The 114956-nt window shown below is 58.9% G+C and carries 105 protein-coding genes, 1 tRNA gene and 2 rRNA genes (2 of these 108 running past the window's edge); 40 read left to right on the top strand and 68 right to left on the bottom strand.

The window, feature by feature from the left end; genetic code table 11:
• Window positions 1-1022 carry the 3' portion of a ferrochelatase gene (gene hemH, locus ACXAGD_RS18265; RefSeq protein WP_475212391.1) on the top strand. The gene continues 28 nt to the left of window position 1, outside the view, so only the last 1022 of its 1050 coding nucleotides appear in the window; the start codon falls outside the window, past its left edge; the stop codon is at window positions 1020-1022.
• A gap of 86 nt (window positions 1023-1108) precedes the next feature.
• Here the strand turns inward: hemH and ACXAGD_RS18260 are convergent, their stop codons facing one another.
• Both ACXAGD_RS18260 and ACXAGD_RS18255 read right to left on the bottom strand, forming a co-directional pair.
• The gene (locus tag ACXAGD_RS18260) at window positions 1109-1291 is read right to left on the bottom strand and encodes a hypothetical protein (RefSeq protein WP_010442520.1); all 183 of its coding nucleotides are present in this window, start codon (window positions 1289-1291) and stop codon (window positions 1109-1111) included.
• A 140-nt stretch (window positions 1292-1431) separates the two neighbouring features.
• Window positions 1432-2031 carry a L,D-transpeptidase gene (locus ACXAGD_RS18255; RefSeq protein ID WP_475212388.1) on the bottom strand — a complete coding sequence of 200 codons (600 nt, stop codon included), beginning with the start codon at window positions 2029-2031 and terminating at the stop codon, window positions 1432-1434.
• Between the two features lie 169 nt (window positions 2032-2200).
• Here ACXAGD_RS18255 and dalA point away from each other — a divergent pair, with 169 nt between their 5' ends.
• Window positions 2201-2716, top strand: a complete 516-nt coding sequence (dalA, locus tag ACXAGD_RS18250; protein WP_475212386.1) for a divisome-associated lipoprotein DalA — start codon at window positions 2201-2203, stop codon at window positions 2714-2716.
• A gap of 67 nt (window positions 2717-2783) precedes the next feature.
• Here the strand turns inward: dalA and ACXAGD_RS18245 are convergent, their stop codons facing one another.
• From ACXAGD_RS18245 to ACXAGD_RS18215, 7 genes are all read right to left on the bottom strand, one after another.
• A complete protein-coding gene (locus tag ACXAGD_RS18245) occupies window positions 2784-3248 on the bottom strand; it encodes a PTS sugar transporter subunit IIA (protein WP_475212384.1) in 465 nt (154 codons plus the stop codon).
• A gap of 63 nt (window positions 3249-3311) precedes the next feature.
• Window positions 3312-3875 (bottom strand): ribosome hibernation-promoting factor, HPF/YfiA family, encoded by a 564-nt coding sequence (gene hpf / locus ACXAGD_RS18240; RefSeq protein ID WP_475212382.1) that lies wholly within the window; start codon window positions 3873-3875, stop codon window positions 3312-3314.
• Between the two features lie 252 nt (window positions 3876-4127).
• Entirely contained in the window at window positions 4128-4886 is a 759-nt protein-coding gene (gene lptB / locus ACXAGD_RS18235) for an LPS export ABC transporter ATP-binding protein (RefSeq protein WP_475212380.1), read from the bottom strand.
• Window positions 4886-5377, bottom strand: a complete 492-nt coding sequence (locus ACXAGD_RS18230; protein WP_475212378.1) for an LptA/OstA family protein — start codon at window positions 5375-5377, stop codon at window positions 4886-4888. Before ACXAGD_RS18230 ends, lptB begins: the two co-directional genes overlap by 1 nt.
• 3 nt (window positions 5378-5380) lie before the next feature.
• Complete coding sequence (lptC, locus tag ACXAGD_RS18225) at window positions 5381-5980, bottom strand: LPS export ABC transporter periplasmic protein LptC (protein ID WP_475212376.1); 600 nt, start codon at window positions 5978-5980, stop codon at window positions 5381-5383.
• 15 nt (window positions 5981-5995) lie between these two features.
• Complete coding sequence (locus ACXAGD_RS18220; RefSeq protein WP_475212374.1) at window positions 5996-6958, bottom strand: KpsF/GutQ family sugar-phosphate isomerase; 963 nt, start codon at window positions 6956-6958, stop codon at window positions 5996-5998.
• Complete coding sequence (locus ACXAGD_RS18215; RefSeq protein ID WP_475212372.1) at window positions 6955-7569, bottom strand: ribonuclease D; 615 nt, start codon at window positions 7567-7569, stop codon at window positions 6955-6957. The genes ACXAGD_RS18220 and ACXAGD_RS18215 overlap by 4 nt, the downstream gene beginning before the upstream one ends.
• A 133-nt stretch (window positions 7570-7702) precedes the next feature.
• Here ACXAGD_RS18215 and ACXAGD_RS18210 point away from each other — a divergent pair, with 133 nt between their 5' ends.
• From ACXAGD_RS18210 to ACXAGD_RS18175, 8 genes are all read left to right on the top strand, one after another.
• Complete coding sequence (locus ACXAGD_RS18210) at window positions 7703-7966, top strand: metal-sensing transcriptional repressor (protein WP_475212370.1); 264 nt, start codon at window positions 7703-7705, stop codon at window positions 7964-7966.
• Between the two features lie 3 nt (window positions 7967-7969).
• Window positions 7970-9202, top strand: a complete 1233-nt coding sequence (locus tag ACXAGD_RS18205) for an MFS transporter (protein ID WP_475212368.1) — start codon at window positions 7970-7972, stop codon at window positions 9200-9202.
• A 35-nt stretch (window positions 9203-9237) separates the two neighbouring features.
• Window positions 9238-9666, top strand: coding sequence for an Lrp/AsnC family transcriptional regulator (locus tag ACXAGD_RS18200; RefSeq protein ID WP_170334652.1), 429 nt, complete (start codon window positions 9238-9240; stop codon window positions 9664-9666).
• A gap of 73 nt (window positions 9667-9739) precedes the next feature.
• The gene (locus ACXAGD_RS18195) at window positions 9740-10432 is read left to right on the top strand and encodes a lytic transglycosylase domain-containing protein (RefSeq protein WP_475212365.1); all 693 of its coding nucleotides are present in this window, start codon (window positions 9740-9742) and stop codon (window positions 10430-10432) included.
• Window positions 10433-10501: 69 nt separating this feature from the next.
• Complete coding sequence (gene flhA / locus ACXAGD_RS18190; protein WP_475212652.1) at window positions 10502-12529, top strand: flagellar biosynthesis protein FlhA; 2028 nt, start codon at window positions 10502-10504, stop codon at window positions 12527-12529.
• Entirely contained in the window at window positions 12526-13299 is a 774-nt protein-coding gene (locus ACXAGD_RS18185) for a flagellar biosynthetic protein FliR (RefSeq protein WP_475212363.1), read from the top strand. Before flhA ends, ACXAGD_RS18185 begins: the two co-directional genes overlap by 4 nt.
• A complete protein-coding gene (gene flhB / locus ACXAGD_RS18180; RefSeq protein ID WP_475212361.1) occupies window positions 13296-14384 on the top strand; it encodes a flagellar type III secretion system protein FlhB in 1089 nt (362 codons plus the stop codon). The genes ACXAGD_RS18185 and flhB overlap by 4 nt, the downstream gene beginning before the upstream one ends.
• Entirely contained in the window at window positions 14381-14764 is a 384-nt protein-coding gene (locus ACXAGD_RS18175; RefSeq protein ID WP_475212358.1) for a hypothetical protein, read from the top strand. Before flhB ends, ACXAGD_RS18175 begins: the two co-directional genes overlap by 4 nt.
• Window positions 14765-14788: 24 nt before the next feature.
• On the opposite strand, the gene ACXAGD_RS18170 is transcribed toward ACXAGD_RS18175, so the two are convergent.
• The 9 genes from ACXAGD_RS18170 to ACXAGD_RS18130 are packed head-to-tail and all read right to left on the bottom strand — an operon-like array spanning window position 14789 to window position 19335.
• Window positions 14789-15295 (bottom strand): flagellar basal body-associated protein FliL, encoded by a 507-nt coding sequence (locus tag ACXAGD_RS18170; protein WP_475212356.1) that lies wholly within the window; start codon window positions 15293-15295, stop codon window positions 14789-14791.
• A 9-nt stretch (window positions 15296-15304) separates the two neighbouring features.
• On the bottom strand, window positions 15305-16036 hold the full coding sequence (flgH, locus tag ACXAGD_RS18165; protein WP_475212354.1) for a flagellar basal body L-ring protein FlgH: 732 nt from the start codon (window positions 16034-16036) through the stop codon (window positions 15305-15307).
• Entirely contained in the window at window positions 16036-16452 is a 417-nt protein-coding gene (gene flgA / locus ACXAGD_RS18160; RefSeq protein ID WP_475212352.1) for a flagellar basal body P-ring formation chaperone FlgA, read from the bottom strand. Before flgA ends, flgH begins: the two co-directional genes overlap by 1 nt.
• Complete coding sequence (flgG, locus tag ACXAGD_RS18155; protein ID WP_475212350.1) at window positions 16452-17237, bottom strand: flagellar basal-body rod protein FlgG; 786 nt, start codon at window positions 17235-17237, stop codon at window positions 16452-16454. Before flgG ends, flgA begins: the two co-directional genes overlap by 1 nt.
• A 22-nt stretch (window positions 17238-17259) precedes the next feature.
• Window positions 17260-17970 carry a flagellar hook-basal body complex protein gene (locus tag ACXAGD_RS18150; RefSeq protein ID WP_475212348.1) on the bottom strand — a complete coding sequence of 237 codons (711 nt, stop codon included), beginning with the start codon at window positions 17968-17970 and terminating at the stop codon, window positions 17260-17262.
• A complete protein-coding gene (locus ACXAGD_RS18145; protein WP_058282142.1) occupies window positions 17970-18242 on the bottom strand; it encodes a flagellar biosynthetic protein FliQ in 273 nt (90 codons plus the stop codon). The genes ACXAGD_RS18150 and ACXAGD_RS18145 overlap by 1 nt, the downstream gene beginning before the upstream one ends.
• A 4-nt stretch (window positions 18243-18246) precedes the next feature.
• Window positions 18247-18537 carry a flagellar hook-basal body complex protein FliE gene (fliE, locus tag ACXAGD_RS18140; protein WP_475212346.1) on the bottom strand — a complete coding sequence of 97 codons (291 nt, stop codon included), beginning with the start codon at window positions 18535-18537 and terminating at the stop codon, window positions 18247-18249.
• Between the two features lie 12 nt (window positions 18538-18549).
• Window positions 18550-18936, bottom strand: coding sequence for a flagellar basal body rod protein FlgC (gene flgC, locus ACXAGD_RS18135; protein ID WP_475212344.1), 387 nt, complete (start codon window positions 18934-18936; stop codon window positions 18550-18552).
• A gap of 12 nt (window positions 18937-18948) precedes the next feature.
• Window positions 18949-19335 carry a FlgB family protein gene (locus tag ACXAGD_RS18130; protein WP_475212650.1) on the bottom strand — a complete coding sequence of 129 codons (387 nt, stop codon included), beginning with the start codon at window positions 19333-19335 and terminating at the stop codon, window positions 18949-18951.
• A 105-nt stretch (window positions 19336-19440) separates the two neighbouring features.
• Between ACXAGD_RS18130 and ACXAGD_RS18125 the strand changes: the two genes are divergently transcribed.
• The 6 genes from ACXAGD_RS18125 (at window position 19441) to ACXAGD_RS18100 (ending at window position 26663) form a co-directional block, all read left to right on the top strand.
• A complete protein-coding gene (locus tag ACXAGD_RS18125; RefSeq protein ID WP_475212648.1) occupies window positions 19441-20760 on the top strand; it encodes a FliI/YscN family ATPase in 1320 nt (439 codons plus the stop codon).
• A gap of 86 nt (window positions 20761-20846) precedes the next feature.
• Window positions 20847-21683, top strand: a complete 837-nt coding sequence (locus ACXAGD_RS18120; protein ID WP_475212342.1) for a flagellar motor protein MotB — start codon at window positions 20847-20849, stop codon at window positions 21681-21683.
• 98 nt (window positions 21684-21781) lie between these two features.
• The gene (locus ACXAGD_RS18115; protein WP_475212340.1) at window positions 21782-23077 is read left to right on the top strand and encodes a flagellar hook protein FlgE; all 1296 of its coding nucleotides are present in this window, start codon (window positions 21782-21784) and stop codon (window positions 23075-23077) included.
• A 33-nt stretch (window positions 23078-23110) separates the two neighbouring features.
• Window positions 23111-24562: a flagellar hook-associated protein FlgK gene (gene flgK / locus ACXAGD_RS18110; protein WP_475212338.1), complete on the top strand. Its 1452-nt coding sequence runs from the start codon at window positions 23111-23113 to the stop codon at window positions 24560-24562.
• 2 nt (window positions 24563-24564) lie between these two features.
• The gene (locus tag ACXAGD_RS18105) at window positions 24565-25572 is read left to right on the top strand and encodes a flagellin (protein ID WP_475212335.1); all 1008 of its coding nucleotides are present in this window, start codon (window positions 24565-24567) and stop codon (window positions 25570-25572) included.
• The gene (locus ACXAGD_RS18100; protein ID WP_475212333.1) at window positions 25569-26663 is read left to right on the top strand and encodes a flagellar basal body P-ring protein FlgI; all 1095 of its coding nucleotides are present in this window, start codon (window positions 25569-25571) and stop codon (window positions 26661-26663) included. The genes ACXAGD_RS18105 and ACXAGD_RS18100 overlap by 4 nt, the downstream gene beginning before the upstream one ends.
• Window positions 26664-26701: 38 nt before the next feature.
• Here ACXAGD_RS18100 and ACXAGD_RS18095 read toward each other — a convergent pair whose 3' ends face one another.
• From ACXAGD_RS18095 to ACXAGD_RS18065, 7 genes are all read right to left on the bottom strand, one after another.
• Complete coding sequence (locus tag ACXAGD_RS18095; RefSeq protein WP_475212331.1) at window positions 26702-27349, bottom strand: DUF1523 family protein; 648 nt, start codon at window positions 27347-27349, stop codon at window positions 26702-26704.
• 11 nt (window positions 27350-27360) lie between these two features.
• Window positions 27361-27627, bottom strand: coding sequence for a hypothetical protein (locus ACXAGD_RS18090; protein WP_475212329.1), 267 nt, complete (start codon window positions 27625-27627; stop codon window positions 27361-27363).
• Window positions 27628-28965: a DUF6638 family protein gene (locus ACXAGD_RS18085; protein WP_475212327.1), complete on the bottom strand. Its 1338-nt coding sequence runs from the start codon at window positions 28963-28965 to the stop codon at window positions 27628-27630.
• Window positions 28965-29591, bottom strand: coding sequence for a hypothetical protein (locus tag ACXAGD_RS18080; RefSeq protein ID WP_475212325.1), 627 nt, complete (start codon window positions 29589-29591; stop codon window positions 28965-28967). Before ACXAGD_RS18080 ends, ACXAGD_RS18085 begins: the two co-directional genes overlap by 1 nt.
• A complete protein-coding gene (locus ACXAGD_RS18075) occupies window positions 29588-31519 on the bottom strand; it encodes an AAA family ATPase (RefSeq protein ID WP_475212323.1) in 1932 nt (643 codons plus the stop codon). Before ACXAGD_RS18075 ends, ACXAGD_RS18080 begins: the two co-directional genes overlap by 4 nt.
• 22 nt (window positions 31520-31541) lie before the next feature.
• A complete protein-coding gene (locus ACXAGD_RS18070) occupies window positions 31542-32660 on the bottom strand; it encodes a hypothetical protein (RefSeq protein WP_475212321.1) in 1119 nt (372 codons plus the stop codon).
• Window positions 32661-32937: 277 nt separating this feature from the next.
• Window positions 32938-34017 carry a hypothetical protein gene (locus tag ACXAGD_RS18065; RefSeq protein ID WP_475212319.1) on the bottom strand — a complete coding sequence of 360 codons (1080 nt, stop codon included), beginning with the start codon at window positions 34015-34017 and terminating at the stop codon, window positions 32938-32940.
• Window positions 34018-34289: 272 nt separating this feature from the next.
• Between ACXAGD_RS18065 and ACXAGD_RS18060 the strand changes: the two genes are divergently transcribed.
• Window positions 34290-35765 (top strand): NAD-dependent succinate-semialdehyde dehydrogenase, encoded by a 1476-nt coding sequence (locus ACXAGD_RS18060; protein WP_475212317.1) that lies wholly within the window; start codon window positions 34290-34292, stop codon window positions 35763-35765.
• Window positions 35766-35892: 127 nt separating this feature from the next.
• Window positions 35893-38076, top strand: a complete 2184-nt coding sequence (locus tag ACXAGD_RS18055; RefSeq protein ID WP_475212316.1) for an esterase-like activity of phytase family protein — start codon at window positions 35893-35895, stop codon at window positions 38074-38076.
• A gap of 99 nt (window positions 38077-38175) precedes the next feature.
• On the opposite strand, the gene ACXAGD_RS18050 is transcribed toward ACXAGD_RS18055, so the two are convergent.
• The 7 genes from ACXAGD_RS18050 to ACXAGD_RS18020 form a co-directional block, all read right to left on the bottom strand.
• Window positions 38176-40152: a glycosyltransferase family 2 protein gene (locus ACXAGD_RS18050; protein ID WP_475212314.1), complete on the bottom strand. Its 1977-nt coding sequence runs from the start codon at window positions 40150-40152 to the stop codon at window positions 38176-38178.
• A 290-nt stretch (window positions 40153-40442) separates the two neighbouring features.
• Window positions 40443-40910, bottom strand: coding sequence for an Hsp20 family protein (locus tag ACXAGD_RS18045; protein WP_170327839.1), 468 nt, complete (start codon window positions 40908-40910; stop codon window positions 40443-40445).
• A gap of 122 nt (window positions 40911-41032) precedes the next feature.
• On the bottom strand, window positions 41033-41848 hold the full coding sequence (locus ACXAGD_RS18040; RefSeq protein ID WP_475212312.1) for a trypsin-like serine peptidase: 816 nt from the start codon (window positions 41846-41848) through the stop codon (window positions 41033-41035).
• Window positions 41845-42636, bottom strand: coding sequence for a trypsin-like serine peptidase (locus ACXAGD_RS18035; RefSeq protein ID WP_475212310.1), 792 nt, complete (start codon window positions 42634-42636; stop codon window positions 41845-41847). The genes ACXAGD_RS18040 and ACXAGD_RS18035 overlap by 4 nt, the downstream gene beginning before the upstream one ends.
• 118 nt (window positions 42637-42754) lie before the next feature.
• Window positions 42755-44071: a glycolate oxidase subunit GlcF gene (glcF, locus tag ACXAGD_RS18030; protein ID WP_475212308.1), complete on the bottom strand. Its 1317-nt coding sequence runs from the start codon at window positions 44069-44071 to the stop codon at window positions 42755-42757.
• A gap of 4 nt (window positions 44072-44075) precedes the next feature.
• Window positions 44076-45176 (bottom strand): FAD-binding protein, encoded by a 1101-nt coding sequence (locus ACXAGD_RS18025; RefSeq protein WP_475212306.1) that lies wholly within the window; start codon window positions 45174-45176, stop codon window positions 44076-44078.
• A gap of 25 nt (window positions 45177-45201) precedes the next feature.
• Complete coding sequence (locus ACXAGD_RS18020) at window positions 45202-46650, bottom strand: FAD-linked oxidase C-terminal domain-containing protein (RefSeq protein ID WP_475212304.1); 1449 nt, start codon at window positions 46648-46650, stop codon at window positions 45202-45204.
• An 81-nt stretch (window positions 46651-46731) separates the two neighbouring features.
• Here ACXAGD_RS18020 and ACXAGD_RS18015 point away from each other — a divergent pair, with 81 nt between their 5' ends.
• Together ACXAGD_RS18015 and ACXAGD_RS18010 are read left to right on the top strand one after the other, a co-directional pair.
• Window positions 46732-47442, top strand: a complete 711-nt coding sequence (locus tag ACXAGD_RS18015) for a DUF599 domain-containing protein (RefSeq protein ID WP_475212302.1) — start codon at window positions 46732-46734, stop codon at window positions 47440-47442.
• Between the two features lie 35 nt (window positions 47443-47477).
• Window positions 47478-47825, top strand: a complete 348-nt coding sequence (locus tag ACXAGD_RS18010; protein WP_475212300.1) for a hypothetical protein — start codon at window positions 47478-47480, stop codon at window positions 47823-47825.
• Here the strand turns inward: ACXAGD_RS18010 and ACXAGD_RS18005 are convergent, their stop codons facing one another.
• From ACXAGD_RS18005 to ACXAGD_RS17990, 4 genes are all read right to left on the bottom strand, one after another.
• Window positions 47826-48311 (bottom strand): flavodoxin family protein, encoded by a 486-nt coding sequence (locus ACXAGD_RS18005; protein ID WP_475212298.1) that lies wholly within the window; start codon window positions 48309-48311, stop codon window positions 47826-47828.
• Window position 48312: 1 nt separating this feature from the next.
• On the bottom strand, window positions 48313-48783 hold the full coding sequence (rlmH, locus tag ACXAGD_RS18000) for a 23S rRNA (pseudouridine(1915)-N(3))-methyltransferase RlmH (protein WP_475212296.1): 471 nt from the start codon (window positions 48781-48783) through the stop codon (window positions 48313-48315).
• 44 nt (window positions 48784-48827) lie between these two features.
• Window positions 48828-49187 (bottom strand): ribosome silencing factor, encoded by a 360-nt coding sequence (rsfS, locus tag ACXAGD_RS17995; protein WP_170327847.1) that lies wholly within the window; start codon window positions 49185-49187, stop codon window positions 48828-48830.
• 164 nt (window positions 49188-49351) lie between these two features.
• Window positions 49352-50704, bottom strand: a complete 1353-nt coding sequence (locus tag ACXAGD_RS17990) for a mechanosensitive ion channel family protein (protein WP_475212294.1) — start codon at window positions 50702-50704, stop codon at window positions 49352-49354.
• Window positions 50705-50806: 102 nt separating this feature from the next.
• Here ACXAGD_RS17990 and ACXAGD_RS17985 point away from each other — a divergent pair, with 102 nt between their 5' ends.
• The 6 genes from ACXAGD_RS17985 (at window position 50807) to ACXAGD_RS17960 (ending at window position 55805) form a co-directional block, all read left to right on the top strand.
• Window positions 50807-50902: an isopropylmalate isomerase gene (locus tag ACXAGD_RS17985; protein ID WP_254438069.1), complete on the top strand. Its 96-nt coding sequence runs from the start codon at window positions 50807-50809 to the stop codon at window positions 50900-50902.
• 43 nt (window positions 50903-50945) lie between these two features.
• Window positions 50946-52349 carry a 3-isopropylmalate dehydratase large subunit gene (gene leuC, locus ACXAGD_RS17980; protein ID WP_475212292.1) on the top strand — a complete coding sequence of 468 codons (1404 nt, stop codon included), beginning with the start codon at window positions 50946-50948 and terminating at the stop codon, window positions 52347-52349.
• A gap of 37 nt (window positions 52350-52386) precedes the next feature.
• Window positions 52387-52941, top strand: a complete 555-nt coding sequence (locus ACXAGD_RS17975; RefSeq protein ID WP_475212290.1) for an HdeD family acid-resistance protein — start codon at window positions 52387-52389, stop codon at window positions 52939-52941.
• A 42-nt stretch (window positions 52942-52983) separates the two neighbouring features.
• On the top strand, window positions 52984-53589 hold the full coding sequence (gene leuD, locus ACXAGD_RS17970) for a 3-isopropylmalate dehydratase small subunit (RefSeq protein ID WP_475212288.1): 606 nt from the start codon (window positions 52984-52986) through the stop codon (window positions 53587-53589).
• Window positions 53590-53949: 360 nt separating this feature from the next.
• Window positions 53950-54780 (top strand): hypothetical protein, encoded by an 831-nt coding sequence (locus tag ACXAGD_RS17965; protein ID WP_475212286.1) that lies wholly within the window; start codon window positions 53950-53952, stop codon window positions 54778-54780.
• Window positions 54777-55805, top strand: coding sequence for an endonuclease/exonuclease/phosphatase family protein (locus ACXAGD_RS17960; protein ID WP_475212284.1), 1029 nt, complete (start codon window positions 54777-54779; stop codon window positions 55803-55805). Before ACXAGD_RS17965 ends, ACXAGD_RS17960 begins: the two co-directional genes overlap by 4 nt.
• A gap of 6 nt (window positions 55806-55811) precedes the next feature.
• Here ACXAGD_RS17960 and ACXAGD_RS17955 read toward each other — a convergent pair whose 3' ends face one another.
• Entirely contained in the window at window positions 55812-56702 is an 891-nt protein-coding gene (locus ACXAGD_RS17955; protein ID WP_475212282.1) for a Rossmann-fold NAD(P)-binding domain-containing protein, read from the bottom strand.
• A gap of 83 nt (window positions 56703-56785) precedes the next feature.
• Here ACXAGD_RS17955 and ACXAGD_RS17950 point away from each other — a divergent pair, with 83 nt between their 5' ends.
• The gene (locus ACXAGD_RS17950; protein WP_475212280.1) at window positions 56786-57679 is read left to right on the top strand and encodes a LysR family transcriptional regulator; all 894 of its coding nucleotides are present in this window, start codon (window positions 56786-56788) and stop codon (window positions 57677-57679) included.
• Between the two features lie 132 nt (window positions 57680-57811).
• Complete coding sequence (gene leuB, locus ACXAGD_RS17945) at window positions 57812-58915, top strand: 3-isopropylmalate dehydrogenase (protein ID WP_475212278.1); 1104 nt, start codon at window positions 57812-57814, stop codon at window positions 58913-58915.
• 57 nt (window positions 58916-58972) lie between these two features.
• On the opposite strand, the gene ACXAGD_RS17940 is transcribed toward leuB, so the two are convergent.
• Complete coding sequence (locus tag ACXAGD_RS17940) at window positions 58973-61159, bottom strand: transglycosylase domain-containing protein (protein WP_475212276.1); 2187 nt, start codon at window positions 61157-61159, stop codon at window positions 58973-58975.
• 258 nt (window positions 61160-61417) lie between these two features.
• Between ACXAGD_RS17940 and ACXAGD_RS17935 the strand changes: the two genes are divergently transcribed.
• Window positions 61418-61756, top strand: a complete 339-nt coding sequence (locus ACXAGD_RS17935; RefSeq protein ID WP_039525370.1) for a P-II family nitrogen regulator — start codon at window positions 61418-61420, stop codon at window positions 61754-61756.
• Window positions 61757-61790: 34 nt separating this feature from the next.
• The gene (locus tag ACXAGD_RS17930; RefSeq protein ID WP_475212273.1) at window positions 61791-63116 is read left to right on the top strand and encodes an ammonium transporter; all 1326 of its coding nucleotides are present in this window, start codon (window positions 61791-61793) and stop codon (window positions 63114-63116) included.
• 57 nt (window positions 63117-63173) lie between these two features.
• Here ACXAGD_RS17930 and ACXAGD_RS17925 read toward each other — a convergent pair whose 3' ends face one another.
• From ACXAGD_RS17925 to ACXAGD_RS17905, 5 genes are all read right to left on the bottom strand, one after another.
• The gene (locus ACXAGD_RS17925) at window positions 63174-63470 is read right to left on the bottom strand and encodes a YciI family protein (protein ID WP_475212271.1); all 297 of its coding nucleotides are present in this window, start codon (window positions 63468-63470) and stop codon (window positions 63174-63176) included.
• 139 nt (window positions 63471-63609) lie between these two features.
• A complete protein-coding gene (locus tag ACXAGD_RS17920) occupies window positions 63610-64794 on the bottom strand; it encodes an amino acid aminotransferase (protein ID WP_475212268.1) in 1185 nt (394 codons plus the stop codon).
• The gene (gene sseA / locus ACXAGD_RS17915; RefSeq protein ID WP_475212266.1) at window positions 64794-65648 is read right to left on the bottom strand and encodes a 3-mercaptopyruvate sulfurtransferase; all 855 of its coding nucleotides are present in this window, start codon (window positions 65646-65648) and stop codon (window positions 64794-64796) included. The genes ACXAGD_RS17920 and sseA overlap by 1 nt, the downstream gene beginning before the upstream one ends.
• Before the next feature lie 81 nt (window positions 65649-65729).
• Window positions 65730-65999: a CBU_0592 family membrane protein gene (locus ACXAGD_RS17910; RefSeq protein ID WP_475212264.1), complete on the bottom strand. Its 270-nt coding sequence runs from the start codon at window positions 65997-65999 to the stop codon at window positions 65730-65732.
• Between the two features lie 28 nt (window positions 66000-66027).
• Window positions 66028-66591, bottom strand: coding sequence for a helix-turn-helix domain-containing protein (locus ACXAGD_RS17905; protein WP_475212262.1), 564 nt, complete (start codon window positions 66589-66591; stop codon window positions 66028-66030).
• Between the two features lie 107 nt (window positions 66592-66698).
• Between ACXAGD_RS17905 and ilvD the strand changes: the two genes are divergently transcribed.
• On the top strand, window positions 66699-68531 hold the full coding sequence (gene ilvD, locus ACXAGD_RS17900; RefSeq protein ID WP_475212260.1) for a dihydroxy-acid dehydratase: 1833 nt from the start codon (window positions 66699-66701) through the stop codon (window positions 68529-68531).
• Between the two features lie 115 nt (window positions 68532-68646).
• Window positions 68647-69096 carry an NUDIX hydrolase gene (locus ACXAGD_RS17895; RefSeq protein WP_475212258.1) on the top strand — a complete coding sequence of 150 codons (450 nt, stop codon included), beginning with the start codon at window positions 68647-68649 and terminating at the stop codon, window positions 69094-69096.
• Window positions 69097-69104: 8 nt separating this feature from the next.
• On the opposite strand, the gene ACXAGD_RS17890 is transcribed toward ACXAGD_RS17895, so the two are convergent.
• On the bottom strand, window positions 69105-69923 hold the full coding sequence (locus ACXAGD_RS17890; protein WP_475212256.1) for a sulfotransferase family protein: 819 nt from the start codon (window positions 69921-69923) through the stop codon (window positions 69105-69107).
• Window positions 69924-70064: 141 nt separating this feature from the next.
• Here ACXAGD_RS17890 and ACXAGD_RS17885 point away from each other — a divergent pair, with 141 nt between their 5' ends.
• The gene (locus ACXAGD_RS17885) at window positions 70065-71642 is read left to right on the top strand and encodes a DUF5928 domain-containing protein (protein ID WP_475212254.1); all 1578 of its coding nucleotides are present in this window, start codon (window positions 70065-70067) and stop codon (window positions 71640-71642) included.
• 32 nt (window positions 71643-71674) lie between these two features.
• On the opposite strand, the gene amaB is transcribed toward ACXAGD_RS17885, so the two are convergent.
• The 3 genes from amaB to ACXAGD_RS17870 form a co-directional block, all read right to left on the bottom strand.
• Window positions 71675-73171 (bottom strand): L-piperidine-6-carboxylate dehydrogenase, encoded by a 1497-nt coding sequence (gene amaB / locus ACXAGD_RS17880; RefSeq protein WP_475212646.1) that lies wholly within the window; start codon window positions 73169-73171, stop codon window positions 71675-71677.
• Between the two features lie 18 nt (window positions 73172-73189).
• On the bottom strand, window positions 73190-74296 hold the full coding sequence (locus ACXAGD_RS17875) for a saccharopine dehydrogenase family protein (RefSeq protein ID WP_475212252.1): 1107 nt from the start codon (window positions 74294-74296) through the stop codon (window positions 73190-73192).
• 119 nt (window positions 74297-74415) lie between these two features.
• Complete coding sequence (locus tag ACXAGD_RS17870) at window positions 74416-75591, bottom strand: 2-aminoethylphosphonate--pyruvate transaminase (RefSeq protein WP_475212249.1); 1176 nt, start codon at window positions 75589-75591, stop codon at window positions 74416-74418.
• Window positions 75592-75976: 385 nt separating this feature from the next.
• On the opposite strand from ACXAGD_RS17870, the gene ACXAGD_RS17865 reads away from it, so the two are divergent.
• Window positions 75977-79567 carry a flavoprotein gene (locus ACXAGD_RS17865; RefSeq protein ID WP_475212247.1) on the top strand — a complete coding sequence of 1197 codons (3591 nt, stop codon included), beginning with the start codon at window positions 75977-75979 and terminating at the stop codon, window positions 79565-79567.
• Here ACXAGD_RS17865 and ACXAGD_RS17860 read toward each other — a convergent pair.
• From ACXAGD_RS17860 to ACXAGD_RS17805, 12 genes are all read right to left on the bottom strand, one after another.
• Window positions 79564-80727 (bottom strand): hypothetical protein, encoded by a 1164-nt coding sequence (locus ACXAGD_RS17860; RefSeq protein WP_475212245.1) that lies wholly within the window; start codon window positions 80725-80727, stop codon window positions 79564-79566. The genes ACXAGD_RS17865 and ACXAGD_RS17860 overlap by 4 nt on opposite strands.
• A 10-nt stretch (window positions 80728-80737) precedes the next feature.
• The gene (locus ACXAGD_RS17855; protein WP_475212243.1) at window positions 80738-84007 is read right to left on the bottom strand and encodes an adenylate/guanylate cyclase domain-containing protein; all 3270 of its coding nucleotides are present in this window, start codon (window positions 84005-84007) and stop codon (window positions 80738-80740) included.
• Window positions 84008-84118: 111 nt separating this feature from the next.
• Window positions 84119-85828, bottom strand: coding sequence for an ABC transporter ATP-binding protein (locus ACXAGD_RS17850; protein ID WP_475212241.1), 1710 nt, complete (start codon window positions 85826-85828; stop codon window positions 84119-84121).
• 4 nt (window positions 85829-85832) lie between these two features.
• Entirely contained in the window at window positions 85833-86783 is a 951-nt protein-coding gene (locus ACXAGD_RS17845) for an ABC transporter permease (protein ID WP_475212239.1), read from the bottom strand.
• The gene (locus ACXAGD_RS17840; RefSeq protein WP_475212237.1) at window positions 86780-87757 is read right to left on the bottom strand and encodes an ABC transporter permease; all 978 of its coding nucleotides are present in this window, start codon (window positions 87755-87757) and stop codon (window positions 86780-86782) included. Before ACXAGD_RS17840 ends, ACXAGD_RS17845 begins: the two co-directional genes overlap by 4 nt.
• Before the next feature lie 83 nt (window positions 87758-87840).
• Window positions 87841-89406, bottom strand: coding sequence for an ABC transporter substrate-binding protein (locus ACXAGD_RS17835; protein ID WP_475212235.1), 1566 nt, complete (start codon window positions 89404-89406; stop codon window positions 87841-87843).
• Between the two features lie 103 nt (window positions 89407-89509).
• Window positions 89510-91090 carry an ABC transporter substrate-binding protein gene (locus tag ACXAGD_RS17830; protein ID WP_475212233.1) on the bottom strand — a complete coding sequence of 527 codons (1581 nt, stop codon included), beginning with the start codon at window positions 91088-91090 and terminating at the stop codon, window positions 89510-89512.
• A 159-nt stretch (window positions 91091-91249) separates the two neighbouring features.
• A complete protein-coding gene (locus tag ACXAGD_RS17825) occupies window positions 91250-92533 on the bottom strand; it encodes an amidohydrolase family protein (RefSeq protein ID WP_475212231.1) in 1284 nt (427 codons plus the stop codon).
• 8 nt (window positions 92534-92541) lie between these two features.
• The gene (locus tag ACXAGD_RS17820) at window positions 92542-93483 is read right to left on the bottom strand and encodes an ABC transporter permease (protein ID WP_475212644.1); all 942 of its coding nucleotides are present in this window, start codon (window positions 93481-93483) and stop codon (window positions 92542-92544) included.
• On the bottom strand, window positions 93483-94553 hold the full coding sequence (locus ACXAGD_RS17815; RefSeq protein ID WP_475212642.1) for an ABC transporter permease: 1071 nt from the start codon (window positions 94551-94553) through the stop codon (window positions 93483-93485). The genes ACXAGD_RS17820 and ACXAGD_RS17815 overlap by 1 nt, the downstream gene beginning before the upstream one ends.
• The gene (locus ACXAGD_RS17810; protein ID WP_475212229.1) at window positions 94553-96064 is read right to left on the bottom strand and encodes an ABC transporter ATP-binding protein; all 1512 of its coding nucleotides are present in this window, start codon (window positions 96062-96064) and stop codon (window positions 94553-94555) included. The genes ACXAGD_RS17815 and ACXAGD_RS17810 overlap by 1 nt, the downstream gene beginning before the upstream one ends.
• A gap of 39 nt (window positions 96065-96103) precedes the next feature.
• Entirely contained in the window at window positions 96104-97093 is a 990-nt protein-coding gene (locus tag ACXAGD_RS17805; RefSeq protein WP_475212227.1) for a BMP family protein, read from the bottom strand.
• Window positions 97094-97606: 513 nt separating this feature from the next.
• Between ACXAGD_RS17805 and ACXAGD_RS17800 the strand changes: the two genes are divergently transcribed.
• Entirely contained in the window at window positions 97607-98293 is a 687-nt protein-coding gene (locus tag ACXAGD_RS17800; protein WP_475212225.1) for a sugar transferase, read from the top strand.
• 96 nt (window positions 98294-98389) lie between these two features.
• Window positions 98390-100525 (top strand): GumC family protein, encoded by a 2136-nt coding sequence (locus tag ACXAGD_RS17795; protein ID WP_475212223.1) that lies wholly within the window; start codon window positions 98390-98392, stop codon window positions 100523-100525.
• A gap of 65 nt (window positions 100526-100590) precedes the next feature.
• Here ACXAGD_RS17795 and ACXAGD_RS17790 read toward each other — a convergent pair whose 3' ends face one another.
• On the bottom strand, window positions 100591-100872 hold the full coding sequence (locus tag ACXAGD_RS17790; RefSeq protein ID WP_475212221.1) for a hypothetical protein: 282 nt from the start codon (window positions 100870-100872) through the stop codon (window positions 100591-100593).
• A 377-nt stretch (window positions 100873-101249) separates the two neighbouring features.
• Here ACXAGD_RS17790 and ACXAGD_RS17785 point away from each other — a divergent pair, with 377 nt between their 5' ends.
• The 4 genes from ACXAGD_RS17785 to ACXAGD_RS17770 are packed head-to-tail and all read left to right on the top strand — an operon-like array spanning window position 101250 to window position 106565.
• A complete protein-coding gene (locus ACXAGD_RS17785) occupies window positions 101250-103286 on the top strand; it encodes a YjbH domain-containing protein (protein ID WP_475212219.1) in 2037 nt (678 codons plus the stop codon).
• The gene (locus tag ACXAGD_RS17780; protein WP_475212217.1) at window positions 103283-103936 is read left to right on the top strand and encodes a YjbF family lipoprotein; all 654 of its coding nucleotides are present in this window, start codon (window positions 103283-103285) and stop codon (window positions 103934-103936) included. Before ACXAGD_RS17785 ends, ACXAGD_RS17780 begins: the two co-directional genes overlap by 4 nt.
• A gap of 25 nt (window positions 103937-103961) precedes the next feature.
• Window positions 103962-105341 (top strand): polysaccharide biosynthesis/export family protein, encoded by a 1380-nt coding sequence (locus ACXAGD_RS17775; protein ID WP_475212215.1) that lies wholly within the window; start codon window positions 103962-103964, stop codon window positions 105339-105341.
• Between the two features lie 57 nt (window positions 105342-105398).
• A complete protein-coding gene (locus tag ACXAGD_RS17770; RefSeq protein ID WP_475212213.1) occupies window positions 105399-106565 on the top strand; it encodes a nucleotide sugar dehydrogenase in 1167 nt (388 codons plus the stop codon).
• A gap of 60 nt (window positions 106566-106625) precedes the next feature.
• Here the strand turns inward: ACXAGD_RS17770 and ACXAGD_RS17765 are convergent, their stop codons facing one another.
• The 8 genes from ACXAGD_RS17765 to ACXAGD_RS17730 form a co-directional block, all read right to left on the bottom strand.
• On the bottom strand, window positions 106626-106895 hold the full coding sequence (locus tag ACXAGD_RS17765) for a spike base protein, RCAP_Rcc01079 family (RefSeq protein ID WP_475212211.1): 270 nt from the start codon (window positions 106893-106895) through the stop codon (window positions 106626-106628).
• 128 nt (window positions 106896-107023) lie between these two features.
• The gene (locus ACXAGD_RS17760) at window positions 107024-107755 is read right to left on the bottom strand and encodes a metallophosphoesterase family protein (protein ID WP_475212209.1); all 732 of its coding nucleotides are present in this window, start codon (window positions 107753-107755) and stop codon (window positions 107024-107026) included.
• A gap of 111 nt (window positions 107756-107866) precedes the next feature.
• The gene (locus ACXAGD_RS17755; RefSeq protein WP_475212208.1) at window positions 107867-108388 is read right to left on the bottom strand and encodes a hypothetical protein; all 522 of its coding nucleotides are present in this window, start codon (window positions 108386-108388) and stop codon (window positions 107867-107869) included.
• Between the two features lie 416 nt (window positions 108389-108804).
• Entirely contained in the window at window positions 108805-109653 is an 849-nt protein-coding gene (locus ACXAGD_RS17750) for a hypothetical protein (RefSeq protein ID WP_475212207.1), read from the bottom strand.
• A gap of 74 nt (window positions 109654-109727) precedes the next feature.
• On the bottom strand, window positions 109728-111779 hold the full coding sequence (locus ACXAGD_RS17745; protein ID WP_475212206.1) for a galactosyltransferase-related protein: 2052 nt from the start codon (window positions 111777-111779) through the stop codon (window positions 109728-109730).
• 785 nt (window positions 111780-112564) lie between these two features.
• A tRNA-Met gene (locus ACXAGD_RS17740) sits at window positions 112565-112641 on the bottom strand.
• 50 nt (window positions 112642-112691) lie between these two features.
• Window positions 112692-112806: ribosomal RNA gene (rrf, locus tag ACXAGD_RS17735) — 5S ribosomal RNA — on the bottom strand.
• 190 nt (window positions 112807-112996) lie between these two features.
• A 23S ribosomal RNA gene (locus ACXAGD_RS17730) occupies window positions 112997-114956 on the bottom strand (it continues 867 nt past the right edge of the window).

Below are 114956 nucleotides of genomic sequence, written 5' to 3'. Positions count from 1 at the left end.
CCCCCGCCGACCACCCCAAGGTCAAGATGGGCCGCGTCGGCATTCTGCTGGCAAATCTGGGCACGCCGGACGACTACAGCTATTGGCCGATGCGCCGCTATCTGAACGAGTTTCTGTCAGATCAACGTGTCATCGATTATCCCAAATGGAAATGGCAGCCGATCCTTCAAGGCATCATCCTGACCAAACGCCCCTTCAGCTCGGGCGAGGCCTACAAGTCGATCTGGAACCACGACAAGGGCGAAAGCCCACTGATGACGATCACCAAGGACCAGACTGCCAAGCTGCGCGATGCGATGCAGGCGCGTTATGGCGATCGCGTGCTGGTCGATTTCTGCATGCGATACGGCAACCCGTCGACCAAATCCAAGGTGCGCGAGATGGTGGCCGCTGGTTGTGACCGCATCTTGTTCTTTCCTCTTTACCCGCAATACGCCGGTGCCACGACGGCCACCGCCAATGACCAATTCTTCCGCGCGCTGATGGAGGAAGCCTGGCAACCGGCCTCTCGAACCGTGCCTGCTTATTTTGATGAACCCGCCTATATCGACGCTTTGGCCGGTTCTGTTGAAAAGGCATATGCGGCGGCCCAGACAAAGCCGGACATTCTGGTCGTCTCATACCACGGAATGCCGGAACGCTATTTACAACAGGGTGATCCCTATCACTGCCAATGCGCGAAAACCTCGCGCTTGTTGAAGGAACGGCTGGGCTGGTCGGACGATCAGCTGGTTTCAACATTCCAATCTCGATTCGGCCCCGAGGAATGGCTAAAGCCTTATACTGTCGACCACGTTGCCGAACTGGCACGACAGGGCAAAAAGAACATCGCCGTCATCGCTCCGGCTTTTTCCGCCGATTGCATTGAGACGCTTGAAGAGATCAACGAAGAGATCAAGGAAAGCTTCGAGGAAGCAGGTGGCGAGAGCTTTACCTATATCCCCTGCCTGAACGACGATGATTCGCACATCGCGGCCTTGGGCAAAGTGATCGAGGACAATCTGAAGGGCTGGCTGGACTGATTAGCCACCAATCAGACCCGCTCAATCAGGCATGAAAAAAGGCGGTGGATCGCTCCACCGCCTTTTCTCTAGGTAGTACTGTCGAATTAGCTTGCGGCAACAGCTGCAGCAACTACGACTAGCAGGATCAGCGGCAGGATGATGCCCTGCGACGAACCTTGGGTTTCCTCAACAACAACCGGTGCTTCAACAACCGGCTCTTCCAGGTTACCGGCATAAGCGGTCGAAGCAGCAGCGGTCAGTGCAGCGGCGAGAACGAGTTTCTTCATATTAACCTCCAGAATTTGCACGGTTCCAAATAGCGAAACCGCACATCCAAGACTTACCTCGTAAGTTTTTTCTAATCAGCTATCCAACTGGAATGCAATTGCAACTTACGCCGCAAGCGGGTTCGTGCGCGAAAATGTCGTCAAATAAGCAACACTTGCGTGCCGACCTGCGCCATTGAGAACAGTTCCGCGATATCTTCGTTGAAAAGCCCGATGCAGCCGTTCGACGAGCGACGCCCAATTTTGCGCGTGTCATGAGTGCCATGGATGCGATAGTATTTCCAACTCAGATACAAAGCGTGTGTTCCCAACGGGTTATCCGGCCCCGGAGGAATATAGTCCGGCCATTCCGGGTTACGCTTTTTCATCGAGGGCGTCGGCGACCAGCTGGGCCCCTCGACCTTGCGTACCACGCTGGTGCGGCCGCGGCGGGTCAGTTCCTCGGTCAGCGGTACGGAAGAGGGGTACAATTTGTACACCCGCTGGTCATCCGACCAATAATGCAGGGCGCGAGATACCGTATCGACCAGAATGGCCCCGTTGTTTGTGTTGGAAAAATAGGGCTGCCAGTCCAGCGCTCGGAAGCCTGAGATATTGCGACGCACCTCTGGTTCCGGCTCAGGTGCGGGGCGCAATGGGTCACCGGGGATGTATTGCGCAACTGCAGGCGTCGCCAAAAAGGCGGACGCTCCGGCCAGGAATCCCCGGCGTGAAGACGCGTGATTATGTTTTTTGACCATGACGGGCGGTCCTTTTCTAAGGCCAGTCTGAAATTCCAGCGTATTTTATGGCTAGAATGCTTCAGTCGCAAATCAAACCGGCAGATTCATGCGGAACCGGGCCAATGCGCGTTTGCCCAAGGCGGTCTGTCGCGCTATGCCCTAGGTTAAACCAAACATCAGGTCGAACATGACGCGTATAATTACATTACTATTTGCCTGCTTTATCGGGCTGGCCGCATGTACACCCGGCAGCACTCCGACGTACGGATCGGACGGGCGGCCGCTGCCGTCAGTCTACAAAATCAGGGGCAACCCCGAAAAGCTGCAGTTCCGCATGCTTGATTCGGTCAACGCACTGCGCCAGGCCCAGGGCTTGCAGGCGGTACAACTCAATTCGCAGCTGAACGCTGCGGCGGCCACGCACGCCAAGGACATGGCGCGCCAGAACCGCCCCTGGCACTTTGGATCGGACGGATCGTCCCCAATCGATCGGGCGCAGCGGGTTGGCTATTATGGCACATTCCTTGGTGAAGCCATTTCCGAGACTTATGAGACGGAAACCGAAACTCTGGCCGCGTGGATGCAGGAACCCGGCCCGCGCTCGGTGATCATGGACCCCAAGGCCACGCAGATGGGCTTTGCCTGGCATCAGGAAGGTGGCGGCAAGATCTGGTGGACGCTGGAAATGGGTGCAGGCGGGTAACCGCAAACCCGTCCGGAAAACAAAAAAGCCCCCGAATATTCGGGGGCTTTTTTGTTTCCTAAAGCTCTTAGGCCGCTTGCACGGACTGCGCTTCGGTCAGAATGGCGTACAGCTTGACCGGATCAGGATTGGCTCGCAATTTCGAGCAAACCGAAGTGTCCCGCAGGGTGCGTGAGACCAGCGCCAGTGCCTTCAAGTGGTCCACTCCAGCTTCTTCCGGTGCGAACAGCGCAAAGGCGATATCAACCGGCTGGCGATCGACCGAACCGAAATCTATCGGCTTTTCCAACATGACGAAGACACCGGATACGGCCTCAAGCTCGGCCATGCGCGCATGCGGCAACGCCACGCCATGCCCCACACCGGTGGGGCCCAGACTTTCGCGCTCCAACAGGCCATCAACGACGATCTGGGCCTCAAGACCCAGAGTCGCGTCTGCCACATCGGCGATTTCCTGAAACAGCCGCTTCTTGCTGGATGCGGCGGACAATACACGCACTGCTTCGGGCTTCAGTATGCTCGAAAGCTCCATGATTACGCTCCATGGCGAAGCCCCCGCAGAGTGCAGGGGCCGGGCCTTTGCTATTCTTGCCTGTTACGGATCGATCCAGCCGATATTGCCGTCCTCGCGGCGATACACGACGTTCAACCCGTCCTTGTTTTCATTCCGGAACACCAGCACCGGAGCGCCGGCCAGTTCCATCTGCATAACGGCTTCACCAACACTCAACGATGGTATCTTAGTTTCCATCTCAGCCACGATCATCGGCTGCAGGGATTCCGGCTCCGCTGCCGACTCGGATTCGTCAGAAGCGAGGATATAAGAGGAAGCTCCAAAGAGTTCAACCGGCTCAGACCGATCCTTGTGGTGATCCTTGAGGCGGCGTTTGTAGCGGCGCAGTTGGGTTTCCATCTTGTCGCAGCAGCCCTCAAACGCCGCGTAAATTTCGGTTGCATGGGCCTTGGCCTGCGCCGTTAGGCCGGTGGAAAGATGTACGGTGGTTTCGCATACATATTCATGCGCAGAACGGGAAAAGACGACATTGGCGTCGGTCGGACGCTGGGCATATTTGCCCACGACCTCGCCCAGTTCGGTCTGCACATGGGTCTGGAGTGCTTCGCCGATGTCGATCTGTTTTCCGCTGATTTGGTAACGCATGTGATCTCCTTCACAATTCACACCCATTCTGACGTCACGTAACGCGACGCACTTGTTTTTATCGGGTGGGGGGTAGAGACAATTTCTGCGGTAGCCGCACCGTTCCCCCTTCGATGAAGGGGCATCCTGATCCAGACGGGAACCGAAGAAATGCCATGACCCAATTGAGGCAAGAGACGGCGGAAGAGTCAATCAAAACAGACGTGTATATACGTGATTTCCGGCATGCACTCGGCGCATTTCTGCGCAAGCTTATGAAATCCGGAAATTTTCACCCAGATAGACGCGCCGGACGTTCTCATTTTCGACCACTTCGTCCGGGGTGCCGGACATCAGAACCTGCCCGTCATGCAGGATATAGGCGCGGTCCACAATTTCCAGCGTTTCCCGCACGTTATGGTCTGTGATCAGAACGCCGATACCGCGCTTTTTCAGATCCGCAACAAGATGGCGGATGTCGCCCACGCTGATCGGATCAACACCCGCAAAGGGTTCATCCAAAAGCAGATATTTCGGATCAGCTGCCAAGCAGCGCGCAATCTCGACGCGGCGGCGTTCACCCCCCGACAAAGCCAGGGCAGGCGCCCGTCGCAGGTGTTCGATCGAGAAATCCGACAACAGCTCTTCTAGCCGTTCCTTGCGGCGATGGGCGTGACGCACCGTAATGTCCAGAACCGCGGCGATGTTGTCCTCGACGCTCATGCCGCGAAAGATCGACATCTCCTGCGGCAGATAACCGATCCCCATACGTGCGCGGCGATACATCGGCAGGGTCGTTACCACCTGCCCGTCAATCGTGACGGTCCCCGCCTCGGGGAAAACAAGCCCGGCGACCGAGTAGAATGTGGTCGTCTTGCCCGACCCGTTCGGACCCAGCAGCGCCACAACCTCGGACCGATCCAGCGTCATCGACACATCCCGGATCACGGTCTTTTTGCGGTAGGATTTGCGCAGTTTTTCGATTCTAAGACCGGATTTGCCCTCGGCCACGGTCAGTTCAGGGCGCACCATCAGTTGTCGCCCTGCTGCAGGATGGTTTTGACGTTACCGGTCATTGTCGCCGTACCAGCGGTCAGGTCGGCGTTCATCTGGTCGCCACTGATTGTACTGGGACCCTGATTCAGAAGCACATTGCCTTTCATCACGATCACACCGGAATCGATGGTGTATTCGGCCCAGTCACCCTCAGCCGCGTCGGGAGGACTGACCAAAACCACATTCTCGGTCGCCTCCATCCGTTCGATACCCGATCGGTCCTCGTTGTAGATAACCAGCACGCGCTCGGCGGTCAGGCGCATTTCACCCTGAATGACGATCACGTTGCCCAGAAACTCTGCCGATCCGTCCTCTTGATTGACGTTCAGCTTTTCTGAGGTCACCTCAACCGGCAGGCTGGGATCGGCCTGCGTAGCGCCAAACGCGACCTGAGTTTCCTGCGCCGCAGCAGAAAAGGCGCCAAGGATCAAGAAAAGGCAAAGTGGGACAAATCGGAAATCGAACACAGGTTATCTTTCTGCTTTTTCAGGCTCGTATATCAGTTTCACGCCATCTGTAAAAAGAATATGCACGGGTCCGTCGGTTTTTTCCGTACCAAAAGTCATGCTGCCCGCAGTGAAATTGCCGATAATCCCGGTTCCGTTGACTTGACCGGGCGCATCGCCCCTAATTTCGTCCAACGCGGTATTCAGCAGATCCGTGGTGATTTCAGTACCGTCAGTCGATGTTATGACGACATTACCCACAAAAGTTGCTGTGTTTTTGTCGGGCCGGATCATGCCAGAATTGGAATCCAGCGTGATGACACCCCCATCAGACAGGTTCATGCGGCCACGGAATTCAGCTGCGGTCGGGATTGAACCTTCCCGACCCTGTGTCGCCCGGATCGCCTCGATCTGAACCTCTTCGCCTTTGCGGGTGGTGCCACGATAGTTCGGCTGCGTGACCACCTGATCGGCAAGCCGTTCGTCGATGTCCTGCTGGGTGAATGGAACGCTGACATTGGTCTCGATGCTGCGCGACAGAAGGAAAACGGTGGACAGCATCAGGATAGCCACCAACGGCAGCACCACCTTGAAGAACTGAACCATGCGGGAATGTCCGTCCACCGCGTAACCCTCCGCTTAACCCAGACCGACGCGCAAACAGTCGTGGATATGCAGCAACCCCTGCGCCGGGCCCTGTGTTTCCGGATCAACCACGAACAGTGAGGTGATCTTGCGGTCATTCATGATCGCCACCGCCTCTTCCGCCATAGCGTTGGGCGCGATTGTCAGCGGGTTGCGGGTCATGACCTCTTCGGTGGTCTTGTTCAGCAGCCCGTCCATGTTCCGGCGAAGGTCCCCATCGGTCACGATACCGACCAGGCGACCCGCCTCATCGGTCACGCCGACAACGCCAAAGCTCTTCTGGCTCATGACCAGCAGCGCCTCGCTCATTGGGGTGCCCTCGGGCACCACTGGCAGATCTGCGTGCATCAGGTCGCGCACGGTGGACAGCTGCGCCCCCAGCTTGCCGCCGGGATGAAAGGCACGAAAATCCTCAGGCTTGAAATCGCGGTACTTCATTAGCGCGATGGCCAGCGCATCTCCCATCGCCAGCGTCAGCGTAGTCGAGATCGACGGAACCATGCCGAACCCGCAAGCCTCACCCATCGACGGGATCAGCAGATGCACATCGGCCTGTTTCATCAGCGTGCTTTCCGGCTTGCTGGACAGTCCGATCAGCGGGATACCGAAACGGCGGGTGAACGCCAGCAGGTTCACCAATTCCGGCGCCTCGCCCGAATTCGAAATCGCCAGAACCACATCGCCTTTCGAGACCATACCCAGATCGCCATGGCTGGCCTCGGCCGGGTGCACGAAGTAGGCGGGCGTGCCAGTGCTGGCCAGCGTCGCGGCAATCTTGTGGCCGATATGGCCCGACTTGCCGATACCGCTGATGATGATCCGACCCGGGGCCTGCAGGATCAGTTGCACAGCCTCGGCGAAGTGTTCGTCCAGGCTGTCGGCCAGAACGTCCAGCGCGCGGGCCTCATCGGTGACGACCTGCCGGGCGGTTCTCAGGAATGCTTCGGTATCGGTCATGAGTGCGCAAAAATATCCGTTTCAGGCCAGCCTGCGAGGTCGAGTTTCGCACGCATCGGCAGGAAGTCAAAACACGCCTGCGCCATTTCGGTGCGCCCTTCGCGGGCCAGACGGCCATCCAGCGCCTCGCGCAGTTGATGCAGGTACAGAACGTCCGAGGCGGCATAGTCCAGCTGCGCGTCGGTCAGGGTTTCGGCACCCCAGTCGCTCATCTGCTGCTGCTTCGAGATATCGACACTGATCAGCTCCTGGCAGAGGTTTTTCAGGCCATGGCGGTCGGTATATGTACGCACCAAACGGCTGGCGATTTTGGTGCAATAGACCGGCGCAGCCAGTGCTCCAAAGGTGTGGTACATTGCGGCAATGTCAAACCGGCCGAAATGGAACAGCTTCAGTACATCGGGGTTTTCCAGCATCGCACACAGGTTCGGCGCTTCGCTCTGGCCGATTTCGACCTGAACGATATGGCTGTTGCCATCGCCGCCCGACATCTGAATTACGCACAGTCGGTCGCGATGCGGGTTCAGGCCCATGGTTTCGCAATCAATGGCCACAACAGGGCCCAGATCCAACCCGTCCGGCAGGTCGTTTTTATATAGATGGTTCGCCACGCGGGTCTTCCTTTGTCCGGTATCGACCCCGAGATAGGAGGTTTGGCCTGCAAACTCAACGCCATCGGTGAGTTTGCGCCGCCATCCCGCAGTCAACTTGACAGCATCCCCATGGGGGGGATAGGGATAGTCCATGACTCAGTACCCACATCAATCTCACAAACAGATCAAGGCACGCCTCAAAAGAGCGCACGGGCATTTGGCAAAAGTGATTGCAATGCTCGACGATGAAACCCCCTGCACGGATGTCGCCCAACAGTTGTTTGCTGTGGAAAAGGCAATCACCAACGCGAAACGGGTTTTGATCCACGATCACATCGATCATTGCCTGTCGCCCGGGTCGGACACTCAGGAGGCGGACATTGACGACTTCAAAGCCATTACGAAGTACCTGTAACCGATGCTAAGCGTGCTGCAGAATCGCGTTTACCGCCATTTGCTAGGGGCGCAGCTGGTGGCCCTCATGGGCACTGGGCTGGCAACAGTTGCGCTGGGTCTTCTGGCCTATGATTTGGCCGGAGATGCAGCCGGGATGGTTCTGGGTACAGCGCTGACGATCAAAATGGTCGCCTACGTAACCATCGCCCCCATCGCCGCAGCCTTTGCGGAGCGACTGGATCGCCGCCGGATGCTGGTGGCGCTGGATCTGGTCCGCGCTCTGGTTGCCATCTGCCTGCCCTTTGTATCGGAAATCTGGCAAGTCTATGTGCTGATCTTCCTGCTGCAATCAGCCTCGGCCGGTTTCACCCCGGCCTTTCAGGCCACCATCCCGGATGTGCTGCCTGAAGAACAGGACTATACCAAAGCCCTGTCTCTGTCGCGGCTTGCTTATGATCTGGAAAGCCTGCTGAGCCCGACACTGGCCGCTGCACTGCTGTTGGTCGTCAGCTTTGACAATTTGTTCTGGGGCACCGGGCTGGGTTTCATAGCATCGGCTCTGCTTGTTGTATCGGTTGCATTGCCCTCCCCGAAACCCACGGAGCGCCGTGGAATGTATGATCGGACCACGCGGGGCATCCGTCTGTATCTGCAAACTCCTCGTCTGCGCGGCCTTCTGGCACTCAGCTGGACTGCAGCGGCGCTCAGCTCAATGGTGATCGTCAACACCGTGGTCCTTGTGCGGGCTGATTTGGGCCTGTCCGATAGCGCGGTGGCCATCGCGCTTGCGGGGTTTGGCGGTGGCTCGATGCTGGCGGCGTTCGCCCTTCCCCGTTTACTGGAGGTCTTCAAAGACCGTAGCATCATGCTGGCCGGTGCGGCTTTTGGAACGTTTACGATGGCGATTGCTGCCGGTCTTTTTACCTTCTCAGATGTCTCACTGCCCGCCCTGACAGTGCTGTGGGCCTGCGCCGGGTTCGGATATTCTGCGACCCTGACACCTTCGGGCCGCTTATTGACCCGCACGGCCCGCCCCGAGGACAGACCCGCCGTGTTTGCAGCACAGTTCACCTTGTCCCATGCTTGTTGGATGGTGCTCTATCCATTTGCGGGATGGATGATGACGGTGTTCAGCACAGCTACGACACTTGCGTTCATTGCTCTAGTCGCGTCCCCCGGCGTTTTGGCGGCGGCAGCGATCTGGCCGCGCAATAGCCGGAAAGCCGTTTCAAAAGAACGCTCTGACATGTCTTGAGCCTCCCGGCCTCTGTGCATTACACCTTGGGGACCATGGACCAACTAGACCGCCGCATCATCGCCGCCCTACAGCACAACGCCCGCGAGACGACCTCGAAGATCGCCGCAAAACTGGGCGTGGCCCGAACCACCGTGCATGAACGCATTCGCCGGATGGAAGAAAATGGGGTTATCGCGGGTTACTCGGTCATCTTGAACAGCTCCGAGGACGCCCCCCGCGTTCAGGTAGTCGTGCTGCTGGAAGTGCAGCAAAAGGAAACCACGCGCATCATCAAACGGCTTGAGGCCTACCCTGAGGTGAAGCTTTGCCTGTCGATCAATGGTGAATTCGACCTACTACTGTCGGCCGAGGCCCCAAGGATCGAGGATCTGGACATTCTGGTCGATGATCTGGCCAAGATCCCCGGCGTGCTGCGCACCAATACCAGCGTTGTGTTCGGTCGCCGGATCGACCGGAACTAGGCAGCTGATAACCCTCTGTAAACCCAAGAGGGACTAGCTTGGCCGGGACTGATCAGAATCCCGGACCGGCAGAATGCCCCATCATTTGTTCCTTGGCCTGAGTTTCCTTGCGCTGTGTATGGCGCAACAGGGCTTTGCCATGTCTGATTCCCGTGTGGCTGGGGTCTGCGATGCCGCCGCGCAACGGGCCGCTCGGTCCGAGGGCGTCCCTCTGGACGTTCTGCGCGCCATTGCGCGGGTGGAAACCGGACGCCTACGGGATGGGAGGCTTGAACCCTGGCCCTGGACCATCAATGCAGAAGGACAGGGGTTTTGGTTCACCTCGGAATTTGAGGCGAAATCCTACGTCTTCAACATCTTCAAGGCAGGCAAGCGCAGCTTTGATATCGGATGTTTCCAAATCAACTATCGCTGGCATGGCAAGGCGTTCCGCTCGATCGACGCCATGTTCGACCCGGATGAAAACGCCACCTACGCCGCCCGGTTTCTGAACGACCTCTATGCCGAGCTTGGGTCGTGGCCCGCCGCCGTCGGGGCCTATCATTCCCGCACGCCGTCGCTGGCCAACGCCTATTCCGGCCGGTTTCAAACCGTGCTGGCGCAACTGGACCAGACCATTCCCGGCGTCCGGGAAGACGCGGCGCGCGATCCGTTCACCACGGCCGCAACCCCTCTGATCCCGGTCAACCTGCCGCAATCCGGCAGCGTTTTGGGGTCACTTGTTCCGCCCTCGGGCACCGCAACCGCCTTTATCTCGTTCAACTAGGAGGCCTGCGTGCCCAAGATCGACGCCCGTTCCCTGTTCTCTCCGACCGTGCTGCTGGCGCTGGCGTTGATGACGGTCATCGTGATGATGATCCTGCCGATGCCCGCCTGGGTGCTGGATGTGGGGCTGGCGGCGTCCTTCGCGCTGGCGATCCTGATCTTCACGCTGACGCTGTTCATCGAACGACCGCTGGATTTTTCGTCCTTCCCGACAATCCTGCTGGCCTCGCTGATGTTGCGCCTGTCGCTGAACGTGTCCTCGACCAAGCTGATCATCGGCGAGGGGCATACCGGCCCCAATGCCGCCGGTGACGTGATCGAGGGCTTTGCCGATTTCGTCATGGGCGGCAGCATCTTCCTTGGGTTGGTGGTCTTCGGCGTGCTGCTGATCGTGAACTTCATGGTCATCACCAAAGGCGCCGCACGTATGGCCGAGGTAGGTGCGCGCTTCGCGCTGGATGGAATGCCGGGCAAACAGTTGGCAATTGACAGCGACATGTCCGCCGGGGCCATAGACCATCAACAGGCCAAGGAACGGCGCGAGAGAGAACAGCAGGAGACGACCTTCTTCGGCTCACTCGATGGTGCGTCGAAATTCGTCAAAGGTGATGCGGTTGCCGGTCTGCTGATCACCCTGTTGAACCTCGTGATGGGTCTGATCATGGGCGTGATCGTACACGGGATGCCGATTTCTGCGGCGTTCGAGACCTATGCCATCCTGACCGTCGGCGATGGGCTGGTGTCGCAAATCCCGGCGGTGATCATCTCCATCGCCTCTGCCCTCCTGCTGGCGCGCGGCGGCACACAAGGCGCCACCGACAACGCGATTTTCTCACAACTGGGTAAGCACCCGCCAGCGCTGGGAACGGTCGCGATCCTGATGGTGCTGTTTGCGCTGGTCCCCGGCCTGCCGTTTTTGCCCTTCATTCTGGGCGCTGGTGTGCTGGGCTATGCCGCCTTCAACGTGCATCGCAAACAAAGGGCCGAGGAAGAGGCCGCAATGGACCCGGCACCGCAGGATGAAACGCCAGTCTCGCAGGCTATCGGCGACATTCTGGATCTGGACGACGTGCATCTGGAGTTTGCCCCCGATCTGGTCAGCATGGTGCTGAACCCCGGCACCGGTCTGGACGCGCGGATTGCCAATATGCGCACCTATGTCGCGTCAAGTTTTGGCCTGATCCTGCCTGATATCCGCCTAACCGACCGCGCTGATCTGCCCATGGGCACCTATGTGGTCAAAGTGCAGGGGGTCGAACAAGCGCGCGGAGTGCTGAACCCTGATCTGGTGTTAGCACTGGTACAGGACGACCGCGATATGCTGCCCGAGGGCAGTGACGTGACCGAGCCCGTCTATGGCGCCCCAGCCCGCTGGATTCTGCCCAAGGATCAGGAGGCCGCCGCGATGAGCGGGGCAACCATTGTTTCTCCACCCGAGATCCTGGCCACGCATCTGCTGGAGATCATCAAACAGAACTTCTCGCGCCTGCTGACGCTGAAATCCCTGCGCCGCCTACTGTCCGAGATGACCCGCCTCAGCGATCCGGTCCGCGCCGAGGCCAACCGTAAGCTGCTGGATGAGCTGATCCCCGACAAAGTTCCGATCGACACACTGCACGCGGTGCTGCGGCTGTTGCTGGACGAGCGTGTCTCGATCCGCAACATGGCCCTGATCCTGGAAAGCGTGGCCGAGGCGCGCCTGACCACCACCCAGCCCGAGGGCATCTGTGAGCTGGTTCGGCAACGGCTGGGCTTCCAGCTGGTGGCCGAGATGAAACGCGAGGATGGTTCGATTCCCCTGATTCAGCTGGCCCCGGAATGGGAAGATACCTTCGCCACCTACCAAATCGACGCGCCAAATGCCGGGCTGGACGTGGCGCTGCCGCCAAACCTGTTCAACAAGCTGGCCGATGGGGTGGTCGACAGCGTCACACAATCCGCCGATCACGGGGTGTTCCCGGCCCTTGTCACCTCGACCCGGCGGCGCAGGCTGCTGCGCACCATCATGCATGCGCGCGGAGTCGCCAATCCAGTACTGTCCTTTGAAGAAATCGGGCTTGAGGCACGCCCCGCACTGGTCGGAACGGTGCCCGCGTGATCTCGCTGCCGCCAGAGCTTCTGCCCCAGTTGGGCGAGGGTCTGTGGCATATGTTTGCCGTCTTCCTGCGCGTCTCTGCCATGGTCTCGTTGCTGCCCGCCTTCGGGGAACGCAGCATCCCGACCCGCGTCAAGCTCGGGATCGCGGTGGCGTTCACCTTGATTGTGGCGCCTGCGGTGCAGGCTGCAGGGACCGCACCTGACCTGTTTCCATTGGCACGGATGATTGTGGTCGAGACCCTGATCGGAGGGGTTTTGGGCCTGGGCCTGCGCCTTTTCGTTCTGGCCCTGCAAACGGCAGGATCGATTGCGGCGCAGGCGACCTCATTGTCTCAGATTCTGGGTGGTGCGGCGGCAGACCCGGTCCCTGCGATGGGATACCTGCTAACTCTGGCGGGATTGGCCTTGGCGGTGCTGCTGGGCCTGCACATTCGCGTCGCGCAGTTCCTGATCTACAGCTACTCGCTGTTTCCGATGGGTATTGCTCCCATGGCGCCCGATCTGTCGCAATGGGGCGTGCAGCAGATCGCGCGCAGCTTTGGCATGGCTTTCGCGCTGGCCATGCCGTTTGTCATCGCCTCGCTGATCTATAACCTCGCACTGGGGGTCATCAACCGCGCGATGCCGCAGCTGATGGTGGCCTTTGTCGGCGCCCCCGCCATCACCTTTGCAGGGCTGTTCCTGCTGTTTGCTGGCACCCCTCTGATCCTGTCGGTGTGGTCCGACGCCCTGTTCGCCTTCATGGTGAACCCGCTTGAGGGCACACGATGAGCGGATCAGATGACGACAGTGACAAGTCTTATGAGCCGACGCCGCAGAAACTGCAGAAAGCGCGGGAAAAGGGTGACGTTGCCAAATCCAACGACCTGTCAGTTGTGGCTGCCTATACCGGGTTTCTCATCGCATTGTTCGCCGCCGGTCAGTTTGGCGTCCAGCATTTGGGGACCCTGTTTGTCGTCCTGATCGACCAGGCGGATACCTTTGCCCCATTGGTGACCGACGGCCCGGCCGCCAGTCCTGTTGGAGGGATGCTGAAAACCGCCTTGTTGTCCGTCTCAGTCCTGTTTGCCCTACCCGCCTGTGCGGTTCTGCTCAGCCTGATCGCCCAGCGCGCACTGATCTTTGCGCCCAGCAAGCTGAAACCGAAGCTGTCGCGCATCTCGCTCTTTTCCAACGCGAAAAACAAATTTGGACGCGGGGGTCTGTTCGAATTTGCCAAGAGCTTTGTGAAACTGGTGATCTACAGCACCTGCCTGGCGCTGTTCCTGCGCTCGAACCTGAGCGAAATCCTGTCTGCTAGCGCAGCCCCAGCGCGATCCTCGGTGATGCTGATGATGACCTTGCTGTTTCGCTTCCTGTTCATTGTCATCGCTGTGGCCCTGGTGATCGGAGCGGTGGACTATCTGTGGCAATACGCCGAGCACATGCGCAAGAACCGGATGTCGCGCAAGGAAATCCAAGACGAAACCAAAGATGCCGAGGGCGATCCGCACGTGAAACAGCAACGCCGACAGCGCGCGCAGGACATCGCGACAAACCAGATGATGTCTGATGTGCCCTCGGCTGATGTGGTAATCGTCAACCCGACCCACTATGCGGTGGCGCTGAAATGGTCTCGAACGACGGGTTCGGCTCCGGTCTGCGTGGCCAAAGGCGTGGACGAAGTCGCCGCGGCGATTCGCGCGCGCGCTGCCGAATCCGGTGTCCCTATTCATTCCGATCCGCCCACCGCGCGCGCGCTTCATGCGGCGGTCGAGATCGGCCAGGAAATCGCCGAGGAACATTATCGCCCCGTGGCTGCTGCCATCCGGTTTGCCGAGGCGATGCGCAAACGGGTAAAGGGGCAGATCAGATGACACAAGACGGGTACTCAGACCTCGAAAAAGTCATCGAAGCGGCGTTTCAAAAGGAATACAACGCCCTACGCCCATTGATCGAAGCCGAAGCCCGAGTCCAGCAACAACTGGTGCGGCTGGATGCTCAGGTTCAGCAAACCCGGAAGGACAGCGCCTCGGCCGAGGGGTATCGAGTTACCGGTACAGACGTTCTGTGGAATGGTTGGGAATCGTCCACGCGCCGCCAGTTGAACATGGAACTCGCCCGGTTGCGGGCACAGAAGCTGACGGCGATGGAGGCGTTACGCACTGCGTTTGGCCGCCAGCAGGCTGTTGCGAACCTGTCGGCGGCACAGAAAGCAGCGCGCAAACGCGCACTGAACAAGAAGCTGTCAGGTTAATCTGCTTCGGCTGGGCCGCCTGGCTCAGACATCCTGCCGGCTGACACTCATGATCAGAACCTGCGAGACGTCATCCCCCAGATCTCTGCGCGCCGTCTCAAGCAGGGCTTTACGCAGCACTTTCAGGTTATCGGACTCGGTGAAGGCGCCGTCGAAACCGCCTGTATTGGCGTGGTCAAACATGACCTGCAGGAACCCGTCGCGCAGCTTTGGCTCGACCGCGTAAAAGGCCTCGGTCATGCCGGGGGTGATCTCAAGGCTCAGAGACATGGTGACCAGCGCCTCGATACGCTCAGTGGCAACGACAGGCACCACAAACTGCTTGGTCAGCTTGAGGTATTCATAATCACTTGCCTTGTCCTTTTTACCCGCCTTGCCGTCCTTTGATTGAGCCGATTTCTCCTTGGGCTTATCCAGTTTTTCCTGTTTGGCGGCCTCTTTCGGTTCCGAAGGGGGCAGCATGACGCCAGCGCCAATACCGGCGCCAAGACCAACCAGTAAAAAAATGACAGGCAACAATTTCTTCATCACATCTGCTCCTTAGTACGGCAAAACGGCATCCAGAACCTGCTGACCGTATCGCGGCTGCTGCACGTCAGTAATCTGCCCGCGCCCACCATAGGACACGCGGGCCGAGGCAATCTTGTCATAGGTGATTTCATTCTGGCGCGAGATGTCCTGCGGCCGCACATAGCCTGCGACCAACAGCTCACGCAGTTCGAAGTTCACGCGCAGCTCCTGCGAGCCCGAGATCGACAACACACCGTTCGGCAGCACATCGACCACGGTTGCAGCCACACGCAAGGTGAGCTTTTCCTTGCGCTTCACCGACCCTTCGCCCGTGCTTTCCGACGACGAGTCGATCTCGACCGCGTCCGCAAGCGATGCACCTTCCGGCAGATGTTTGGCTGCACGTTGCGGCAGACCGAACAGACCCACGATCCCCAGACTTTCCGAGGCTGAGCGTGACCGTTCTGTGTCATTCGAAAACTCGGCCTTTTCATCCAGCTCGATCACGACCGTCAAGATGTCACCTTTCTTGATCGCCCGCTGATCACCTAACAGAGATTGCTGACCGCCGCTCCATAGCGAGGACCGATCGACAGTGCGCTGTGGTTGCGTGTGCAGCGGAAGGCCTGGCCACAACATGGCAACATGTTCGGGCGAGTCCTCATTCGGGGTGAAACTGGGTGGCTTGCCCAGATGATCCACCCGACCGCAGGCCGACACGGCGAGCGCCGCAAACAACAGAGATTTCGACAGTCCTGACATCATTTCACCTCGATTTGGCCGTCGGGCCGGATAAGTCCGGTCACGGTCGTGCGGGAGGATAAGTTCATCACCCGGATACGTTCCCCGGCGGCTCCGCGCCCCAGCGCGCGGCCTTCTGCCGTGATCGACAGCGGTTTGCGATCAAAGATCAACACAACCAGATCGTTGCGATCTACCAGCGCAGGCGCACCAACGTCCCCCACATGAATCGGGCGGCCGGGATAGAGCGCGACACGAGCCTCCTGCCCAATCAGAAATTCGGGATCCACCACCGCTCCGGGCACTTGCTGCGCTTTGATTTCAAGATCGGTGGCCGAGATGATTTCCTTGGCACGGATGGTGCGGGTCGGCACGACGATGTCAGCTTGCGCCAACACCGGCATCAGCAACCCCAAAATCAGGATCAGAACCCGCATCACCGCACCTGTGTGGTTGCGCCCATCATCTGATCGACGGCGGAAATGACCCGGGCGTTCATCTCATATCCGCGCTGCGCCTCGATCAGTTCGGTCACCTCGCGGATCGCGTCGACAGAGCTGTCCTCAAGATAGCCCTGCCGCAAGGTACCCAGCCCGTCCTCGCCCGGGGTACCGACCACTGGTGCGCCCGAAGCTTCGGTTTCCTTGAACAGATTGCTGCCGATCGCCTCTAACCCTTTGGCATTCGAGAAACTGGCCAGCGTGATTTCCCCCAGCAGCTGTCCCTCGGGCGCGTCGTCGAAATAGGCATAGACTTCGCCCGAGGCGTTGATGGAAATCGAGTGCGCATCGTCGGGAATGGTGATCTCGGGCGCTACCGCATACCCGTCCGACGTGACGATCAGCCCCTCGGCCGAGCGTTTCAGGCTGCCGTCGCGGGTAAAGCCGGACTGGCCGTTGGTCAGCGTCACCTCAAGATAACCACGGCCTTCGATGGCGACGTCTAGATCGTTGCCTGTGGCCGACAATCCGCCCTGCGCCAGCTGCACCGTGACAGCTGCTGGACGCACGCCCAGACCCAGCTGAATACCGGTCGGCAGAACCGTGCCGTCATTGGCGTTCACTGTCCCGGCTCGCGCCATCTGTTGATAGTGCAGATCCGCGAACTCGGCCCGGCGCGCGTTGTAGCCAGTGGTGTTCGTGTTCGCCAGGTTGTTTGAGATCGTCTCGACCCGCATCTGCTGCGCGGTCATGCCCGTTGCTGCGATTTTCAAAGCCCGCATGTTGAAATCTCCTTTTCACAAATCAGCGCATCAACGCCTTTAGCGCTTCGCGCGCGCGCTCGTCTTCGGTTTCCAGAAAGCTCTGCCCAAGCTCATAGGCGCGCTGAATTTCCACCAACCTGGTCACCTGATGAATGGCGTTGACGTTGGACCCTTCGAGGAATCGATGCACAACCACCGGGTTTTCCGCCGGTTCAATCTCACCTTCGGCGCGGAATTGCGTGCTGCCCTCGCGCACCAACGTGCTGGGGTCGGCCACGCGGTAAACGCCGATCTGCCCCAGCAGTTGCCCTTCGATACTGAGCGTGCCGTCACTGCCCACATCGATCGAGGCGGCATCCGGCGGGATGAAAACAGGTGCGCCGTTGACGTCCAGCACCCGGTGGCCGTCCATCGTGACCAAATCGCCTTTGGCGCTTGGGGAAAAGGCGCCCGCCCGCGTCAGACGATTGCCCGATGCGGTTTCGACCATAAAAAACCCGACGCCTTCGATGGCAAAATCAAACTGGCCTCCGGTCTCAGTCAGAAGGCCTTGCTGCAGCGAGGTATTGCGCGTCTCGGCCCGTGCCATCGACAGGGATGGATTGCCCGGCATGTCGCGCACATACTCCGAGAACACCAAACCCTGCGCGCGGTATCCGGTGGTGTTGGCATTGGCGATATTATTCGCCACCAGCCGCATTTCATTCATCAGTCCGGACTGGCGGGACAAGGTGACGTAAGCTGTGTCCATCAGCGGCCTCCTGCAATCAGTGGGATGAGCGTTGTGGTGAAAAACGTCACCAGCGTCTGGGTCATGAAACCCATCGAAATCCAGAACACGATGACGATGGCGATCAGCTTCGGCACGAAGGTCAGCGTCATCTCTTGCACCGAGGTCAGCGCCTGGAACAGGCCGACGATCAGGCCCGACACCAGCGCCACCGCCAGGATCGGCACCGAAGTGATCACCGCGACCCACAGCGCCTGACGCACGATGTCATAAAAGAGACCTTCGCTTAGCATCAGATTAGACCGGCATCCGCAGGATTTCCTGATAGGCTTCAACCACTTTGTCGCGCACGACCACGGCCGTCTCCACGGCCAATTCGGTCTGTGCAAGTGCCTGCACCAGCGCGTGCGGATCGGCCTGCCCGGTCATTGCGGACTGCGAGACTTGCTCGCTTTGTTTCAGTGTCGCGGCAAAGTCCTGAAACGTGTTGCGCAGACCTTGCGCCAGTCCGGCGTGGTTCGGATCGGCCTGCGTGGCCGGGCGCGCAACGGCGTAGTTCTGTGCTGCGGTCAGGGATCGGATATCCATTCTGGTGTCCTTTTATCTTCTGAGGAGTTCCATCAAGCTCGACGACATCTGGCGTGTCTGGTCGAACATCTTGAGATTGGCTTCGTAGCTGCGCTGCGCTTCACGGGCGTCAGCGATCTCAATCATCAGATCGACATTCGAGCCGCGATAATGACCGGTTTCATCCGCCAACTGATGGCCAGGGTCATAGATACGTGTCCCGTCGCGGCGGTCCAGTTTGACACGCCCGGCCTGCACCACGTCGCGCCCGTCTTTCTGCACCGTCTCAAACGGCACGGTTTTGCGGCGATAGCCCGGCGTGTCGGCGTTTGAGATATTTTCAGACACATGCCGCAACCGCGCCGATTGCGCGCGCAAGGCACTGGTCGAAGCCGCGAGAGAATGGGAAAAGTCACTCATGTCTGGCGCTCCTTACGACCGGCCAATGCTGCTGCGCAGGATGTTCATCGAGGATTTGTAGATGGTCAGCGCGCGATCATGCTGCCGCTTGACCTCGACCGCTCTGAACATCTCTTCCTCAACAGACACGCCGTTGCCATTGGGGTCGCCCGAGGGCGTAACTTCGTATTCGGCCCAGGGCTGAGGGCCAGAGGCCCCATTCAGGTGACCAGACCGTGTGGAGGTCATGGCCATCTCGCGGCCCGAGTTTTCGAATGCTTTCTGAAAGGCCTCGATATCGCGCGGCTGGTAACCCGGCGTATCCGCATTGGCCATGTTGCGCGCCACGACGGCCTGCCGTTGCCCGGCATGGGTTGCCATTGCGTGCGCTGTCTTAAAGACGTTCAGGTCATAGAACATCGGGGCTTCTCCCTCGATCAATTTCAATCAAGGCTTAACCCCGATTCCTTTAGAAACCGTTTTCAGAAACCCGTTGGAGAACCCACGATGTCCGATCTCGACCCGATGCTTCTGAAATGCGAAATCGACCGCCTGTCCGCCGTGCGCCATATGGGCCGCGTGTCCGGCGTGGCGCGGGGAGTCGTTGAAATACAGGGGCTTGAGGGGCAGGCCCGGATCGGTGACCACCTGACGTTGCGGCGGCGCAGCGGGCCTGATCTGCCGGGTGAAGTGCTGCATGTCGAATCGGATGTGATTCACATGATGCCAACGGCTGCGCCCGATGGGGTCTGTCTGGGCGACCGGGTGATTCTGGATCAGACGCCGGCTTTTGCGCCGGGGATGCATTGGCTGGGGCGCGTGGTCGATCCGTTCGGCAAACCACTGGACGGGAAACCGCTGCTGTCGGGCACGCAGGAGCAGGACATCATGCGCGCGCCGCCCCCTGCGGTGGCGCGCAAACCGCTGGGCGCACGGATGGAGACCGGGCTGGCGATACTCAACACCATGCTGCCCGTGGTGCAGGGGCAGCGGATTGGCCTGTTCGCGGGGTCGGGCGTGGGCAAATCCACCCTCTTGGCCACGTTGGCAAAGTCAATGCAGGCGGATGCGGTGGTCGTGGCGCTGGTGGGCGAACGCGGGCGCGAGGTGAATGAATTTGTCGAACAGGCGCTGGGGGCCAAGGGGATGAAACGCTCGGTCGTGGTGGCGGCGACCTCGGACCAGTCGGCGCTGGCGCGTCGGCGTTGCGCCTGGTCGGCGATGGCGGTGGCGGAATACCTGCGGGATCAGGGGCTGAACGTGCTTTTTCTGGCCGATTCCGTCACCCGCTTTGCCGAGGCGCATCGCGAGATTGCCGTCGCGATGGGCGAATCCCCCTCGCTGCGCGGCTTTCCTCCATCTGTCACGCCGCTGATTGCCGGGCTCTGTGAACGCGCCGGACCCGGCACCGCAGATCAGGGCGATATCACCGCCGTGTTCAGCGTACTGGTCGCCGGGTCCGATATGGATGAACCCGTCGCTGACATCCTGCGCGGCGTGCTGGACGGTCATATCGTGCTCAGCCGTGAGATTGCTGAGCGCGGGCGATTCCCGGCCATCGATCTCAGCCGCTCGGTCTCGCGCAGCCTGCCGGGTGCCGCGACACCTGAAGAAAACCAGATGATCTCGGAAACACGTAAACTGGTCGGCAGTTATGAGCAGTCAGAGGTGATGATCAAGGCCGGGCTTTATGCCGAGGGCGCGGACCCGCTCCTGGATCAGGCTGTGCGCGTGCACGAGGAACTGGATACGTTCTTTGGCAAAGCCGAGCCGGACGGTATTAAGAACAGCTTCAACCGCTTGCAACTGATCCTGCGGCGGGCCAGCGCCAACCTTCCACACTAGAGAAGTCCGGACAGTTTTAAGTGTTAAGCCCACCTTAAGACCTGCCCGTCTACCCCTGTAGTCGGGTGATAAAAAAGGTGGTGGAGATGGGTGCGCAATCCAATGCGGCGCCAATCATCATCAAGAAGAAACGTGTGTCAGGTGGCGATGGCCACCACGGTGGCGCGTGGAAAGTCGCATATGCCGACTTTGTCACGGCCATGATGGCGTTCTTCATGTTGATGTGGCTGCTGAACGCAACGACTGAGAAACAGCGCAAAGGGCTGGCGGATTACTTCTCGCCGACGATTCCGGTGAATCCGGTTTCCGGTGGCGGTGACGGGGCCTTTGGCGGCAACAACATGTTTTCCGAACAAACCATGGTCATGGATGGCTCGGGGGCGGCGAAACGGCACCCCACGGTCGCCCGGCAGGCGCGCGGATCGATCGGGGTGAACCCCGATGGCGGCAAAGAAGTGTCCGACGATTTCTCGACACTCGAGGCCCAGCTACTGGGGCATACTGGGGAAAGCATGGTTTCGGACAAAGTGCTGAAACACATTGTCACGCGTGTCACCGACGAAGGCCTGGTGGTTGAGCTGTTCGATACCGAGGATCAGCCTCTGTTCGAATCGGGAACGGATGAGCCGACCCCGATGATGCGGGCGCTGGCGCTGCTGGTGGCGCGGTCTTCGGATCTGGTGACCAATAATGTGGCGGTTGAAGGCCACGTTCGCGCCTCGCCCGTGGTTCTAGCGCGCGATCCGTCCTGGGATACATCGACCTCACGCGCGCAGGTGGTACGCCAATTGCTCGAAGATAAGGGGTTTGCAACCAATCGGCTGGATCGCGTCACCGGACACGCAGACCGTGAATTGTCGGATAAAAACCCGATGGCGTCGCGCAACAACAGGATCGAGATCATCTTTCTGCGCGAGACCTGAGGGCCAGAGGATAGAGCGCATTTTACCTGTTAGCGCGCTGTTAAGAGGCAGTGCTTTAGCTGTTGCATCAAAGATTGACGCAACAGAAGGGCGTGCCAATGACGATTTCCTCCTCGCTGAATGCCGGTGTGGCCGCATTGAAGGCCAACGCCAACCGGCTGGCCACCATTTCGGACAACATCGCGAACTCTTCAACCTTTGGCTATAAACGGGTCGAGACGGATTTTCATTCGATGGTCACATCCGGCCAGGGTGGCAGCTATTCGGCAGGCGGGGTCAGAACCACCAGCCAACGGTTGATTGACCAGCGCGGGTCGCTGGTGACCACCAACAACTCGACCGATCTAGCCGTGCGGGGTCGGGGCATGTTGCCAGTGCGCCCAAGTTCGCAAATCGCGGCCGGATCGAATGAGATGCAGCTGACCACCACCGGGTCTTTCCGCACCAATGAAGAAGGGTATCTGGTCACCGAATCCGGTCTCGTCCTGCTGGGCTGGCGCGCAAATCCGGACGGAACGATTCCGGCAGTGCCGCGGGACACACCGGCAGCGCTGGAACCGATCCAGTTAAGCGTCAATCAGCTGTCCGGCGCGCCGACCACGGCAATGAACCTGCGCATGAACTTGCCCGCAACCGCGACTGATGCTGGCGCGCCGGGTGATACGCAGCCCCTATCGGTTGAATACTTTGACAATCTCGGCAAATCCGAAAGCGTCGATATCGAGCTGGTTCCAACCGTTCCTGCCGCCGGCAGCAGTAATGAATGGACCATGATCCTACGCGATTCGGCCTCAGGCGGGGCGGTGATCGGGGAATACACTCTGACCTTCACCGACAGCCGGACCGCTGGCGGCACATTGGCAAGCGTGACGACCGTATCCGGCGGGGCCTACGATCCGACCACCGGCAGCCTTGTGGTGAACGTCGCCGGTGGCCCGATGGAAATCAATATTGGCCAGATCGGTGACGCTGATGGCATTACGCAGCTGTCCGACACTTTCGCACCGGTTTCGATCACGCGCGACGGGTCGGCGGTGGGCACTATGACCAGCGTTCAGGTCGATGAGAACGGCTATGTCTACGCGTTCTATGACACCGGTGTCAGCCGGCGCATGTTCCAAATCCCACTGGCGGATGTGCCCAATCCCAACGGCTTGACCGCGCTGGACAGCCAGACCTACGCGCCGTCCCGCGAAAGCGGCACCTTCTTCCTGTGGAACGCAGGTGAAGGGCCAACCGGTGACCTGGTGTCTTTCGCACGCGAGGAGTCGACCACCGACATTGCGACAGAGCTGACCTCGTTGATTCAGACCCAACGCGCCTATTCCTCCAGCGCTACGGTGATCCAGACCGTCGACGAGATGCTGCAGGAAACCACCAATATCAAACGCTGATTTGGGTCTTGATCCGGAAAGGGGGGCTGCCCAATGAATATGACGACGGCATTTAACAACGCAGTAAGCGGTCTTACGGCCGCGGGCCGGGGGACGTCGGTTGTGTCGGACAACCTCGCCAACGCGCTGACCCCCGGCTTTGCCAGACGGTCGCTGGAATTGACGACAAACGCGATTTCGGGTCATGGGGTGCGAACGGTTGGCGTGGTGCGCAACCAAGACCCGGTCCTGACCGCCAATCGTCGCGCGACAGATGCGGATCTGGCGTTTCAAACCGCTATGTCCGGGTTTCACAGCAAGGTCGAAAGCCATATCGGCAAGGTCGATAACCCCGCCTCGCTCGCGACCCGGCTGGCCGATTTCGACAGTAGCCTGATCACCGCCGCCAGCCTGCCCGACTCGTCCGAGCGACTGGATCAGGTCGCCCGCACCGGTCGCGATCTTGCCAACAGGATCAACTCTGCTTCCGAAGGCGTGCGGCAGCTACGCTCGGACGCGGACCGCACAATCGGCAAGCAGGTGGACAGCCTGAACCAAACGCTCAGGGATATCGAGAAGCTGAATGCCAGAATCCCCTCGGTCAAGCACTCGGGCGGTGACATCGGGGCCTTGCTGGACCAACGGCAGGTGCTGATCGATCAGGTCAACGAGCTGATACCGGTCAATGCAGTGCCACGGGCGAACGATCAGGTATCGCTGTATTCCGATGGTGGCCTGATCCTGCTGGAAGGCACCGCGGTGCAGTTTTCCTTTACGACCACCGGCGATACCAAACCCCATATGACCGTCGGCAACGGCCTGCTGTCGAGGCTGGAGATGAATGGCAACCCGGTGCGAACCAGTGGCGACACTGCCCAGATTCGCGGCGGTGCGCTGATGGCTCAGTTCCAGATCCGCGATGAGCTGGCTGTGGAAGCACAAGCTAATCTGGACTCGGTCGCACGGGACCTGATCGAACGGTTCGAAACCCCCGGTCTGGACCCCACCGCGCTGCCCACCGATGCAGGCTTGTTTACCGATGCGGGCAACCGGTTTGATGCCACCGCCCCGGCAGGGCTGGCCTCGCGCATCAGCCTGAACGTGATTGTCGATCCCGACAGAGGTGGCGAAAGTTGGCGGCTACGTGACGGGCTGGGCGCTGTGGCCCCCGGTGATCCGGGCGATGCCACGCAGTTGCAGGCCTTTGGCGCCATTCTCAACGACGCGCGCCCTGTCGCCGGTTCACCCTTTGGCTCCGGCGCCATGCGCGCCTCTGATCTGACCGAAGCGCTTTCGTCCAAAGCTGGCGCAAACGCACACACGGCCAGCCAACGCCTGACCTTTGCCAACAGTGCGCAGCTGGAAATGGCCCGGATCGAGGCTGAAGACGGCGTCGATACGGATCAGGAGCTACAGCGCCTGATGCAGATCGAACAAGCCTATGCCGCCAATGCCCGGGTCATCTCGGTGGTGGACGAATTGATGAACACTCTGTTGAGGTTGTGATGATGAATTTGATGTCTATCGGTGATCTGGCGCGGGGCATGACATTAAAGACCCGCTCGGCCGAACTGAAAACCCAAATCGAAACCCTGTCGTACGAGATGTCCACCGGAAAGGTTCACGATGTCTCTGGGCGCCTGGATGGCGATTACTCGCACCTGCTGGATCTGGATCGCAGCCTGTCGCGTCTGGACGCTTACAAGGTGTCCACGGCCGAGGCCGGGCTGTTCACCGATGCGATGCAGTTGAGCCTGACGACAATTAATGACTCGGTCAGCGAATACACTGCGTCTTTGCTGTCATTTGGCACCTCGAACCAGGCGGTCAGTCATGAGAACGCGTCGGTGCAGGCACGCAATGAGCTGGATACGATCATGTCTGCGCTGAACACGCGGGCGGGTGGGCGCAGCCTGTATTCCGGAGTGGCCACGGATGTATCGCCCCTGCCCTCCACCGATACGTTGCTGACTGCGCTGGAGGCCGAGTTGACGGGACACGCCACAGTGGCGGATATTCGACAGGCGGCCGAGGATTGGTTCACCGACCCCACCGGCTTTGACGCGGTGATTTATCAGGGATCGGACACCGCCTTGGCCGCGATGCAAATCTCTGAGAATGAAAGCGTCCGCATTCCGATCACGGCAACGGATCCAGCGATCAAGGATGCGTTGCGTGATATCGCCGTTGCGGCGTTGGTGTCGGATGACAGGCTGAACCTGCCGCGTGATCAGCGCACGGCTTTGTTCACGCAACTGGGTGTCGATCTGGCGAATACCCAGAATGATATCGTGAACCTGCGCGCGCATGTAGGGGCGGCCGAGGCGCGGATCGAACAGGCCGCCACCCGCAACAGTGCCGCACAAACCAGCCTTGAATACAGCCGGAACAAACTGATCGCTGCGGACCCATATGAAACCGCCGCGCAGTTGCAAACCGTGCAGTTCCAATTGGAGAGCCTGTATTCCGTCACCGTTCGCAACGCGAACCTGTCCTTGGTGAATTTTCTGAGATGAAGCTTCTTGTTTTCTTATTGATGCTGCTGCCCGGGATCGCATCGGCAGGTGCGATCCGCCTGAAAGATCTTGTGGATTTCGACGGGGTGCGCGGGAATGACTTGGTGGGCTATGGTCTGGTTGTCGGGCTGAACGGCACCGGCGACGGATTGCGAAACTCTCCCTTCACCGAAGAGATCATGTCGAGCATCCTGGAACGGCTGGGCGTCAATGTGAACGGAGAGGATTTTCGCCCTAAAAACGTGGCGGCGGTGCTGGTCACTGCCAGCCTGCCGCCTTTTGCGCGTGTAGGCGGGCAGATCGATGTGACGGTGTCAGCCATCGGCGATTCCAAAAGCCTGTTGGGTGGAACGCTGATTATGACGCCGCTGAACGCGGCGGACGGTCAGATTTACGCAGTGGCACAGGGTACGGTTCTGGCCGGTGGTGCCGTGGCCGAGGGAGAAGCCGCCTCCGTCGTGCAGGGGGTTCCGACCTCAGGTGTGATCCCTTCAGGTGCGCGCGTCGAACGTGAGATCGACTTTGACCTCTCGACACTGACGCAAATGCGCCTCGCCCTGCGCGAACCGGATTTCACCACTGCCAGCCGCATCGAGGTTGCGATCAACACCGAGTTCAACCGGGCGGTGGCGATCATGCGCGATTCCGGCACGGTAGAACTGAACATCGCCGCGACGCAGGCGATTTCCACAGCGCACGCGCTGGGCAGGATTGAAAGCATTCTGGTCGAGCCGGAAACCAAGGCCCGCGTGGTGGTCGATCAGCGCTCGGGCACCATCGTCATGGGGCAAGAGGTCCGCATTTCTCGCGTGGCGGTATCGCAGGGCAACCTGACCCTGACGGTTGAGGAGTCGCCGATTGCGGTTCAACCCAACCCGTTTGCTCGCGGCGAAACGGTTGTCGTTCCCCGCACATTTGCCGGGATCGAAGAGGAAGAAGGCACCGGACTGGCCGAAATCCCCGAAGCCACCACGCTGTCCGAGGTCGTTGCCGGCCTGAACGCCCTTGGTGTTTCACCCCGGGACATGATCGACATTTTGAAAACGATCAAGGCCGCCGGGGCGCTGCACGCGGAATTCGTGGTCAGATAGAGAAAACCGCGAGGGCTTGGGTCAAACGACCCCCGCCCTCATTTAGATTTCCAGCTGTCCAGCCACCGGCGAAAACCGTTGCGCTTCTCTTCAATAGCATCGCCTGCCGCGTAAATACCGTCTTCGACATTCTCCAGCATCGGGTCTATGCGGCGCTGCCGGAACCGGCGCCAGCGCACCCAGATCGCCCAGACGATGGAAAAGAAGACAGTCAGGAAGATGATATTGAACCAGGGGATCAGCCGTACATCAGGGCTGTCCACCGGGCGTACCGACACTACGTTGGGAAAGATCGACATAAGCTGATTGCGCCAGCCATAGTGCCGTATCACCACCCATTGCGGGTCTGCAGCAGTTGAGACGAGGTTGGTCAACTCGGCCTGAAGGTTCGAGCTGTCGAGTTTGAAGTAGGGCGGCCAGCCCCAGCCGGTATCCTCGTTCCGGTAAACACGCGGCTTGCCGTTGGGGCGGAAGGTTTCGACAAAACGCACATCGCGGTTGGTTGTTTGGGCCCCTTCCTGACCAGTATCCTGCTGTGCCCAGAAAATCGAGTTTTCACCAAAATCGACGCGCCTTACCTCGGTTTTAACGATCCGCACCACATCCTGCTGCGGCAGGGTATATTCCAGAACTGCGGCGACCAAGCCCCAGAAAACAATGATGAACACCCATTTGACATAGACCATCTATCCGGCCCTCACATGAAATTTGTTATATAGATCAACAGGGCAATGGCCCCAAGCGGAATGACATAGACACCCAGCAGAAGTTTCTTTCGGAATGACTTGTCATACTGCCGCATCCCCCGTTCGAGAAAAGCCTCACGGTCGCCATGCAACCCTTTTTTATCCCAATGCGCGATCAGCTTGCGCCGCCGAACCAGACGGGAATAGATCGACAGCCCGAAATAGATCACCGTTAGAATGATCAGCAGTGGAATCAGAAAGCGGATTGCAACGATCATTCAGTTCCTCCCAACAGCGCCCCAGGGCCCGACGCGAGCGATGATGTCATCGCTGACCCTGTCGGTCCCGCTCATGTCCGGTTCATGGCCGAACAAAGCGGCGCGGGCGCCAGCCTTGTCCACCTGATACTCGCGCGCAAGGAAGTCGGCAACATAGGCTTTTTTGGCCTCGGGCCAGGTGGAATAGGTACTGTAGAACAACTCCTTATGGCAGATGAACATCTGGCGCGGGTCCAGTGGGGCCAGCTCGGCCAGCAACATATTCACCAGATCGCGGTTCGGCGTTTCCGCCGCACGCAACGTGTAGAAATAGGCCGGGTGATCCGAGGTGATACGCGGCCACGGACCGCCAGAGCTCGCCCAGCGCAGCAGTTGGGCAAGTCCGTGAAAGGCTTCGGGCAGGCGGTCGGCATGGTTTCGCGCCAGACGCCGCATGTCGCTTCGGTCCAGCCCGTTCAGGTCAACCCCCGCGTCGGCGGCAGCGTGAACGGTCAAAAAATCCATCTTTTGCTGAAGAACGGCGGCCGAGTTCACGCCGCGCGCCTCGATGATCGTCTCGACCAGATTGTTATCATTCAGGAAGGCCGCAATCCGATGCCGTTGGGTTGGATCAAACACCTGCTCAATCGGCAGGTCATCGGACCGTTCGCCCATGCAAATCGCCGTCGGATCATCCAGATCGGGGAACAGGTAGAGCCCGCCGAAATGCGCCGTCCAGAAATTGCGCTGTTCAAAGGCGGTGTGGCGCAGGTGAACGGGGTTGCGGGTGACATCGCCGGTTTCCTTGGCGGTTTCGATCATCTTGGCGATCAGCACGTCATCGAACCAGGCGTCCTCTTCGGTCTTGAACCGTTCGATCATGCCCGCCAGTTGCTCGGCCTTGCGCAGGGTGCCGCCGACCGTGTCCGCCTCAATCTCGATCTTGCGCAGGTTCAGCAGGTCGCGCGGCGTCGTGAGTTTGAAGACCGAGTTCACCAGCTCTCCGGCCACTGCATCGGTGGCGGTCAGGGCGAACAGCTGCGCCTCGTTCATCTCGATGAATTCCCGCAGGATATCGCGCGAGGTCGAGAATTTGACGTTCAGCAGAGGCGCGCGTTTCTGCTCGGTCGTCAGCAGGATGAATTGCCGGTTGACCCCGTTGGGGTTGAGGTAGAGCGGGTCGTCCAGCTCAATCCCCACCTCCGGCGAATAGCCCGAGATATCGACATGGAAATCCGTCAGCGCCGTGGTCTTGCCCGCCAGATGCTGCAGCGCGCGGTTATACCGCTCAACCAGAGCCGGGCTGGAGATGTGGACGAGGTTGCCGAACATCAGGCCTTTTTTGATGAGGCGGATCATTACTTGAGCTTCTTCCGAAGAAAGTTCTCAATAGGAATCATCGCACTATTATAGTCACTCCGAAATTTGTCATCGCTATTCAACCTACCATACAGAAAATATCGTTTATCGCTGAAGCTATCCTGAGCCACAATCTTCTCAGCCCCTGAAAGAGAAGGGTTTGATGCTTTGAGATAATCTTCCAGAACGAGTTTTAACTCCCATTCAAGATCGAAAACCGGACTAAACAATTCTCTTGAGTCAATATTCCAAACTGCGTCTGCTTCCAACAATAGCGGATAAAGGTCCGACCTAACTTCTGAAATTTTCTCCCATCTCTTCTCATAAACAGCGAAAATCTCCGAAAAACGTTTGCTCGCGTAATCTGCATCTTCAGGTTGATCTTTGCCTTCCACGGCTGCGGCTATTTCAGCCCCCAAGATTGCGGGATGCCGGGCTGCTTCCACGGCATCTCGATGTTTGTACAAAAGCTTAAGTATATCGGTAGCAAGCCTATGGTCTGTCTGGTAGGAAACTTGGGACTTCCATGTGTTTAGCCCAAAATAAGCAGCACCAGCAGCCACAACCGCTGCAATTGCGGTAACGCTGTTGGCAAAAGCTGAAATGACAGCTGGTATTTCACTCATTCCTTCCCCTCCAGATACCGCCGCTTGGCCTCTTCCATCCGGCCCATCTCGCGGACGGCGTTCTCTATGGCGACCTCATCGCTCTTGTCGGCATAGCGGAACTCGCTGTCGGCGTAGCGGTTGATCTCTTGGATCACCATTTCTACCGTAATCGGCTGGCGCAGGTCCTCGATCATCGCTTTCTTGGTGTCGTAGTCGCGGAACAGGAACAGGTCTGGGTTTTCCATCCACTCGTCGGGCAGTTCGAAGTCCATCGCGCGGACCTTGACCGCGTCGGTGATGTTTTTGATCGCACGACCGGTGAAGCGTTCATCCGCCTGCTGAATCGCCTTGAGGTAGGTGCCCAGTTTGGCGATGGTGTCCATCTGGCCGATCTCGCCAGACACCCGGTCATAGACCTGCAACAAAGCATCCTCATGCGGGCGGGAATGGCTTTCGAAACTGGCGGCGACGGCCTTCTTGATTTCCTGCGCGGCATAGGCTTCGTGTTCGCCCAGCGGGATGTCGTGGTTGCGGCCCATCAGCAGGTGCAGAATGTCGATGTAATCCTCGCGCGTTTGCGGCCCGTCCACCAGGAACCGAGCGCCCGCCCGCTGTCGCAGGGCGTCGTCCACGTTCTCGGGGTAGTTCGAAAACATGCCAAAGGTGCAGTTGCCGCGCACGACGGTGTTCGCGCCCGCAAAGCTTTCCATCAGCACGGCGGTGATTTCCAGTTGCCCGGCCGAGGACTGCCGGTCGCCGCGTTTGCCCGCCAACTGGTCGATGTCGTCGATGGTGCCGAAGCCGATGACCGAGGGGTCGATGATCGTGTTGATAAAGGCCTTGGCGTTCTGGCCGGACTTGCCCTGATAGCTGTCGATATTGTCAGTGCTCAGGTTCTGATAGCGGAACGGGTAGCCCGCGTTCTGGCAATAGTCGTTAATCAGTCCGGCCATCATCTGGATCAGGGTGGTCTTGCCGGTACCCGGCTTGCCGTCACCCATGAAGGTGAAGATGAATCCGCCAAGTTCCGCAAACGGATTCAGACGTCGGTCGAAGTCGTAGGCCATCACCATCTTGGCCAGCTTCATCGCCTGATACTTGGCGATATGGTTGCCGACCACTTCGTTCGGCTTTTTGAACGTCATGGTCAGGGTGGTGGATTTCGCCTTTGAGGCCGGCTCAAAACCCCGGATGGTCAGATCGTCGGCCTCGATATGCCAGGCGGCGTTCTGGAACGGGGCCAGATGGCCCGCGGATTGGGCGCGCAGGGCGGCCTTTTCCATCAGTTGCTCGGCATAGGCGCTGGTGGCGGCGATCAGGTGGGCATCATCGGGGGCGTGTTTGGCCAGCGTCTGGTCCAGCTCCCACAGCGCGCCGTGCAGGGCAAGTTGGCCATTGTCGGTCAGAACCTCTTCGATCTCACCAATATCGACGGTTGTCTCACCCAGGTGCGAGGACATCAGATAGGCCAGCGCATTGCCTAGGGTATGGGAGGTGATCAGGGCCTCAGCCGTCAACAGTTCCGAGAATTCGGTCTTGCGGGCGGGCGGCAGATCTCCAGCCAGATTGGCCCGTTTGAGATCGGCCAACGGGGTCTGCTCTGCGTATGCTTCGGCCACGGCGAGAGCGATGGCAATTGCGCGGCGAATGGCCTGCTGCGTGGTGGCCTGCGGCGGTGACACCAACGCATCGTCCTCATCCGAGGCCTCGATCCGTTCGACCAAATGCACGCCATCCGCGCGCACGGTGCGCCGTGTCACAAGCCCCGGCGTGGTCGATCGGAACCGCCGTCCGGTCGATATACCCGGCGACCGCTCAACAGCAGCCTCAACAGGTTTGGCGATCCTTGGTGCGTGCTCGAACCCGTTCAGCAAGGCGGTCGCAGCGGGATAGTGTTTGCGAATGTCTTCTTCGCGCAATTCCATCTGATCTGACGTCAAACTCATTTCAAAATCGCCTTTGCTATCTTCAATATCTCAACACCTGCCCGGTCTTGCTGACGACGAACTTGCGCACATCGGCGAACCCCGGCGGGTTGCGTTCGGCCAGCACCTGAAACGGGCGTTGGGGCAGGATGATCGACCGCTGGGTGCGGGTGGCGCCGGTTTCGGCCCCCTGCCCGCCGAACGGATCCAACGCAAAGACCTCGCGCTCGACGGTCGAGAACCAACCGGCGCGCTCTTCGATCACCTCTTCGCTTTCCAGCTCTTCGGTGGTCCAGGCCAGCGCCCAGTCTTGCCCCTCGGGCGCTTGTGCGTCCTCCAGCACCTGCCGCAAGGGGCCGGATTGCTCGGTATAGGCCGAGGAATACATCGGGCCCACGTGGATGCGGCGCAGGTGTTTGGGGTGCAGGTCGTCAAAATCCTGATCGAAGCCTTTGGCGATGGTCACCAGTTTCAACCCACCCAGGGACTGCGCCATCAGATGCGCCTGCACCTCGGGCCAACGGCGCTGATCCTTGGGCAGGGCCGTCTTGCCGCTGTCCTCAAGCTGCATCAGGTAGATGACCGGCAGGTTGATCTGGCTGTCATAAACCGCCCAATGCACCATGAACTTGCGCCGATCGCCTTCGTTGCCGATCCAGTGGCATTCGGGATCATTGCGGGACCAGAACAGCTGCCCCTTCAGAAGTTCCTCGTAATAGAGCCTTTGAGACAGCGCGAATTGCAGCTTGGTGGGGATTGCCTGATCCCCGATGATGGTGCGCACCATGTCAGTTTTCAGGTCATCTTCCGAGGGCATATTCGCCAGATGCACCTGCGCCTGCTGCGCGTCATTGGCCATGGTCAGCAGCTCAGCCGCCACCGGAAACCCGCTGTCGCGCTTGTCCATGGCGAGGCTGCCAAAGAACCGCCCCGTATCGCGCCCGACCAGCAGGTATTTCATGGAAAGCGCCCGGAAGGTGTAGAGCAGCCCCGAGAGGTAACGCGACACGATCCGCACTTCTTGCTTGCTGATTGCGCCCTCCGCCTCCATCGTCGCGGCCACGCGCAGGAGGTGGACGGTAATCACCTCGAATTTGCGGAAATAACGGCGTGAAGCGAAAGTGTCGGTCAGACCGACATGGTCTTGGGTCGGGTTAGTCATTATCCACGCGCTCTTTTCTTTGTCGGCGGCCGAACAACTTCTTATCAAGCTGTTCAAGCTTGATGAGGCCGTTGGCGAACTGAACGCAGAGGCAAAATGTCACCAAAAGAACACCCGCTATAAGCACAAGTTTAATCACCAAATGGTCTGGCACCCAATTAGTTGTCAGAAGAAGCAAAGTTAGGAACCCGCCAAAGACAACAAAGTGAATCCCTATCCTGAACCTGTAGCGTATTCTTTTAGGCTTGCCTTTGGAACGGAACGTCACTGAAGCGCCTCACCCCCCATACAAGTTCTTATCATGCTTCTCGACAATCGAGGCAAACCGGCGGGCAAAGCGTTCATCCGCCTTGGCCTTTTTCTCCAGCACGTCGCGGGCAAAGACCATGTGGTCCTCGTGCGCCTCAAGCATGTCGGCCATTTTCTGATTGGTCGCAGTGCCGATGGCAGCCATGGCGGTTTGCGCCTCTTGATCCGTTTGCACACCGATCTCGTTGATGCGGTGGGCCACGTCCTGCTGCTGCGCGGTTTTCAGCGATTTGGTGAGGGCGTCATACAGCACCACGCGCTGTTGCGTGTCTGTCTGCAGCTTGTTGATCAGCACCATCTGCGTCGCCGCCTGGTTTTGCAATGAGTCGACCCAAGTCTTGCCCTTTTCGATGTAACGCTCCAGCGTCTGGGATTTGGCCAGCTTGACCTGCTCTTCCTGAACCTTGGCGTTATATTGCTTGTTCAGCTCGGCCAGTTCGGTTTCCAGCTGGGTGCGCGCGGCGGCGTCCTGTTCAACGCTGATCTTGTTTTCCAGCGTGATGATCGTCGGGTCCATGCCCTGAATCTCGGCGCGCAGCGATTCCAGCTCGGCCACGGTGGCTTCGCGGTCGTCCAGTGTGCCGGTCAGGTTATCCTCGACCTTAACGCGTTGTTCTTCCAGTACGGATAGCTGCCCTTCCAGCAGTTTCACGATCACATCGGATTTGGCGATCAGGTCCTGCAGCTTGTCGTCGATATTGGCGGTGCGCATGCGTTCCTGCCGCATCGATTCCGATTTTCCACGTGAGAAGATGCCGACAAACGACTCCCACCCGGTTTTCGAGCGCATCTCGTCGAAATCCTTGGAAAACGCATTGGTGACGTCGTCCAGACCCATGATCAGCTCGGCGATGTTTGCGTTCATCACTTCGGTATGGGCGTGCACATCCTCAAGCGTGGCATTTTCGATGTCGATATCCGCCTCGGCAGTGCCAATTTTTGCGCGCGCATCCTCTATCCGCGAGGTCAGCCCTTCAATCTGTGACTGGCTTTCGCGCACTTTGGTCTGAGTTTCTTCGATCAAGGCGTCAAATTGATGGTTCGACATCTGCACTATCCCCTTTTTTTGTTCATTTGCCCAATAAGATAGAGAATGTTACGATCATTTACATCCCCTCGGGCTCTAAAATCATGCAGACTTTCGCAAACTCGTCACGAAAAAGATAGCGCTATGATGCAGCCGTTTGCGATCTGTTGAACATCTACAATTCCGGGTTTTTGATCAAATCTGGATTGATCCGAGAGGCACAGTGGACATAGACAATTCCGACCCCACCTGATTGGGTGCGCGTGAACCCTATTCCTGCCGGAGGCCGACCCATGCTGGACGCAACAACCGACCTGAAATCGATCCTGAAAAACCCCGATCTGCTGGTGACCAAAGCCTATATCGGCGGCCAGTGGGTGGATGGCGACAATGGCACTTTTGCCGTGACCAACCCAGCCCGGGGCGATGTGGTGGCCGAGGTTGCCGATGTCAGCCGCGCGCAGGTGGCCGGGGCCATTGCCCAGGCCGAGGCGGCCCAGAAGGAATGGGCCAAACTGACCGGCAAAGAGCGGGCTGTGATCCTGCGGCGCTGGTATGACCTGATGATGGAAAACGCCGAGGATCTGGGCAAGATCCTGACGGCAGAACAGGGTAAACCCCTGGCCGAGGCGGTAGGCGAAATCGGGTATGGCGCGTCCTTCATCGAGTTCTTCGGCGAAGAAGCCAAGCGCGTCTATGGTGAAACCATTCCCGGCCATCAGCGCGACAAGCGGATCACCGTTTTGAAGCAACCCATCGGCGTGGCGGCCTCGATCACGCCGTGGAACTTCCCCAACGCGATGATCACCCGCAAAGCGGCGCCTGCGCTGGCCGCAGGTTGCGCCTTCGTGGCCCGTCCGGCGACGGAAACACCGCTATCGGCGCTGGTTCTGGCTTTGCTGGCCGAGCAGGCCGGTGTGCCTGCCGGCGTGTTCAACGTCGTGCCCTCGTCCCAGGCCAGCGAGATCGGGAAAGAGTTCTGCGAAAACCCCGGTGTGCGCAAACTGACTTTTACCGGCTCGACCGAGGTAGGGCGCATCCTGCTGCGTCAGGCCGCCGATCAGGTGATGAAATGCTCGATGGAGCTGGGCGGCAATGCGCCCTTCATCGTCTTCGACGACGCTGATCTGGATGCCGCCGTCGAAGGTGCGATGCTGTGCAAGTTCCGCAACAACGGTCAGACCTGTGTCTGCGCCAACCGCATCTACGTGCAAGCCGGGGCCTATGACGCCTTCGCCGCCAAACTGAAGGCCGCCACCGAGGCGCTGCAGGTTGGCGATGGCCTTACCCAGGGCACTACCACCGGTCCGCTGATCAGTGATGAGGCCGTCGCCAAGGTGCGCGAACACATCGCCGACGCCACCGAAAAAGGAGGCGTCGTTCTGACTGGTGGCCTGCCCCATGATCTGGGCGGCACCTTCTTCCAGCCCACCATCGTCACCGGCGTCACGCAAGAGATGAAGGTCGCGCAGGAAGAAACCTTTGGCCCTTTGGCGCCTTTGTTCAAATTCGAGGACGAGGATGACGTGATCGCCATGGCCAATGACACGATCTTTGGTCTGGCGTCCTATTTCTACGCCAAGGACCTGAGCCGCGTCTACAAAGTGGCCGAGGCGCTGGAATATGGCATCGTGGGTGTGAACACCGGCATCATCTCGACCGAGCTTGGGCCGTTCGGCGGCGTCAAACAATCCGGTCTGGGCCGCGAAGGCAGCCACTACGGCATGGAAGACTATCTTGAGATGAAATACATCTGCATGTCGGTTTGATCCCAAAAGCCCCGGTGCGGCGCGCCGGGGCCATTTTGTTTGTCACAAAACTGCAAACAAATCGTCACATCCCTGCAATGCGCTGGGTCCATTCCCCTGTCATCCAAGTAAAGGGGGATACCTACCGATGTCATTGCGCCTTGTTTGCCTGACATCTGCTCTTGCCCTGACCGCCGGTCAAGCCATGGCAGAAAAGAACTTCAACCGAATTGCGTCTTTCCCGGTCGTCAAGAACATGGCCGAGGGCGCGGATACCACCCGTGAGACCTCGCCCGAAATCATCGCGGCAACTGCGGATGGCATGACGCTGGTTTACACCGACAGTCCGCTGGGTGTGATCGGCATGATCGACATCAACGACCCCGCGAACCCGTCCCCTATGGGTGCAATGGATGTAGGCGGTGAGCCGACATCAGTCGGTATCGTAGGCGCGACGGCTTTTGTGGGCGTGAACACATCTGAAAGCTATACCGCCCCCTCGGGCAAGCTGATCTCGGTCGATATCTCGGGTAAGGCAGAAACCGGCGCCTGTGATCTGGGCGGCCAGCCCGACAGCGTCGCTATCGCCCCGGATGGCAGCTTTGTTGCCGTCGCAATCGAGAACGAACGCGACGAAGACCTGAATGACGGCATCATCCCGCAACTGCCCGCCGGTTCGCTGGCTCTGGTGCCACTGAAGGATGGCGCGCTGGATTGCGCAGGTATGAAGATGGCATCGCTGACCGGTCTGGCTGACGTAGCGCCCACCGATCCCGAACCCGAGTTTGTTGACATCAACGGCCTGGGTGAAACCGTCATCACCTTGCAGGAAAACAACCACATCGCGGTTGTCGATAAAGATGGCAACGTGGTCAGCCATTTCTCGGCCGGCGCGGTTGATCTGGAAGGCATCGACGCCACGGATGAACGCGGCGCACTGATCTTCAACGAAAGCCAGCCGGGCCGTCTGCGCGAGCCGGACGCGGTGAAATGGATCGACGACAACCACTTCGCCACCGCCAACGAAGGTGATTATGAAGGCGGGTCGCGTGGTTGGACCATCTTCCACAAAGACGGCAACGTTGTTTACGAGAACGGCACCGATTTCGAGAAGGCTATCATCCAGATCGGCCACTACCCAGACAAACGCTCGGACAGCAAAGGCGTTGAGCCGGAAAGCGTGACCGCAGCCACATTCGGCGGTACGCCTATGATCTTTGTCGGAGCCGAGCGCGCCTCGGTCGTGGGTGTTTATGATGCCACCGATCCGACCAACCCGGTTCTGAAACAGCTGTTGCCCTCGGGCGTTGGCCCAGAAGGCTACGTTGCCATCCCCGAGCGCAACCTACTGGTCTCGGCAAACGAAAAAGACCTGATCGAAGACGGCGGCCCGCGTGCGCATGTGTCCATCTTCGAATACCAGGACGCCCCTGCAGATTACCCGCATCTGACCTCGAAAGGTGCGGATGAGTTGATCGGATGGGGCGCGTTGTCTGGTCTGGTCGCGGACGAAGACGGCATGATCTATGCGGTCAATGACAGCTTTTACGGATTTCAGCCCTCGATCTTCAAGATTGACCCCAGCCAGCAACCGGCCCGCATCGTGGACGTGATCCGCATTCACCGGCAGGACGGAAACCCGGCACAAAAGCTGGATCTGGAAGGCATCACGCTGGACGGCAACGGTGGCTTCTACGTTGCCTCCGAAGGCCGCACCGACCGCGTCATCCCGCACGCGATCTATCACGTCTCGGCCGAAGGCAAGATCAAAGACCGCAAGGGCGAGATCGGCCTGCCGCCGGAACTGATGGCGGTTGAGAAACGCTTTGGGTTTGAAGGCATCACAAAGGTAGGTGACACCTTGTGGATGGCCGTTCAGCGCGAATGGAAGGACGATCCGGAAAACCACGTAAAACTGGTCGCCTACAACCTGGACACCAAGGAATGGGGTGCCGTGCACTATCCCAAGGCGGACCCGGAAAAAGGTTGGGTTGGGTTGTCGGAAATCGTTGCTTTCGGAGACTATGTCTATGTCATCGAGCGCGACAATCAGCACGACCACCGCGCGGTGACCAAGAAGATCTACCGCATCCCGCTGTCCGAAATGACCCCTGCCCCGCTGGGCGGCCCGCTGCCCGTGGTCAGCAAGCAAGAGGTCCGAGACCTGCTGCCTGACCTGACCTCGACCGGCGGCTACGTTCTGGACAAGATCGAAGGTCTGGCCATCCTGCCCTCAGGCGAGGCGTTTGTGATGACCGACAATGACGGCGTCGACGATGCCTCGGGCGAGACGATGTTCTGGTCGATCGGATCGGTTTCGGCTGGAAACTGATCAGCTTGGTAAATGACAAGCCCCGCTCGGTCACGAGCGGGGCTTTTTGAACCAGAATTCAGACCTCTGGGTCACCCGCAAAAGCCTCAGGACGTTGGATCAATCCCAAGGCTCGTACAGCACATCGGAATAGTGACTGTTTGGCCAATCGGGATCGACGCGACCCATCCATGGACATCGCCATGCAGCGCCAAGCTGCTCGTCAATCTCGGCGCTGCGGATCTTGTTGGTTGCACCGTTTGGCACCAGTGTGATCTCGCCCAGATAGATTTTGTTTTCCCGCAGGAACATGTCGACGCGGATAAAGTCGAAATTCCGTCCGATCCCTTCCGCGATCTGGATCATTGTCGGCAGGCAATCCGGAATGGAAACCGGATCACCCGATCTGAAATACAGTTCTTTCTCGATGAAATTTCCGTCACGATCATAGATTGTCTGGATGTGATGGGTCTGACGGCCTGTATCGACCTGAAACAGCGCAACCCGACCGTTGGCCACGAAGAATTTCCAATCCGGTGCGTCGCCGCCTTCAAGACTCAGGTCTTCTTCGAAGTAGATGTTGCGCGGCATAGCTTCATACCACCAGAGCGAGCGTACTTCGTCATGCACCTTTGTCAGCCACTCGGTCGAGAGGTCTGAGGCCTCGGCACGCAGTTGGTCGGATGCCGGCAAAGCGACCGGCATATTCGTTCCGGAACTGTGGTTCGATTTAAAATAGTAAGTGCCTTCAGGCAGCTCATCATCCGCGGGCAATCCCGGTCGATCTGATATCCACGGCCTTTGCGGAATGGTCACCTTTGGCCGCAAATCTCTCGGCAAGTATCCGGCGCTTCGCAATTTATCGGACGGGCTGGGCTTGGGTATCGGACCGAAGAATTTGAACAGAACCTGCTTTTCGGTGAAGCTCGTCGGCGCGATCAGGTTCGGTAACCGTTTGTGAAATCGCAGGTATTTTCGAATGGAATGCGCCAAGGCAACCGGCAGCGACTCGCCAATCACGTCAATCCCCCGCTGAAATCCGGGCGGTGGATCTAGGTCTACACCGTGCAAGCCATTGTCTCGAATGATCTTCAGCGCATTCCGTGAATAGTGTATCGGCTTTTGTTCCTCCGGAGGCTGCCACGCGCTCAGATACTGTGCTCTGATCCGCGCAACCAAGTCGTGCAAGTTGCACACTTTCGACAGCCGCTCCATTTCTTGCCGGGTCTGGTCTTGCCACCTGAGGATGGACGTATCCCTGGCCTCATTGAGGTTCCACCTTTTGTAGAAATTCTGCGTGTGCCGGTCGCTCGCGTTTTTGTATCCCCGGCCTCGTTCTGCCTTGAGGCTGAACGAATGCGGGTCACGCACCATATAATGGTTGATTTGTGCTAACTCATAGCTCACGACCTGTCCGAAAAAACCTCCCATCGGGCTCTGCCCGGTGGATACCCAACGCGTGAGCCAGTTCCTTTGCCGGTCGTTCACATTGGCGTCGTCCAGCGACAGGGCCTCACCGGTAGGGGTCGAAAACCGTTCCAGCCGAGAGGCCCCCGGTTCCAGATCGCAAAGGTGCAGGAACTGGGAAAATCCCCGCGTCTCTTTGTTCTTTTGAAAAAACGTTTTGAACTGCGTTCTTTCCAGACCTGCGTCACATTGGGTGTACTCGTTGGAAATGTACCGGCCGTTAAAAACAAGGTTTCCGGAATCCCCGAACACACGCCAATTGATCAGCATCCCGATACGATCCTGCGACCCGAGGTGATGCACAAGATCTACGACGGCGCCGCGTCCAACGTGAATGTTCAGAAACTCGTCAGCATCCAAAAAGATGCCCCAGTCGCCTTCTTTCAGAATGCCCAGTTCTGCAACCAACCGGGTGGCATTCTCTTGCGCCGAGCGCCCTTCCGGTACCTCTTGACGGATGGTCTGAACTTCACCCTGTTCGGACAGCGCGCGCAGCAGGTCGTCGGTTGCGTCAACGCAGTCATTCGTGACGATAATGATCTGATCGAACCCAATCGCTTTATGGTAGGCGACCCATTCCAGCAGAAAGGGCGCTTCGTTCTTCATTGCCGAAAACAGTATGTTCGCCATCTTAAAAGTTATTCTCTGCTCTACCCAATCAACCCGAGCCGCGATCGTTTCATTGAACCGAAATATACAGACTTCACCGGGTGTTCACGTAGTAGCAGCCCCATCGTCATGATGAAATATCGTATTGCTTGCGGAACAAGAGGGCGCCGGGCTGGTCGTGGGCAATTGTCGCTTACACAGCTGGATGTTTCCAGCCCTGCAAACAACAACGCCCCGCGCCTGGAGGTGCGCGGGGCGTGCAGTCTGCGACAGTCCAGAGAGGCGGGACTATCGCTTTGGGGTCAACGGCCTCAGTTCACGGCCTTGGCGTCGACCACGTCCTTTTCGATGGCCTTGGCCGAAGAAATCTCGATCCGGCGCGGCTTCAGGGCCTCGGGCACTTCGCGCTTCAGGTCGATGTTCAGCATGCCGTTTTCATGGCTCGCGCCGGTGACGCGAACATGATCGGCCAGAGCAAAGCGGCGCTCGAACGCACGGGTCGCGATGCCACGATGCAGGTAGCTGCGCTCTTTGTCCTCGGCGGCTTTCTTGCCGGCGACGATCAATGCATTTTCCTTCACTTCGACCGACAGGTCATCTTCCGAAAAACCGGCGACAGCAACCGAGATGCGATAGGTGTCAGCATCGGTTTTTTCGATGTTATAAGGCGGGTAGCTGGGCTGGGCCACGTCATTGGTCAGAACGCGATCCATCATGTCGGCGATCTGGTCGAAACCGATGGTGGCGCGGTGCAGCGGTGCAAAATCGAATGTACGCATATGTCATATCCTCATGTCTGAGCGATCTGTGTTTTGCCCTCCGTTCGGACGGGCGGTTCAGTGTGCCAGGCCCCGTTTGCGGCGACCCGGTACAGTTCACATGGGGAGCATTTTGACCGAGTTCAAGACCCGCCGGGCGAGATGAATTTCGCACCCGAACTGGACTTGCCCGACCCGACCTGCAGGCGGCGGATTGCGGCTTTGGGTTTCGGCTTGTCGCGGCGAATATCGGCCTTGAGATCCGAAACGATTCCAGCCAGTTCCATCCCGAAACCGATCTTTTGCTCGCCATCGGTTCCGACTGCGGACACGACCGACAAAATCTGCCAGCGCGGGCCTTTTCGCGCCAATAACGCCGATCCGGACGAGCCGAATGTAATATCGCAGTTAAAGGTGATCAGACCCTGCCGACGCTGCAAAATCTGGCAGGATCGTTCGCGGGTGATCGCCTCGGACCGGCCACGCCCGTATGAGGCAAGACTGACCTCTTTTCCCGCTACGCCGCCGTTATACAGCACGAAAGGATCCGCCACAGAATAGGGAATGGGCTGTTCCAGTCGCATCAGCGCGACATCCGCCCGCACGGCTGCGGCCGAAAGCTCGGGGTGGTTGCGATAATCCGGATGCACCGCGATCTGGACGACCTTGCGATCGGCCAGTGATTTGCCATAGCTCAGCCCGGCCCGGAAGGTCACCTCGCCCGAGGCGTAGGTCTTGCCGGTATCATCGTCGATCGCGCAATGGGCGGCAGTTAGAACCAGATCCTGCGCGATCAGCGTGCCGGTGCAGAAGCCGTTCTTGCCGATGTCCAGGCGGCCGATGGCTTCCCAGCCGAACAGATCTTCGCGGTCGGTCAGCTCGCGCTTGCTGCTTTGGGCATGAGACGCGGTAGCAATAAGCGACAGGCCCAGCACGGCGCTCAGCAGAAATCGTGTCATGGCTTGATGAACCTTGCGCCAATGTTTCTGTTGCGCCCCCCTTGGGATGTGTCGGCGAGAAACCCGCGCCCGGCGGACAATTCGGCGTGCAACACAGGCAACGATCCTTCGACTGCGGTGCCAACCGCGACCCGCTGACCATTGAATTCCGCCTTGGCGGCCACCACGGACACAATGCGCGGCCGGTCGCCGTCAAAGGAAAAGACCGGTGCCCCGGATGAGCCGAACTCGACATCGCAGGACATCACCAAAACTTCGGACTGGCGGGTCATGACCGAACACACCTCTTGCAGCGAAGGGGCCTCGGCACGGTCGCGCGCATAAGACACCACGCCCACCTCGGCGCCGCGGCGCGGGCGGTCTCCGGTTTCAAAAGGGATTACGGTGGTATTGCGGATGGGTTGCCACAACTCGATCAAGGCTATGTCGTTGCCCAGCCGCGCGGTCGGAGTTTCCCTGCTGTAGCGGTAGTCGGGATGAATTACGGCCTGCCGGGCCGCACGATAGGCCGAAGCACGGCCCAGACGCCATGCGGCGAGAAACTCGACCTCGGAAAGATCGACCCGCTGACCCGTCGCCTTGTCAAACAGGCAATGGGCGGCGGTCAGGACCAAAGTCGGTGAGATCAGCGTTCCGGTACAAAAGCCCGCGCCGTTGATGTCCAGACGACCCACAGCCATCCACGCCCGCCCTGCATCGGTGGTGTCCAGGCTTTTCAGCCCGCTGTCCTGCGCCATGGCGGCCATCGGCGTCAATGCCAGCGCGATTGCCCTGATCCAGTTTCGCAAGCGGTTCTCCGGCGTTGCTGTTAGCTTACCTTCCTACGCGCCGCGTGGGGCGAAAATAGGGCGGTCGCGACTGATGCGCTTTCACCGGGGAACTGATGCACCGCTGCATCATCTGCGCTTATCTCAGGATCGGAACCTCTGGCGCGTGGCCCACCTGCAAGGCCCGTGGTTCTGGGCCGCCGGTGGCCCAGTCCAACAACTCGACCGTGTGCAAAATCGGGACATCCGTGCCCGAACTGATCTGCATCATGCAGCCGATATTGCCCGCAGCGATCACATCCGGGTTTTTCGCCTCTAGGGTACTGACCTTACGTTGCTTCAACTGGCCCGAGATTTCGGGTTGCATCAGGTTGTATGTACCCGCACTGCCACAGCACAGATGGCTGTCAGCAGGCTCTAATACCGAGAATCCCACCCTTTTCAGCAAATCCTTGGGATGGGATTTTATCTTTTGCCCGTGCTGCAGTGAACAAGCCGCGTGATAGGCAACAGTCAATCCCTTATCCGCGCCTTCCGGCAGGTCGAGCTGAACCAACAGCTCGCTGATATCCATCGCTATGCCCGACACCAGCGTTGCATCCTCGGACAGAGGATCGTTGCGGAACATGTGCCCGTAGTCCTTGACAGTGGTGCCGCAGCCCGAGGTGTTGATAACGATGGCGTCCAGACCTTCGCCATTCAACTCTGCCATCCAGGCTCTGATGTTGGCTTTTGCCGCTTTGTGGCTGTCCTGCACCTTGCCCATGTGATGGGTCAATGCGCCACAGCATCCAGCACCTTTGGCCACTACGACCTCGCACCCCAACCGCGTCAGCAGACGGATCGTCGCATCGTTGATATCGGTGTTCAGCGCTTTTTGCGCGCAGCCCGTCATCAAAGCGACGCGCTTGAGTCGCTGCCCATTGGGCGCAAAACTCTGCGGGTCATCATTGCGACTGACCGGAGGGATGCGTTTTGGCGCCATGTCCAGCATCGCACGCAGCCTTGCATCAGGCATCAGGAACCGGAAAGGCCGGCCCAGCTTGGCCCCGATCAACGCCCAGCGGAAACGCATCGGATAGGGCAGAATCTGCGCCAGTACCCAGCGCAATGCGCGATCTGTGAAGGGGCGTTTGTAGTTGGCCTCAATGTATTCGCGCGCGTGGTCAACCAGATGCATGTAATGCACACCCGAGGGACAGGTTGTCATGCAAGCCAGACAAGACAGGCAACGGTCGATATGCTTGACGGTTTTCTCATCCGGCACACGCTCATTTTCCAGCATGTCCTTGATCAGATAGATACGCCCGCGCGGACTGTCGAGCTCATCCCCCAGCACCTGATAGGTCGGGCAGGTAGCGGTACAAAACCCGCAATGCACACAGCTGCGCAGGATTTCATTTGAGCGCTGTATCGCCGGGTCTTGCAGCTGTTTTTCGGTGAACGTCGTCTGCATCGGCTTACCCCATCAGTCCCGGATTAAGAATACCACGAGGATCAAAACGCGCGCGCAATCCTTTTGTTAGAGCCTGAACACCCGCGGATTCAGGCTGAAATCGACCTAAGGCACGGACCGTTTCTGCACCCGCGCGTACAAGCGTCGCATGGCCGTCAAACCTGCCCAACCGTGCACGTACATCGGAACCTTCGGGAACCAGCGCCCAGATCAGACCTCCGCCCCAATCCAGCAGAGTTTGATCCGCTTCAACTCGGGCCACGATTTCAGGCGCGTCAGTGGGTTTGACCGAGATACGCCAAACATCACCTACCTTGCCGTGAAACGGTCTGACATCGCGCAGGCCCAGCCAAAGTTCGGCGGACTCCGAGACCTCGGTGATCTCGCCGAACCCCGATAGCTTGGTTTTCAGCTGTTCTGTTCGGTAGGTTACTGAATCTGAGAACCCCTCAACCCGCAACAACGCCCGCCCGTCCTGCGGGTTATAGGAGGCCCCGCTGACCTCGAACGGGGATTTCAGCGCGGCGGACAGGGCCTGAACCGCATCCACGACTTCTGTGACGTGCACCGCGAGGGTCGCAACGGACTCGGACTTGGGCAGCACCTTCAGCGACACTTCGGTCAGGCCCCCAAGCGTGCCCCACGACCCAGCCATCAGCTTAACCAGATCGTAGCCAGTGACGTTTTTCATCACCCGACCGCCATTCTTGATCACCTGCCCAATGCCGTCGACATAGCGCACACCCAGCAGGAAATCGCGGCAGGCCCCGGCCTGAATGCGGCGAGGTCCCGAGATATTGGCAGCCACCACACCGCCAATGGTCGGCGTCCCATTGGTGCCCAGCAACCCGCGATGGTCCATCGGTTCAAACGCCAACTGCTGCCCTTCGGCTTCCAACGCGGCTTCAATCTCGGCTACGGGTGTGCCCGCCTGCGCCACAAGGGTCAGCGCACCGGGTTCATACAGGGTGATCCCGCTCAGCCCCGAGGTCTCGAGCGTGGTCTCCGGCCCGCTCAGCCCACGCGTGCCACCGCCGACAATTCGCACCGGTTCCGTCAGCCCGGCCACCATCTCGGCCAGTTCGGCCTCTGTCTTGAGTTTCATCGTAAAACTTCTTTGTTAGAGCCTGTTATTCCGCAGCCAACCGCACATCCCGACGGGACTCGGATACGTCCAGAGGGAACACTTTCGCGGGGTTCAGCAGCCACTTGGGATCGAACACATCCTTGACGGCCATCTGCGCCTCAAGATCCGCAGGCGCGTATTGATGGGACATCAGGTCCCGTTTTTCGATGCCCACGCCATGCTCGCCGGTCAGGCAACCGCCCACATCAACGCAGAGCTTCAGGATATCGGCCCCAAACGCCTCGCACTTTTCAAGATCACCTGGTTTATTGGCATCGAACAGGATCAGCGGGTGCATATTACCGTCGCCCGCGTGGAAAACGTTGCCCACAGGCAGGCCGTATTCCGCGCTTAGCTCTCCAATCCGGCGCAAGACTTCGGGCAGCGAGGACACCGGGATCGTGCCGTCCAGACACATGTAATCGTTCATCTGCCCCATTGCGCCAAAGGCCGATTTCCGGCCTAGCCAGATCTTGGCGCTTTCTTCGTCCGATTGGCTCTCGCGCAGTTCCACCGGGTTGTGGCGTTTGGCGATTTCGATAATTTTCGACAGTTGATCGTCGATCTCAGCCTCGGACCCTTCGACCTCAACGATCAACAGCGCGTGGCAATCCGGATATCCCGCGTGGGCGAAGTTTTCACAGGCCTTGATGCAGAGTGTGTCCATAAACTCGATCGCGACCGGCAAAATGCCCGATTTGATGATATCGGATACGCATTGCCCCGCGACTTCATTGTCGTCGAAGCCCATCAGAACCGGCCGCGCGCCCTCGGGCTTACGCAGAATACGCAACGTGGCCTCGGTCACTACGCCCAGTTGCCCTTCTGAGCCGCAGATGACCCCCAACAGATCCAGTCCGCCCGCATCCAGATGCGCGCCGCCGATCTCGACCACGCTACCATCCATCAAGACCATCTTGACGCCCAGCAGATTGTTGGTGGTCACACCATATTTCAGACAATGCGCCCCGCCCGAGTTCATCGCGATATTCCCCGCAATAGCGCAGGCCAATTGCGAGGACGGATCGGGCGCGTAGAAAAAATCCTCTTCCTCGACTGCGCCGGTCACGCTCAGGTTGGTGCGGCCGGTCTGAACGCGGATGAAGCGGTTATCGTAGTCGGTCTCCAGTACCTCATTCATTCGGGCGACGCCCAGAATGACGCTATCCGCGGTGGGTAACGCACCACCCGCCAGCGACGTGCCCGAGCCGCGCGGCACCACCGGCACGCCTTCCTCATGGCAGATACGCAGCACGTCCGAGACCTCTTGCGTGTTTGACGGCAGCACTGCCAGCATCGGCGGGCAGCGATAGGCGGTCAGCGCGTCACATTCATAGGCACGGGTTTCAGCCGGTTCATGGATCACGGCGTCCGCAGGCAACACCTGCAACAGGCGCGACAGGACAACCTGCTTGCGCGCCAGGATTTCGGGGTTTGGCTGGGGCATTTCCATCGCTTATCCTCCGTTTGGTAAAATAATATTACCAATTTACCTATCTGGCAAGTTCTGATCTCTGGCCCTACTGTCGCCGATATGACATGGATCGACCGCGCCCTTTTGTTTTCATCACTGGATTATGCCGCTGTGCTGCTTTTGCTGGGCGCATGGCAGTGGATCGGCTGGCGGATTGAACATCCCGCGCCCCACAAACAATCGGTCGCGATGATGATGGACGACTTCCGGCGCGGCTGGATGCACGAGATGGTCACTCGGCAGCCCCGGATGTTTGACGCGCAGGTCGTGGCGGCGATGCGGCAGGGCAGTACCTTCTTTGCCTCGACCACCATGATCGCCATCGGCGGTGGGCTGGCCCTGTTGGGAAACACTGAACGGCTGGCGGGCGTCGCCAGCGACTTGGCCATCGGCAGCGCTCCGGCACTGGTGTGGGAGATCAAGATTCTGGTGGTGATCCTGTTTCTGGCCAATGCGTTCCTGAAATACGTCTGGGCGCATAGGCTGTTTGGATATTGCGCGGTGCTGATGGCCGCCGTCCCGAACGATCCCGATGACCCGCAAGCCTATCCGCGCGCCGCACAAGCGGCCGAGATTTGCGTCACCGCCGCACGCAGCTTCAATCGCGGCCTGCGCGCCACCTATTTTGCATTGGCATCGCTGGCGTGGATATTGGGGCCGCTTGCCCTGATACTCGGGACGGTTATCACTCTGGGCGTCTTGTATCGGCGTGAATTCGCATCCCATTCCCGATCAGTGCTGTTGACCCTGCCGCCCAACACAGAGTCGTGATGACGCCGGGGCGCATCCCCCCTTATGTTTGCCTTATGCGATACCTGATTCTCAGCGCCGTTCTGGCTTCACCCGCCTTTGCCGATGACCCCGTGATCGAAAATGCCACCGCCCAGCGTAGCGGGGATACATGGCGATTCGATGTGACCGTCTCGCATCCCGAAACGGGTTGGGATGACTACGCAGATGGCTGGCGTGTGTTGGATATGGATGGCAATGAGCTGGGGATGCGCGTGCTGCATCACCCGCACGAGAATGAACAACCCTTCACCCGGTCGTTGAGCGGGGTGGCTATCCCAGAAGGAACACCCCAAGTGCAGGTACAGGCTCGTACAAATGTGGATGGCTGGGCAGAAAGGACGTTTGTCGTCACGCTACCCTGATCAGAACAGACCCATTTCCAACCCGGCAGCCATGGCAAGCCCGATCTCGCGGCATTTTTCAAGCTGATCTTGCGGAATGGTCTTTTCGGCCAATATTGCCTCGGGCGTCTGCGCATGGGTACAGAGGATCAGCGGCGGCTGTACTTCCTTCAACCGCCAGCCCGTTGCGATCCGGGCGATCTGACGGGCTGCGTTCTCACCGTCTGACCCGGCACAAACCATCTGGGCATAGGGGCGCCCTTCGATCCGGCCCAGCACCGGATAGTAGCTGCGGTCAAAAAATTCCTTCATCAGACCCGAAATCGCCGCCAGATTCTCGGGCGCGCAGAAGATATAGCCATCGGCGTCCAACAGATCATCAGGCCCAGCCTGATCGGCGGGTTTCAGAATGGTCTCGGCCTCGTCACGCGCAGCCGAAGCCGCCGCTTCGGCCATCTGCCGAGCCCCGCCGGTGCGCGAATGGTAAACGATCAGAAGCTGCGCCATGTCAGATCCGATGATAGGGACCGCCCGACAGGATGGTTGCGGCCCGGTAAAGTTGCTCTGCCAGCATCACACGGACCAGCATATGGGGCCAGACCATCGATCCGAATGAAATGGAAAAATCGGCCTCGGCCCGCAGATTAGGGTCAATTCCGTCGGCTCCACCGATGATCAGCGCCAGATCCTGACGACCCGCGTCGCGCCAACCGCCCAGTTTTTTGGCAAAATCAGGCGAGGACATCACCCGCCCGCGTTCATCCAGCGTGCAGATCACCGCACCTTTGGGCAGCGCCTTGCGCAGCAGCGCACCCTCGGCCCCCATGCCAGCGTTTTTCTTGTCTTCGACCTCGATCACCCGCGCTGGACCAAGGCCCAAGCTGCGGCCGGTCCGGTCAAATCGGGTCAGGTAATCGTCAAGCAGGGTCTTCTCCGGTCCGGCACGCAATCGCCCGACCGCAACTATGCTGATACGCATATCTCTCTCGCCTCCGACCTCTCAATACAGGTCGGGATGGCGCCTCAGTTGGCCGAGGCGCTGCCGCCCTGGGGCAGCCACATCTTTTCCAGCTGGTAGAACTCACGCACTTCGGGGCGGAAGATATGGACGATCACGTCGCCCGTATCGATCAACACCCAGTCGCCGGCATCCTTGCCTTCGACCTTCGAGGTGAAACCGAATTCCTGCTTGATGCGATCCGTCAGCTTTTCCGCCATGGCAGCGACCTGGCGGGTCGAGCGACCCGAGGCAATCACCATATGATCCGCAACAGAAGACTTACCTTGCAGGTTGATCTGCACGACGTCTTCGGCCTTGTCATCGGAAAGTGAGGAAAGGATGCGTTCAAGCAGCTTGTCGCTGATTGACTGAGAGTGAGCCATTACACCGGCTCCGTCATCGGCGGGCAAACCCGCCTGGGTATGTAGAGACAGGACATAGTCCTCCTTTGCTGCGCGCCGCAAAACCCCGGCGCAGGGGTACTAATAAGGTAACAAGGGGAATGCAACATTTCAATGAAAGGCCTATGCGCGGGGTGCACGGGCGCTCACTCTTTGGCGATTTGTTGCGAGTCTGCGCCGTCCGACAGCAGCCGAACTTCGCGCTGCGGGAAGGGGATTGAGATGCTTTCGGCCTTAAAGGCGTCCCAAAGCGCCAGGTAAACATTACCCCGAATATTGGTCAGCCCTTTGGTCGGATCGCTGATCCAGAAGCGCAGGACATAATCCACGCTGCTATCCCCGAACCCTGTGATGTGGCAGACCGGTTCATGGCCGCCGCCGCTCAACACTCGCGTTACGGTTTTGACTGCTTTGATTGCCGTCGCCCGGACCTTGTGCGGATCGTCGTCGTAACTGGTGCCAAACTCCAGATCCAGCCGCACAAACTTGTCCGAATGCGACCAGTTCACCACTTGGTTGGTGATCAGATCCTCGTTCGGGATCAGGTATTCCCGCCCGTCCCGCGTGACGACAGAAACATAGCGGGCGCCCAGCGCGTTGATCCATCCGAACGTATCACCCAGCGAGATCACGTCGCCCGGCTTGATAGATCGGTCCATCAGAATGATGATCCCCGAGATCAGGTTCGACACCACTTTTTGCAGGCCAAAACCAATCCCCACACCAATGGCACCCGACAACAGTGCGATGCCGGTCAGATCAAACCCAAGCGTACGTATTGCGGCCAGAAAGACTGCGCCATAAAGCAACACCTGAATGCCCTTGGCCAGCAGCACCTGCATCGACGGGGTGATGTCATCATTTCTCATCAGCCCCCGTTCGGCTGCGCGGGTGCCAACACGGGCCAGTGTCAGCAGGATACCGATCAGCAAGGTGGCCTTGAGAATCCCCAGTGCTGAGATGTGCAGATCGCCGATTGAGATCGCCACACCGTCCAGAAACTCGGCCACGTCATCGGTCAGATTCAGGGCCACAAGCGTTGCATAGACCCACATCGCCCATTTGAAGATGCGCCGCAGTGTCCGGTTGCGCACCAGCCGCGCCACCAGCGCAATCGCCAGCCACGCCAGCGCCAAAGTCGCCACAACCCCGATGATGTAACTGCGCGAGGGCCAAGTGACCTGCTGCATCGCCAGATACAGCGCCCAGGACATCACCACGAAATAGACCAGCGTCAGGCGCTGCATCAGCTGTACCAAAACCCGCAACCGCCACTTTGGCCAACCTTCGCGCGCGCGGGCCCAGGCCTCCCATCGGCCCTGAGTCGTCAGCTTCAAAACAAAGGCCAGCGCCCACAGACCCAGAATGATGACCAGCTGGTGCTGGCGCCAGCCCGGAGTGACGACCAGCTCGACAAGGTTTTCGAATTGCACGGAAAAGCCCGCGACCATGTTTTCGTAGAGGTCCGACAGCGAGCTGGGGATCAGGTCTTGGTTCATAGTCCCAGCTTGGACAGCGTTGACCGATGATGCAAGCCCGGTGCCGGATTGAACCTTGATTGACGGCAAACCCCGATATATCTGGTGCGCATGAGACTCAATGTGGCCCAACAGCAAAATCTGGAAGACCGCGCGCGTTTGCGTGAACGGTTCTTTGGGGCTGCCCGCACGGTTCTGGCCCGCCTATCCGCGGCCTAAGCCACCTCGCCAGCTATTTCTCATTACATACGGGAGAGGACCAATGTCCCCCAAAACACTCTATGACAAGATCTGGGATGCCCATGTCGCCCACGAGGCCGAAGATGGCACCTGCCTGCTGTATATCGACCGCCACTTGGTTCACGAAGTAACCAGCCCGCAGGCGTTCGAAGGCCTGCGCATGGCGGGCCGCAATGTGCGCGCACCGGAAAAGACCATCGCGGTACCGGACCACAACGTTCCGACCACTGCGGACCGTGTGCATGGAATCGAAAATCCGGAATCACGCATTCAGGTCGAAGCGCTGGACAAGAATGCCAAGGATTTCGGCATTCACTACTACCCCGTGCATGACGTCCGTCAGGGCATCGTCCACATCGTTGGCCCCGAGCAAGGCTGGACCCTGCCCGGCATGACCGTTGTTTGTGGTGACAGCCACACCGCCACCCACGGCGCGTTTGGTGCTTTGGCCCACGGCATTGGTACGTCTGAGGTTGAGCACGTCCTGGCCACCCAGACCCTGATCCAGAAGAAATCAAAGAACATGAAGGTCGAGATCACCGGCAAGCTGCAGCCGGGCGTGACGGCCAAGGACATCACTCTGGCCGTGATCGGTGAGACCGGCACCGCCGGCGGCACCGGCTATGTCATCGAATATTGCGGCGAAGCGATCCGTGATCTGTCGATGGAAGGCCGCATGACCGTCTGCAATATGGCCATCGAAGGCGGTGCCCGCGCGGGCCTGATCGCACCCGATGAGACCACGTTTGAATATGTCAAAGGCCGTCCGCATGCTCCGAAAGGCGCGCAGTGGGAAGCGGCTCTGGATTGGTGGAAGACACTCTATACGGACGAAGACGCGCATTTCGACAAGGTCATCACCCTGCGCGGTGAAGATATCGCCCCCGTCGTGACCTGGGGCACCAGCCCCGAGGATGTTCTGCCGATTACTGCAACCGTGCCTCAGCCCGAAGATTTTGAAGGTGGCAAAGTCGAAGCGGCCCGCCGTTCGATCGAGTACATGGGTCTGGAAGCTGGCCAGAAACTGAGCGATGTGGAAATCGACACTGTCTTTATCGGGTCCTGTACCAATGGCCGGATCGAAGACCTGCGTGCCGCGGCAGAGATTCTGAAAGGCAAAAAGATCAAGGACGGCATGCGCGCCATGGTCGTGCCGGGTTCGGGTCTTGTGCGTGCTCAGGCCGAAGAAGAAGGTCTGGCCGATATATTCAAAGAGGCTGGCTTCGAATGGCGCTTGGCGGGATGCTCGATGTGTCTGGCGATGAACCCCGACCAGCTGCAGCCGGGCGAGCGCTGTGCCGCGACCTCGAACCGCAACTTCGAAGGCCGTCAGGGTCGCGGTGGACGGACCCACCTGCTGAGCCCCGCAATGGCTGCCGCAGCGGCAATCACAGGACGGCTGACAGACGTCCGTGAATTGATGTAAGGTCCCCTCATATCTAGATATTTGAGGGATTGAAAACATGAGTGACTGGGTCAAATGGCTCCTGCTGGGGCTTCTGTCTATCGCGTTCGGTATCTTTGTACTGGGCGCACCAGTTGTGGCGTCGATCGCCGTGACGGTGGTAACCGGTGTGTTGCTGCTGATCTCGGGCGCGCTGCAACTTGTGGGTGGCTTCACGGTTGAAGGCACCGGCAACAAGATTCTGTCACTCATCATGGGTGCGGTAATGCTGTTTCTGGGTTGGTCCTTTTTGGATCACCCGCTGCAGGGAACCCTGACCCTTGCGACGGTGATGCTGATTCTGTTCATGGCGGGCGGCATCGCGCGGGTCATTCTGTCGTTCCAGATGAAAGGAACGCAGTTTTTCTGGCCCACGATGATCTCGGGCATCTTGTCGATCATCCTCGCCGGGATCATCTGGACCTATGTGGGAAGCGACCCTCAGGTGCTGCTGAGCATTCTGGGAATCTTCCTGGGCATCGAGATGCTATTCAACGGGTTCGGACTGGTCTTCATGGCGTTCTTCGTCAAGAACGCACCCAAAGACGAAACAACGGAAGCGAAAGAAGCTTAAACGCGAGGCACGGGCGCGGCCCTACCCCGCAGGAGTGTAGAGATGGAAAAGTTTGACAAAGTCCACGGGGTGGCCGCCCCAATGCCGCTGATCAATATCGACACCGATATGATCATTCCGAAAGTGCACCTGAAAACCATCAAACGGTCCGGCCTTGGCGTCGTGCTGTTTGACGAGATGCGCTACCATGATGACGGGCAGGAGAACGAAGAGTTCGTCCTGAACAAACCCGCCTATCGCCAGACCGAGATTCTGGTGGCAGGCGATAACTTCGGCTGCGGCTCGTCGCGGGAACACGCGCCTTGGGCGATCAAGGATTTCGGCATCAAGGTGGTGATCTCGACCAGTTTTGCCGACATCTTTTTCAACAACTGCTTCAAGAACGGCATCCTGCCGATCGTGGTCGCAGAAGAGCATCACGCGGTTCTGATGGAAGACGCGCATAAGGGTGAAAACGCCCGTATGACCGTACATCTGGAAGATCAGCAGATCACCACTTCGGATGGCATCGTAATTGAATTTGACATCGATCCGCACCGCAAACACTGCTTGCTGAACGGTCTGGACGATATCGGCCTGACGATGGAAAAAGACCACCACATCGACAAATTCGAGGATCACGCAAGCCAGGCCCGCCCCTGGGTGTGATTCTGGTAACGAATCTGCGAAAGCACAACTTTACGGGGTCGCCAAGGCGGCCCCGTTCGCATTCTTGGGGTTACACCCCAGGAAACCACAATATCTAGGTATCACATTGATACACACGCCGGGTTTGCGTCAAAAATGATGCAATCGCGCACCAGTTGCGCCATCTTTTTGCCCGAAATCACGTGTTTTCTGCGCCTTGGCTTGAGCGAAATGTTGCTTATCGCCAATGTGACGGGGACAGGCACCCGCCAAATAAAACATTGGTGAATTAAGGCATCCGCCACAAACTCACGTGGCGGGCACAAGTTGGAAGCGAAGTCGGCGAAGAATCGACTAATCCAGTTTGAAAGGGTTCGGATAGTGATTGCGCGCACAACAGGGGCGGCGATTCGGGGAATATTGGTTGCATTGTTGGTGCTGACCCCCGCGTTGTACTTGCCCGTATCGTCAACGAATGGGACCGAGATTGTCGTCTTTCTCGCCATTCTCGCATTCTTCCTGACCTTTGCCGAATACAATTCGGCTTTCCCCAGCTTTATCGAATTCCGCGATGCCCCACCGGTAAACCGCCTGAGATTTGTCGGGCTGATGTCGATGATCATGTTCCTGACACTGATCTGCAAGAACGCTTACGCACCCAGCAGCCTGACCTCGGTCTTCTACGCGCTGGGTCTGGGCGTCGCCAATGTGGTCGACTTCCCTTATTCTCCGGTTCGGCTGGTAGTGTTGATGCTGCCTGCAGATGCCAGCGCACCGCTGATCGAGCTGGTGCGCATTGCGGCCAGTGTGGCCTATGTTGCAGCGCTGGTAACCATTGGAAGCTTTGCCTATGCGGTGAAGATGCGCGGCTGGCCGACGGGCAACGGCGCCTTCAACGTCTGGACCAACCTGCCCCTGTTCGACCCGACCAAGGGTGGTGATGTCGTCACCCGTCTGCAACGGGACGGACGGCTGAACATCTCGATCGGTGTGCTGCTGCCGTTTCTGATCCCGGCTCTGATCAAGATGCTGACCGACTATGCCAGCCCGATCTCGCTAAGCAATCCTCAGACCCTGATCTGGACCCTGAGCGCCTGGGCCTTCCTGCCCGCCAGCATGATCATGCGCGGCATGGCAACCCTGCGTATCGCCAATTTGATTGTCGAAAAACGCCGGGCATATTCCACGGCCGAGTCAACGCAAGCCGCATGATCCGCATCCTTCTGCTGCTGCTGTTGCCGGTGATGGCGCAAGCGCAGACGGTTCGTATCGCCACCTTCAACACGGAACTCAGCCGCGACGGACCGGGCCTTCTGCTGCGGGATATCAGGCGCGGCGACCCGCAAGTGCAGGCTGTGGTCGAAGTTCTGGCGGTCGCACGTCCGGATATCGTTGCCCTGCAGGGCATCGACTGGGACCTGAACGCCGAGGTGCTGACCGCGCTGACCGACCAGTTGCGCGATGCGGGGCTGGATTATCCCCATTACTTCGCCGCGCAGCCCAATGCTGGGCTCGAAACCCCGCTGGACCTTAACGGAGATGGCCGGACGCATGGTCCAGCAGATGCGCAGGGCTGGGGCCGTTTCACCGGTCAAGGTGGGCTTGCGGTGCTATCGCGATATCCGATTCATTCTGACGGCGTGCAGGACTTTACTGATTTGCTGTGGCGCCAGCTGCCCGGTGCACAGCTGCCGGTCACGGCCGATGGCCCCTTTCCTTCGGAAGAGGCGCAGAGCATTCAGCGCTTGTCCGCCGTGGCTCATTGGATCGTGCCGGTGGACACACCCCTTGGCACGCTGGACCTGATGACCTTCCACGCCGCCCCGCCGGTGTTTGACGGCCCCGAAGACCGCAACGGGCTGCGCAACCGCGACGAAATCCGCCTCTGGTCAACGGTTCTGGACGGCCAGTTGGGGCGCAAACCCAACGGCCCGTTCGTGATTGCCGGGGACGCCAATTTGGACCCCGAACAGGGCGAGGGCCGCAGGGATACGATCCGGGCGCTGTTGGCCGATCCGCGCCTGCAAGACCCGCGCCCCGCTGACATGTCGGGTGCACTGACCACCGTGGAGTGGAAAGCGGTGGGCAAGATGCGGGTGGACTACGTACTGCCCTCGGCGGATCTTCAGGTCATGGGATCGGGTGTGGTCTGGCCCGCTGCCGATGCTCCGTTGCGCGTTGCGGCAGAACAAGCCAGCAGGCACCGGCTGGTCTGGGTTGACGTGACCGCGCCTTAGCGGCGATCAGGCAGGGGCTAGAACCCTATCCGGTTGCAGCGTTTTGGGGATCGCCTGCCTCAACGCGTCGTCCAGATCCGTTCGATGAAAATCCCCGACCAGTTCCTGAAAAAACGTATCTTCAAGGCTGTGCGGAGTGTTCCACAGGTACCGCATTTCAAGCAGATGAGGCGCCACTCTCCAGAAAGGGCGGGCAAGCTGAATCGGCAGCCAGTTCATCCGCTGTACGGACACATGCCGCCCCGTGACCCGGCACAGTGCCTGCGCCATTTCAGAGCCGGTCACCGTATACCCCCGATAAGGCACGTCGCAAAAACGGGGCAAGCTCTCTCGCATCTCGGCCAACGCGACAGAGGCACGCGCAAGATCAGGTAAATAGGCCCAGGCATGGTCGATGTTGGGATTTCCGGGATAGATGAGTCGCCCCCGCGCCAGAGGTTTGATCATCACCCGATCGAACCAATTCCCCGACGCACATGTATCAAGGTAATCGCCGGCCCGCAGGATGATCGTGCGCACGGACGAGGCGCGGTAGGCTTCCTCCATCTCGATCCGAATCCGGCCCAAAGGGTTCCGGGCCATATGTGGTGTGCCCGCGGACCACGGCCCCGGAGTGTCTGCCCCGAAAACATAGACGTTGCCTGGAAGGATAACTGTGGCCCCTGTGTTACCAGCAGCCGATATCACCTGCTGGGTAAGGCGGGGCAGCTGTGCCTGCCAATCCGGATAGGGCGGGTTCCAGGCGTTCACGATCACATCCGCCCCTTGCGAGGCCTGCTCCAGCCTGTCGGCTGTGCGGTCAAAGATACGAACGGTCCACCCCGCGTTTCGAAACGCGCCCACAGCGTTGCGTCCAAAGCGACCGGTTGCACCTAAAATAAGAACGGATTGGGTCATGAAAAACTCCTTTCAAATCGAAAGTATCAATTCATTTCAATCGGGCAATTGCCGGGAAATGCAGAACGTGTATTCATTTCTGAATGGACAAATCACTCACCCATGCCGACTGGTCATTGATACAAAGCTTTCTGGCCGTTGCCGAAACCGGCTCACTCTCTGCTGCTGCACGGCAGTTGGACCGCAGCCAACCCACGCTGGGCCGTCAGATCCACGCGCTTGAGGATGAGCTGGGCGTGTCGCTGTTCGACCGCCACGCGCGTGGCCTGAAACTCAGTGAAGTGGGCACACAGTTGCTGCCGATGGCGCAGCAGATGCACACCGCCATGACGTCGTTCAGCCTGGCAGCGGCAGGGCAGTCGCAGCAACTGGAGGGGTCGGTGCGCATTACCGCCTCGGTCTTTGCATCACACCATCTGCTGCCGCCCATTCTTGCGCAAATCCGCGCGCTGGAACCGGCGATCCAGCTTGAATTGGTCGCAACGGACACCACTGAAAACCTTTTGTATCGCGAGGCTGATATCGCCGTGCGCATGTACCGCCCCGCGCAGATGGACATCATCTCGCGCTATCTGGGGGACGTGAACTTGTGCTTTTGCGCCGCCCAGACCTACCTGGATCAGGCGGGACGCCCGCAAAATCCCGAAGACCTGTTCCATCACGATCTGGTCGGCTTTGACGCCAATGAGCAGATTATCAAAAAGATGCAGCAACGGGGCTGGCCCGCCAGCAAGGAAAGTTTTGCCACCAGATGCGATCTGCAAAGTGCCTATTGGCAACTGATCCGGGCCGGGTGCGGTATCGGGTTTTCGCAGATACAGGTAGCCGAGGCCGACCCGGATGTCGAAGTGTTGGATCTGGATGTCGAGATTGAGCCCCTTCCCGTTTGGCTGGCCGCGCCGCAGGCCATGCGCCAAACACCCCGAATCCGGCGTGTCTGGGACCTGCTGGCCGAGGGGTTGAAGGCAGCGCTTTGACCGCAAAGCGCGGGTTCAGCGGCAGTTTCGGCCCGGAAAGCGAATTTCCGGCACATAAAGGCCCGTTCGTCTCATTGACCCGCTGCGGCGCAGGCGCTAGGGCCATTGCGACGAAACGCAAGGAGATCCTTCATGTCCAAACCCTCGCTCCTCATCCTGCCCGGAGACGGAATTGGTCCCGAAGTCATGGCCGAAGTGCGCCGCGTAATCGACTGGTTCGGTGCAAACCGCGGCCTGGAATTCGACGTGAGCGAGGATCTGGTCGGCGGTGCCGCCTATGACGCGCATGGCAAGCCCCTGTCGGATGAAACCATGGCTAAGGCGCAAGAGGTCGATGCGGTTCTGCTGGGTGCCGTGGGCGGCCCGAAATACGACGATCTGGACTTCAGCGTAAAGCCCGAGCGCGGCCTGCTGCGCCTGCGCAAGGAAATGGATCTGTATTCCAACCTCCGCCCGGCTCAGTGCTTTGACGCACTGGCTGATTTCTCGTCGCTGAAGAAAGACATCGTTGCCGGTCTGGACATCATGATTGTGCGCGAGCTGACCTCGGGCGTCTATTTCGGCGAACCTCGTGGCATCTTCGAAGAAGGCAACGAGCGCGTGGGCATCAACACCCAGCGTTACACCGAGTCCGAGATCGAACGCGCCGCGCGTTCGGCCTTTGAACTGGCGATGCGCCGGAACAAGAAGCTGTGCTCGATGGAAAAGGCAAACGTGATGGAGGCTGGTATCCTCTGGCGCGAGGTCGTGGACCGTGTCGCGAAAGACTACCCAGAGGTCGAAGTGACCCACATGTACGCCGACAACGGCGCAATGCAACTGGTGCGTGCACCCAAGCAGTTCGACGTCATCGTCACCGACAACCTGTTCGGCGACATCCTGTCGGATTGTGCCGCGATGTTGACCGGCTCGCTGGGCATGTTGCCGTCGGCGTCCTTGGGTGCCCCGATGGCCAATGGCCGGCCCAAGGCGATGTACGAACCGGTCCACGGCTCGGCCCCTGACATCGCTGGCGAAGGCAAGGCCAACCCCATTGCCTGTATCCTCAGCTTTGCCATGGCGCTGCGCTACAGCTTTGATCAGGGCGCCGAGGCCGACCGTCTGGAAGCCGCGATCGAGAAGGTTCTGGCCGATGGTGTCCGTACTGGCGATCTTCTGGCGGAAGAAGGCGTTCAGCCGGTCTCGACCACCGAGATGGGTGATGCGATTCTGGCAGCTTTGGACGAGAGCCTCTGATCAGGTCTTACATTTCAAAGTAAAAGGCGGTGCCCGGTGCACCGCCTTTTTGCTTTCTCAATTGCCGAAGATATTGTTCAACAGGTTGTTGATGGCCCTGTCCAAACCAGTCTGTTGCTTGCGGCGCTGTTGTTGCGGCTGCGCTGTCCGCACCGGCGGGTCAGGAGCCACCATCGGCAGCGGCGTTGGCGTCATACCTTCGGTCACACGAAGCATGGTTTCCTTCCAGATTTCCGCAGGCAGGCCACCACCGGTCACACCGGACAGCGGCGTGTTATCGTCATACCCCATCCAGACGCCCGTCACGTAGTCCGCTGTAAAGCCGATGAACCACGCATCCCGCGCCGCCTGTGTGGTGCCGGTCTTACCCGCCACCTGCCAACCCGGCAGCTTGGCACGCCCGCCGGTGCCTTCGGACACCACGCGCTCCATCATCCAAGTCAGCTGCTTGGCGGCCTTGTCGTTGATCACTCGCTCACCAATGCCCGAGCTTGTCACCATCATCGGCGTGTCGTCACCCAGCAATTTCAGTTCGGACAGGCCATAAGGCTCCACCGCAGAGCCACCGTTCAGGATGCCCGCATACGCCCCGGTCATTTCGATCAGCGTGCTCTCCGACGCGCCCAGCGCCAGTGCCGGACCTTCGGCCAGATTGCTTTCGATGCCAAATTCGCTAGCCACGGTGCGCACATTCTCAAGCCCAGCTACCTCGGCTACTTTCACGGCCGGGATGTTCAGCGAGTTCTTCAGCGCATCCGCCAGCGTTACCCGGCCATAGAACTTGTTGGTATAGTTCTTGGGACACCACTGACCCGATCCGGGAATGTTGACGCAATAGGGTTCATCCACGACCGTATCCAGCGGCGAATACCCGAGCTCTAGCGCGGTGGCATAGACAAACGGCTTGAAGGACGATCCGGTTTGCCGCAACGCCTGCGTGGCCCGGTTGAAAGCACCCGACACACGCGTCTTGCGCCCGCCCACCATAGCGCGCACGGCCCCATCCGCCGACATCACCACAATCGCCGCCTGTGCCTTGGAGCCTTCGCGCACCTTTTCCTGGAAGATGTATTTCAGCGCCTCTTCCGCAGATTTCTGCAGGCGTTGGTCCAATGTGGTGCGGATCACCACATCGTCGGTGGTGTCGGTGCCGAAATAGCTGGGCAGCTCGGTGATCACCCAATCGGCGAAATAGCCGCCTGCACGCGCCGCAGCGGCCTCAGACAATTGCGCCGGATTGCTGCGGGCGCTGCTCGCCTGCGCAGTCGTCAGATAGCCCTGCGCCTCCATCAGCCCGATCACCAGCTGCGCCCGATCCTGCGAACGTTGCAGGTTGTTGGTGGGCGCGTAACGCGTAGGCGCCACCAGCAGACCGGCCAGCATCGCCGCCTGCGCCGGGCTCACCTCGGCGGCAGAGATGCCAAAGTAACGCTGACTTGCAGCCTCGAACCCACGAGCACCAGCGCCCAAAAAGGCGCGGTTCAGGTAGATGGTCAGGATTTCATCCTTGGAATATTTGACCTCCATCGCCATCGCATAGACCGCTTCCTTGGCCTTTCGCCACAGAGACCCCTGACGGCAATCGGATTCGTAGGCCTTTTCAGATTCCCACTCGCTGGGCACATACGGCACACCCAGACACAGCAACTTGGCGGTTTGTTGCGTAATGGTCGATCCGCCATGGCCGGACAACGGGCCGCGCCCTTCGCTGAGGTTGATTCGAACAGCACTGGCGACGCCCCGGGGGCTGACACCGAAATGGCGATAGAATCGCTTGTCCTCGGTCGCAATCACGGCGTTCTTCAGATGCGGTGAGACAGTGTCGGCGGTGATCACCCCGCCGAACTGGTCCCCGCGCCAAGCAAAGACCTTGCCATCGCGATCCAGCAACGTGACCGAGCCCCTCGCCCGGCCATCCAGCAACGCATCCACATCGGGCAGTGAGGTGTAGACAACGCCCACCGCCAGTGCCAGCAGCAACGCGGCCACCGCGCCCACGCGCCACGTAACCCCCCAGATCAACCGCCAAATCCAGCGGAACAGCCGACGGAAAAACCCGCCGCCACCGCCACCAGATTTCTTGCGCGTCTTCTTCCGGGCGGTCTTGCGGGTTGTCGTTTTGCGCGCGGTCGCCTTTTTTCCGGCCGGCTTCGCAGCCCGCTTGGTCGCCGTGGGCTTGCGCCCTTTCGACGGGTATCTTTTATCCGCGACAAGCGGAGCCTTTCGGCGCCTGGACTCAGTCATGCTCAAACTCTGCCCGGTTATCATTTTGAGGCACCATACCCTGACAGACCGGTGAAGTAGAGGTCTGAATTTCCGGTAACGACCCTCCTCAAACTGCCTATTTTTTAGTCAAACATCGCAACTTGTGCAAAAATTGTGCACCTTGCCACTATTTTCCCCAGCGTTTCATCACTCAAACCGTTCCTTACACGGCACAGGCGCGCTTTTTTCTGCAGGTGCAAACAAGCCGGGCAGACCGGGGAAGCAGAGGGGAAGAACGTGAAACTGATCATTGCGACAATCAAGCCGTTCAAGCTCGAGGAGGTGCGCGAAGCACTGACCGAGGCAGGCGTGCGCGGCATGATGGTGACCGAAATCAAGGGCTTCGGCTCGCAATCCGGTCACACGGAAATCTATCGCGGCGCAGAATACGCCGTGAACTTCGTACCAAAGATCAAGCTCGAGATCGTGGTCCCTGCCACGATGGCCGACCAGATCGTCGAAACCATCACCAACACCGCCAAGACCGGCAAGATCGGTGACGGCAAGATTTTTGTCCTCGATGTCGAGCAGGCCCTGCGCGTGCGGACCGGGGAAACGAACGAAGAGGCGCTGTAAGGCGCCCGCACTCACAAACATTCGAGGACTGACAATGAACCTGATGAAATCTCTCATCCCTGCCGCCGCGATTGTCGCGCTGCCGCAGATGGGTCTTGCGCAAGAGGCCGCCGGTGGCGAGACCGCGCAACACACGCAATTTATCCTGACCTCGCTGCTGTTTCTGGTCGGTGGCTTTCTAGTTTTCTGGATGGCTGCTGGCTTTGCCATGCTCGAGGCTGGTCTGGTGCGTTCGAAGAACGTCGCCATGCAGCTGGTCAAGAACATGGGCCTGTTTTCGTTCGCCGCCATCATGTACTGGCTGGTCGGCTACGGCCTGATGTATCCCGGCGACGGCTGGATGATCCCTGGCGTACTGGGCGCAATCTCGCCGGCATCGCTTGAGGCCGTCGGCCTGGACGGCGTGAACCCGGACCTGTCCTATGCCACCGTCGGCTCGGACTTCTTCTTTCAGCTGATGTTCTGCGCCACCACCGCATCGATCGTGTCGGGCACCGTGGCCGAGCGGATCAAGCTGTGGCCCTTCTTTGCCTTCGTGATCGTCCTGACTGGCGTCATCTATCCGATCGAAGCGTCCTGGCAGTGGGGCGGCGGCTGGCTGTCTGAGATGGGCTTCAGCGACTTCGCAGGCTCGACCCTGGTGCACGCCGCAGGTGGTTTCGCAGCGCTGGCAGGTGCCATCGTGCTGGGCCCGCGTATCGGCAAGTACAACAAAGACGGCAAAGTGGTTCCGATCCCCGGTTCGAACCTGGCGCTGGCCACTCTGGGTACCTTCATCCTGTGGCTGGGCTGGTTCGGCTTCAACGGCGGTTCGCAGCTGGCCATGGGCACCATCGGTGACATCGCAGACATCAGCCGCATCTTCGCCAACACCAACATGGCTGCTGCTGCCGGCGCCGTCGCCTGTTTGATCCTGACACAGGTGATGTACGGCAAGGTCGACCTGACCATGGTGCTGAACGGCGCGCTGGCCGGTCTGGTGTCGATCACCGCCGAACCGCTGGCCCCGTCGCTGTTTCAGGCGTTGATCATCGGTGCAGTTGGTGGCGTGATCGTGGTCTTCACCGTCCCGATGCTGGACAAGATGAAGATCGACGACGTTGTCGGTGCCATCCCGGTTCACCTGATCGCGGGCTTCTGGGGTACCTTCATCGTGGCGTGGACCAACGGTGACGCGAACTTTGTAACCCAGATCATCGGTTTCGCTGCCATCGGTATCTTCGTCTTCGTGGTCAGCTTCATCCTCTTCTCGATCCTCAAGGCAACTGTTGGCCTGCGGGTTGGCGAGGAAGAAGAGATCAACGGCCTAGATATGGGCGAACTGGGTATGGAAGCTTACCCCGAATTCTCCAAAGGCTAAGAAACTGAGTTAATCATTCGAAGGCCGGGCGTTCGCGCCCGGCTTTTTTTGTTGCTGTCACAAGATCGCGGTTTGGTCTTCCAGCAGCTTTCCCCAAGTATAGATTTCAAAGCTGCGATAGGCGGGCATGAAAAACGGGTCTTTTTCGATCAAGGCAATCACAACCGCTTTGCTATCTGCTTCAACGACCCAAAGGGCCCCGCAGAAATCTTCGTCAGCATCCGGCTTTAGTCCTCCCCCGATCAACAGTTCGGGATGAGCCTTGGCAAATGCGACATGTGCATCGCGCAAATCGCGCCGCGCCCGAATTTGAAGCATGTCCTCAGTATCCCGGAAAATGACAACCCAGCGCATTTTCCTCCTCAAAAAAGCGTTCTCGTGATGCTACGAAAGGCTTCTGTCACACTATAGGGCCAGTCCGAGCCTACCCGGCTGCCCAGAAAGAAAAAGCCGCGCTGGTCTGCGCGGCTTTTGTCATTTTAGGCAAGGTAGTTCAGACTCCGACGTCAATAATCGCCTTGGCCAGGATCGGTACGGTCGTCGCATTCAGGCCGGCGATGTTCAGGCGGCTGTCACCGACCATGTAGATGCCATGGTCGTTGCGCAGCTTCTCGACCAGTTCGGGTGCCGCGCCCAGACGCGAGAACATTCCGCGGTGCTGTGCCACAAAGCCAAAGCGGTCCGAGCCGCTCAGGCGCTGCAACTCGTCGGCCAGTTGCCGACGCAGCCCCAGCATCGACAGGCGGATCTCTTCCAGCTCAGCTTGCCAGTCGGCGCGCAGTGCATCGTCATTCAGGATCGTGGTCACGACGCGCGCGCCATGGTCCGGCGGAAAGGAATAGTTCTGGCGGTTCAGGAAGGCCAGCGTCGATTGGTTCAGTGCGGTCTGTGCAGCATCATCGCTGATCGCCATCAGCAGGCCGGTACGCTCACGATACACACCGAAGTTCTTCGAGCACGATGCCGCGATCAGGCAGCGCTTGACCGACGAGGCCACCAGACGGGTCGCCTGTGCGTCTTCTTCCAGACCGTCGCCAAAGCCCTGATAGGCAATGTCGATCATCGCCACGAGGCCCAGCTCGTTGATGATGTTCACAACCTCTTGCCACTGCACCAAGTTCAGGTTGGCACCGGTGGGGTTGTGGCAACAGCCGTGCAGCAGCACCACGTCGCCCGCTTTGGCGGTTTTCAGGTCCGCGACCATGCCGTCGAAATCGACGCCTCGGGTCTCACCATCGAAGTAACGGTACTGAACCGTCTCCATCCCCAGATAGTTCAGGATCGACAGGTGGTTTGGCCAAGTCGGGTTCGACACGAAGACGCGTGCCGACGGGTTGGCCATGCGGATCATCTCAAATGCTTGCCGGCACGCTCCGGTGCCGCCCGGGGTTGCCACAGCGGCGATGTTGCCGCGCGGCACTGCGTCGCCAAGGATCAGGCCAATCATTGCGTCGGCATAGGCGGGGTCACCGGCCAAACCAGTATAGGCTTTGGTTTGCTGCTCTTCCACAATGCGCTTTTCGGCGGCTTTAACCGCGCGCATCACCGGGGTCACGCCCTCGGCATTCTTGTAGACACCCACACCCAGGTCGATCTTTTGATCGCGCGGGTCTTCGCGGTACATCTGCATCAGCGCCAGAATTTTGTCGGCGGGCTGCGGTTTGAGGTTTTCGAACATCAGTTCTCTCCGGTTGCGACGGGCAGGGTCGGGAAAGCACCCCATTCAGCCCAGGAGCCGTCATAAAGCGAATGGTCTTTCTTGCCCAAGCGCTCGAGCGCCAGGCTGAGGATAGCAGCAGTCACGCCCGACCCACAGGAAGTGATCGCGGGCTTCGACAAATCCACACCTGCGGCCTCAAACACGGCGCGGCACTCATCGGGCGACTTCATTGTGCCGTTCTTGTTCAGCAGAGTACCAAAGGGCACGTTGCGCGAGCCCGGAATATGCCCCGAGCGCAGACCTTCGCGCGGCTCCGCCTCGGCTCCGGCAAACCGAGCGGCCGAGCGGGCGTCGATGATTTCATGATCTGCCAGCTTGGCGGCGGAAGAGACTTGCGTCACGTCACGTACCAGATGGTTCTGCACGCGCACCGTCATATGACGGTCGCGAATGACGGGGGGCAGATCCTCGATCTCACGGCCCTCGGCCTGCCATTTGGGGAAACCACCGTCCAGAACGGCCACGTTTTCCTGGCCCATAAGGCGAAACAGCCACCAAACCCGTGCTGCCGACATCAGACCGGCGCCGTCATAGACCACGACCTGATGGCCGTCGCCCACACCCATCGCCCGCAGGCGCGACATGAACTTTTCGACCGGGGGCGCCATATGTGGCAGGTCCGACCGGCGGTCAGAAATCTCATCAATGTCGAAGAACCGTGCGCCGGGAATATGCGCTTCGTCGTATTCCGCCTTGGCATCTCGCCCCTGCTGCGGCAAATACCACGACCCGTCCAGAATCCGCAGATCCGGGTCCTTGATATGGGCGGCAAGCCATTCGGTTGAAACGAGGGTTTTCGGATCGTCCTGCATCAAAGCCTCCCCTAGAGCGAGCTTGGTTTTTCCCTATACGTGCAGGGAATGGGGTTCAAGACTGGATGGGGTGTTGCCCACCTAACGCGTGCGTCTGAGCCGGAAAAACTGAAATATCCCGATCATGCTGATCAGAATCCAGAAGGATTCGATCAACATTGACGCAAGATTGAAGTTCTGGAGCAGTGAATAGACGATCAGGATCGATCCCGCCAGATTCAACACCGGGAACGCCAGATCGTCCGAATTCATCATCCGCATCTGAGTAGCGAAATACGCCCCAACCACGACCAGCGCACCGAATGAGCCGACGGCATCCGCCAGCGTCAGAGTATCAAGAAAAGCGGCCATGTCGTCCCTCGGGCTAATGGATTAAAAATCAGCCGATCGCGGCCAGCGCATCAAGCTGCGCGTAATGGTGCATGTTCAGAAACGCCGCGCCTTTATCACCGGCGCGGTAGCCATGCGGCAAGTCCGCCGCAAATCGCAGCCCCTGCCCGGCCTGCAACGGAACCCACTCACCATCGCGCAGAATCTCAAGCGATCCGTTCAGGACAAAGACCTCTTCGGTCACGCCAGTGGCATGTGCGGCAGATTCATGGCTCTGGTTCGGTGCAAGATCGACGTGGAAGGTCTCGGCGCGCAAGGCAGGATCAAAGGGAAAGACGATTTTGACTTCGATACTGCCGGGAAAGGTCACCGTTCGGAACACGTCCGGTGTGGCTGTATCACGCAACGCCGCCGAGCCGATCAACGCGCTAAGCGGCAGTTGGAAACCTTTGGCGATCTTCCACAGCGTCGCGATGGTCGGGCTGGATTCGCCACGCTCGATCTGGCCCAGCATGGCTTTGCTGACACCGGTCATCTCGGCCACCTTCGACAGGCTCAGTCCCGAAGCCGCCCGCACATCACGTAGTTTCAGCGTTATATCGTCTGGTGCCATATGACTCGTCTTTCGAATCCCCTTGTGCGTTATAGCGCACATGTGATACGTGCGCTATAACGCACATATCCCGCATATCGCAACCGGGGCAAAAGGGAAACAGCATCATGCCAATGTACCGATCCAGAACCTCCACCCATGGCCGCAACATGGCCGGCGCCCGTGGCCTGTGGCGCGCCACCGGCATGACCGAGAGCGACTTCGGCAAGCCCATCATCGCGATCGTCAACTCGTTCACGCAGTTCGTCCCCGGCCACGTCCATCTGAAGGATCTGGGCCAGATGGTCGCGCGCGAGGTTGAGGCCGCAGGCGGTGTTGCCAAGGAGTTCAACACCATAGCGGTAGATGACGGTATCGCCATGGGCCACGACGGGATGCTGTACTCGCTGCCCTCGCGCGAGGTGATCGCGGATTCGGTGGAATATATGGTCAACGCGCACTGCGCTGACGCGATGGTCTGTATCTCGAACTGTGACAAGATCACTCCAGGCATGCTGATGGCCGCGATGCGCCTGAACATCCCGGCGATCTTTGTCTCGGGTGGCCCGATGGAGGCCGGAAAAATCGACATCGCCGATCTGGAAGCGAAAAAGATCGACCTCGTCGATGCGATGGTTGCCGCCGCTGATGACAAGTTCACCGATGAGCAGGTTCAGCACATTGAAGAGAACGCCTGCCCCACCTGTGGATCGTGCTCGGGTATGTTCACGGCAAACTCGATGAACTGTCTGGCCGAGGCGCTGGGTCTGGCTCTGCCGGGCAACGGCTCGACCCTGGCTACCCACGCCGACCGCAAAGAGCTGTTCCTTGAGGCCGGTCGCCGTATCGTCGAGATCACCAAGCGCCACTATGACCTGAACGAAAAGGGCTTCCTGCCGCGCGAGATCGCCACGTTTGAGGCATTCGAGAACGCCATGAGCCTGGACATCGCCATGGGTGGCTCGACCAACACTGTCCTGCACCTGTTGGCAATCGCGCATGAGGGCGAGGTGCATTTCACCATGTCAGACATGGACCGCCTGAGCCGCAAGGTGCCCTGCCTGTGCAAGGTCGCGCCCAATACTGAGAATGTCCACATGGAGGACGTCCACCGCGCCGGTGGCATCTTCTCGATCCTCGGTGAACTTGGCCGCGCCGGACTATTGCACGAAGATTGCAGCACAGTTCATTCCGGCACCATGGGTGAGGCGATTGCCAACTGGGACATCAAGGTCGCCAACAACCCAAAAGCGCAGGAGTTGTTCAAGGCCGCGCCGGGCGGTGTTCGTACGACACAGGCGTTCAGCCAGTCAAACCGCTATAAGGAACTAGACACCGACCGCGAAGGTGGGGTGATCCGCAACAAAGAACACGCCTTTAGCCAGGATGGTGGTCTGGCGGTTCTGTTCGGCAACATCGCGCGCGACGGCTGTATCGTGAAAACCGCTGGCGTCGATCCGGCCAGCCTGACTTTCACCGGGACGGCCTATGTCTGCGAAAGCCAGGATCAGGCGGTAAACGACATCCTGACCGGCAAGGTCGAAGCGGGCGACGTCGTAGTGATCCGCTATGAAGGCCCGCGCGGCGGTCCGGGTATGCAGGAAATGCTCTACCCGACCTCGTACCTGAAATCCAAAGGCTTGGGCAAAGCCTGTGCGCTGCTGACCGACGGTCGTTTTTCGGGTGGCACCTCGGGCCTGTCGATCGGTCACGTCTCGCCAGAGGCCGCCGAGGGTGGTGAGATCGGGTTGGTGCGCCAGGGCGACAAGATCGAGATCGACATTCCCAACCGTACAATCCATCTGGCCGTGTCCGACGAGGAACTGGCAGCGCGCCGGGAAGAACAGGACGAAAAGGGCTGGGCGCCCGTCGAGCCGCGCAAGCGCAAGGTGTCCACAGCGCTCAAGGCCTATGCAAAACTAACCACCAGTGCCGCCAAAGGGGCCGTGCGTCAAGTGTGACGAGGTGGTTTTCAAAACACCAAAACTGCAATAGCTTCAAAGGCCTCGCTAACACGAATAGCGGGGTCTTTTTCTCTTTATTTCAATGATATCGACAACTTGATCGGTGAGAATAATGACATTCTGGCGTCCGCATCACGATATCCGTGTCAAAGCCATCGGTTTGCATTGGCGTGGCGGTAGACTCCTCGCTGCTGAAGTTCCTGACGACACCGGCCGCATCAAGGGCGTGCGTCCGCTGGGCGGATCAGTCGAATTCGGCGAAACATGGCACGACGCACTGAAGCGTGAGTTCAGGGAAGAGCTTGATGTGACAGTTGATATCAGTGGCCAACCGTTTGTGATAGAAAACATTTATCAGCACGAAGGCCACCAAGGTCATGAGATCATCTTTGTGGCAGAGGTGACAAGCGCCGAGCTATTGGCCCTTCCTGACGGTCCAATCTTATTCGCCGAGGATAATGGGATGCGGTGCACAGCACGATGGTTCGATCCCAAAACGCTGGATACTGGCGGCCCGGAACTCTATCCAACCGGCCTAAAAAATCGCCTGATCAACCATTAACCGTAAATTCAGTCACCTAGTTTGGCGTGAACCTCATCCAGATCAATTTCGCCAATCGGCATCTTGTTCGCCGGGTTTTCGAAATCGTATTTGAACAGGTCGAAATCCTGTTTGTAGATTTCATAAACCAGATGCATCGACAGATCGTCAAAGTAGTCTTCGACCGGATGTGCACGCTTGGGGCCATGGCCTTCGGATTCATTGAAGCGGGGGATGTCTGAAAGGTTCACCGCGTGCGGCGTATCCAGATTGTCCAGAACGCCCTGCATCCCGTCATTGAACTTCTCAGTCCAGAAAATTCGGTCATACCGCCCACCATTTGCGATGAAGGTCGCGACATGCCCGGACATCGCCGACCAATGAATGTCGGGATCCATCGGTCTGCGCCAACGGATTGTATCCCGCGCAAACAGCAAGAAGCGGCGGAAGCTGGCGACCTGATCGAACTCACCCTTGCCGTCATCACCGCCCACTTCGATCCCGTAATTGTAAATCAGCGTCGGCACCAGATTTCCGCGATAGCGTTTACCGTTCCGCTGAATGCCGCAGATCTTGTCGAAGAACGAGCTTAGAATCCGCGTGTAGGGATTGCGCACGCAGGTAAAAGAATAGGAGGCATGGTTTCGGATATTTCCCGAGATGCGATCCTGGCTATGGTCGAATGCCCATTTGTGCATTCCGTCTTTTGCGTCATGGATATCGCCATCAAAAAACCGGCCATGATCTGAGAAATACATGATCTGTCCGATGGTTGAGCACGCGCATTTCGGCACGACACGGTAAACCATGCTTTCACTTTCGGTCATCCATGTACCGGGAAAACCCATATGCTGCGCCTCCTTAACAGGTCAAAACTCTATACACACGCCTGCTTTTGTAGCCAAAAAACCAAAAATATTCTGTTTATTCAATCGCTCTTCCTCAGTATCACGGGTCAAACAGGCTAAAACGGACACCACTGATACGATATGGCGCGGATTGCCTATATTCTTTTGTGCCACAAAGACCCCGAAGCGATCATCGCTCAAGCCGAGCAACTGACCGCCGCCGGGGATTGCATGGCCATTCACTTCGACGCGCGGGCCAGCGCTGCGGCATATGATCGTATCCGCACCGCCCTTGGGGACAATCCGAACGTGGCGTTCGCCGCGAAACGCATCAAGTGCGGCTGGGGCGAATGGTCTTTGGTACAGGCAACGCTGAATGCCTTGCAGGCCGCTGTGGATGCTTTTCCCCGCGCGACGCATTTCTACATGCTGTCCGGCGATTGCATGGCGATCAAGACGGCCGAATACACCCACTGGTTTCTGGACGAGAACGACAAGGATTTTGTCGAAAGCCACGATTTCTTTGCCAGCAATTGGATCAAAACCGGGATGAAGGACGATCGGCTGATCTATCGCCACTTCTTCAACGAACGCACCCAGAGCAAACGCTTCTACACCTCATACGACTTGCAGAAACGCTTTGGGCTGACCCGCGACATCCCGGCGGATATTCAAGTCATGATCGGCAGTCAGTGGTGGTGCCTGCGCCGCCGCACAGTCGAGATGATCCTCGACTTTCTGCAAAAGCGCCCAGATGTGAGGCGCTTTTTCTCGACCACCTGGATTCCGGATGAGACCTTTTTTCAGACCCTCGTCCGCCACCTGATCCCGAAAGAAGAGATCGAGAACCGCACGCCGACTTTCCTGATGTTTTCGGATTACGGAATGCCGGTGACTTTCTACAACGACCATTATGACATGCTGTTGGGGCAGGATTACTTGTTCGCGCGCAAGATCAGCCCCGAAGCACATGAGCTGAAAGAGAGGCTGGGCGCGCTCTATGCCAGCGAAGGGGTCGAATTCAAAATCTCGGATGAGGGCCGCAATCTGTATGGTTTTTTGACCGGGCGCGGGCGGGTTGGCCGCCGGTTTGGGCAACGCTTTTGGGAGGCAGGCAACACGCTGGGCCCAGAGCGCGAAATTTTTCTGATCGCCTGCAAGAAATGGCACGTGGCCAAGCGGCTGGTGGATCAGATTATATCCGAGACAGATATTCCCTGCGTAGAATACCTGTTCAACGAAGAAGAAACCCCCCTGCCCGATCTGGGCGGAATCGAGACCACTCTGCTCAAACGTTCCCGCCACCGACGCGCCGTGGTGCGAATGCTGTTCGACCATTTCGGTACCGACAAGCTGGTGATCTGCGTCGACCCAGGCAATCTGGACATCATTCAGGATTTCTGCGCCGATCAGGCCAAGACCCATGTTCTTGAGATCGAGTGCGAATACTCCGACGACTATCTGATCGGCCACGCTCGTCGGGTTGGTTTGGCCGGTGAGAACAGCCCCACCGAAATCGTGGCGCGCCTTGTGCCGACGCTGCGCAATTCCATCAGCTACGAATCCGAACTGATCCGCGGGGCGGGGTTTGATGGGTATTTGCGGATCCGGGAAGCCAGCCCACGGGCCGAGAATGAGGCCGCCGTGGCGGAATTTCTGGGTGTTTCAGAAGACAAGGCACAAGCCGTGATGCGGCTTGACTATCTGTTTGCGGATTGACCCGGCGACTATGTTGCCGCCGGGTCCTTTGATCAGATGTCGAACTTGACGCCTTGCGCCAGCGGCAACTCGGCCGAGTAGTTCACGGTGTTAGTCTGACGCCGCATATAGGCTTTCCACGCGTCCGAGCCGCTTTCGCGCCCGCCGCCGGTTTCCTTTTCGCCGCCAAAGGCGCCACCAATCTCGGCCCCCGAAGGCCCGATATTGACGTTGGCAATACCGCAATCGGACCCGGCCGCCGTCAGGAACTGCTCGGCCTCGCGCATGTTCAGGGTGAATACGCAGGACGACAGGCCCTGCGGCACATCATTCTGAATTTCGATCGCGTCGCCGAAATCCTCGTACTCCATGACGTAAAGGATCGGGGCAAAAGTCTCGGTTTTCACCGTCGCGGTCTGGCTGGGCATCTCGACGATGGCAGGCTGCATGTAAACACCTGCAGGAACGTTTTCGGTCACTCGGTCGCCGCCAAATACGGTGCCGCCTTCCGCCTTTGCGGCTTCCAACGCGGCGGTCATGGCTGCGCCCGAGGCCTCGTCCACCAGCGGGCCGATCAACGTGCCCTCGACCAGTGGGTTGCCGATGGGCAGACCGGCATAGGCTTTTTTCAGGCGGCTCACCAGTTCCGCGCGGATCGACTTGTGCACGATCAAGCGGCGCAGCGTGGTGCAGCGTTGACCGGCGGTGCCCACGGCCGAGAACACAATCGCCCGTACCGCCATTTCAAGATCGGCCGAGGGGCCAACGATCATCGCGTTGTTACCGCCCAGCTCAAGAATGCACTTTCCGAAGCGCTGTGCCACGATGGGAGCAACAGCGCGGCCCATGCGTGTCGAGCCCGTGGCCGAGATCACCGGCACATCCTCGCTGGCCACCAGCGCCTCGCCCAGCGCGGCACCGCCGATCAGGGTTTGCAGCAGGTGGTCAGGCGCATCACCAAACCGGGCCAGTGCGCGCTCGAAAATCTTCTGACAGGCCATCGCGGTCAGCGGTGTTTTCTCGGACGGTTTCCAGATCACTGTGTCGCCACAGACCAGCGCCAATGCCGCGTTCCATGACCAGACGGCGACGGGGAAGTTGAAGGCTGAAATCACGCCAACCGGACCGGCAGGGTGCCAGGTCTCCATCATCCGGTGACCGGGACGCTCGGACGCAATGGTCAGACCGTAGAGCTGCCGCGACAGGCCAACGGCAAAGTCGCAGATATCGATCATCTCCTGCACTTCGCCCAGGCCTTCGGACGTAATTTTGCCCGCCTCCCAGCTGACCAGAGCGCCTAGATCGTCCTTGGTGGCGCGCAGTTCCTCACCCAGCAGGCGGATCAACTCGCCCCGGCGCGGGGCCGGAACTGTGCGCCACGCTTTGAATGCCGCCTCCGATCGGGTAAAGATCGCACCCATCTCGGCGGCGGGTGTTTCATGCACCTCGGCCAGCAGGCTGCCGTCGATAGGCGACCGTACGGCCAAAGTGCCGCCGGTCAGCTCTGCCCCGGTCAGATCCAGATTTGCGAGAGTGGTTTGGGCTGTCATCATGATGTCTTTCATATCTCAGGCCGCCTTGTTTTGTTGGGTTACGTCACCGGCGCGGTAGAGCCGGCCAAATTCGGTGTTGAGGAAATCGGACAGGTTCACCTGCTCCTGCCGGACAAAGCCCGTGCCGGGCAGCGACCCCGCCCGCATCAGATCGACCACGCCCAGAACGCCTGCGGCGGTGGTGACCTGAATGGCGCTCCAGACCTGACCGTTGATGGTGCGGGCAAAGCTCTTGTTGATCAGGGATTTCTCGCGCAGGGCGCCGTCGATCATGCCTTTGGCCGTACAATAGACCAGCACCACGTCCTGATCGGTGCGCGGCAGCGCGGTTTCAAAGATGTCCTTTAGCAGATCGCGGCGGTGTTCCAGCCCCAGATCCTTAAGCAGCAGCTTCAGGATATCGCAATGACCAGGATAGCGGATCGAGCGGTAGGACACCGCCCGCGCCTTGCCCTCAAGCGTTTCTGGCAAGGTGCCCAGCCCGCCGGACGTGTTGAAGCATTCGTATTCCACCCCGTCATGGCCAAGCACTTCATAGTCTTCCAGCGGCGCGGTTTTCACACGCTCGCCGTTCACGATGGCGTCGCAGGGGTTGCAATACTCGTTGATCAGCCCGTCGGTGGACCATGTCAGATTGTATTTCAACGCATTCGTCGGATAAAGCGGAAGAGCTCCAACCCGCATATGCAGGCTGTCCAGCTCATCAAACTCAGACGCCAGCGCAGCCCCGGCGATACCGACAAAACCCGGTGCCAAGCCGCATTGCGGCATGAAGGCGGTTTTGCTGTCCTCGGCAAGCTCACGCACCGCATTGGTGGCGGCGACGTCTTCGGTCAGGTCGAAATAATGCGCGCCAGCCGTTTTGGCGGCTTTAGCGATCTTCGGTGTCAAAAAGAACGGAGCCGCCGAGATCACGGCATCGAATCCGGACAGCCCATGCGCCAGTTGCGCCTCATCCCCTACATCGATCTGCCGGGTGGCAATCCCCTGCTTGTTTAGCACCGACAATGCGGCCAGATCACGGTCGGCTACAGTGACCGAGTAGTTGGGTGATGCTTGCAGCAGGCTGGCGATCATCTGGCCGATCTTGCCTGCTCCTATGACACAAATGTTCCAGCTCAAAACGCGCCTCCTCTTTCGTTTATTGAAAGTATGAGGCGCGAGCTGTTCGATCCGCAGAGGGCATCTTGACGAAAACGCCGAAAGTTACGTCACTTTGACGACGCTTTCGTCGTTTTGCATTAGGCGATCTGCTCCATGCGGGATGCGACCGCCTCGGCCGGTGGCGCGGCGCTGGCAATGTTCATCTCAACCAACGCCTGTTTTGCGGCGGCAACCACAGCGCGCATCACGTCCGCATCCATGCGACCTATGCAACCAACGCGGAAGCTTTCAACCTCGGTCAGTTTGCCGGGATAGATGATAAAGCCCTGATCTTTCATCAGATCGTAGAACCGGCCGAAATCGAAATTCGGGTCTGCGGGGCAGAAAAAGGTGACGATGATCGGCGACAGCCATTCATCCGACAGCAAGGTTTCGAATCCCAGATCGCGCATCCCCGACACCATGACATCGCGGTTGCGTTTATAGCGGGCTCCGCGCCCGGCCACACCACCTTCGGCGGCATGTTCGGTCAGCGCTTGCAGGAAGGCCGCAACCACATGGGTCGGCGGGGTAAAGCGCCACTGGCCGGTTTTCTCCATCGCCTCCCACTGCGCGTGCAGGTCCAGGCTGAGCGAGGGGCAATTGCCTTTCGCCTCGGCCAGAGCCGACTTGCGGGCCAGGACAAAGCCAAAGCCCGGCACGCCTTCGATGCACTTGTTGGCCGAAGAGACCAGCGCCTCGAAGGTGTACTCACTAGGTTGCAGCGGGATCGCCCCAAAGGCCGACATGCTGTCGATCAACAGCTTGCGGCCTGCCGCGGCCGTGGCCTCGGAAATTTCATGCAACGGGTTCAGGATGCCCGAGCTTGTTTCGCAATGGATCGCAACCACATGGGTGATCGCCGGATCGTCGGCCAGAATCTGCGTCACATCTACACCGCGAGGCGGCAGGTAGTCACCCTTGTCTAGCACCACGTGGGCGCGACCGGTATAGGCCAGCGTCTGTGCTGCGCGTTTGCCATAGGCGCCATTGGCCAGAACCAATGCTTTTCCGTCGGACGGAATCATCGAGGTCAGCATTGCCTCGACCGCGAAGGTGCCCGATCCCTGCATGGGTACACAGTCATAGCCTTCTTTGCCATCGCCCAGCAGGTCCAGCAGTCGGGCGCGCAATTCGGCCGTCATGGCGCGAAAGTCACCGTCCCAGCTGCCCCAGTCGCGCAGCATCGTCTGTTTCACGGAATACGAAGTCGTCAGCGGCCCCGGCGTCAGCAGGTAGGGTTCTCCGAGTTCGGGGCGGGGAAAGGAAGACATGTCAGAAGGCCTTGTTAACGGGTTGGGCGTGGCCAACAGCTATTTGCAGTCGCCCGTTTTTTCCAGACACTATAGCTTTTCTCTATGAACAGAGTGCTGTCAGAAATCTGACATCAAACCGTAGAAAAACGGTGAGGTTTGGCCTTTGTTAATTCGCGTAGTCAAATCAAGAACATCCGTGATTTTTGTGTCCAAATAAGCTACGGTGTGGCCAATTGGGCCATTTTGTTCGCGCTAATTCCCGCGATTGCACGGCCCGGCCAGCGCAGAATGCCCCATCGGGCCGGTCATGAAATTCCGTGTGACCACTGCGGCCTGACTTAGGCACAAGACCCAGCGTTGGTTCTTTTATGCGTTTCACGGCTAAGTTCAGGGGGGAACAGACGTGCCTAAAGACCCGATTGAAAACACCATTTCCTTCATTCCAACCGAACCCGAATGGGCCTTGATACAGGACATCCTGCCTGCGGATGACCCGTCAGCTATTCGGCCACATTTCGAGTGCTTCGAGGTGTCGGATGAAACGGTGTTACCCTCGCAAGGCATGTACGTAGTTCTTGGTGGAGAGGTGCAGCTGCGACAGGACGGAATGGTTCTGGCCACGGCCGACACAGGGGACTATTTCTACGAAGAGCATCTTGAGATTTTCGACATTCCCGTCAGCCTCGAAGCGCTGGCCACGCCCGGCACCAAGCTGGCTTACCTGTCCAGCAACCATTGGTTTGAAATTCCCACCAAGGTGCGCGAGGCCTGTTACGACACCCTGTTCGGCGATCTGGTCAGCGTGCATCTGCAAAACTTCCAGCAACCTATCAATTGTTGCAGCGTCACGGCGGCAGCACTGAGCATGTCGGCGCTGGGATTCAGCTGCGAGGTGAACGACATCTTTCGCGAATGCGGCCTACCGACTTCATTCGTCGTGAATGATGGCATCTCGCTGGGCGAACTGTATGACGTTGCATGTACCTTCATTCACTCGCAAGGCCTGCGCGAGAAAGTGCAGGTTCAGGCCTATTTCATGGATGAGGCCACGACCTCGGTCGAGTTGCTGCTGGAGGCAATCGACGAATCCAACAGACTGGGTGGCGACAACGACATTTTGGTGGCGAATTTCCAGGTAGGCGTTGCCCATGGCAAACCGAACATGCCGGGCGGGCATTTTGCCATCATCGCCAAGTGTAACCCCAGCACCGGGCTGGTGCACATGATGGACGTACATCCCGAAAAATACGGCAAACTGTGGGTCACCACGATAGATCGCATCTGGGCGGGGATGTCGGACCGCGACGGAACCTCGATGCGGTCGCGGGGCATTCTGCGGTTCTCGGCGCGCGAGGCGGTGAAGACAAACCTGCAGACGTTGCAGCAGGACTGCAACTATGTCGACAGCACGCAATATCTGGCCAAAGACCCTAAGAAACGGCGCAACCTGTTCCGGCGGGCCAGCCCGAACATGAACTCGTTGGGTGTGCTGGCTGAGAGCCTTGCGATCCTGGGCGATGCGCAGGTCGATGAAGACAAGCTGCTGATCGCCACGCAAACCAATTTCACCGACGCGCTCAGTCGGGTCTCCACCGCCCGGGAAATGCACACGCTGGCGAAACGCTATCTCAGCCAGTCGCCGGACGTGCATCTGGGCAGCACCTTCCACGGCTATGCCACGCGCAGAGGGCAAGACGACAAGTCACCCGAGGATTGGTTCCGTGACAAGCTGCACAGCCTGAACGAAGATCAGGACCGGCATCTGATGATCAATATCGACTTCAACCGCGTGCTGGGGTTCGAGGTCATCCGCCCGCCCGAGAACGTGTATCGCGAAACCGCACTGCTGGAGGAGTTCTGGTGCCTTTGCATCGCGTATGACGAAGAAAGCGATCTGGTAACGGTGGTGGACATGAGCCCCGCCACCTCGCAGGTCTGGCAAGCCCCGCGCGGGCACATCTTCCGCGGCCTGCGAGACCTCAAGAACCCGGCCATGCTGGTGATCGAGGAACACGAGCCGCCCGAAGACCCGACTGACGTCGCCCGCATCGTGGCGAACCACCCAATCGTCATGTTCTATGCGGACGAAGACCCGTGGTCCTACATGTTACGCAGTATTCTGGCCAATATCGGCATTACCAGCGTCAAGCTGATCGACATCGAAGGCCACGGGGCCAATGTGATGAAGATGCGGCGACAACTGAACGTTCTGACTGGCAAGGAAAAGGCGCCCTATCTGTTCTTTCAGGGCGAATGTCTGGGTCGGCGCACCGATATCGTCGACATGATCCTGAAAGGTCATCTGCAGGAACGTGTGCGCGAGGCCGGGCTGCCGGTTCTGCTGCGCCATGAATCCCCCAGCCTGGACAAGAACATATTTGGCTATCCCAAAGGCGGGCTGACCGATGCGCCTACAGAAAAGCGCAACGTGCTGCTGTGTGCATGCGGGTCCTCAGCGGCGGACAAAGTGCCGGAACTGGTGGAACGGATCACCGCGGCCGGTCACAACGTGAAACTGATCCCCTCAGTTTCGGCCGAGAAGTTCTTTCGTGATTTCGGCACCGAGCGGATCGAAAAATGCATCACCCACAATGACTATTATCGCGACGATGACGAATGGAATTTCCGCTATATCGAGTTCGGAATGCCTCTGCGCGCCTCGCATCTGGCGTTGTGCGACTGGGCGGATTGCGTGATCGTGGCACCGGTGACCTGCAACTCTATGGGCAAGATTGCCAACGGGATTGCCGACAACCTGCTGTCCTCGGTCTTTGTGGCATGGCAGTACCGGAATAAGCCCGCGATCCTCTGCCCGGCCTGCAACACCAACATGTGGAACAACGTCACCACCCAGCGAAACGTTGAAAAGCTGCGCGATCTGGGCATCGATTTGGTTGGTCCGCGCAAGGGCAGGCTTTCGAACGGCAGGATGGGGATCGGCATGATGGCGACCCCCGACCAGATCATGGAAGTGCTGGACGAAGCCTTCGAGGAACTGGCCGATCAAGAGCACAACATCTGCAAATGGGCGCAAGAGGCCGCCGCCTCGGACGATTTCGCGCAATGGGGCCGGGTGTTCCAGGCCATCGAAGCTGGCATGGCCGGAATCGACATCGTCGACGACAGCAACGGTGACACGTTGCTGCACTACGCCGCTGGCGGCCAAGGTGAGTTGAACGATGAAGGGTTGGATCTGGGCAAGCCCGACCTTGAGGCCGCACAAGCCCTGATCGACCGGGGCATCAACGTAAACGCCACAAATGACCACGGCTTCACCAGCCTGCATGTGGCGGTGATGAACAACTCGGTCGAAATGGTGGAAATCCTGCTGGGGGCCGACGGGATCGACGCAAGTTCCTGCATTCATTTCCTGCAGAACCCCAACAACACCAAGGGCCACAAACTCGCGGAAGAAATCGTCGAGATGCTGGACGAATGGGCCAACACCCATACCCTGACCGAGTTTGAAGAAGAGGATGAAAGCAATCTGATCGAGGATCGCGAAAAGACTTACCTCTACTTCACCTATGGGTCGCTCAAGAAAGGCTTCCCGAACCACGATGCCCATATCGAGGTGCTGGATGACTTTGTCGGCGAGGCCATAACCCGGCAACGGATGCCCCTGATCGTCCCGCACGAGCCGCATTGCGACAATCCCAATTGCGGGTTCCTTCATCGTATGGCCACGCTGGTCGATCAGAAAGGCCGAGGCAAAGCGGTGAAAGGCGAGGTCTATCGCGTCTCGTCCTCCGGGATGAAGGAACTGGACAAGCTGGAAGGTTATCACGGCCCCAACGAGCCTGATAACGTCTATGTCCGCAAACGGATTAACGTGTTGATAGATGGCGTGAAAAAGCCCGCCTATACCTATGTGATCGCGCATCCGACCAAGTATCTGGACCAATGGGAACAGGGCACATCCGAGGTTATCGCTGAATACACGTTGGATATGGCTACAGGCACGCCCAAGCCGGGCTATCAACCACCCGCCTAGTTCTGAATTTCGACCACGGCCTCATCCTCGGGCCCAGCCTTTAGGCTGAGGTTGTAGACCGTGATCCCCACCATGCAAAGCAGGACAAAGGGCCAGAATGCGGCCTTGGGATACAGGTTGTCCTTATAGTGGATGAACCGCAGCGAGGGCACTGCCTCGGATGCGAACAGGTAGGTGTTGATCGAGACCGCCAGCAATAGGAAATACATTAGGAAAAAGAACGATTCCATGTAGATCACCGGTGATCCGGCAAAACCTTCGCGCAGTTGAACATGGGCCAAAAGGATCACGAAGAACAAGACCGAACAGGTGCCGATCACGCTTGAGGTGCTGAAATCGTGGCGATCCACCAGATTGGGGCGGCGGGTGACAGTCATCACCGCGCCGAACAGAAGCATCGTCACCACGATTAACGGGATCATGTGAACGATGAACGCATTCCCAAAATTCCGCTTGATGACAAAGTTGTAGTGCAGTTCCGGAAGGTTGGTTTGGAACTCGTTCTCTCCGATGCCCAGCGTGGTATCCAGATCGGACTGACGATAGTCAAAATAGGTGTTCTCTCGCTCCCATGTGCCCATGACGATGCGGGGATCGATGCCAAAGATATCCTCTGGCCCAGTGGCCGGATAGGCCGAAAAGTCTGGTATTAGAGCCACATCTACATCAAACTCGCCGGGCCAGAACCGAACCCAGACGGTTTTGTGGTCGAAGGGGTAACTGGTGTAATCAAAGCTCTGCCGCAAGGTCTGTTCGAAATACCAGCCGATCAGTTCCGACCCGCCCTGATCCATGCGATAGACCTCTTCGATCAGGCCATTCGCAGCATCGGTTGCTTCGGGCAGAATGAACCCAACCTCTCCCTCAGCGGGTTTGATCGCGTCATGGACGCCGTCTTCGTAGTGCTGCCAGATATAACCGCTGACATGCACGTCGCTAGCGCCATTAAAGCTGAACGACTTGATGAAGATGCCGGTTCTAACGCGGTACTCCGGTGCATTCCCCAGTTTTTGCAGATACTCATCGACCGAGGCCTGATCCGGCAGCTGCGTTGGGTCGCCTTCGAAATGGTTCAGTGCAACCAGAAGCCTGAAGAGCAGGATCGCCAGACCAAAGGTCAGGGCGCCGGAGATCCACCAAACCTTCTTTTCGACGCTCATTCAGCCCCTCTCATGACGTGGTCCAACTGCCGACCAGGGACTGCGTGATACCCATCTCAGCAAACCGCGCGCCCAGCGCGTCAAAATCCTCATGCGCGGACATAGGAATGCCCCAGCCGCCGCACGCGGCCAGAACCTTTGCGTGTTGAATCGACAAATCTACCATCGGCAAGGGTTCTTCGGCTGTGAACTTTGCCAGAGCATCCGCGTATTCCGTAGCCCTGTCCCATTCCTGCCGCGCCAGCATGACGGCGCTGGCATCGGGGTAGAAATGTAGATGGCTATGGCCGACGCAGCCTTCGGCAATGATCTGAGCACCGAGTTTCAGATGCTGATCTTGCCTATTAGGGTCTGTTTCTGCCATGGCGAGCGCTGACAACGCCTTGGGGCCCACGAAATTGCGGCCATGTTCCAACGCGATCTCAACGGCGTGTTCGCCTGTTTCACGCGCCTTTTCCAGCTGCCCTGCGTAAACTTGCGTGCGGGCCAGATGCTCTAACGCTTGCGCCTCAAGCCGCTTGGCACCGACACGGTTGGCGATCTCGGCCGAAACCGTGAAGGTCTCAAGCGCCTGATCCAATTCACCCAGAAAGATGTGCGCCACGCCCAGACAGGTCTGCGCTACGCATTCGGGGACAAAGGCGAAATACTTCTGCGACACCTCAATGGCTTCTTGCGCGTCGCGCTTGCCCTGCGCCACATCGCCGGTATAGCTGCGCGCCACACTGAGGTTATGCAGGTTCGCGGCCAGATCGCGCACCAGCCCCTTTTCGCGCGCCCGTTCGACCGCTTGCGTGTAGAACCCGGTGGCGGTCTGCATCGTCGCATTCATGAAATTGGCGTCGCCAAACCCGCTGAGTGCACCAACCTCCAACCGGGCTGATTCCAGCTTTCTGGCTAGTGTTAGAGCCTTTTCATTGCTCTGCATCGCGTCTTCGACCCGACCCAGCGGGAAATAAACATTGCCCCGCACATAGTTGATCTGGGCAATGTCCCGCTCGGACCCGCACCGCTCTGCCGCCTCTTCGGCGGTGTCGAGGCTTTGTAGCGCGTCCTTATACAGGCTGGCTTGCCGAGCCGCCTGCGCCAGCCCGATATGGGCACGGCTGACCTGTTCATCGGTCTCGGCCAGATCTGCGGCCTCTTTGAATTCTCGCAACGCATCGTCCGACAGGCCTTGTAATCGGTGAGTCTCACCTCGCGCACAGAACAGATCGAACCGCACCCCGGACGGTGCAGGCAACTCCAGCGCCCGTTCGATCAGCGGGCTCGCATCATCGAACTGAAAGGCCTGGATCAGGTTCTCGGCAGCCTCTAGGTAGGCTTGTGCGGCATTGGTTGCGCCTGCCCGGTCCAAATGCTGCGCCCGCAAGGTGGCATCGCGATCCTCGAACCATTTCGCGGCCTGACGATGCAGCCGCGCGCGCTCGGATTTGACCAGCGTCGCGTAAGACCCGTCGCGGATCAGGGCATGGGCAAACATCAACTCAGTCCCGGCCTCACGGATCAGGGCCGACCGGATCAGGGTCGAGGTATCCAGATGCCCTTCGCCCAAAACAAAGTTCAGCACCTCGGGCGAGAAGCGCTGCCCCAGCACCGAGGCCGCCTGAATCGCTGCCCGACTGGACCGGTCCAGCGCATCCAAGCGCGACTGCACGATGCCTTGAATGCTGCCCGGCACGGATTCACGTTTCAGCACGTCGATATTGCGCAAGAGTTGTTCCAGAAACAGCGGATTACCCCCGGCGCGCTGCACACAGGCGTCCAAAAGCTCCGGATCAATTCCTGTGAACTCTTCGACCAGTTGCCGGGCCTGATCTTCACCCATTGGCGCCAGTTCCAGTTTCGAGATCAACGCCCCGTCCGTGCTCATCTGCCATTCACGATTGATCGGGTCGCCCTCGACCCGGCTGGTCATCAACAAAACGCAGGGCAAGTCGCGCGTGGTTGCGGCGATATGGGCGCAGGCCGTCAGAATATCCGGCGCCGCCCAGTGGATATCCTCGATCTGGATCAGCATCGGTGCTTCACGGCTGCGCGCGGCAATCAATTCGTCAATCACCTGCCGCCGACCCCGCAGGCGGGTGGCATTGTCCATCACGGCATAGACTTCGGCCACACCCGGGTCCTGCTCCAATTCAAGCAGTGCGTTCAGGTGGGCGGCGTTCGAGGGCGAGACCCAGCCCTTGGCCACGGCATCCTGTGCCATCGCAGCGCAGGTGGCGGTATCATCCAAAGCCTCGAGCCCCAGAATGCTGCGCGCAACGGATTGAATAGCCGAATGCCCCTCACGCGCGCCGAAGTCCATGACCACTCCATTGTGGATCGAGTAGTTGAGGCTGCCGGCCATTTCGGCAACCTGTTCGGACAGATGGGTCTTGCCAATCCCCGGTTCCCCCAGAACGATGTGGACCTCGCCCTTGCCGTGCTGCTGGCAGCGGTCGAACGTGGCCGAGAACAGAGACAACTCGCGCTCACGTCCGACAAAACGGTGCCGCCGCGACCGGATATTGCGCGCCAGCCGGTCCAACCGCCACAGCTCGACCGGTTCGTTCAGGCCCTTGATGTCCTTCTTGCCCATAGATTCACCGACAAAAAGCGGCCCTAACGCGCGCTGAATGTCGTGTGAAACAAAGGTTTCACCCGGCACGGCCATATCGGTGATACGCGAGGCGAGGTTCACGCCATCGCCGGTCACGGTGTATTCCGTATGCGCGTCACTACCCGTCGAACTGGCAATCACCTGACCTGAGGCGATGCCAATATGGCATGAGACCGGCGGGTTCAAACTTGGCAATACCGCGTGAATTTCCAGCGCCGCGCGAGCTGCGCGCTCGGTGTCGTTGGTGTGGGAAATCGGCGCGCCGAATACTGCCATGACCGCGTCACCGATATGCTTGTCGATCCGACCGCCGAATTTTTCGACCACGTGATCGACCTTGGCAAAGAACGCATTCAGCAGCGCGTGCATGTCTTCGGCGTCCAGCTCGCTGGTCAGTCGGGTAAATCCGGTAAGGTCGGCAAACATCACCGTCACTTGCCGTTTGGCAGGTTCGGGTGGAGCGTCGGGTTCATAGGGCTGAACGGTTTCAACTGTCTCAAGCGTAGCAATCGCGCGCAGCAGCCTGCGGCGGTCTCCGACAGCGGTCACTCCGATTTCGATCAGGTCTTCGCCCGTAAGATCGGGCAGAATTGCGAAATCAATTTTATTATCCAAAAAGGCTTGCGCGTATTCAGATAGTCCAAGCGCGCCCAGCCAGTCCCTAAGGTCCTGAGACATGTCGCCCCTCTGAAGCCCCCTTACTTCAGAGTCAGACCTAGCACAGCAAACCCGCCTGAGTCTGCAATACTTAACGAAATTAATGTTTATGTACGCCCATATGCTTGAAACTCAGACCTCAGCACTCAGCCCTTCGGTCGACAGATCGTCCAGCCGCGGCATCAGGCGCAGCAATTCGCTGGCGTAATCTGTCTGCGGATTGGCGAACAGGTCGTTGGTCTCCTGTAGCTCGACCACTTTGCCCTGTTTCATCACCGCGACCCGGTCGCACATCTGGCGCACCACCGGCAGATCGTGGCTGATGAACAGCAGGGTCAGGCCCAGATGTTCCTGCAAATCCTTCAGGATGTTCAGGATCTGCGCCTGAATCGAGACGTCCAGCGCACTGGTGGGTTCGTCACAGATCAGGAAACGCGGCTGCGTGGCCAAAGCGCGAGCGATGGAAATCCGCTGACGCTGACCGCCCGAGAACTCATGCGGGTATTTCATCCCGGCCTCATGGCCCAGGCCCACCTGATCCAACAGCTCATCGACGCGGCGCTTGATATCGACGCCATCCATCAGCCGGTGATGGCGGATCGGTTCGGCCACGATGTCATCCACCCGCATCCGGGGATTGAGCGAGGAATACGGGTCCTGAAAGATCATCTGGATATTCTTGCGATACGCATCCAGCGCGGTCCGGTTGGTCAGATCGCTGACCACCTGCCCCTCAAAGGTAATGGTGCCGCCATCCACCGGGTATAGTCCCGCAATCATCCGCGCGACGGTGGACTTGCCCGAACCGGACTCTCCCACAACGCCAAACACTTCACCGGCGCGGATATCAAAGCTGACGTCGTCAACGGCGGTGAAATATGTGCGATCCCAAGGCAGCAGGCCCTTCTTTTGCAGGAACTTTTTGGTCAGGTTTCGGATCTCGAACACCGGTTTGGTGGTGTCATTGTCCACCTTTGGCCAATGGCGCGCCATGTCCTCGATGGCAAAGCGCGTCTCGCGCCCGCCATAGCTGATCTGCGGAAAGCGGTGCAGTTTCAGAGTCGGCCGAGGCACGGCGGCGATCAGCGACTTGGTGTATTCGTGGCGGGGCTGACCCATGACCTGAGACGTGGGGCCGGTTTCGACCACCTTGCCAGCATACATCACCGTCACCTTGTCGGTTGTATCAGCGATCACGCCCATATCGTGAGTGATCAGGATGACGCCCACCTGACGTTCCCGTGCCAGCTCCTTAGTCAGGTCCAGAATCTGCGCCTGAACCGAGACATCCAGAGCCGTGGTTGGTTCATCCGCGATGATCACGTCCGGCTCGGTGCACAGCGCCAGTGCAATCACCACACGCTGCCGCATCCCGCCCGAGAATTGGTGCGGGTACTGATCCAGCCGCGTATCCGGGTCGGGAATACCCACCCGGTCAATCAGGTCCCGAGCGCGTTTGCCGGCCTCGACCTCCGACCCGCCCAGATGAGCCTGAATGGTTTCGACCAGTTGCTCGCGGACGGTAAACAGAGGGTTCAGCGAGGTCAGCGGGTCCTGAAAGATCATCGAGATCTTCTTGCCGCGCAGCCCGCGCATCGCCTCGGCGTCCAGACCGCTGATCTGATCGCCGCTCAACCGGATGGTGCCGCTGGCAATGCGGCCGGGGCGGTCCAGCAGGCCCATGATCGCGGCACCGATGGTGGACTTACCAGCACCGGATTCGCCAACGAGGCCGTGAATCTCACCGGGCTCCACCGACAGATCCACATGGTCCACGGCAGTGAACAGTTTGCGGCGGGTTGGGAATTCGACCGTCAGGTCGTTGATTGTCAGAAGGCTCATGAAGTCACCGCAGCTTTGGGTTCAACGCGTCGCGCAGCCAGTCGCCCAGCAGGTTCACAGACAGGGCCAGCGCCAGAAGGGTGCAGGCCGGGAAGAACAAGATCCACCACTCACCTGAGAACAGGAAGCCCTGTCCGATGCGGATCAGCGTGCCCAATGAGGGTTGGGTCGGCGGCGCGCCGACGCCAAGGAAGCTGAGCGTTGCCTCGGCGATAATCGCCAGCGCCAGCGAGATCGTGGCGATCACCAAAACCGGGCTGAGCACGTTGGGCAGGATGTGACGGAACATGATCGGGATCGAGCCACGCCCGATCAGGCGTGCGGCTTGAACGTATTCCTTGTTCTTTTCCACCAGCGCGGCACCACGGACAACTCGGGCGAACTGCACCCAATCCGACAGGGCAATCGCGACGATCAGCACGTAGATCGCCATCGCGTTACGGTATTCGGGCGGTGTCACCCCCTTGGCGATACCAAAGATCAGCATAGCAACCAGAATGGCCGGAAAGGTAAGCTGCACATCGGCGATCCGCATGATGATGGTCTCAACCCAGCCGCCATAATAGGCGGCCATAAGGCCAAGGATCACGCCGATGATCATCGCCAGCAGCACCGCCGACGCCCCAACAAACAGCGAAATCCGCAGCCCATACAAGATGGTCGAGAACACGTCGCGCCCTTGGTCGTCAGTCCCCAGCAGGAAGGTTTCCTGCGTGAAGGCGTTCGGCGTGCCCGGCGGGGTAAAGCCGTTCATCAGGTTCAACGTGGCCGGGTCGAACGGGTTATAGGGCGCGATCAGCGGCGCGAAGATGGCCGCCAGCACAAGGATCACCACGACAAGCGATGCCACCATGGCCACCGGAGAATGCCGGAACGACCACGCAAAATCGCTGTCCCAGAACTTGGCAAAACGCGATTTGGGGGCGGATGGCGGGGTTTCGATGGTATCGGTCATGTGGCCCTCGCGTCGACACGCAGGCGCGGGTCAATGGCATAGTAAAGAAGATCGACAATCAGGTTGATCGTCACGAACATGACCGAGATCAGCATCAGATAAGCGGCCATGACGGGGATATCGACAAACTGGATCGCGTTGATGAACAGCAGACCGACGCCCGGCCATTGGAACACCGTCTCGGTGATGATGGCGAAGGCGATGATCGAGCCCAGCTGCAAACCCGTGATCGTAATAACCGGCACCAGCGTGTTTTTCAGCGCATGGCGGAAATTGATGACCCGGTCCGACAGCCCTCGGGCGCGGGCGAACCGGACGTAATCGGCGCGCATCACCTCGAGCATTTCTGACCGCACCAGCCGCATGATCAGCGTCATCTGATACAAGCCCAGCGTGATCGCTGGCAGGATCAGCGCCTTTAGCCCCGAGGCCGTCAGAAACCCGGTGGACCAATTGCCGATCTTCACCGTTTCACCCCTGCCGAAACTGGGCAGCCAACCAAGTTCGATTGAAAAGACATAGATCAGCAATATCCCGATCAGGAAAGTTGGCAGAGACACCCCAAGCAGCGAAACGGTCATGATGACATTTGCGGCGATCCCTTGTCGTCGGATCGCCGTGAAGACGCCCAGCGCAATGCCCATTGTGATGGCCAGAAAGCCCGAGACAAAGGCCAGTTCCAACGTGGCGGGCGCGCGTTCGATTAGAATGGTCGAGACCGGCCGCCCTTGACGGTATGAGACGCCGAAATCGCCCTGCACCGCACCTTTCAGGAACTTGAAATACTGAACCGGAAAGGGCTGATCCAGGCCCAGCTCGGTGCGCAACCGATCAATGTCGGCCTGTGTGCGTTCCTGCCCCAGCATATTGTCGATCGGATCACCGACAAAGCGGAACATGGAAAAGGCCACCAGACCCACGACCAGCAGCACGATCACGGATTGGAACATCCTTCGGACGATATATGCGAACATGCGTTTCCCTCGTTGATCGGTCTTCCTAGGCCGCCTTTGACCAGGTGGTCAAGCTATCGCTAACAGGCAGACGCGACGTTCCATCAGTTGACCGTCACCCAGCGCAGCAGAAAGAAGTTGTCCGGGCGCTGGGTCAGTTCGACATTGCTGCGCGTGCCCCAGACAAGGGGCTGCACGTACATCGGAACATAGACCTGTTCGTCCTGAACGATCTGCGCGACCTCATCCAGCATGGCCTGCCGTTTGGTTTCATCCAGTTCGGACTGGATCATCGGCAGCAGCTCATCTACGCGCGCGTTGGAAATGCCACCAAAGTTCCAGCTGCCCAGCTTCTTTTCCTCATTCGGCGTGGCCACAAGGAACCGAACCGGGTGTTCGGCATCAAAGGTGCCGGGGCTCCAGCCCAGCAGGTACATGTCGTAATTGCCTTCGCGCAGCTCGGGCCAGTAATTGCGGACCGGCATGGCATCCAGTTCTGCGGTAAGCCCGATCTGGGCAAGCATCGAGACCACGGCCTGACAGACGGCCTCATCATTCAGATAGCGGTCATTGGGGCATTTCAGCCCGAAGGAAAAGCCATCTGCATAGCCAGCCTCTGCCAACAGAGCCTTGGCGGATTCGATGTCAAAGGCGGGGCGGTCTGCGTTGGCTGCGGCGTAACCGCTCATAGCCGGGCTGACCAGTTGCGAAGCCGCCTCGGCATTGCCGCGCATGATGGTGGCCAAAATGGCATCAACATTCACCGCCTGCGCCACGGCCTTGCGCACGCGCGGGTCGCGGAACGGGTTCGGTTTGCCCGCGTCATCGGTGTACTTGAGCGCCTCGGCCTGATGGTCAAAGCCCAGCATGATCACGCGCGCTTCGATCCCCTGAATGACGTTCACGTCGGCATTGCCCTGCAGGCGCGCCACATCCTGAATCGGCACCGGGTTGATCATGTCCACATCCCCCGACAACAGCGCCGCAACGGCGGTGGCGGGGTTCTGGATCGGGTTGAACTCGGCGCTGGTGATGTTGTGTTCGGCCTCGTCCCACCAGCCGTTATGCGGCTCTAACACAGTCCGTAAGCCCGGCTCGCGCGCGGTGACCTTGAATGCGCCGGTGCCGTTGGCGTTGAGCGTGGCATAGTTGCCGGTTTCCTTGTCAGGGACGGTGGCGTCATTCGCCTCGGTCCAGCCCTGATCCATGATCATCCAGTTAGCGATCGAGGACGGAAACAGCGGATTCGGCGCCGTGGTCATGAAATCGACGGTGTAATCGTCAACCACGATCACCTCACTGATCGGCGCAAACCAGCTGCGCGTGTCCGCCGCCTCGCCCGAGGCGCGCTGATAGCTGAACAACACGTCCTGCGCATCAAAAGTGCTGCCGTCGTGGAAGGTCACGCCCTCACGCAGGTTGAAGCGCCAGCCCTCACCTTCACCGATGCTCTCCCAACTGACCGCTAGGGCCGGCTCCACCTGCATATCCTTGTCGCGGCGAACAAGCCCTTCGTAGACATTGTTGAGAAACCCCAGAACCGGGGCCGAATTGACCGCGTGCGGGTCCATTGTCTGTGGGTCGGTGGTCGAGGCCCATGTGAACTCGGCCGCCTGCGAACTGGTGGCAGCAAGCATAGCAAGACCGATGGCACTGTGTCTGAGGATCATGGCGAAATCTCCCTGTGTCTGCCGCAAAGGGGCGGTGTTGTAAGGGTAACGCAAAAGGCAGGGCGCGAAGATCACGCCCTGCCAAGTTACTGATCTGAATGCTTTAGTTCAGAGTGAAGTACTTGATCTTGGGCGAGTCTTCCGGCTCAACCACGGTTCCGACATTGGACTTCATACCCCAGTTCAGCACCTGATGGTGGATCGGGATATACAGCTGTTCGTCCTGAACCACCTGCCAGATTTCAGCGATCTGCTTGTCACGCTCGGGCAGGTTGGTTTCCGAGGCCAGACCCTGGATCTTGGCATCCAATTCCGGGTTGCTGTAGCGGGTGCCGTTCCACGAACCGTATTTCTCACCCTTGGTGTGGGCGAGGAAATTGAAGATGTATTCCGAGTCGTAGGTCGGAACACCCCAGCCCAGCATGTAGAAATCGGTTTCCAGGTTGTTGATCAGCGGGAAGTGCTGCGCCTTCGGCTTGGCATCCAGGTTCACGGTGATCCCGATCTGCGCCAGCATGCCGACGGCAGCCTGACAGATCGCCTCATCATTGATGTAGCGGTCATTAGGGCAGTCCAGCTGAATGGTGAATCCGTCCGGATAGCCTGCCTCGGCCATCAGCGCCTTGGCGCCCTCGATGTCAGTGGTTGACGAGCTGTCCATGCCCTCATCCCAGCCATTCACGAAGGGCGGAGCGATCATGCCCGCCGGGGCCGACTGGCCGCGCATCACGACCTGTTTGATCGCATCGCGGTTGATCGCCTTGGACATGGCCTGACGAACGCGGACATCGGACAAGGGGTTCTTGCCGTCCACATTGTCATTGGCCAGATCGGCATCGCCCATATTCAGACCAAAAAAGATCACCCGGTTCTGCGGTGCGGTGCGTACGTCCAGACCGTCGGCGCCGGCAACACGCTGAAGATCCTGCACAGGCACGTCCTGAATGAAGTCCACCTCACCCGACAGCAGCGCCGCGACGCGGGTGGCGGCGTTCTGGATCGGGGTATAGATGATCTCGGTCACAGCCAGCGGGAACTCATCCTTGCCCCAATAGTTTTCGTTCAAGGCCAGAACGGTTTTCACATCCGGCTCGCGGCTGACCAGCTTGTAGGGGCCGGTGCCGTTGGCGTTCTTGGCCGCAAAGGTGTCTTCACCGCCTTCATAATCCTGCACCTTCACGGCGTTGTTCGCTTCGGCCCAGCCTTTGTCCATCATGAACATGTTGGTCAGGTTGTTAGGCATGATCGGGTTCGGACCATCGGTCTCGATCTCAACGGTGTATTTATCCGGCGCGCGCACCTCTTTCACTGAGGCCAGCAGTTCCTTGTAGTCGGAATCCGGTGTCATCGCCCGGTTCAGCGAGAAGACCACGTCTTCACTGTCGAATTCGGCCCCGTCATGGAAGGTCACGCCTTCGCGCAGCTTGAACACCCAGATATTCGGGTTTTCTTCGGACGGTGCCCATTCGGTGGCCAGCGAGGGCACAAGTGCACCGGAATGGTCGCGCATTACCAGCGTTTCCATGATCTGGTGGGCCAAGGCTGAGGTCGGGCCTTCGTTTTGGGCATGTGGGTCCAGCGTCAGCGAGTCGCCTGCCCGCGCCCAGCGCAGGGTATCGGCCGACGCGCCCGCCGCCATCAACGCGGTGGCGCTGGCGGCAATCATCAGGTTTCTTAGGATCATTGTAGTCTCCCCGGTTTTATTGTTAGCGCCGTCATTGTGACGGCCAGCCGCTTTTCGCGACCGTGGTGCAACCGATCATCCAGATCATTTTGATTGTTGCAACAATAGATTGAACATAAGCGCGGCGACGCAAGGGAAACCCTAGGCGTCTGACGTGGATCAGGCAAACGGCACCCGCGACTCGTCCAGAGATTTTTGCACCTTGGGCAGCGTCAGCTCACTCTTGATGGGGCTTGATCGTGCAATCACGCGCCCCTTGCGGACCACAGCCAGTCGGTGGGCACGCAGCCGGATCGCTTCGATCTTGTCTCTGGCCTGCAACAGCACGAAATTCGCGGCACAGTCTTTGGCGACGCCATACCCCTCTAATCCCATGATCCTGGCCGAGTTTTCAGTGACCGCATCGAAACACCACGCCATATCGGCCCGGCTAGAGAGCTGCCCAACATGCAGCCCCATAAAGGCCACATCCAGCATGTCGGCCTTCCCCAGCGAATACCACGGGTCCATCATGCAATCCGACCCGAACCCAACAGTGATCCCTGCATCGCGCAGCTCGCGCACACGGGTTTGGCCTCGGCGTTTGGGATAGGTGTCGTGACGCCCTTGCAGCATGATGTTGATCAACGGGTTTGGGATCGCGTGCACCCCAGCCTCAACCATCAGCGGGATCAGCTTGGAGACATAGTAATTGTCCATCGAATGCATCGAGGTCAGATGCGACCCTGAAACCCGCCCATTCAGACCCAAACGTTGGGTTTCGTAGGCGAGCGTCTCAATATGGCGGCTCAGCGGGTCGTCGCTTTCATCGCAATGCATATCGACCATCAGCCCGCGCTCAGCCGCGATTTCGCACAGCAGGCGCACGGATTCGGCCCCGTCTGCCATGGTGCGCTCGAAATGAGGAATGCCACCCACAACATCCACACCCATATCCAGCGCGCGGATCGTGTTCTGCATCGCGGTCGGGTCGCGCAACACGCCATCCTGTGGGAACGCGACCAGTTGCAGGTCCAGATACTCTTTCACCTGTTCCCGCACCTGCAACAGCGCTTGCACACCCTTCAGTTCATCATCGCAAGTATCCACGTGACTGCGGATCGCGCCGACTCCCTTGGCAACAGCCAGTTCGCAATAGCGCAGCGCACGGGCAACGATATCGTCGACCGTCTGGATCGGCTTCAGTTCTCCCCACAGCGCGATCCCTTCCAGCAACGTCCCTGAGATATTCATCCGCGGTGTGCCCAGCGAAAGCGTGGCATCCATATGGAAATGCGGATCGACAAAGGGCGGCGAGACCAACTGCCCCTGGGCGTTGATCACTTCGCCCGCTTCGGCAGTGATCCCGGTCTCAACGGCGACAATCTGGCCGTCGGCACAGGCGATATCCACCCCGGTCTGACCATCAGGCAGGTTGGCATTCTTGACGATCAGATCGAACATGGCGGCTCCTATCGTTGACCTTTGAACCAGGGGGTAAGCAATGCGCGTGGATAATCCGCCGACCGCGCGGCGACGACAAGTGCGATGATTGACAGGATGTAGGGGGCCATCAGGAAGACCTGCCCCGGCACCAATGCGCCGATCTCGGTCTGCAACCGCACCTGTAGTGCGTCAAAGGCCCCAAACAAAAGCGCCCCCAGTAGTGCCTTGCCGGGCCGCCAGCTGGCAAAAATCACCAGCGCGATACAGACCCAGCCGCGCCCGTTGACCATACCGAAGAAAAAGGCGTCAAAGGCGCTCATGGTCAGGAATGCACCGCCCAGCGCCATCAGGGCGGAACCCGCGACGATGGCCCCAATCCGCAGCCCATAGACCGACAGACCCTGCGCATCGACACTGTCCGGGTTGTCTCCTACGGCCTTGAATGCGACGCCCAGAGCGGTGCGGTTCATTACATACCAGACCACCGCTACCATCAGCAAAGCCAGCCATGTCAACGCGGTCTGCTGGAACAAAACAGACCCTAATAAGGGCAATTCGGACAGAAATGGCAAGTCCAGCGGCTGGAAAGGTTCAATGCGAGGCGGCGAAGACACATTCGGTAGCGCCGTTCGATAAGTATAGTAACTGACCGAAGTGGCAAACAACGTGATCCCCAACCCTGAGACATGCTGAGACAGCCCCAACGGCACCGTCAGGATGGCGTGCAACAGCCCAAAGAATGCTCCGGCCAGTGCGGCAACCAAAACCCCGCCCCATAGGCCCGCGCCCAGCCAGACCGCCATCCAGCCGCACATAGCTCCGACCACGAAAATCCCCTCGATCCCAAGGTTCAGCACACCTGCCCGTTCGCAGATCAACGCACCTAAAACACCGAAGATCAGCGGTGTCGCAATGCGCAGGGAGGCGGCCCAAAAGCTCTCAGACAGCAGGATGTTCAGGATGTCCATCATAACGCGGCCCTCGTGGTGCTGGCCCGGACGATCCGGTAACGGGCAAAAAACCCGCCTACCAGCACGCAGAGTAACGAGACGGAAACCACCAGATCAGCCAGAAACGACGACACGCCCATGGCGCGGCTCATACTGTCGGCACCCACGAACACGGACGCGATGAACAACGCTGCGATGACCACGCCCACCGGTGACAGGCCCGCAAGCATTGCCACAACAATGCCGGTATAACCAAAGCCGGGCGACAGATCGGCGGTCAAATAGCCCTTCAGACCCGCAACCTCACTGACGCCTGCCAGACCGGCCAGCCCACCCGACAGGATGGCCACGCCAAACAACGAGCGATTCACGTTGATCCCCGCATGCCGCGCGGCGGCGGCGTTTTCGCCCACCGCCCGCAACCGGAAACCCCAAACCGATCGAGCCAACATGAATTGTGCCAATCCGGCCAGTATTAGAGCCAAAATCAACCCGGAATGCACCCGCATCCGGTCCATCAACGGCGGCAGCATCCCCTGATCCAGAACCGGTGCCGATTGCGGCCATCCCAGGCTCATTGGGTCTTGCAGTGGGCCCTCCAGCATCATTTGCACAAAGATCAAAATGATGAAGTTCAGCAGCAGCGTGGTGACCACCTCATCGGCACCAAAGCGTGTTTTCAGGTAAGTGGGCGCAACCATCCCCGCGGCTCCCGCAGCCGCGCCTAGCAGAACGATCAGCGGCAACAACAAGATGCCTGAAACATCCAGCACGCCCGAGCCGATAGCCACAGCGGCCATCGCACCTAAGTACAGTTGCCCTTCGGCCCCGATATTCCACAGCTTGGCGCGAAAGGCCAAAGCCGCTGCAAGGCCCGTGAAGATCAACGGCGTTGCGCGTGTCAGAACCTCGGAAAAGGCGAAAACAGAGCCGAACACGCCACGAAACATCTCGGCATAGGCCTGCATGGGGTTTGCCCCGGCGGCCAGTAGTGGGATCGCAGCGAAGGCCAGTGCAACAACAGCGGAGAGGATGGGAACGCCTAACGTGAGGGCGCGCGACTGGGTCTGGCGCGGTTCGATGCGGATCATGCCGGTTCTCCTGCCATCATCAGCCCGATCTGTTCCCGGTCGCGGCTGGGGGCCTCGTGTAGTTCACCGTCGCGGATCACCACGATCCGGTCGGCAAGGCCCAAAATTTCATCGAGGTCTTCCGAGATCAGCACAACTCCCGCACCCCGTTCACGCGCTTCAAGCAGACGCCGACCGACTTCGGCCGCCGCCCCCATGTCCAACCCGCGCGTAGGCTGGTTGGCCAGGATCAGGCTGGGCGACCGATCGAACACGCGCGCCAGAATCAGCTTTTGGATATTGCCGCCAGATAACAGCCGTGCCGAGGCGCCTACGCCCGGCCCGCGCACATCGTAAGCCTTGGCCAGGCGTTCGGCATTGTCCTGAATCGCCTCTCGCCTGAGAAGCCCCCGCGATTGTACGTCGGGATCGTCCAAACGCTCGATAATCATGTTCTCGGCCACGCTCATCGCGCCAACGATGCCTTCGCGATGTCGGTCTTCGGGAATACGACCGACACCCGCCTGCACCATGGCCGAAGGGCAGGGAGCGCTGATTTTTGCCTCAATCACCTTTATTAGACCCTGTTCTGGCTGTGCCAAACCCGAGATCACATTGGCCAAACCGCTCTGCCCATTGCCCGACACCCCAGCTATCCCAAGGATTTCATGCGCATGCACGGTCAGGTTCACATCGCTGAGCGTATCGCGCTTGGACTGGCCGGCGACTGTCACACCCGACAAGGTCAGAACCGGCGCGCCCGGCGCTATCGCAGCTCCTGCCAGTCCTGGCGTATCCGCCCCGACCATCATCCGGGCGATGGACTTCTCATCCGCCTCCGAGGTTGCCATCTCACCAACCTTCCGCCCGTGACGCAGCACAGCGATGCGGTCGGAAAAGGCCAGAACCTCGCGCAGTTTGTGGCTGATGAAAATGACCGACAGCCCCTCAGCGGTCATCATGCGGATATTTTCGAACAGTGTGTCCGCCTCTTGCGGGGTCAGAACGGCTGTGGGTTCGTCCAGCACCAGAATGCGGGCTTGCCGGTAAAGCGCCTTCAGGATCTCCACCCGCTGCCTCTCACCCACCGACAACCGCCCGACCGGCGTATCCAGCGGGGCGGTCAGGCCGCTTTGGGCCATGATGCTCTCGATCTTGCGTCGGGCGGCACGTCTGTTTCGACGCAATGCGAACAAGGGCTCGGACCCCAACGTGATATTGTCCAATGCCGAGATATTCTCGGCCAACGTGAAATGCTGATGCACCATGCCCACGCCAGCGGCCAGCGCCACCTGTGGATGGCCCAGCGGTAATGGTTGCAAAACACCCGCCGTATCGGCAACTTCAATAGACCCTGAATCGGGCAGATAATGCCCGAACAGCATATTCATCAGCGTGGTCTTGCCCGCGCCGTTTTCACCCAGCAACGCCAGAACCTCACCCTTGTTCAGGGTTAGACTGACATCGTCATTGGCGATAACCGGGCCAAAATGCTTGCTCAGCCCGTTGAGCTTCAGAACTGTGGTCATAGGGAAAGCGGGCCGGTGCAGAAACCGGCCCGAGTGCGATCAGTTGTCCGAGACCGGCCGGTCATCGTTGACGTTCACACGAAACAGACCGTCCAGAATTTCGGCCTGACGGGCATTCACCGCTTCAACCACCTCGGCCGGGACCAGCTCTTCGTCCATAACCATCGATCCGCCACCATAGCCCATGAAACTGTACTGACCGTAATCCGCAGCCTCGAATGACCCGTTGGCGACGTTGGCGATGGCTTTGTCGATGGTCGGCTCCATGTGCCAAAGGGCCGAGGCCATGATCGTGCCGGGATAGTCGCCAGACGTGTCGATCACGTTGCCCACTGCCTTGACGCCACGCTCGACCGCTGCGTCCGAAACGCCAAAGCGCTCCGCGTACATGATGTCTGCCCCTGCATCCATCATCGCGATAGCGCTTTCCTTGGCCTTGGGCGGATCATACCAGCTGTCGATGAAGGTCACGAGGAAGGTGACATCCGGGTTCACCTCGCGTGCGCCGTCCATGAAGGCGTTCATCAGACGGTTCACTTCGGGGATGGCATAGCCGCCGACCATACCGATCACATTCGATTCCGTCGCTGCGCCAGCCACCATGCCGGTCAGGTAGGATGGCTCGTGAATCCAGTTGTCAAAAACCGAGAAATTGGGCGCCACCGGCCCAAAGGACGAACCCATCAGAAAGGCCGTATCCGGATAATCCTTCGCCACCTTGCGTGCGGCGCGCTCCAAACCGAACACCTCGCCCACAACAAGCTGTGCGCCCTGTTCGGCATATTCGCGCATCACACGCTCATAATCGGTATTGGCCACATTTTCCGAGAACACATATTCGATGTCGCCCCGCTCGGCCGCGGTGTTCAGGGCCTTGTGGATGCGGCTGATCCATTGCTGTTCCACTGGCAACGTGTAAATCGCCGCCACCTTTACTGTTTCTGCCGCCGCCAGCCCGGCGGAGTACAATGTCGAAGCCGCTGCAACCACGGCCAGCAGCATTCTGCGCGTAAATGTTCTTTTGGTCATATCTCTCTCCTGTGTGGCTGGATCGCAGCATTTTTTTACTTTTCAGTCAATTTTTTCGTCCATCGCCAAAGAGGGATCCGGCCACTCCACAGAACCGTGGGGCGTTTTTTAGGCAGTCGGATTTAGGGACCGCTGCTCGCCACGTGTCCGAGCGACGGGATCAGCATTCGTCCAAAGTGCGGTCCGACACGCGGTTCCGGCGTTTGGCTTGAATTAACGCCCTGCACGGTTTTGCGAACGACTTCTGCGCCAGAATTTACTGTCTTCTTGGACAGTTTGACCGTCGGAATCGAGCAGCGCGCCTCAACTATTGGTTGTCTCACACTGAGCCGCTGTTTTTCACTCGCCGGTAAATGATGCAACTGCGCAACAAATGTGCAATTGGCGAGCGCTTTTTACTAAAAACTTAATTTTCATCTTAAATACGTTACCGCTTGGGTTTATCCGGAGCGCCGTTTGATTGCTTCTTTGATGCGTTAGCAGTTTCTCTCACGGTGTCAGGATTTTTTTACGGTGTTGGATTTTACCTCCTCTACAGTTTCACAAAACGAACCAGCAGCACAACCGGTACCGCAGCGGGCGCCGTCGGGCCTGTACTCGGGTCTTGGAAAGCGCGCCTTTGACATTCTCTTCGCCGTTCTGCTGCTGCCCGTTGTTGCGCCGGTCATCGCTGTGCTGTGGTGCATTGTGCGTCTGGATGGCGGTCCAGGCTTTTTCGGCCATACCCGCGTGGGTCAAAACGCCAAGCCATTCAAATGCTGGAAGATTCGCAGCATGGTCGTAGATGCAGAAACGCGGCTGCAGGCTTATCTGGACGCCCATCCCGAGGCCGCGGCCGAGTGGGAACGCGATCACAAACTAACCGATGATCCGCGCATCAACCGTCTCGGACACTTCCTGCGCAAGACCAGCCTGGACGAACTTCCACAAATCTGGAACGTGCTGAAAGGCGAGATGAGCTTTGTCGGCCCGCGCCCTGTCGTGGCCATCGAACTGGTCAAATACGGCAGCTCCGCCTCGGCCTATTTGGCGCAAAAACCGGGCATCACCGGGCTGTGGCAGGTCTCGGGGCGCAACGATATCAGCTATGCCGAACGGGTCGCGCTGGATGTCGCCTATCTGACCCGGTGCAGCTTTCTCAACGATATCAGGATCATCTCTCTGACCGCCTCGGCAGTACTCCTCCGAACCGGGCGGTAACGGCCGCACAGACCTTTATTCTTGCTTTTGGACCGTGTAGAGAGCAGCGGCACACGCGTTTCGCGTGTGTCTGGTTTTTTGGAATGTAAATTTGGTATGAAGCAAACTCCGATACATGATGTGCCGTTCAATTCGAACCGGACACCGGCGAGCGACACGCCCGAGAGTGACGTCGTCGATCTGGCCGCATTGGCGGGTACATTGTGGCGCGGCAAGTGGATCATTGCCCTGACCACCACCCTCGCCATTTTGATCGGTGGCTTCTACGCCTTTATTGCAGCTGTCCCAGTCTATAGATCCACCGCCGTGGTCATGCTGGAGACCGATCAGACCAGTGTGGTTGACCTGCAAAGCGTGGTGGGTGGACTGGCCGGCGACACGGCCGAGGTCAATTCCGAGCTTGAGGTGCTCAGGTCCCGTGGCCTGATGGGAAAGGTCGTGGACAAGTTGGAACTGGTCTCGGACCCGGAGTTCAACAAAGATCTGGTCCCCGTCTCTGCACTTGAAGGAACAAAGCAGTTTATCAAATCCATGTTGGGCGTCGGCTCCGACCTCGAGCCCGTCTCGGAGGAACTGGCGGAACAGTTGATACGCGACGATGTGATCTCGGCCCTGCTCAAGAAGGTGTCGGTGCGCAACGTGGCGCAAAGCTTGGTGTTCGAGGTCACGGCCGAGACGGAATCAGCGCGCAAATCGGCTCTGATCGCAGACACGATTGTCGAGCTTTACGTCCTGAACCAGATCGAAGTGAAATTCGAAGCCACCGAGCAGGCAACCGCATGGCTGACCGACCGCGTGGCCGAGCTGCAGATTGATCTTGAAACCGCCGAGGCAAAGGTCAACGAGTTCAATTCGTCGACAGCGCTGATCTCTCCCGAGGCGTTGCAATTGCAAGAAGTGCAGCTGAAGGACTTGCGCGAACGCAGTGAGTCGGCCGAGGCCACGCGCGTTGCTGCACAGACCCGGTACGACGCCTTGAACGCCGCCGACACCCGCGCAGCCCAGGCCGAGGCCAGCCAGGATCCGCAACTGCAGCGACTGCTGGGTCAGATCGACGGGTCCGATACGGGCGAGGCCGCCTTTGACACCGCGTTCCAGCGTCTGATTGCACGGACGGCTCTCGAAGCCCAGCGGGCGACGCAACAGGTTCAGGCCCTGACCCTTTCATCCGAAGAGCTGGGCCAGAAGATCGCGCAGCAGAATGCGGATCTGATTACGCTGCAACAGCTGGTCCGTGAGGCCGAAGCTGTTCGGCTGCTCTACGAATATTTCCTGGCCCGTTTGAAAGAGACTTCGGCGCAGGAAGGCATCCAGAAAGCGGATAGCAGACAACTGTCGCGCGCCGTGATCCCGGGCAACCCTTCCGAGCCGAAAAAATCTCTGATCCTCGCGCTTTCCGCCATTCTGGGCCTGTTGCTGGGTGCAGGCATCGTGTTGCTGATCGAGGCACGGCGCAAAGGCTACCGTTCGGCGCAAGAGCTGGAACGCAAGACAGGCTACAGCGTTCTTGGTCAGATTCCGGTCTTTCCGGCGCGTGGACGCCGTAAAGTGCTAGAGTATCTCGCCGAAAAGCCCTCTTCCGCCACGGCTGAGGCAGTGCGCAATCTGCGTACCTCGCTGATGTTGTCCAACGTGGATCGCCCGCCGCAGGTCGTGGTGATTACCTCGTCGCTGCCAGGGGAAGGCAAGACTACGAACGCACTGGCGCTGGCGCAGAACTTTGTCGGGATTGGCAAAAAGGTTTTGCTGGTCGAAGGCGATATTCGACGTCTGACCATGACGGCGCAATTGCAAGGTGCACCAAAGAAAGGGATCGTCTCGGTTCTGTCCGGGGACGCTATCGCTCAGGACGTCATTTTTCAGGATCCACTGCTGGGTTGTGACATTCTGGCTGGCGAGAAGACCTCGGCCAATGCGGCAGACCTGTTTGCATCGGAACGGTTCCGGCTGTTCCTGGAAGAGATGCGCCAACAGTATGACGTCATCCTGATCGACACGCCGCCGACCCTGTTGGTGTCTGACGCGCGTCTGATCGCACGTAACGCAGATGCGGTGCTGCTGACCGTAAAATGGAACGACACGTCCGAGCAGGACCTTGCAGAAACCTTGCGGCTGTTCCACACCGACAATCAGCGCCTGACAGGTCTTGTGCTGGGGCAGATCAATGTGCGCAGTGCCCGGCACTACGGCTACTCTTACGGCAACTACGCCAATAAGTACTACAACAACTGAATACCTATTTGTTTCATTGCTTAAACGGCGCGCATTATTTGCGCGCCGTTTTTTTTGTTTTTTTGTTAGTTTGTGCCTGTGGTTGTTGTGCTGTTGGTTGAGCCACCGCCGCCTGCGGCTGCGAGGCCGACGGCGGCCGCGACTGCGCCGAGTGCGGGGGCGACGAGCGGGACGAAGCCGGTGACGCCGGCTGCGGCTGCTGCGCCGCCGGCGGTGGCGGTTGCACCACCTGCGCTTGCGGTTGCGCCGGTCTGAGCTGTCTGGGCGGTTGCCGCCGCTCCGGACGTGTCCTGTGCATAGGCGCTGGTGGCTGAAAGCGCCACAATCAGGAGTGTTGTTCTGATCATTTTGAATCTCCTAAAACAAGTCTTGGGCGAAGGCTATCACAGCTGGCCGAACCTGAGAATGCCGCATCCGCAAAAAAGTGCCCGGATTTGGCGGGAAAGCCCTGCTTTTCAGCGGCTTGCCGCGGGGCCTGTCTAAAGCGCTGCCACCACCGTGCAGAGTCAGCGTCATGCCCAAAAATCAGGCAACCGCCCGGTTAACTTGCAGATCAGTCACAACCCTGCAGGAAACCCCCCAACGGCGAATTGACACAAGACGCCACAGGCAAAACCGGTTAATCAGGCGCCGTATAAAAAAGTGATAATCTGACGTGAAGATTCGAGCGGTATCAGCAAGGCGGAAAGGCCTGATTGCAGCGCTATGCGCGGTTGCCACCGGCATGGCGCAGGCGCAATCGGTATCGACCTATGGCACGCCCGGCCTGCTCGAGATTCCAACCGCCGAGATGTTCGAGGACGGCATGCTGGTCTTCACCGCAGCAGGGCTGCGCGACACCGGTCGGGGCACGATGACCTTCCAGATGCTGCCCTGGGTGCATGGCAGTTTCCGCTATGCCTATATCAAGGGGCTCGACGGGGCCGATGGCGACCGCTACGACCGCAGCTTCGACCTGCATTTCCGGCTGCGTGAGGAAAGCAAGCACAGCCCGGCCATCGTGATGGGGCTGCGCGATTTCGGCGGCACCGGCATCTATGCGGCCGAGTATTTCGTGGCCACCAAAACCTTTCGCGACCGGCTCAAGCTGACCGGCGGCATCGGCTGGGGCCGGATGGCGGGGCGCGGGGCCTTTTCCAACCCGCTGGGCATTTTCGGCGAGCGGTTCGACACCCGGCCCGGCTCGGGTGCAGGCGGGATCTCGACCACGGGTCAGCTGGATTTCGGCAACTGGTTTCGCGGTGACGCCGCCCTGTTCGGCGGCGCCAGCTGGCAATATAACGACCGGCTGACCTTTATGGCCGAGTATTCCCCCGATCTCTACACCCGCGAACGCGACAATATCGGGTTCGACGTGCGCTCGCCGATCAATGTCGGGGTGCAGTACCGGTTCAAGAACGGCGCCCAGCTGACCACATCCTATCTGTATGGCACCACGCTGGGGCTGACCTTCAGTTATTTCATCGACCCGCGCAAAGCGGTGACCCCCGGCGGGCAGGGCGCCGCGCCGCCGCCGCTGCGGCCCGAAGCCCAGATCGCCGCCGCCACCGCAGACAGCAGCCCCGGCGACATCCGCGACCGAATGCAGGCCGCGCTGGACCAGGAAGGGCTGCGGCTGGTCTATCTGTCCGACACTGGTGACACCGTCCAGGTCGGGGTCGAGAACAACCGCTATGGCCAGGCCGCCCAGGCGCTGGGGCGCACCGCCCGCGTGCTGGCCAACGAAGAACCGCCGCAGGCCGAACATTTCGACATCGCGCTGATGTCGGACGGCGTGCCGCTCAGCGCGGTGCGGATCAACCGCGACGATCTTTACGAGCTGGAGCACGATCCCGACAATGCCTGGCGCAGCTTTGCCCGGGCCCAGATCTCGGACACGATCCCGCTGGTGCAGGGCGGCATCCTCAGCGATGCCTATCCGCATTTTTCCTACCGGTTCGGGCCCTATCTGAACTTCTCGTTCTTCGACCCCGACGATCCGCTGCGGTATGAGCTGGGGGCGGTGCTGGGGCTGGATTACACGCTGGTGCCCGGGCTGACCCTGTCGACCGAGCTGCGCCAGCCGATCCTCAGCACGCTGGATGACAGCACCCGCCCATCGGATTCGACCCTGCCGCGCGTGCGCTCGGACTGGAACATCTATGCCCGCGAATCCAACCTGCGGGTCGAGCATATGACCGCCGAGTACCTGTGGCGGCCGGGCACCAACCTCTATGCCCGCACCACACTGGGCTATCTCGAGACCATGTTCGGCGGGCTGTCGACCGAGCTGCTATGGTATCCCGCCGACAGCCGCCTGGCCCTGGGGATCGAGGCCAATTACGTGGCCCAACGCGACTTTGACGTGCTGTTCGGCTTTCAGGATTACTCGGTCGCCACCGGCCATGCGTCGGCCTATTACGACTTGCCCGGTGACTATCACGCGCAGGTCGATGTCGGGCGCTATCTGGCCGGCGACTATGGCGCCACCTTCACCCTGGACCGCGAGTTCAACAACGGCTTCAAGGTCGGCGCCTTCTTTACCCTAACCAATGTCAGCTCCGAAGAGTTCGGCGAAGGCTCGTTCGACAAGGGCATCCGGATCGAGGTTCCCATCTCGTGGATCACCGGGCGCCCGTCACGCAACAAGATCGCCCAGACCATCCGCCCCGTCCTGCGCGATGGCGGCGCCCGGTTGAACGTGCGCAACCGGTTGTACGGCGTCACCCGCGAGGCCCGCGCCCAGGACCTGTCCCGCGGCTGGGGGAGGTTCTGGCGATGAATGCCCTGCGACACCCTGCAACGTTGGCCCTGCTGGCCCTGATGCTGATCTCCTGCGGCGAAGCGCGGGACGATGCCGATCTGCTGAAGGGCACGCTGCTTCCCGACACGCCCCGGTTCCACCCGCGCGCCGAGGCGCTGGCCGCGCGCCGCCCGATCCCGCCCCGGCTCGAGGTTGGTTTTCCCAGCCGCGATCTGGCCGGTGTCATGCTGCTGGAGACCGAACGCGCCGGGGTTCAAACCTGGCTGACCGCGGATGGCGCCACCATCACGCTGGAACAGGGCCTGCTGACCTCGGCCATCGGCTTTGGCGGCGGCATGAGCGCATCGGATGTCCGCCAGAGCGCAGCGCTGGTGCGGACCGGCAGTGCGGGCCACGCCGAACGGTTCCACAGCTTTCTCAACGGCGATGACGAGATCGAACTGCACGCCTATAAATGCCAGATTACCCCACAGGGCGCGGACACGGTGATTGTGCAGGGCACCCCTGTCGCCACGCAGAAACAGCAGGAAGACTGTTATGGGGTGGCCCAGCAGTTCACCAACATTTACTGGGTGCAGACCGGTACCGGCCGCATCGTCCAGTCCTCGCAATGGACCGGCGATTTCCTGGGCAACATGTTCATAAAACGGGTGCCCGATGATAGTTAAGGTTTTGAACAGCGGAGGACAGCTCGTGCGTCATACTTCCCTTCTCCTTGGTGCGCTGGCCCTGAGCGGCCTGATTGCCGGATGCTCGACCATCTATCGCAGCCCCTCGGTGACCGCAGGGGTGTCGGATGCCGGCAAGGTCCGCGTCGTGCCGGTGACGCCCGAGACCGTGCTGGTTGCCAACCGTTCACCCTATTCGCCCAAAACCCTGCCCTCGGTCTTTGCACTGTCGGCGGGATCGGGCTCGTCCAGCAGCCTGCGCGGCACCGGCCCCCTGCCCGAGGCCCCCTCGACCCAGGACGGATCGCGCGCGGGGCTGCAGCTGGATCCGCCGCCACAGGTCAATCCCGGCCCCTATACCATCGGCATCGGTGACGTGCTGGTGCTGTCCACGCCCTCGACCCAAGGCACCGCCGGAGAGCTGTCGGGCCTCCTGGCCGCGCAGAACAGCCGCAACGGCTATACCGTGCAGGATGACGGCTCGATCAACATCCCCGATGTCGGCCGCGTGCGTCTGGTCGGCCTGACCGTGGACGAGGCCGAGGCGCTGCTGTTCCAGCGCCTGGTGGAAAACCAGATCGACCCCACATTCAGCCTGGAAATTGCCGAGTTCAATTCCCGCCGCGTCTCGGTCGGCGGCGCCGTCGGCCAACCCGGCGTGCAGCCCATCACCCTGACCCAGCTGACCCTGGGCGAGGCATTGTCCGCCGCGGGCTCGGTCTCGGTCAGCGATATCGACAATTCTTCGGTGCGCATCTACCGCGACGGCAATGTCTATCAAATCCCGCTGGAAGACCTCTATTCCCGCACCGAGCTGCAGAACCTCAACCTGATCGCCAATGACTCGGTCTTTGTTGATACCGACTATGACCTCGACCGCGCCGAGCGCTACTTCGCCCAGCAGATCGCCCTGCGCGAGACCGTGCTGGAAGGTCGCCAGACCGCCCTGCAAGAGCTGAACGTCGCCGTCAACCTGCTCCGCGCCGATCTGGCCGAGCGACGCGACAACTTCGTCCAGTCCATCGAACTGGACGCCATCGACCGCGACTACGTCTATCTCTCAGGCGAGGTCCGCACCCAGGGCCGCTATGCCCTGCCCTTCAACCACTCCGCCACCCTGGCCGACGCGCTTTACGACACCGGCGGCGGTGTCGCCAAGGAAACCGGCGACGCCTCCGAGGTCTACGTCCTGCGCGCAGCCCAAGACCCCCGCGAGTTCGGCGCCGTCACCGCATGGCACCTCGACACCCGCAACGCCGCACACCTCACCCTCGCCGCACAGTTCGAACTGCGCAACAACGACATCATCTTCATCGCCGAAAACCCCGTCACAAAATGGGGCAGAACGATCTCACAAATAACACCTTCTCTCATTACAACCCCCATAAACGCCGCCGTGAATTAACAATCTAAGTGACCCCTCGACGTTGTCCGGGGCCCTGCTTGCAAAAGGAATTGAACCATGAAAATCGCAATTGCGGGTATCGGCTATGTCGGCTTGTCTAACGCGGTGCTGCTGGCACAAAACCACGAAGTTGTGGCTATGGACGTGTCAGAGGACCGCGTGGCCTTGCTTAACAAGCGCCAGAGCCCGATTCAGGATGCTGAGATCACCGATTTCCTGTCCAACCGGGCGCTCAACCTGACCGCTACCACTGACCCTGAAGCCGCGTATTCAGGGGCCGATTTCGTCATTGTGGCGACGCCAACCAATTACGACCCCCGCAGCAATTACTTTGACACCAGTTCAGTTGATGCGGTGATCGCTGAGGTTACGAAGGTGAACCCCGACGCCGTCATTGTGATCAAATCCACCATCCCCGTGGGATTCGTCTCTGACGCCCGCGCACGGTTCGGCACCGAAAACGTCATCTTCTCGCCGGAATTCCTGCGCGAGGGGCGGGCGCTGTACGACAACCTGCATCCCAGCCGGATCATTGTTGGCGAGCGTTCTGACCGAGCAAAGGTTTTTGCCGATCTGCTGCTGGAGGGGGCCGTGGAAAAGGACGTGCCGGTGCTTTTCACCGATGCAGACGAGGCCGAGGCGATCAAGCTGTTCGCCAATACCTACCTCGCCATGCGGGTGGCCTTTTTCAATGAGTTGGACAGCTATTCACTGGCCGGTAGCATGGACCCGCGCCAGATCATCGAAGGTGTCAGCCTCGACCCGCGGATTGGCGCACATTACAACAACCCGTCCTTCGGATATGGCGGCTATTGCCTACCCAAGGACACCAAGCAGCTGCTGGCCAATTACAACCATGTGCCGCAGAACCTGATCCGCGCCATCGTCGATGCCAACCGCACCCGCAAGGATTTCCTCAGCGATCGAATTCTGATGCGAGGGCCAAAGACTGTGGGCATCTACCGACTGGTGATGAAAGAAGGCAGTGACAATTTCCGCCAGAGCTCGGTCCAGGGCATCATGAAACGGATTAAGGCCAAGGGCATTCAGGTCATCGTTCACGAACCGGCCCTGACCGAGGATCACTTTTTCAACTCGCCCGTGGTCCGCGATCTTGAGGCGTTCAAGCAGCAAGCCGACCTGATCGTCGCCAACCGGTTGTCGGACGAGATACGCGACGTCAGCGACAAGGTCTTTACTCGCGATCTGTTCGGCGCGGACTAAAGGCATCCAAAAGAAAGCAACCTGCCGCACAAACGATGCGCGGCAGGTTCCGGTTCTGTCTCAGGTTAGCGCAAGGGCATGGATACCGGATGCCGTCGTGCCGGTGGCATGAACACGCATAACACCGACTGGCAGGATCGAAAAATCGGTCACCTGAACGGTGCGTGTTTCACCGCGAATTGTGGTCATCACCACCGCACCACCCGTCTCGACGTACAGGCCGATTGCTGCCTCGGCCAGATCGGCGGTGTCAGAGGGGATCACGGGGGCAATGTCGCGCGCAGGGCCGGACAGGCTGGAAACACGGTTTGTAAACGGGTTGGTCGTCATGGATCGGGTCTCGTTCTTTGTGTCAATCAGCGGAACGCTAGCCAAAACCACTTAACGAGATAAAAGCCCATCGGGCGTTGCACGGCCTGACACCTAAAGGTCCCTGCTTCCCGCTTTCGCGCAGAGGCTTAAGGGCGCGCCGTCAGAAACCTGGGTTCGGTCCCGTCCAGACAAACCGCGCTCAGCACGCCAGTCGCAAAAGCGCCCGTATCAATGGAAATGCGCCCCTGCCGCGCACTGGCAGTGCTGACGATCGTGTGCCCATGCACGACCCAGACACCATCGCGCCTGACCGAGGTCTGAAACGACGGGTGCCCCCAGATCAGCGTCTTATCCGATTGCGCATCAGGCGGTGCTTCAGGATCAGCACCTGCATGGACAACCAGCACATTGCCCGACATGTCCCAGGTCGGCAGTTCCGAAATCCACTGGCATAGCGCCGTGCCCATGACCTCTTGCAGACGGTCGCGACAGTCCGTCAATTCGTCGCCGCTCATTTCGGACCGAGCCCCACGCACACCAAATGAGGCCAGGGTCTGCAGGCCGCCGTAGCGCAGCCAGCGTGGACCCTGACTTTTGGGATCCTTCAAGAATCGCAACAGCATCTCTTCGTGATTGCCCATCAGGCAAGTCAGGTCCGAGCGGGAGCTGATCAGGCGCAAAACCTCAGCGCTGTGTTCGCCGCGATCAACATAGTCGCCGACCAGTATGATCCGATGACCATCCGGCACCTCGGACAGAAGTTTCTCCAGTTGAGCAATGCAGCCATGCACATCGCCGATCGCGCAAAACGGAACCTCGGGATTGGGTGGCAAAAAATTACCACGCCCTCCGAACCGTTTGAGAAGCGATGTCAGCACGATGCGGCGGCCTCCTGACTGGTTGACTGCGACAGGACCCTTGAAGGGCATCCCAGCTAGCTTTTGATCCGGAGGTGATACCTGCGCGCTGAACCGTGGGCAACCCCGTGCTCAGGCAGATCGGCAGGCCGGCACACCCATGCGTATGAGTTCGCGGCCTTTGACCTTATGAACGCCGTTTATGCGGTTGCGCGCCGTGTCCATGAACCAGGACTTCAGCGGTTCCGGATAATAGGCGGCCATGACCTCGCTGAAATAGTCGAAATCCTCGGGCGCAAGTCTGCGTCCGCTCCGAGAGGGGCCATGGAATCCAAAGGTTGTATCGGGATCGACACAGGTTCCGGGCAGTCCCAGAAACATCGTGCATGTAGAATAGCAAATGCGCCCGCGTATTTCGACCTGGATACCGTTGCGCTGAAGGTTCTCCAACTCGGCCAGACGGTCATGCAAATATCCGCCGCGGTCGCTGCCCACGACAAATGGCTGCTGTGCCTCAGCGCGCGACGGCGCATTGACGGCGGGTATCAACGTGGCAACGGCCAACACGGCAGTGAATACCCGGGCAGCAGCACGGGTGGAGGACTTTCCGGCACGTGGCGGTGCAATGGCAAAACAGTCGAACAGGCTCGGCATGATCGTAACTCCAGCTCCAGAATTGGTCTGGATCAGGACTAGAGGGCTGCGATGCCTCGCCTGTGTGCCGCCTGTGGCGAAACTTGGCCTTAAATCAACGTTTTATTAGAGTTTTTACGTAAACTTTTCCCTTCCAACACGTACGCAACCGGACCTGTGGAAAGGTGTCCACAGGATCATTTCAGTGATTGGGTAGCCGTCGGGTTTGATGAAAGCGGTCTATACCTCGACCCGCATATCTGCTCGTGCACAAAGGCCCGCAGAGATCCAAACTCGTAGAAAACTCAACTTGATGAGAACACCATAGCGCAAAATGCGCTTTGGTCCAAATCCACCGAACTTAAGTCAATGAAACAGCGCGAAACCCGGGCTCTCTCTGACCCTTCGTTTTGGCCTTCCGGGAAAGCCGTTTGCGATTAACTGGATTTCATCAGACGCTTGGTGCGTCGCTGCAAGCGCCAGAGATCTCGCCAGTATGATGTCTTCCAGGGGGCGCTCAACGCGACTTTCCACCATTTGCGCTGTTCTTGAAACAGCTTGGTCTCATAGTCTTTCTTTAAATAACGTTTGGGCAGCGCAATACTGATTTTGGACGCCATACCCAGAGCCGGACTATTCGGCGAACTCGGATCTAGGGATGCCGCAGAGTTTGAGTTCTCCATCAGCATTGCACTGGTTTGCAGTGCCAATAGGCGTTTCAAATTCACCTCAAGTGTCGCGGGGTGCACGTAGTCGATAACCGTGCCGGCACTGTCACCGCCTTGGTCACCCCAAGCATCGCCCAATTTGACGTTGGAGAAAACAACCGTGCTTTGGAGAGTTTCCCAGTCGCTAAAGAAACTGTTCCAGATTGCCGGGCGGACGACATCGCGCAGCATGAAGCCTTCAGCCAGAAACAGCATCGCCCAAAAGCTGGGCCAGGCGATCAACAAATCCTGAACGTCCTGTTCAGTCGCCGATACCGGTGTGAAGACCACGATATCCGCGATCTCGGTGATCAGGCTGACACTGCGCTCAGCTTCGCTCAGGCTGGCGGCGGGCAGCCCTTTTGTGACGTGAACAATACGCAGACCATCAGTGGCCTTGGGGATCTGAGCGAGTTTTCCGACCGTTGAATGGGTAACCTGCGCAACACCGTGCAGCTTGTATGCATCGCACCAGTCGGCGTGATTCCGGCCGCCCAGAACGATAACTTCACTTACCGGTTGCTTGCACGCTGAAACGACACTCTCAACGGCTAGGTTTCTTGTTTCACTGTCATTCATACAGATTTACACTCTGACGGATTGATTACGTATGGATTTCGACTTGGATTCATGTCCGAACGATTGGGCCTATATTAAAAGTCCTGCCCTGACATCTCCAGCTTCTGATCTTTAGACATTGAATGGGCGATCTCAGTAAATGAGCTCCAGTTGCTGCCAAGCAATAGCGGCGCGCGGGACAACAGTATCACATCGGCAAGCGCGTATTTAAGCTGCACTTCTGAACGGTCATACACGGCCCGCGGCAGGCTGGTCACGCGATCGTTGTACTTTGCGGTAAATGCGCCATAGGATTCCGAGTTGTCCGACGCCAGAAAAATCGTCGCGTTTGGAGACGTGTTCAGCAATTGGTCGATACGCTTGAAGAAAAATCCGTAATGCGACCTGCTTCGGGCGCGACGGGCAATTTCGTCTTCCGACTTGGACCAGTCACCGGGAACGTCCCCATGCGGGTCCGTGGCGGCACCGCCGTTCATACGAACATGGACAGCGATGTCGTTCGGGCTTCTGACGGAATCGATCATTTCCTGCACATCCGCACTTGGCTTCAGACCGCGCAGGAACTTTCTTTCGAGATCATCATAGGGGCCGCCAAAAGTGAACCTGTAAGCAGATTGGATGACGATATCTCGCTTGGCCTGAACCAACGAGGCGGAGTCAAAGGCCTCGCGGAACGCCTTGCTCATCAAGTCGACTTCCAAGACATTTTCTGGGTTTGTGTCGCTGGTATCCTCGACGGTGCCATCAAAATCGAACAACGCCGCAAAGCTGCAATCACAGTGTTCATCCGGCACCCAGCGGATAATGAGCTCTCGGTCATTGACTTGTGCAAAGGCTGCGCCCGACGCAATTGCGCGCAGGCGATTGCCCAAACCATGTTGAGCGTCGACGATGAGTTTCGGCTTGTTTTGGCTGAGTCCGATCGGAGCCGTAACTTCGTCATTTTCCTCAATGGATTGAAGTGGCCTGGTACCGATCACCGCAATCGCATCCTTAAGCGAGCGGGTCATCAGGGCATAGTCCACGGCCTCGCGAGATGCCGTAACCTTAACGCCTTTGAAAACATCCTGTATCGCACTAACCGCGGCTTCGGCCCGCTCCAGCCGCGTCCCGATCAGGTTTGTATCCACACCAAACGGGTGGCTCCGCCGGAACCGCATAACGCCTTTGGATTCTCCCAAAATCCGAAAGCTGGCCATTGGGCTACTGCTGTCCCAAGGTGCAGAAGACATCGCAGTCTGCCTGTTCAGCGAGATCCAAAACTGCGGGAAGGCCTGAACCTCATCCCAGCCAGTCACCGGTTTGATTTTGGGGCGGTCGAGCCGCCGTGTGTCTGAGTGGTCGATATGGCGAATGGTTTCGGGATCGACATCTACTCTTTTTACACCTGAATCAGTCAGGCGGTCATACAGATCATCGTCATCCCAACCATAAGTCACGATCCGTTCGTTGAACCCGTTCACGGCAAGCAGATCCTTGCGCCCGACCACGAAGAAACCGTTAACGTGGGTTTGACCCGAGTCTGCCTGCCGCCAGTTACCTGCGGTCAGCTTTCCGACACCCATGTCGTTGCGGGTAAAGAACTCTGCATCGAGGATGATGTCACTGTCGACCTTGACGATCTTGTCTTTAGTCGTTGCGCGGAAGCCAATATTATAGGCGTGTGAAAGTACCCAGGATCCTTCGTCTTCGACACGTAGAACGCGGATGCGCGGGTCGTGAATCCCGGCCTGTTCAAGGCTAACCGCCACCGGAATTTCAGAACTCCAGTCCACGATGACAATCTCGTCGATACTCTGGTGCACGAGCCATGTTGGCAGTGTTTGCAGCAGATGATCGTTCCTGTTCATGCAGCAGGTGACAAGGGAATAGCCCGCTTCGATCTTGGCGACCGGTTGAAATTCCTCGCCGGCCTCTTCGTATTTTGGCAGGCCCTGCCAAAGCTCGGGGCGCTTCAGGATGTCACCGTAGATAGACGCCACAACTGAAGAAGATTTTGCGTTGCGAACCGAAAGCTGCGTTCTGATCATACTGCGAAACGTATCGACAGCTTGAGCTATGCTGGATTCGTCGTTCGATGAAATCGCATCGCAGAGGCTTGCAACTATGTCCTTTGAAGATTGCATTTCTTTCCCAGTTCGACATCTTGATAAGCTGCGTCACGTTAATTGCTTAAGTGTTGCGCGCGACTTACCATCCTAGATTGTATTCAAAAATAGCTTTGGCACCGAGTACCTGTTTGGTCATGCGTGTCAATCTCCAATGATAATTAGTTTTGAAGTTGGTCCCAGTGACTCTACGTCAATAAGCGGCGATACGCCTGATTCTCACTAAGGCACCAAATGGGTGATCGTTACGTATGCACAAAGACAGAACCCCATCGCGACCGTTCTCGCGTAGTCGCGTTGGGCACCGGATGAAGACATCGGTGTCCCAAGTTTACGTCCCTAAGGATCAAGCATCAGGGCCTCGTTGAGAACAGCAGGATATCGAGCAGAAGTCACACGCGTCCAAACTCAGTTGTCAGCCCTTTGACCTTAGCAAAAATGTTTAGACAAAATGTATTGCCGGGAAACTTAGTGCATGCGTTGAAACCTCTCACCCCACGAATCGTAAGGGCCGAGACAAGAGCTGCCATCAACTCAGCAAATGGCTACGCCCTTCGAGGCTGAGACCTATGATGCGCGGTATCGCCTATTGAGGAGCAATCGACCTGTTCGTCGATCCAGCCATTGGCAGCTTCAAAGTTGTCGACATAAAACGGCAGGATATTGCTGAATGCCCCACACGTTCCGAGACAAGGTTCGGGGGCGCCATCGGCTTGCTTCCACAGTGTTTTCCTTGGGGATGGCACAAAGCAAAAAGCCCCGCGTGATGCGAGGCTAAGTGTTTGATTTCCGACCTGTAAGATTGGTTGCGGGAGTAGGATTTGAACCTACGACCTTCAGGTTATGAGCCTGACGAGCTACCGGGCTGCTCCATCCCGCGTCAGGGTCGGAAAGTGTGATATCGTTTTAGAGAGATGGGGATTTTTCTAGGTTTGGCGGTGACCTACTCTCCCGGGGCTTAAGCCCAAGTACCATTGGCGCGGCAGTGCTTAACTTCCGGGTTCGGGATGGGACCGGGTGTTTCACTTGCGCTATGACCACCAAACCGAGGAAAATCCCCGTCGCGACTTTTGCGGAGCAAAAGCGCGACGCGCGGCAGGCAGCGTCTTTATCGCAGATAAAGGCGCGTTGCCGCACGGTTGTTGTCTCAATCAACATCGCGGCTAGGTGCTGCGACGCTATCCTTAGTCAAGGTCAGTGTATGCTTTTGGTGATTTGTCTTTCTGTTACTGGATCAAATCAAGCCTATCGGGCGATTAGTACCGGTCAACTGAACGCATTACTGCGCTTACATCTCCGGCCTATTGACGTGGTGGTCTTCCACGGCCCTCAGGGAGACCTTGTTTTGAGGGGGGCTTCCCGCTTAGATGCCTTCAGCGGTTATCCTGTCCGATCATAGCTACCCAGCACTGCCGTTGGCACGACAACTGGTCCACCAGTGGATCGTTCACCCCGGTCCTCTCGTACTAGGGGCAACTCCTCTCAAGTCTCCTACACCCACGGCAGATAGGGACCGAACTGTCTCACGACGTTCTAAACCCAGCTCACGTACCTCTTTAAACGGCGAACAGCCGTACCCTTGGGACCTGCTCCAGCCCCAGGATGAGATGAGCCGACATCGAGGTGCCAAACACTGCCGTCGATATGGACTCTTGGGCAGTATCAGCCTGTTATCCCCGGCGTACCTTTTATCCGTTGAGCGATGGCCCTTCCACTCGGGACCACCGGATCACTATGGCCGTCTTTCGACTCTGCTCGACTTGTCAGTCTCGCAGTCAGGCTGGCTTCTGCCATTGCACTCAACGAGCGATTTCCGACCGCTCTGAGCCAACCTTCGCGCGCCTCCGTTACGCTTTAGGAGGCGACCGCCCCAGTCAAACTACCCGCCACGCAGGGTCCCGGATCCGGATAACGGACCGCGGTTAGACATCAAGAGTGCGAAGGGTGGTATCTCAAGGGAGGCTCCACCGCGACTGGCGTCACGGTTTCAAAGCCTACCACCTATCCTGCACATCACAATCCTGATGCCAGTGCGAAGCTGTAGTAAAGGTGCACGGGGTCTTTCCGTCTAACCGCGGGAAGCCTGCATCTTGACAGGCAATTCAATTTCGCTGAGTCGATGTTGGAGACAGCGGGGAAGTCGTTACGCCATTCGTGCAGGTCGGAACTTACCCGACAAGGAATTTCGCTACCTTAGGACCGTTATAGTTACGGCCGCCGTTTACCTGGGCTTCAATTCAAGGCTCTCACCTCTCCTTTTAACCTTCAGGCACCGGGCAGGCGTCAGACCCTATACGTCGTCTTGCGACTTCGCAGAGCCCTGTGTTTTTAATAAACAGTCGCCACCCCCTGGTTTGTGCCCCCAGCCCCTAGTTGCCTAGGAACCGGGCCTCCTTCTCGCGAACTTACGGAGGTATTTTGCCGAGTTCCTTCAACATCGTTCTCTCAAGCGCCTTGGTATGCTCTACCAGTCCACCTGTGTCGGTTTAGGGTACGGTCTGATGGAGGGCTATTTCCAGGAACCACTCAGCAGCCCAATCAATCCGATAAGATTGAACTACACCTGTGATCCGTCACATCCTCCTGGCCTAGGAATATTAACCTAGTTCCCATCGCCTACGCCTTTCGGCCTCGGCTTAGGGGCCGGCTTACCCTGCTCAGATTAGCTTTAAGCAGGAACCCTTGGACTTTCGGCGAGAGTGTCTCTCACACTCTTTGTCGCTACTCATGTCATCATTCTCACTAGTGATCTCTCCACCGGATCCCTCACAGGCCGGCTTCATCGAAAGCCTCTCTCCTCCAATACGTCCGAAGACGTGAAGGAGGAATGAGACTATGTCACACTACGCTCTGCTACCATGCCTTACGGCATCCTAAGCTTCGGCTCATGGCTTGAGCCCCGTTACATCTTCGCCGCAGGACAACTTATTTAGACCAGTGAGCTGTTACGCTATCTTTAAAGGATGGCTGCTTCTAAGCCAACCTCCTGGTTGTTTTGGTCGTCCCACCTGCTTTCCCACTTAGCCATGAATTGGGGGCCTTAGCTGTAGGTCAGGGTTGTTTCCCTCTCCACTACGGACGTTAGCATCCGCAGTGTGTCTGCCATCTAGTACTCCCGGGTATTCGGAGTTTGGTTAGGATCAGTAAGCCTGTGGGGCCCCATTACCCATCCAGTGCTCTACCCCCCGGGGTATT

Source organism: Ruegeria sp. ABF4_144 (genome assembly GCF_056160045.1).
This window is presented reverse-complemented; position numbering and strand designations above follow the sequence as displayed.

Bases quoted from the DNA above. Each gene is read 5' to 3' on its own strand.
- ACXAGD_RS17930 (WP_475212273.1), top strand. From the start codon at position 61,791: ATGAACCTGATGAAATCTCTCATCCCTGCCGCCGCGATTGTCGCGCTG.
- flhA (WP_475212652.1), top strand. From the start codon at position 10,502: ATGACGGTCATCGTGATGATGATCCTGCCGATGCCCGCCTGGGTGCTG.
- ACXAGD_RS18045 (WP_170327839.1), bottom strand. From the start codon at position 40,910: ATGCGTACATTCGATTTTGCACCGCTGCACCGCGCCACCATCGGTTTC.
- ACXAGD_RS18085 (WP_475212327.1), bottom strand. From the start codon at position 28,965: ATGATCCGCCTCATCAAAAAAGGCCTGATGTTCGGCAACCTCGTCCAC.
- ACXAGD_RS18255 (WP_475212388.1), bottom strand. From the start codon at position 2,031: ATGGTCAAAAAACATAATCACGCGTCTTCACGCCGGGGATTCCTGGCC.
- rsfS (WP_170327847.1), bottom strand. From the start codon at position 49,187: ATGGCTCACTCTCAGTCAATCAGCGACAAGCTGCTTGAACGCATCCTT.
- ACXAGD_RS17810 (WP_475212229.1), bottom strand. From the start codon at position 96,064: ATGACCACAGTTCTGAAGCTCAACGGGCTGAGCAAGCATTTTGGCCCG.
- ACXAGD_RS17960 (WP_475212284.1), top strand. From the start codon at position 54,777: ATGATCCGCATCCTTCTGCTGCTGCTGTTGCCGGTGATGGCGCAAGCG.
- ACXAGD_RS17830 (WP_475212233.1), bottom strand. From the start codon at position 91,090: ATGATCCTAAGAAACCTGATGATTGCCGCCAGCGCCACCGCGTTGATG.
- ACXAGD_RS18050 (WP_475212314.1), bottom strand. From the start codon at position 40,152: ATGGCGAACATACTGTTTTCGGCAATGAAGAACGAAGCGCCCTTTCTG.
- ACXAGD_RS18025 (WP_475212306.1), bottom strand. From the start codon at position 45,176: ATGAAACTCAAGACAGAGGCCGAACTGGCCGAGATGGTGGCCGGGCTG.
- ilvD (WP_475212260.1), top strand. From the start codon at position 66,699: ATGCCAATGTACCGATCCAGAACCTCCACCCATGGCCGCAACATGGCC.
- flgH (WP_475212354.1), bottom strand. From the start codon at position 16,036: ATGTCAGGACTGTCGAAATCTCTGTTGTTTGCGGCGCTCGCCGTGTCG.
- ACXAGD_RS17940 (WP_475212276.1), bottom strand. From the start codon at position 61,159: ATGACTGAGTCCAGGCGCCGAAAGGCTCCGCTTGTCGCGGATAAAAGA.
- ACXAGD_RS18015 (WP_475212302.1), top strand. From the start codon at position 46,732: ATGACATGGATCGACCGCGCCCTTTTGTTTTCATCACTGGATTATGCC.
- ACXAGD_RS17805 (WP_475212227.1), bottom strand. From the start codon at position 97,093: ATGACCAAAAGAACATTTACGCGCAGAATGCTGCTGGCCGTGGTTGCA.
- ACXAGD_RS17885 (WP_475212254.1), top strand. From the start codon at position 70,065: ATGGCGCGGATTGCCTATATTCTTTTGTGCCACAAAGACCCCGAAGCG.
- ACXAGD_RS18005 (WP_475212298.1), bottom strand. From the start codon at position 48,311: ATGGCGCAGCTTCTGATCGTTTACCATTCGCGCACCGGCGGGGCTCGG.
- ACXAGD_RS17820 (WP_475212644.1), bottom strand. From the start codon at position 93,483: ATGGACATCCTGAACATCCTGCTGTCTGAGAGCTTTTGGGCCGCCTCC.
- fliE (WP_475212346.1), bottom strand. From the start codon at position 18,537: ATGGATATCCGATCCCTGACCGCAGCACAGAACTACGCCGTTGCGCGC.
- ACXAGD_RS17850 (WP_475212241.1), bottom strand. From the start codon at position 85,828: ATGAGCCTTCTGACAATCAACGACCTGACGGTCGAATTCCCAACCCGC.
- ACXAGD_RS18070 (WP_475212321.1), bottom strand. From the start codon at position 32,660: ATGACTAACCCGACCCAAGACCATGTCGGTCTGACCGACACTTTCGCT.
- ACXAGD_RS17745 (WP_475212206.1), bottom strand. From the start codon at position 111,779: ATGCAATCTTCAAAGGACATAGTTGCAAGCCTCTGCGATGCGATTTCA.
- ACXAGD_RS18245 (WP_475212384.1), bottom strand. From the start codon at position 3,248: ATGGAGCTTTCGAGCATACTGAAGCCCGAAGCAGTGCGTGTATTGTCC.
- ACXAGD_RS17925 (WP_475212271.1), bottom strand. From the start codon at position 63,470: ATGCGCTGGGTTGTCATTTTCCGGGATACTGAGGACATGCTTCAAATT.
- leuD (WP_475212288.1), top strand. From the start codon at position 52,984: ATGGAAAAGTTTGACAAAGTCCACGGGGTGGCCGCCCCAATGCCGCTG.
- leuB (WP_475212278.1), top strand. From the start codon at position 57,812: ATGTCCAAACCCTCGCTCCTCATCCTGCCCGGAGACGGAATTGGTCCC.
- ACXAGD_RS17765 (WP_475212211.1), bottom strand. From the start codon at position 106,895: ATGACGACCAACCCGTTTACAAACCGTGTTTCCAGCCTGTCCGGCCCT.
- ACXAGD_RS18115 (WP_475212340.1), top strand. From the start codon at position 21,782: ATGACGATTTCCTCCTCGCTGAATGCCGGTGTGGCCGCATTGAAGGCC.
- ACXAGD_RS18150 (WP_475212348.1), bottom strand. From the start codon at position 17,970: ATGGACACAGCTTACGTCACCTTGTCCCGCCAGTCCGGACTGATGAAT.
- lptB (WP_475212380.1), bottom strand. From the start codon at position 4,886: ATGGTGCGCCCTGAACTGACCGTGGCCGAGGGCAAATCCGGTCTTAGA.
- ACXAGD_RS18210 (WP_475212370.1), top strand. From the start codon at position 7,703: ATGACTCAGTACCCACATCAATCTCACAAACAGATCAAGGCACGCCTC.
- ACXAGD_RS17905 (WP_475212262.1), bottom strand. From the start codon at position 66,591: ATGGCACCAGACGATATAACGCTGAAACTACGTGATGTGCGGGCGGCT.
- ACXAGD_RS17840 (WP_475212237.1), bottom strand. From the start codon at position 87,757: ATGTTCGCATATATCGTCCGAAGGATGTTCCAATCCGTGATCGTGCTG.
- ACXAGD_RS17920 (WP_475212268.1), bottom strand. From the start codon at position 64,794: ATGTTCGAAAACCTCAAACCGCAGCCCGCCGACAAAATTCTGGCGCTG.
- flgG (WP_475212350.1), bottom strand. From the start codon at position 17,237: ATGCGGGCTTTGAAAATCGCAGCAACGGGCATGACCGCGCAGCAGATG.
- leuC (WP_475212292.1), top strand. From the start codon at position 50,946: ATGTCCCCCAAAACACTCTATGACAAGATCTGGGATGCCCATGTCGCC.
- ACXAGD_RS18075 (WP_475212323.1), bottom strand. From the start codon at position 31,519: ATGAGTTTGACGTCAGATCAGATGGAATTGCGCGAAGAAGACATTCGC.
- rlmH (WP_475212296.1), bottom strand. From the start codon at position 48,783: ATGCGTATCAGCATAGTTGCGGTCGGGCGATTGCGTGCCGGACCGGAG.
- ACXAGD_RS18200 (WP_170334652.1), top strand. From the start codon at position 9,238: ATGGACCAACTAGACCGCCGCATCATCGCCGCCCTACAGCACAACGCC.
- ACXAGD_RS18055 (WP_475212316.1), top strand. From the start codon at position 35,893: ATGTCATTGCGCCTTGTTTGCCTGACATCTGCTCTTGCCCTGACCGCC.
- ACXAGD_RS18130 (WP_475212650.1), bottom strand. From the start codon at position 19,335: ATGTTCTATGACCTGAACGTCTTTAAGACAGCGCACGCAATGGCAACC.
- ACXAGD_RS17870 (WP_475212249.1), bottom strand. From the start codon at position 75,591: ATGTCTTCCTTTCCCCGCCCCGAACTCGGAGAACCCTACCTGCTGACG.
- ACXAGD_RS17750 (WP_475212207.1), bottom strand. From the start codon at position 109,653: ATGAATGACAGTGAAACAAGAAACCTAGCCGTTGAGAGTGTCGTTTCA.
- ACXAGD_RS17770 (WP_475212213.1), top strand. From the start codon at position 105,399: ATGAAAATCGCAATTGCGGGTATCGGCTATGTCGGCTTGTCTAACGCG.
- ACXAGD_RS17825 (WP_475212231.1), bottom strand. From the start codon at position 92,533: ATGTTCGATCTGATCGTCAAGAATGCCAACCTGCCTGATGGTCAGACC.
- amaB (WP_475212646.1), bottom strand. From the start codon at position 73,171: ATGACAGCCCAAACCACTCTCGCAAATCTGGATCTGACCGGGGCAGAG.
- flgK (WP_475212338.1), top strand. From the start codon at position 23,111: ATGAATATGACGACGGCATTTAACAACGCAGTAAGCGGTCTTACGGCC.
- ACXAGD_RS18020 (WP_475212304.1), bottom strand. From the start codon at position 46,650: ATGGAAATGCCCCAGCCAAACCCCGAAATCCTGGCGCGCAAGCAGGTT.
- ACXAGD_RS18125 (WP_475212648.1), top strand. From the start codon at position 19,441: ATGCTTCTGAAATGCGAAATCGACCGCCTGTCCGCCGTGCGCCATATG.
- ACXAGD_RS17975 (WP_475212290.1), top strand. From the start codon at position 52,387: ATGAGTGACTGGGTCAAATGGCTCCTGCTGGGGCTTCTGTCTATCGCG.
- ACXAGD_RS17785 (WP_475212219.1), top strand. From the start codon at position 101,250: ATGGCGCAGGCGCAATCGGTATCGACCTATGGCACGCCCGGCCTGCTC.
- flhB (WP_475212361.1), top strand. From the start codon at position 13,296: ATGAGCGGATCAGATGACGACAGTGACAAGTCTTATGAGCCGACGCCG.
- ACXAGD_RS18090 (WP_475212329.1), bottom strand. From the start codon at position 27,627: ATGATCGTTGCAATCCGCTTTCTGATTCCACTGCTGATCATTCTAACG.
- flgC (WP_475212344.1), bottom strand. From the start codon at position 18,936: ATGAGTGACTTTTCCCATTCTCTCGCGGCTTCGACCAGTGCCTTGCGC.
- ACXAGD_RS17790 (WP_475212221.1), bottom strand. From the start codon at position 100,872: ATGATCAGAACAACACTCCTGATTGTGGCGCTTTCAGCCACCAGCGCC.
- ACXAGD_RS17860 (WP_475212245.1), bottom strand. From the start codon at position 80,727: ATGAGCGTCGAAAAGAAGGTTTGGTGGATCTCCGGCGCCCTGACCTTT.
- ACXAGD_RS18065 (WP_475212319.1), bottom strand. From the start codon at position 34,017: ATGTCGAACCATCAATTTGACGCCTTGATCGAAGAAACTCAGACCAAA.
- ACXAGD_RS17950 (WP_475212280.1), top strand. From the start codon at position 56,786: ATGGACAAATCACTCACCCATGCCGACTGGTCATTGATACAAAGCTTT.
- ACXAGD_RS18040 (WP_475212312.1), bottom strand. From the start codon at position 41,848: ATGACACGATTTCTGCTGAGCGCCGTGCTGGGCCTGTCGCTTATTGCT.
- ACXAGD_RS18100 (WP_475212333.1), top strand. From the start codon at position 25,569: ATGAAGCTTCTTGTTTTCTTATTGATGCTGCTGCCCGGGATCGCATCG.
- ACXAGD_RS18095 (WP_475212331.1), bottom strand. From the start codon at position 27,349: ATGGTCTATGTCAAATGGGTGTTCATCATTGTTTTCTGGGGCTTGGTC.
- flgA (WP_475212352.1), bottom strand. From the start codon at position 16,452: ATGCGGGTTCTGATCCTGATTTTGGGGTTGCTGATGCCGGTGTTGGCG.
- ACXAGD_RS18175 (WP_475212358.1), top strand. From the start codon at position 14,381: ATGACACAAGACGGGTACTCAGACCTCGAAAAAGTCATCGAAGCGGCG.
- ACXAGD_RS18105 (WP_475212335.1), top strand. From the start codon at position 24,565: ATGAATTTGATGTCTATCGGTGATCTGGCGCGGGGCATGACATTAAAG.
- ACXAGD_RS17990 (WP_475212294.1), bottom strand. From the start codon at position 50,704: ATGAACCAAGACCTGATCCCCAGCTCGCTGTCGGACCTCTACGAAAAC.
- glcF (WP_475212308.1), bottom strand. From the start codon at position 44,071: ATGCAGACGACGTTCACCGAAAAACAGCTGCAAGACCCGGCGATACAG.
- ACXAGD_RS18060 (WP_475212317.1), top strand. From the start codon at position 34,290: ATGCTGGACGCAACAACCGACCTGAAATCGATCCTGAAAAACCCCGAT.
- ACXAGD_RS18205 (WP_475212368.1), top strand. From the start codon at position 7,970: ATGCTAAGCGTGCTGCAGAATCGCGTTTACCGCCATTTGCTAGGGGCG.
- ACXAGD_RS18260 (WP_010442520.1), bottom strand. From the start codon at position 1,291: ATGAAGAAACTCGTTCTCGCCGCTGCACTGACCGCTGCTGCTTCGACC.
- ACXAGD_RS18080 (WP_475212325.1), bottom strand. From the start codon at position 29,591: ATGAGTGAAATACCAGCTGTCATTTCAGCTTTTGCCAACAGCGTTACC.
- ACXAGD_RS18120 (WP_475212342.1), top strand. From the start codon at position 20,847: ATGGGTGCGCAATCCAATGCGGCGCCAATCATCATCAAGAAGAAACGT.
- hpf (WP_475212382.1), bottom strand. From the start codon at position 3,875: ATGCGTTACCAAATCAGCGGAAAACAGATCGACATCGGCGAAGCACTC.
- ACXAGD_RS18010 (WP_475212300.1), top strand. From the start codon at position 47,478: ATGCGATACCTGATTCTCAGCGCCGTTCTGGCTTCACCCGCCTTTGCC.
- ACXAGD_RS17955 (WP_475212282.1), bottom strand. From the start codon at position 56,702: ATGACCCAATCCGTTCTTATTTTAGGTGCAACCGGTCGCTTTGGACGC.
- ACXAGD_RS17910 (WP_475212264.1), bottom strand. From the start codon at position 65,999: ATGGCCGCTTTTCTTGATACTCTGACGCTGGCGGATGCCGTCGGCTCA.
- ACXAGD_RS17835 (WP_475212235.1), bottom strand. From the start codon at position 89,406: ATGATCCTCAGACACAGTGCCATCGGTCTTGCTATGCTTGCTGCCACC.
- ACXAGD_RS17890 (WP_475212256.1), bottom strand. From the start codon at position 69,923: ATGGGTTTTCCCGGTACATGGATGACCGAAAGTGAAAGCATGGTTTAC.
- ACXAGD_RS17845 (WP_475212239.1), bottom strand. From the start codon at position 86,783: ATGACCGATACCATCGAAACCCCGCCATCCGCCCCCAAATCGCGTTTT.
- ACXAGD_RS18195 (WP_475212365.1), top strand. From the start codon at position 9,740: ATGCCCCATCATTTGTTCCTTGGCCTGAGTTTCCTTGCGCTGTGTATG.
- sseA (WP_475212266.1), bottom strand. From the start codon at position 65,648: ATGCAGGACGATCCGAAAACCCTCGTTTCAACCGAATGGCTTGCCGCC.
- dalA (WP_475212386.1), top strand. From the start codon at position 2,201: ATGACGCGTATAATTACATTACTATTTGCCTGCTTTATCGGGCTGGCC.
- ACXAGD_RS17795 (WP_475212223.1), top strand. From the start codon at position 98,390: ATGAAGCAAACTCCGATACATGATGTGCCGTTCAATTCGAACCGGACA.
- ACXAGD_RS18145 (WP_058282142.1), bottom strand. From the start codon at position 18,242: ATGCTAAGCGAAGGTCTCTTTTATGACATCGTGCGTCAGGCGCTGTGG.
- ACXAGD_RS17780 (WP_475212217.1), top strand. From the start codon at position 103,283: ATGAATGCCCTGCGACACCCTGCAACGTTGGCCCTGCTGGCCCTGATG.
- ACXAGD_RS17895 (WP_475212258.1), top strand. From the start codon at position 68,647: ATGACATTCTGGCGTCCGCATCACGATATCCGTGTCAAAGCCATCGGT.
- ACXAGD_RS17855 (WP_475212243.1), bottom strand. From the start codon at position 84,007: ATGTCTCAGGACCTTAGGGACTGGCTGGGCGCGCTTGGACTATCTGAA.
- ACXAGD_RS18220 (WP_475212374.1), bottom strand. From the start codon at position 6,958: ATGACCGATACCGAAGCATTCCTGAGAACCGCCCGGCAGGTCGTCACC.
- ACXAGD_RS17755 (WP_475212208.1), bottom strand. From the start codon at position 108,388: ATGCCGAGCCTGTTCGACTGTTTTGCCATTGCACCGCCACGTGCCGGA.